Here is a 113572-nt window from a genome sequence, read left to right as displayed (position 1 = left end):
TCTCGGGCCGGCCCCTCCACCACGATGCGGTGGACGTCGACCGAGGGGAATTCGCCGACGGACTGCTTCAGTGCCTCATCCAGCAGGGCCCTCGTGCGTTGCCCGTGCTGGTCTTCGTGGCGCGGGAGGTCGAGGAGCTTGCTGATGGACGTCCGTGGGGGACGGTGCCACGCCAGCACCGCATCGAGGGCGCAGCCACGAGCCGCCGCGACTTCGAAGGCGAAGTGCAACGCTGCCGAGCTGCTTTCGGCATCCGCGACACCGAGCAGAATCTTGTCGTACCGGTCCGCGGAAGGCCGGGCGCCGGCCCGGACCACCACCACGGGGCACTGTGCACGGGCAGCGACGACCAGGCTGACGGAGCCCAGCAGGAGATCCTTCAGCTCACCACGGCCTCGTGCCCCGGTGACCAGTGCGGAAGCGTTGCGGCCGGCGTTCAACAGGACCGAGACGGCGTCACCCCAGACGAGTTCAGCGGTGACCTTCAGGTCCGGGTTGCGCGTCCGGGCCCGCTCCTGAGCAGCGTCGATCACGTGCTGCCCGATGTCCTGCCCACAGGGATGATCCGCACCGGTCTCCGGACCGCACACGGGTTCCCCGTCGTCCGTCATCGTCGCGTGCACGATCTTCAGGGGCAGGGCCAGCCGGGCTGCTTCGTCCACCGCCCAGTCCACTGCGCGGAGGCTGGCGGCCGATCCGTCCACTCCAACAACGAGGGGCAACCACACGGTCTCCACCACCTTGGTGTCGGTGCCGGACTTCTCACCTGAAGGACACCGTCGCACCGCGCGTACGTGCGTACGAGAGGCGGATGGGGCAGAGACAAGGGCCATCCGGCCCCGTCGGTTCCGAGGGCGGGACCGGATGTCCGCAGCCGGCGGCGCCGGCCTGCCGCATCGGATGGAAGAGGGCCGTTCGGCCCTGAGCTCTGCCTCACCGGCCCTTCAACGTGCCCGCACTTGAGCGCACCCTCGGAAGTGGAACCACTCGCACACCGGGCGGATGACGCGCTCAGCACACCTCCCGGTGTGCTCGAAGAAGGGCGGTGGAGACAGTGTCCGAAAAGGTACTGGTCACCTATGGGACCAAGAACGGTTCGACCGCCGAGATCGCCGACTTCATCGCCTCCGTCCTGCGGGACGAGGGGCTGGAGGCGGAGGTCCGGCCGCCGTCGGAGGTCACGGACGTGGCGCCCTACGGCACGGTCGTGATCGGCGGCGCTCTCTACATGGGCCGCTGGCACCGGGACGCCAGGCGCTTCGCCCGGCAACACCGCCAAGAGTTGCGGGAACGGCCTGTCTGGCTCTTCAGCAGCGGACCGCTCGACCCCTCGGCCTCGGAGCGGGAGATGCCGCCCGTCCCGAGCGCCCGGCGAGCACAGCGTCGTACCGAGGCGCGTGATCACGTCACCTTCGGCGGACGACTCGCGGCTGGAGCCAAGGGCCGTATGGCCAACGCGATCCTCGACGAGAACCGTGGCGGTGATTTCCGTGACCTGCCCCGCATCGCGGAGTGGACTGCCCGGGTGGCCTCCGAGATCAAGGCTCCCGAAGGGTCATGAACCCATGCCTGCGGCGGTCCGGACGCGCCAATGGCGCGAGTATCCCTTGCGCCGGCGCGTGGACGTTCTCGGGCGCGGCTGCCGCTGCTCATCGGCAGCGAGGTCTTCGTTGGTGCACCGGCGGTCGACACAGCTGCCGACTGGTACGCCTGCCAAGACGAACGGGCTGCCGCGGCCGTGCAGGAAGCATCACTCTGAACTGCGCCTCGAAGGAACCGAACGCTGCGCCGGTGCGGACCGGCCGGCCTGAGCCGAGGAGGCTTGCGATGACCGCGTCACCCCACACCGTGAGCGACGTCATGACCCACACCGCTGTGGCGGTGGGCAGCCGGGCGTCGTACAAGGAGATCGTCGAGCTGATGAACCAGTGGAAGGTCAGCGCCCTTCCTGTGCTGGCGGGCGAAGGCCGTGTCATCGGGGTGGTCTCGGAAGCCGACCTGTTGCCCAAGGAGGGGTACCGCGTCGACGAGGAGATCCTGCGCGACCGACCGCTCGCCGACACTGCCAAGGCAAGCGCGGTGTACGCGGAGGACCTCATGTCGAGCCCCGCCGTCACCGTCCACGCGGACGCCACCATCGCCGAAGCCGCCCGGATCATGGCAAGACGGCACGTCAAGCGCCTGCCCGTGGTGGACGGCCTCGGCCTGCTGGAGGGTGTCGTCAGCAGGAGCGACCTGCTGAAGGTCTTCCTGCGGTCCGACGAGGACATGGCCACCGAGATCCGGAACACCGTCCTGCCGGACCTCCCGGCCACGGCCCGGATGGACGTGGCGGTCGAGGACGGTGTCGTGACCTTGGGCGGCGAGCTGCGGGACCGGGCGCTGGTGCCCCTGCTGGCCAGGGCGATCAGGGCCGTGGAAGGAGTCGTGGACATCCGGGTCGACCTGCACAGTCCGGAGGTGATCGCGCGCTGACAGCGCGCTCGCCACAGGCGCGTGGGTGGCGCCCGTCAGAGGTGTCTGATGTGGGCGTCGGGCCCAGGGAAGAACAGCGTGACCCTTCCGGTGTCGGACCAGCGCACGTCGTAAGGTGGGCTGCCGTCGTCGTGGTGCAGGCGACCACTTCGCCGTCTCGACGCACCACGCCTACGGTCGGTCCCTCGACGATGATCTGGTCTCCGAGCCGCGCACGTGTTCCTCCGTCAGCGCTCCTCTCCAGTCCGGTCCTGCTCTCCGTGAGCAGGTGTGGATGACTCGTCCGGGCCATGGCCGTCTCCTCTCCCGTACTTGTCGTCAAGGCGACGCATCGCCTCGCCTCTTCAGCTTCATCGTCCGGCGGCGCCTCTACCGGCTCCAGGGGTCACGAGGGTCGATGACCGGGACCGTCCGGCCCTTCTTGAGGTACCGGCGCTCGAAGGGCGGTGCCGCGACGCATGACAACTCCCGCAGGCCCCCGCGCAGCCGCGCGGCCAGGTGGCCGAGCCCGGCTCCTGCCAGTCTCCTGTCCGTCGATCGGCTTCCGGCCGGCCGGGCCGTTCAGGTGTTGATCACGGGCACGGTGATCACGGGGCAGTGCGCACGGTGCAGCAGTCCGTGCACCACCGACCCGAGGCGCATTCCGGTGTACCCGCCTCGCCCACGCCGTCCGACGACCACGGCCAAGGCATCCGCGGACGCCTGCGCCAGCCGTTCGACAGGGTGGCCCCGCAGGACCTCCCCTGTCACGGGGACGTCCGGGTACTTCCGCGTCCAGCCGGAGAGGGCCTCATCGAGCAGTCGGCTCCGTTCGTCCACCGCGGCCTGATCGTCGCCGAACGCGATGACGGGCCGCTGCCATACCCACACGGCCTGTACCGCCGCACCGCGCAGACTCGCCTCTTCGAAGGCGAACCCCACGGCAGCCTGAGACGATTTGCTGCCGTCGACGCCGACGACCAGGCGACCGGGGAGGTGTGCCGTGTGCTCGGGTTCTCTGACGACGACCACCGGGCACTCCGCCTGTGCGCTGAGCGGAACGATCACTGAGCCGGCGCTGAGGATCTCCTCCGGGCTGCTGAGCCGGCGCGAGCCGACGACCACCAGGCGAGCGTGTGCCGATGCTTGCCGACACAGAACCGCGGCAGGCGGGCCGTCGAGGAGTTGTGTGGCCAGGGGCAGGTCCGGCCGCAGGGCGCGCACCGTATCCGCTGCCGTGGCAAGGCCCTTCTCACCCTGTGCCCGCAGCGAGGTGTATTGCGGGGTCGTGTCCACGTGCTGCGTGTCGTGCATGGGAGGCACCGACAGCAGCAGCCGCAGGCTCAAGCCCCTGCGCACCGCCTCGTCGGCTGCCCACGCCAGTACGGGCACCGAGACCTCACGGGGGTCGATGCCCACGAGTACCTCGTTACGGCTTGCTGCTGCGTTCGTCATTACGCCTCCTCACCGTTCCTGCCCCTGCGGGGCACGATCACGACCGGGCACTGCGCGTGGTGCAGCACGGCGTGAGCCACACGCCCCAGACTGGGGCCGAGACCCATGGGTCGTCGGCGAGCACCCATGACCAGCACATCCGTGTGGCGGCTCGCTTCGACGAGGACGCCGGCGGCAGACGTTCCACTCGCCACCTCCGTCGTGAGCGTGAGGCCCGGGAAGGCACGGCGAAGTGGCTCGACGAGCGCTTCCATACGCCGGGCGTGTTCCTGCGCCATCTCGTCCAGGCCGTCGAGCATCGTGGCCATGCTCCCGGCGTGCGCCAGGGGGTTCCACATGCTCAGCACCCGCAGCGTGGCCTTCCGGAGCTGTGCCTCCCGGGCCGCGTATCCCACCCAGCCCCGGTCGGCCGTGCCACGAACCGCCGCCGTGACGGTCCCGGTGTCAGGCGCGTCGGGTTCTCCCCGCACCACCACGACGGGCAGCCGGGAACGAGCGGCCACCTCAAGCCCGACGGATCCAAGCATGAGCGCGCCGAAACCGCCGAGACCCCGGTTGCCGACCACGATGGTGTCGTGGGGGCCGGCGGACATGTGCAGGGCGGAGACGGGGTCCTTGCGGCTGAGCTCTCTGACGACGGTGAGATTGGGAAACCGCTCCTGCGCCGCGAGGGCAATCTTGAGGAGCAGCTCGCGGCCGGTGTCGTGGATCTGATCGATGGCTTCGGCGGACGCGAACAGCGTCAGGCGGTCCAGGTCCGCCGCGTACACGATGCGCAGTGGCCGACGGCGCCGGTCCGCCTCGGCAGCCGCCCACAGCGCGGCTCTCTTGGCGGGTGCGGAGCCGTCGACGCCGACGACGACCGTTCCGAGGTCCGGGCCACCACCAGTGTGGGTGTTCATGGTCCCCTCCTCCGGAGTACTCGTCGTACCTTCACGCTGTCACCGCAGGACGGGCGCTGGGAGGGCCGCCCAGGTCCCTGGTAGGGCCGAAGGGCACTGTTCCTCCCTCGCGACGTCCGGGCCGGTGTGTAACCCACTCGGCCCTGTAGCTCCTCGTTGGCCGTGTTCGACGCTGGAAGCGCGGGAAGGCCGGCCCGACCGGGACACGACCCCCGCCCTCGCGCAGCGAGAAGGCGGTGAGCGCGATGTCGCGCGTCACGACCACAGACCTCTACGAAGTGACCATGGCCTTGTCCTACCTCGAGGAGGGCATGGACGGGACCGCGACGTTCAGCCTCTTCGTACGTGACCTGCCGCCCAACCGCGGCTTCCTGGTCAGCGCCGGACTGGAATCGGCGCTCGACTACCTGACCGATTTCCGTGTCACCCCCGCCGACGCCGAAGACTTCGCCGCCGTGCTGCATCGGCCGCGCCACGAACTGGAGCCACTCGTCGGTCTTCCGTTCCGCGGTGAGGTGCGCGCCGTCCCGGAGGGACATGTCGTCCTTGCCGGAGAGCCCCTCATGGAGTTCACGGCGCCTCTGCCGCAGGCCCAGTTGGTCGAGACGTACCTCCTGAGCCAGGTCAACCATCAGACAACGGTCGCGTCCAAAGCGGTCCGTTGCGTTCTGGCAGCGGCGGGGCACCCCGTCGTCGACTTCTCCTTGCCCCGCACCCATGGTCCGGAAGCCGGCATGCAGGCAGCCCGCGTCGAGGCCATGGCCGGCTTCGCCGGGACAGCAATGTCGCCGCGGCCACGCGCTGGGGCATGCCCGCATCGGGCACCATGGCGCACTCGTACATCGAGGCGTTCCCTGACGAGGAAGCGGCCTTCAGGGCGTTCGCCCGGGCTCACCCCGGCCCGGTCACCTTCCTCGTCGACACGTACGACACCCTGGGCGGTGTCGCGACGGCGTCGCGGGTCCTCAACGGCCTGCGCCGTGGACCCGGTTGCGCGATCCGGCTCGACAGCGGCGACCTGGGCGCCCTGGTCCCGAAGGCCCGCGCCGCACTCGACGCGGCCGGCCTGCGGGATGTGGCGATCATCGCCAGTGGGGGGCTGGACGAGTACGGCATCGACGCCCTCGTCCGCTCCGGCGCCCCTGTCGACGTCTACGCGGTGGGCACCCGTGTCGGCACGTCGGCCGACGCCCCGTACCTCGACTCGGCCTACAAGCTGGTGGAGTACGACGGCCGGCCCGTCATAAAGCTGTCGTCCGCCAAGGTGAGCGCACCGGGGCGCAAGCAGGTCTTCCGTACCGCCGGGCAGCCCGACCTCATCACACTGTGGGACGAGCCACCACCGGCGGGCGCGGAACCTCTCCTGCGCACCGTCATGCGTGACGGGCGCAGGACCGGCCCGCCGGACGACCTCGCCACCGCCCGCGCGCGGCTCGCCGCCGACGTGGCCGCGCTTTCGGAGCCCGCGCTGCGAGTCCACGGTCCGGAGCCGTCCCGGCCCCGTGTCTCGCGCCGGCTCTCGCAGCTGACGACCGACGTACGTCGGCGGCTGCGAGCCGGTATGCACAACGCCTCGTCCCGCGACGGCTCCCGCGGCGAGGCGGCCCTCTCAGATCGTGAAGAAGCCCCGCGGGGGGTCCGTGCGACGAAGAACAGGAGTTGATGGTGATGACGACGTTCCCCGCGACCTACGAGCCGGTCCGAATCAGGGGCGTACTGGACAAGCCCCTTTCGCGGTGGCTCTGGCTGGTGAAGTGGATCCTGGTGATCCCGCACTACGTGGTGCTGTTCTTCCTGTGGATCGCGTTCTGCCTGACGTCCGTGGTCGCGTTCTTCGCGATTCTGTTCACCGAGCGCTATCCGCGCCCGCTGTTCGACTTCAACCTCGGAGTGCTGCGCTGGACTTGGCGGGTCTCCTATTACGCGTACGGTGCTCTCGGCACCGACCGGTACCCGCCCTTGACATCGTGATCGGCTTCTTCCTGGGCGCGCGATCTCCACGCGCTGATCACGGGGCTCAACCGGTGGGTGCTGCGGGTCGCCGCCTATGCCAGGCTCATGACGGACAGGTATCCGCCCTTCCGACTGGACCTGGGAGGTGACGAACCCGTGCTCACGGCGTGATCTCCACGCCCCGCCCCTGGCGCCGGCCCGGGCAGCCGGCGCCAGGGACTTTCGGCCCCGCGCGTGCCCGGTCGGCCCCTGCCCGTCCGCTCCCTGAACAGGGAAGCTGGACGTGTGACCGAAAGGTACGGCCCTCCCGCCCGGAGGAGGCTCTCATGACCGGCAACATCGCCGTCGGCGTCGACGGTTCGCCGGAGAGTCGCACGGCCGTCCGGTGGGCGGCGCATGAGGCCAAGCTGCGGCAGACACCGCTGCACCTCGTCCAGGCGGGCGAGTGGCCGTTCCTCCCTGGAGCCCTTTCCCCATACTCGCCGGCGAGGTCGCGCTACACGGACCACGTCCTGCGATCGGCAGCGGAGAAGGCGCGACGCCGGTACCCCGCAATGACGGTCATTTCGGACAGGCCCACCAGCCTGGCCGATCACGCGCTCATCGCCGAGGCCAACGGATCGGGTGCCGTGGGTTTGATGGTCCTCGGGTCCAAGGGCCTCACCGGCATGCCCGGGTTCCTGATCGGATCCATTGGCATGGCGGTCGCCGGCGCGTCCAAACGGCCCGTGGTTCTCGTACGACCGGGGACGGACCCGCTGACCGAAAGCGGCGACATCGTGGTCGGCCTCGACCTCACCGAGTCTTCTGCCGACCTGCTCGGCTTCGCCTTCGCAGAAGCGTCCTGCCGACTGTGCACCCTCCATGTCGTACACGTATGGGCTCAGCCTCCCGACACGTACAGCCTGGCGGAGGGCACCACCCCGGAAGCGGAGCTCGAACTCCGTACGGTGGTGGACAAGGCCCTCGACGAAACACTCGCCCCCTGGCAGCGACGATTCCCGGCTGTGCCGGTGGTGGCGCAGGCAGTTGCCGGCGTACCCGGAGCCGAACTGGTCTACGCGTCCGCCGGCGCCGACCTGCTGATCGTCGGCCGTCACGAGCGACGAGCCGCCCTGGGGCCACGCATCGGTCATGTGGCGCAGGCCGTGATCCATCACGCCGCCGCTCCCGTCGTCGTGGTTCTGCAGACCCGCCGTCCATGACCGCATCTCTCGGAGGCTTCGATGCCCACTCGCACACCTGACGCGAAGTCCGTGACCTCCTGGGTCACCGACGCCGCCATGGCACCGTCCATGCACAACGCCCAGCCTTGGCGGTTCCACTACAGCCAGGCCGATGGTGCGCTGTCGCTGCGCATGGACCCCGCGCGCACGATGCCGCGCACCGACCCCTCCACGCGCGGGCTGCACATCGGATGCGGCGCCGCGCTGTTCAACCTGCGGGTCGCCGCAGCGCACGCGGGGTGGGCAGCGCGGATCCGGCTGATGCCGAAGGGCAGCGACCGGGAGCTGCTGGCCGTGGCGACCTTCGTACAGCTCGACGAGAGCGACGACATCGTCGACCTGTATCCGGCGATCCACAGGCGGCACACGAGCAGGGAGCCGTTCAGTGACGAGACCGTTCCCGACGCGGTGCTCGTCGGGCTGCGCGGTGCCGCACGGGCCGAGGGCGCACGTCTCGACCTGCCGGGTGACTGGCAGATCGAGACCCTGCTCGAGCTCGTGTGGGACGCCGAGCACGCGGAGGAACTCTCCGCGGGCGTGCGTGAGGAGATCGCCCGCTGGATGGCCGGCACGGACAGCGCGCGGTCCGAGGGCATTCCGTCCTACGCGCTGGGCCCCCGCCGCTACGACGGGCGGGCGCCGGTCCGCGACTTCGCCGGCGGCCAGCAGGTCGAGGGAGGTCGGTCTGCGGTGTTCGAGCAGTCTCCCTGTCTCGCGGTCCTCGGCACGCGGGAGGACGAGAGGGAGGACTGGCTGCGCGCCGGCCAGGCGATGGAACGGGTCCTGTTGCAGGCGACGCTGGACGGGCTGTCGACGTCCCTCAACTCCCAGGCACTCGAATGGCCGGAGCTGCGCTGGGCCGTACGTGATCCGGCGTCGGAGACGGGCTACCCGCAGATGCTGATCCGGCTCGGCTACGGCCCCGTGGCCCCCGCGACGCCTCGCAGGCCGGTCTCCGAGATCCTGGTCGTCATGTGACAGCCCGCGTTCAAGGTGAGCACGTCACCGGTCCCGTACGACGATCCGGCGCCCGGTCACCCGACCGGGCGTCACCGTGATCCACAAGTCCCTCGCACCGCCCGCCCACGGCGTGCTGCGGCTGTGTGTCTCCAGTCTCTCCACGGCGTGGGGTTCGGTGACCGTACGGGCCTCACCGACGACGAGGACGCTCCATCCCCGGCTGAACGCGTCGTCGATGCGGTCCACCTCGAAGGCGACCTCGTGTCCGGCCGCGCCGGCCGGCGCGGCGTCCGGGGACGTCCGGTAGGCGATGTCTCCACCGAGCACCTGGTAATTGACCGGGAGGATGGCCGGTCCCGCCTCGGTGGTCACGCCGACGCGGCCCACACCGTTGCTGCCGACCAACTGCCAGCACTCCGATTCGCCGAGCTCGACCAGCTCCGGGTGGTATCCGGCCTGACCGATGCCCGGGGGCAGGTCCACGTTGCCACCGGTCAGCTCGTCGACGCTCGTTTCGAGGGCGTCGGCCAGCCGGAGCAGGAAGCCGATGCCGTGCGTGGCCGGATGCGTCTCCAGGTACTGGATGTACTCGGGTGCCGCACCGGTGCGCCGGGCGAGGTCCTCGTACGACATGCCGAGCTGCTCGCGGCGCGTCGCCACTCGCCTGCCCAGGTCACCGGCCCTGGCCCGCGGCCCGGACGGCGCACCGCCGGTCTGCGGTCGATCGGACATGACGTCACTCCCCTGTCTCGGCGATACGGGAGGCCACAGCGGCCCGCGCCCTTTCACGCTAGGCAGTGACGAAGGGGGTCGCACCCAGGAGTCCGGTTCACCTGCTTGCCTGGGCCTCGGTGGCGTCCAGGGCCGCGCGTCCGGCTTCGAGCCGGGCGACGGGCACCCGGAAGGGTGAGCACGACACGTAGTCCAGGCCCGCCCGGTGGAAGAAGTGCACGGAAGCGGGGTCTCCACCGTGCTCCCCGCAGACGCCGATCTTCAGCCCGGGGCGCGCGGCCCGCCCTTCGGCGACAGCGATCTCGACCAGGCGTCCCACTCCTTCGCGGTCGATGGTCTCGAACGGGGAGGTCTGGAAGATGCCCTTGTCGAGGTACGCCGAGAAGAACGCGGCCTCGACGTCGTCACGGGAGAAACCCCGGGTCGTCTGGGTGAGGTCGTTCGTACCGAAGGAGAAGAACTCCGCGTCCTCGGCGATCCGGCCCGCGGTGAGCGCGGCCCGGGGAAGTTCGATCATCGTTCCTACCGGGCAGTCCAGGGCTACCCCGGTCCCGGCCGCGACCCGCTCCAGGACCCGTCCACTTCCGCCCGTACCAGCCGGAGCTCCTCCACGGCGTCGACCAGCGGCATTATGATCTCGGCCCGGGGATCGCCGCCGGCCCGCTTACGGGCCACGACGGCCTCGGCGATGGCGCGCACCTGCATGGCCACGAGCCCGGGAACGACCAGCCCGAGCCGCACGCCGCGCAGTCCCAGCATGGGGTTCGCCTCGTGCATCCGGGTGACCGCCGCCAGCAGTTCGGTGTCGTGGGGGTCCGGCGACCGCCCCTGGGCATCGTGCCGGACGACGCGCACCGAGAGCTCGGTCAGGTCGGGCAGGAACTCGTGGCGGGGCCGGAACTGCGGTCCACGCCGACGACCAGGCGGAAGCCGCCGCGTCTGCCCGCCTCCATTCCGGCCAGGGAGTCCTCGATCACTGCCGTGCGCCCGGGCGGCAGGCCCAGCCGTCCGGCCGCCTCGAGGAAAAGGTCGGGAGCCGGTTTGCCCGGCAGTCCCAGGCGAGCCGCCTCTGCTCCGTCGACGACGGCGGCGAAGTACGGCAGGGCACCGGACCGGCGGAGCAGCTCCCTGGCGTGCCTGGACGCGGAGGCGGCGGCCATCTCCACCCCGCACGCGCGCAGACGCCGCAGCAAGAGCAGCGTCCCCGGATATGCCTCGATGCCGTGGGTCCTCAGCCGCTCGGTGAAGAGCTGCTCCTTGTAGGCGGCCACCGCTGCGACCGTGTCTGTGTCTGGTGGGTCCGCGAGGGTGCCCGGGGGCAGCGCGACGCGTCGCGAGGCGAGAAAGGACGCTGCCCCGTCCAGGCGCGACTTGCCGTCGACGTATCGCAGGTAGTCGTCCCTGTCGAACGGCCGCCGGGCGGGTGGATCGGTCGGGGGGTGGGCCTTCAGACAGGCGTCGAGGGCGGTCTTCCACGCGGCAGCATGAACACGTGCCGAGTCGGTGATCACTCCATAGGTGTCGAAAACGACTCCCGCCACGCGATGCAAGCAGCCCGAGAGCGCCGTCTCCGGTCTTGTGGACCGCTCGCCGGTCACTGACGGCCGCGGAATCGCCAGGAGCCGGCGGCGCAACCTGTGCTCATGTTTCGGCCTCCAAGCGGTCGGTTACGGTAATCCGTTTCACGCTGGGCGCTCAGTCCTCCATGGTGCCAACGCCGCACGGGTCGACTATGTAGGACGCATCGGCGGGTTCCCCTTCGCTGCCGGCCCCCTCCAAGGCCGGATTCCGTCATTCGTTGACGCGGACGGCGAGAGCCGGGCGGATCGCGGCCGCGCGGCGTGCCGGCCCGACCGTGGCCAGGAGCGAGGCGGCGAAGGTCGCGGCCGCCAGCACACCGATGCTGGTCCATTCGACGGGGAAGCCTCCCCCAAGGCCCTCGAACGCGGCGCTGTTCCGGTACATGAGCCATGTGGTGAGCACCCCGAGCAGGGAGCCGAGCACGATGCCCTCCACCGCGATAAAGGCGCTCCCACAGGAAGGAGCGCTGGACCGTCCGGGCCCTGAAGCCTTGGGCCCGCCAGACGGCGGCGTCGTCGGGCAGCCCGGCCAGCCGCTCACGGAAGGCGATACCGGTGATGGCGCCGTCGGGCACGCCGAGGACCGCCGTGTCCAGCGGCAGGCTGGTGCGCTGCCCGGGGTCGGTGGCCCGGCCGGTCGCGTTGAGCAGCGGGGTGACGGCGGAGATCTCGTCGGCTGCGGGGCCACGGCGGAGGTCCTTCAGCAGCCGGTCCCTGGCCACTTGCGTGTTGTAGTCCAGCGGAGTGAGTATCCGGCGGTGGCGACGGCGACGGCGCTGTTGACGCTGGCGTTGAGGACGCCCGAGATCTGGGTCAGCAGAACGAGCACGAAGACAATCAGTATGTACATCACCAGCGTCGCACCGGTGCGGAACCTCTTGGCCAGGGGGTAGGCGACCGCGAGCCGCGCGGCCAGGCCGGGCTCCGAGGGGCGTTCCAGCAGTCGGCGCGCCGGTCGCAGCAGGGTCTTCTGGTTCTCGCTGACCAGGAACACGGCGGAGAACGCCGCCAGGCTGCCTTGTATGACGTAGACGGACATCGACGGCGTGTCGGAGATCCGGGGTCGGATGATCGGTGCCAGCAGCGTCCAGCCGAGCACTGCCGCCGCCACCAGCGTGGTGGCCGTGCGCCTCGGCAGCACCCGCAACAGTGCGGGTGTGGCGAAGGCGATGGCGAGTGCCGGCATCAGGTAGGTCTGCTCGGCCTGGCTGCGCGCGACGGCGGGGACGGCTGCGAACGCGCACAGCAGGGCCGATGCGCTGGAGACGATCAGCAGTCGGCGCCGGGGCCGTCGTCCCGTCCCGGGCGGAAGGTCGCGGATGGCGGCGATGATGTTAAAGCGACTGATCCGCACGGTCGTCGCGAGGATCGCCAGGAAGGCGATCAGCAGGCCCATGGCCACCCCGTTGAGGACTCTGGTGGGCGTGACGGCGAAGACGATCTCGATGCTGCTCCCGCCGACCGACCAGCCGCGGAAGATCTCCGCGGCGACCACGGCGACTCCCCAGCCGACGCCGATGGCGACCCCGGGCAGCGCGGACAGCAGGGCGTAAGCGGCCCCTTCGAGGGTGAAGGAACCGATCAGGCGCGAGCGCCTCATGCCGACGGCGCGCACCATGCCCCTCTGGGGTTTCCGCTCTTCTCCCAGCATGACGAAGATGTTCACCAGCAGCAGGGCCCCGGCGATGATGCTGAAGCTGCCGATCATGATTGAAGAGCACTCCCAGGGAGTCCCCGGCGGCTTTGGCGTCCCGCAGTACGGTGTGCTTCGGCGTCTCGATCGCGGACTGGCCGGCGAGCGGGCCCAGCGCCTCGCGGATGTCGGCGGTCACCGCGCCGGTCAGTGCGTCGCCGCTCTCTACACCGCCGCGGTTGGACACGAAGGTGACCGAGCACGGCTCCGCCCCGGCCTCTCGGGCAGCGGCGGTGAGGGTGCCGGGAGGCAGGAACGCGTCACGGGTGAGCCTGCCGCCCAGGCCCACGCCCGCCAGTCCCTCCTGGGGAACCACACGGTCCACCCGGAACGTGTGCGGTGCCCCGAACAGGTACAGCGTGATCCGTTGCCCGGCCCCACCTGAAGTGACCGGGCCAGAGGGTCGTTGAGCACGACATGGCCGGGCTTCGGGTTGGCACCGTCGAGCCCCGAGTCGCCTCCCGCCGCTCCGAAGCGGGACGCCTCCGGGAAGTGCATTTGCCAGGCGAGCACCCGTGGTTCGGCGACCGGCCTGCCGCCGGGCCGGCTGGTCGCGGCGGCCTGCGTGGCCTCGGCGTGCAGCACACCGTCGACGTCGGGATTCGCGGCCAGTGTGCCGAGCCGGTCGACGGCGGTACGTCCGGTCGGGCCAGGAGGTGTGATCACGCGCTCGTCGACCGGACCGAGTGTCCGGTACGCCTCCTGACGTACCGGAAAGTTCAGGGTGTCCCCGACGACCAGGCGCCGACGATGATGGCCGTTCCGAGCACCGATCCGCTGATCACGAGCGCGGCCTCGGTCTTGCGGCGGGCGAGCTGGCGGAAGGCGAGCCGACGGGAGACCGGCTGCCTGACGGCGACCAGCAGGAGGGCCGCGAGGGCCATCGCGAGGATGATGAGCAGCGCGGCCAGGAGGTTGGGGTGCATGGTCAGCCCAAGGGTGAAGTGGTGTCCTGCCGGACGAGGTGACGTGTCGGCGGACATCGTCGACGAGTCGGCCGTCGCGCATACGGATCAGCCGGGGGACGCGGTCGCCGATGGCGCTGTCGTGGGTGACCAGGACGATGGTCTGGCCCTCGTCATGGTTCAGCTCGCAGAGCAGGTCCATGACCTGGGTGGCCATCGCGCTGTCGAGGTTGCCGGTGGGCTCGTCCGCCCACACGATGGCCGGGCGCCCGGCCAGAGCGCGGGCAATGGTCACCCGTTGCTGTTCGCCACCCGACATCTCGCTGGGCCGGTGGTCGACGCGGTGGCCGAGCCCGACCCGGTCGAGCATGTCCAGTCCCCGGCGCCTGGCCTCGCGTGGCCGGGTGCCGACGAGCAACAGGGGAAGCTCGACGTTCTCGACCGCGGAGAAGACCGGAATGAGGTTGAACGCCTGGAAGACGAAGCCCATGGTCCGGGCCCGGAGCTCGGTACGGGCGGCGTCCGACATCGAGAACAGGTCGTGGCCGTCGACCACCACCCGTCCGCCGTCGATGTCGTCCAGTCCGGACAGGCAGTTCAGCAAGGTGGTCTTTCCCGACCCGAACGGGCCCATGACGCCCACCATCTCGCCCGAGCCCACCGTGAGGTCCAGGTCCAGCAGGGCGGGCACCGCCACGGATCCCGTCCGGTAGACCTTCTGTACTCCGGTCGCGATGAGGAGTGGCTGGTGGATGTTCATGCATCCATCCCAGGCCGGGACAGATGCTCACCGCTAGAGCCGCATGGCCCGCCCTGGCGCCATTGGGCCCTGTCGTGCCTGCACACCCATACGCGCCCGAATCTTCCGGAGCTGAAAGCCCCGACGCGAGGGGGGAGCGCGACGGGGCGTGGTCCTCGTGTGCCCGCTCCGCGGGCGGTTACGCGGACACATCTCCATGTCGGCCTCCGCGCTCTCGCGCGGTGCCCCGGGAAGGGCATTCGAGGCGGACACCGCACGCATGCCTTCCGCTCGTGCAAAGGCTGATCGGCAGCCAAGGCGGGCCACTCGGCCCCTGTGCCGCCACCGCGCGGGAGAGACGCTGAAGGGGAAGAACCCCTTCAGGACGGGCCTCATGCCCTACCGAGTGCCGAAGCTGGTGACTGGCGATGATGTTCTGGTACGACCACAACATGAACGGCTGGGGCTGGTTCGCGATGTCGATCAGCATGGTCCTTTTCTGGGCGCTGATCATCACCGCAACCGTGCTGCTCTTCCGCGTCCTGAACAGGCCGCACGAGCACACACACGTCCCCGCCCCTCCCACGCCGGTGCAGATCCTTCGCGATCGCCTCGCCCGCGGTGAGGTCGACGAGGACGAATACCGGCGCCTCATGACCGAGCTGAACGCCGGTCCTCCTCATCAGCCATGAGAGGGAGGCCCACGATGAGCAACAACGGCAACACTGGCTTGTACGCGATCGCCGTCGTCGGCGCCCTGTGGGCGGGCGTGCCGCTGGGCGCGCTGGCTTGGCTGATACTCGTTGTCGCTTGCCCGCTCGGGATGATGTTCATGACGCGCGGCATGCACAGCTCCGGTACGCACCGGAACGGTCGCGAGGACGAGGAGGACGACGACACCCTGTACCGGCGCGAGGAGCGACGGCCCGGTGGCCGTTCCTGAGGTGCTCTCGCAGCAACGCCGACCGCAACCCGGCTGGAACGGGCCCGCCGGCCCGCGCCAAGCTCAGGAGCGACCGGCCGGTGGCACGAGGGTGTTTTCGCTGGACCGTCCGGCGAGGTAGTCCTCGATGTTGCGCACGGTGGTGCCGATGATCTGCCCGACGGCGTCCTTCGTGAAGTATGCCTGATGGGACGTGATCAGCACGTTCCGGAAAGTCATCAGGCGGGCGAGGACGTCGTCGGTCATCACCTCCAGGGACTTGTCCATGAAGAAGACACCGGCTTCCTCTTCGTAGACGTCCAGGCCCACGCCATCAAGGCGGCCGTCGCGCAGGGTCTCCACCAGAGCCGGGGCGTCGATGAGGCCGCCGCGGCTGGTGTTGATCAGGATGGCGTCCCGTTTCATCATTCCGAGCGCGGCGGCGTCCACCAAGTGGTGGGTCTCCGGCACCAGCGGCACGTGCAGGCTGATCAGGTCTGACTCCGCGAAGAGGCGGTCTCGCTCGACGTACTTCATGCCCAGCTTCCGGCATTCGGGGTTCTCGGCGATGTCCCAGCCGAGCAGGCGCATACCGAATCCATGGGCAATCCGCGTGAAGGCGGTGCCGATTTTGCCCGTGCCCAGGATGCCGACGGTGCGGCCGTGCAGGTCACGGCCCATCAAGCCGGTCAGCCGGAAGTCGAACTCGCGGGTGCGGCTCGTCGCCCGGGCTACGCGGCGATTCACCGCGAGGGCCAGGGCCCAGGCAAACTCGGCAACGGCGTACGGGGAGTAGTACGACACACGGGCCACACCGATGCCACGTCTGCGGGCCTCCTCGACGTCGATGTTGTTGTAGCCGGTGGAGCGCTGGACGATCATTCGTGTGCCGCCCTGGCCGAGGATCCGCAGGACTGCCGCGTCCAGGATGTCGTTCACACTGCTGCTCACGATCTCGTGCCCGGTAGCCGCGGCAGCGGTGTCCTCGTCGAGCGGAAACTCAAGGCACCGCACTTCGTGCCGCCCTTCAAGCGCCTCCTCCAGCAGCGGACGCTCGTCGGAGAGCACTCCGTACGCGACGATCTCAGTCATGGCCTTGCTCCTCTCCCCCAGCCGCCGTGCGGAACGCCCGGCACAGCGGCCGGCCGTGCGGAACGGGCAGCCGACACGCTGCCGTGGAGGAGCATGCGACCGACCCGGCTCACCAGCATGCCGTCAGACTCCTTGATACGGCCGGAGCCACCCCGTCAAGCTTCGTAGCACGCAGCTCTGCCGAGTCGGTCTGCTCAGGTAAGCGCTCGAATCCCCGACCACATGGGCCTTCCCGTGCGCCCGAGCGAAGACTCACGCGGCGGACGGCCGTAGGGAGCGCCAGGCGTGCTCGGTCAACAGCGCGGTGGAGGCGACGGCGAAGCAGATCATCCATTGGGACAAGTCCAGGGAGACGGTGTCGAAGATTCCCTGGGCCAACGGAACCTGTACCGCGATGACCTGAAGGGTGAGGACGGCGGTCAGACAGATCCACAAGGTGCGGTTGCGCAGCTGGTGGCGGCCCAGGACGGAACCGTCCTCAGTGCGCGCTGCCAGGGCGTTGCACAGTTGGAAGAGAACGAAGGTGGTAAAAGCCATCGTGGAGGCGGTCGCCGTGTCCGCAAGGTGGCGGGCGACGGCGAAGACGGCCACGGTGCCGCTGGCCATGATGGCGCCGGAACGGGTGATGGCGGCCAGACGGCGGACATTGAGGATGCGTTCGCTGGGCGCGCGCGGCGGGCGGTGCATCACGTTGCGCCGCGGGGGGTCGATGCCCAGGGCCATGGCGGGCGGCCCGTCCATGATGATGTTGACCCACAGCAGCTGGATCGCGGACATGGGGGCGGGCAGTCCGGCCAGCACTGTGGCGAGGAGCGTGAGAATGGCGCCGATGTTGGTCGAGAGCTGGAAGCGGACGAAGGTGACGATGTTGTCATAAATGGACCGACCCTCACGGACCGCGCGGACGATGGTGGAGAAGTCGTCGTCGGTCAGGACCATGTCGGCGGCCTCTTTGGCGACGTCAGTCCCGGTGACGCCCATCGCGACGCCGATGTGCGCGGCGCGCAGGGCCGCGGCGTCGTTGACGCCGTCTCCGGTCATGGCCACGATGTGGCCGCGCTGGGAGAGCGCGCGGACGATGGTCACCTTGTGTTCGGGAGCGACGCGGGCCAAGACGGCGATGTCGTCGATGCGGTCGGCGAGGTTCTCGGGGCTCAGCCCGCTCAGCTCGGTGCCGGTGACGACGTCGCCGGTGATGCCGAGTTCGCGGGCGATGGCGGCGGCGGTGTCGGCATGGTCCCCTGTGATCATTTTGACGGTGATACCGGCGGCCTGGGCGAGGGCGACCGCGTCGCGGACCTGGGAGCGGGGCGGGTCGGCGATGCCGGCTATCGCGGTCAGGGTCAGCCCGGTCACTTCTGCCGGGTGGAGCTGGTCGGTGGTGCCGTCCCGGTCGGGCGGGCCGGTGACGCCGGTGGCCGCGCCGAGGACGCGCAAACCCTGGCCCCCCATCTGCCGGGCGGCGTCGGTGACCTCACGGCGGCGTTCGGCATTCAGGAGCGCGGGCCCGTGTTCCGTCAGGACATGGGTGCAGCGGTCCAGCAGGACGTCCACGGCTCCCTTGACATGGGTGCGAATGCGGCCGCCGTCGTCGGCGTGGAAGGTGGCCATGTACTTGGCGGCCGGGTCGAAGGGCACCTCACCCGTACGCGGCGTGTCCGTACGCAGTTGGGCCGGCAGACCCGCTTTGGCGGCCAGCACGAGCAGTGCGGCCTCCGTGGGGTCGCCGATGACGTTGTCCGGGGTGAAGCGGGCGTCGTTGCACAAGGCGAACGGCAACACCGCGTCACCCAGGTTCGCACCGCGCTCCCCGTCGGTGGGGCGCACCGTGCCGGCGGTGTCGTAGCCTTCGCCGGTCACGTCGTAGCTGCGCCCGGCGGTCCACAGGGTGCGGGTGGTCATCTCGTTCATGGTCAGGGTGCCGGTCTTGTCGCTGCAGACGACGGTCGCCGAACCGAGTGCCTCGACGGAGGCGAGGCGTTTGACGATGGCACCGCGGCGTGCCATGCGGTAGACGCCCAGGGCCAGGGTGAGCGCGAGCACGGCGGGCAGGCCCTCGGGGATCGCGGCGACCGCCAGGGCCACTGCCCGCAACGCGAGTTCGCTCAGCTCCTCGCCACGCAGAAGGGCCGCGAGCACGTAGGTGGCCACGGCGATGCCGCTGATGAGCGCCAGGCGTCGGCCCAGGCTGTCCATCTGGGTCTGGAGCGGGCTGGGCGGTTCCGCGCCGGTGCGTAGTGCCTCGGCGATCACGCCCACCTCGGTGCACATTCCGGTGGCCGTGACGACCATCTCGGCGCGGCCCCGGGTCAGCGCGGTGTTCATGAACAGCATGCCGGTGCGCTCGGCGACGGGTACGGGGGCGTTTCCGTCGGACGCGGTGGGTGCCGTCGTCTTGGCGACAGGCCGGGACTCCCCGGTCAGCGCGGCCTCGGCGGCTTCGACCGACTGCGAAACCACCAGGCGCCCGTCGGCCGGGACTCGGTCGCCGGCTTCCAGAAGCACGACATCGCCTGGGACCAGGGTGCCGGCCTGGATTATCTTCACGTGGCCGTCGCGGCGTACACGCGCGGTGGGGACCAGCATTCGGCGCAAGGCTTCCAGGCTGCGCTCGGCACGCCGTTCTTGGAGGTAGCCGATGGTGGCGTTGATGAGGAGGACGACGGCGATGACGACGGCGTCCTTGATGTCCCCGATGATTCCGGCGACGACGGCGGCAGCCAGCAGGATGCCGATCAGCCAGCTGCGGAACTGGTCCAGCAGACGCAGCCACTGCGATCGGGGGGCCGGCTCGGCCAGTTCGTTGGCTCCCCAGGAGGCGGCCCGCTGCTCGGCCTCCGCCGTGGTCAGGCCCATGGCCGGGATCACTGTGAGCAGGGCCGCCACCTCGGCTGCGTCCCGCCCGTGGGCGTCCGTCACCGGCTGCGGGGTCGTCCGCACGGGCGGGGCGTCGGGAGGTGCTGGGGTTCGCTGAGGCATGGTCACTCCTTGCCTCGGACGACAACCACGGGGCAGTGTGCGTGGTGCAGCAGGGCCTGGCTGACGGAGCCCAGCATCAAGCCGGTGAATCCGCCGCGCCCTCGGGCGCCCACCACCATCAGCTGGGCGGAGCGGCTGGCTTCGATCAGCGCCTCCCGCGTTCCCGCGCGCACCACCTTGTGCTTCACCACGACGTCCGGGTACCGCTCCTGACAGCCGGCGAGCGCCTCGGAGAGCAGACGCTCCTCCTCCTCGGCCAACGCGCCTGGCGGGTTCGCGTACGGCACCGACGCGTCCCGTGGTGCGGGCATCGGCGCGTTCCACGTGGTCCACGCGTGCAGCGCCACCAGCGGCGCCTTCCGCAGTTCCGCCTCGGCGAAGGCGAAAGCCATCGCCCGCTCGCCCGCGGCGGAACCGTCGACGCCCAGGACGACGGGACCGTCGGTATTGGCCCGCTCGCGCACCACCAGCACGGGGCACCGGCCGTGCGCGGCCAGGTGTACCGCTGTCGACCCGACCAACAGCCCGACGAATCCGCCCATGCCCCGGGACCCGACGACCACCAGCTGGGCCGTTCGCGACTGCGCCTCGAGGACGGTCAACGGCTCACCGGTCACCACCACATCGGTGACGTCGATGTCCGGTGCCGCCGTCCGGGCCCGCTCGACCGCCTCGGCCACCAGCCGGTCGGCCATCTTCCGCAATCCGCCCTCGGGCGGCCCCAGCGGCGACGGTCCCAGGGACACGTGCAGGGCCGGCCAGATGAACGCGTGCACCACCTTCAGCCTCGCCCCACGTGCCCGCGCCTCCGGTGCCGCCACGTCCACCGCGGCAAGGCTCGACGCCGACCCGTCCACTCCCACGACCACCAGACCACTCACGGTGCCCTCCTACGTCAAAACGGCATACCTTCCAGGCCCTAAGCTCCACGAGCCATTCCTCCACCGACAGGGGCCCCATGGCCTTCGCCAGGGCCGACCGGACCTTTGTGAGGCGACACCCCATGGCCGCAACCGGCCTTGGGACGTCGCCCCCGCCCATTGCATGAATCACCGTGTGCGTGACCGTGAGAAACCCTGTCGCTCACAGCGCGCGAAGGCCGTGGGCGCGGAACTGTTCGCGTACACGATCGACCAGAGCACCGTCGGGGACAGGGTTGTCCCGGAGGGGGAAGGGAATGCGGAGCGCGTCGTATTTGGATGCGCCGAGCTTGTGGAAGGGGAGGACGTCGACCCGTTCGACGTTGTCCAGATCCGCGAGGTGACGGGCCAGTCCTTCGACGGCTACCAGGTCGTCGGTCCAGCCGGGAACGAGGACGTATCGGATCCAGGCGGGAACGCCCAGTCGGTTCAGCCGGGTGGCGAAGTCGAGAGTCGGGGCGAGGTGGCCACCGGTCAGCCGGCGGTATACCGCGGTGTCGAAGGATTTGATGTCGAGCAGGACGAGATCGGTGTCGGCCAGGAGCGCATCGTCGGCCCTGCGGCCGAGGGCTCCGGATGTGTCCAGGGCGGTGTGCAGGGCGAGCTCCTTGCACCGGTGCAACACGTCGGCGGTGAAGGCGGGCTGGAGCAGGGGTTCGCCCCCGGTGAGGGTCACTCCGCCGCCCGCGAGGCCGGTGAACCGGCGGTACCGCTCGATACGGGTGACGACGTCGTCCACGGTGACCTGCTGTCCGTCACGCAGGTGCCACGTGTCGGGGTTGGCGCAGTACAGACAGCGCAGCGGGCAGCCGTTGAGGAAGAGGACGAACCGGGTCCCGGGCCCGTCCACGCCGGTGGACAGGTCCCAGGAGTGGATACGGCCCGTGGTCATCGTGCACCGTGGAACGTGCGGTTGATGACGTCCAGCTGCTGCTCACGGGTGAGCCGGACGAAGTTGACGGCGTATCCGGAGACGCGGATGGTCAGGTCCGGGTACTTCTCCGGGTGCTCCATGGCGTCCTGAAGCGTGGCCCGGTCGAGCACGTTGACGTTCATGTGGAAGCCGCCCGCGGCGGTGTAGGCGTCGAGGATGCCCACGAGGTTCCCGGCGCGTTCCGCGGGGTCGTGTCCCAGACCCTCGGGGGTGATGGTGGAGGTCAGGGAGACGCCGTCGCGCGCCTGGTCGTAGGGGATTTTGGCGACGGAGAGGGCGGACGCGGCCATGCCGTGGTGATCGCGGCCGTTCATCGGGTTGGCGCCCGGGGCGAAGGGCGTGCCGGCGCGGCGGCCGTCGGGGGTGTTGCCGGTGTGCTTGCCGTACACGACGTTGGAGGTGATGGTGAGTACCGACTGGGTGTGCTCGGCGTTGCGGTAGGCGGGGTGGTGGCGCACCTTGGCCATGAAGGAGCGGACGAGGCCGACGGCGATGTCGTCGGCGCGGTCGTCGTCGTTCCCGTAGGCCGGGTAGTCGCCCAGGACCCGGTAGTCGGCGGCGAGCCCCGTGGCGTCCCGGATGACCTGCACCCGGGCGTGCTTGACGGCCGAGAGGCTGTCGGCGGCCACGGACAGGCCCGCGATGCCGCAGGCCAGGGTGCGGTGCACGGGGTGGTCGTGCAGGGCCATCCCGATGCGCTCGTAGGCGTATTTGTCGTGCATGTAGTGGATGACGTTCAGGGCGTTGACGTAGGTGGCGGCCAGCCAGTCCAGCATGGTGTCGTACGCCTTCGCGAGCTGGTCGTAGTCGAGGTACTCGCCGGTCAGCGGGGCCGTCGCGGGGCCCACCTGCTCGCCGGTCATCTCATCGCGGCCGCCGTTGATCGCGTACAGCAGGGCCTTGGCGAGGTTGACGCGGGCTCCGAAGAACTGCATCTGCTTGCCCACCGCCATCGCGGAGACGCAGCAGGCGATGGCCGTGTCGTCGCCGGTGCGGACGCGAAGGAGGTCGTCGGACTCGTACTGGAGGGAGCTGGTGTCGATGGACACCTGGGCGCAGAACCGCTTGAAGCCCTGGGGCAGCCGGGAGGACCACAGCACGGTCAGGTTGGGCTCAGGAGCGGGGCCGAGGTTGTACAGGGTCTGGAGGAAGCGGAAGGAGGTGCGGGTGACCAGGGGCCTGCCGTCCTCCCCGATGCCGCCGATGGACTCGGTGACCCACGTCGGATCACCGGAGAAGAGGGAGTCGTACTCCGGGGTGCGCAGGAACCGCACGATCCTCAGCTTGATCACGAAGTCGTCGACGAGCTCCTGGGCGCGGCTCTCGTCGATGACCCCCTCATCGAGGTCGCGTTGCAGGTAGACGTCCAGGAACGTCGAGGTGCGGCCCAGGGACATCGCGGCGCCGTTCTGCTCCTTCACCGCGGCGAGGAAGCCCAGGTACAGCCACTGGACGGCCTCGTGCGCGGTGGCGGCGGGCCGTGAGACGTCGCAGCCGTAGGAGGCCGCCATGCGTTCCAGCTCGCCCAGCGCCCTGATCTGCTCGGCCAGTTCCTCACGGTCGCGGATCACGTCCTCCGTGGACGGGATGTCGTCCAGCCGCGCCCGCTCGGCGTGCTTCGCCTCGGTCAGCCGGCCGGTTCCGTACAGGGCGACGCGTCGGTAGTCGCCGATGATCCGGCCCCGCCCGTACGCGTCGGGCAGGCCCGTGATGATGCCGGCCTTGCGGGCGCGCAGCATCTCGGGGGTGTAGGCGTCGAAGACGCCGTCGTTGTGGGTCTTGCGGTAGGTGCCGAAGACCGTGGTGACGAACGGATCCGGTGCGAAGCCGTACGCGCGCAGGCCGTTCTCGACCGTGCGCAGCCCGCCGTTGGGCATGATGGCCCGCTTCAACGGAGCGTCGGTCTGCAGTCCGACGATCAGTTCCTGGTTCCGGTCGATGTAGCCGGGCGCGTGGGAGGTGATGGTGGAGGGCGTCGTGGCATCGACATCGAGGATGCCCTTGCGTCGCTCCTCGGGGAAGAGGGCGGCGACGGTGTTCCACACGGCGAGGGTGCGGTCGGTGGGCCCGGCGAGGAACGCGGCGTCACCCTCGTACGGCGTGTGATTCGCCTGGATGAACTCGCGGACGTCGATGTGCCGCCGCCACTGGTCACCGGTGAAACCGCGCCACGCGATGTCGGTGGGGCCGGCGCCGACGGGGGGCTGGACGGTCACAGTCATCTCGTCATCTCCAGAGTGCGGGGGCGGGCGGGGGCGGGTGCCCCCCGGCCTCGCCTTCGATGGTCGTCGCCCGCCGTACGGCGGCGGCAGAGCCGAAAAAGCCGGTTGAGCCGCCGGACGGTCCCCGGGTACCGGGCGACGGAGGGCCGGTGGTCCCGAGGGCGCGGCCGGGGCGGGCTGCCGGCCCTCTTCAGCCGCGCTCCGTGTCGGCGCGACGGCGCCACCGTCAGTCGTGCGGCACGACGGCGACGGGGGCCTGGGAGTGGTGGATGACGGCGTGGGTGACGGCGCCGATGTGGGTGCCGATCCGCGCACGCCGGTTGCGGCGACCGACCACGATCAGCCGGGCGTCCCGCGAGGCCTCCGCGAGGTCCTGCGCCGGCCGGCCCTGATGGCATTCGGGGACAACGGGGACGTCCGGGTACTTATCCGTCCACGGGGCCAGCGCCTCGTCGAGCGCCCGGCGCGCGTCCTGGGCCACCTCCGTCATCAGCAGCGGCAGGGCGCCCCCCATGTCGGGCCCGTAGACCGCCGGGACGGCCCAGCTGTGCAGCACCCGCAGTCCGCAGCCATATCGGTCGGCCGCGGCGAAGCCGAAGGCGAGCACCTCGTCACCCGGGCTCGCCACGTCCAGTCCGAGCACGACCTCCCCCGCCGGACCGCCCGCCCCGGCAGGGTCGTCCTCCCGGGGCGCCCGGTGGGTGTGCGGGCGTACGAGGACGACTGGGCGGCGGATGCGGCCGAGTACGGCCAGGGAGACGGACCCGGCCAGGAACCCTGCCAGGCCGCCGAGGCCGCGGGAGCCCAGGACCAGCAGTTCCGCTTCGTTGCCGGCCGCGCAGAGCACCTCGACCGCGTCGCTCGAGGTCCATTCCGTCTCGACGTCGAGGGCCGGGTGGCGCCGGCGCAGCCGCCTCTCCGCCGCACCGAGCGTCCGCTCCCCCCAGCCGCGTGCCACGATCGGGTCGACGAGAAGCGTGCGCGGGTCGCCGTCGCCGCACCAGGCCTGGAGCAGGCGCAGGGGCACCGCGCGACGCACGGCCTCCTCGGCGGCCCAGTCCACGGCAGCGAGGCTTTCCCGGGATCCGTCAAGGCCGACGGTGACGGTGGAAGACATGGAAGCGCTCCTTGGGAGAGGGGGAACTGCGCCTCCCACAGTGGTCGGCCGGTGCCGGCCGCACAGGAGGCCACAAGTCCCTGCCGGAGGCCAGTGGTCCTCATTCACGCGCGGGAGCGGCCATGGCCACCGCCTCACGGCCCGAACGGCCGGGACGGAGGGCCGACCGGCCCTCGGCGGGTGGGGGCCGTCTCGCCGATGCTGGGGGAACAGAGAGCCGGCCGAAGCGGCCGTGCCCGTAGAACCGTATGGAGGCATCCCCCATGACCCGTGCCATCGTCGTAGGAGTGGACGGATCCGCGGAGAGCCTGGCCGCGGTCGACTGGGCGGCGCGCGAGGCCGTCGTGCGCGGCCTTCCGCTGCGCGTCGTGCACGCCTGGCTGTGGCAGCCGCTGGACGTGCCCGTGGTGCAGGACAGGGAGACGCAGGCCAAGTCGGCCAACGCCGTGCTACGGGAGGCGGTGACGCGCGTCGCCGGAAGGTACCCGGACCTCGCCCTCACCTCCGAGGTCGTGCAGGACACAGCGGTCGCCGCGCTGCTGAGGGAGGCCGAGGCGTCCGGCATGCTGGTACTCGGCTCCCGGGGACACGGCGCGCTCGTGGGCTTCCTCCTCGGCTCGTACGGGCAACAGGTGATCGCCGCCTCGGCCCGGCCGGTGGTGTCCGTTCGCGCCCGGAACGCGCAGGAGCACCGGTCGACGGGCGGCGAGGTGGTCGTGGGCCAGCAGGGCACGCCGCAGGACAGCGACGCGGTGCTGGGCTTCGCCTTCGAGGCGGCAGCCGTACGAGGCGCGGCCGTGCGAGCGGTCAGGGCCTGGAGCCTGCCGCCGATCTACGCCTACAGCCCCGGATCGATGCGCCTCGCGGACGAGGCGGGAGGGCTCGAACCCTTCGAACGGAAGGCTCTGGCGGAGGCGCTGGCGCCGTGGCGCGCGCGGTTTCCCGACGTCCCGGTGACCGAGCACGTCGAGATCGGCAGCGCGGGGCAGGTGCTGCTGTCGGCCCTGTCGGACGCGCAGTTGCTCGTGGTCGGCCGCAGGGCGCGCCGCGGCCCCGTGGGCACCCGCATCGGCTCGGTCGCCCACGCCGCCCTGCACCACGCCCCCTGCCCCGTTGCGGTCGTCCCGCACGACTGACTCGTCGTGGCCCCCGACGCGCGCGGCCGCGCCTGTCGCAGCGGCCCCGGTACGCGGCGGAAGGGGGCCGGAGGCATGTCATCGGGCACGGCTTCTCCATGATCGCGAGGAGATCGAGCTTACGGCGGATGGAAAGCAGCCCCTGGCGGCGCCTCGAAGGCGCCGCCAGGGGCTGTCGTGTCCGTCCGTGTCCCCGTCTCCGTCGGTGTTCGTCACTCGCTGTCAGTACTGTGGGCGGCTTTCACGCTCCGATGCCGAGCCGCCCTGGCCGTCCCTGCCGCCCAGCGCCTGTGTGGCGATGACGGCGGCCTGCACGCGGCGTTCGACACCGAGCTTGGCCAGAAGGCGTGAGATGTTGTTCTTGACCGTTTTCTCCGCCAGGTAGAGCCGTTTGCCGATCTCCCTGTTGGTCAGCCCCTCCCCCACCAGGGCGAGGATCTCCCGCTCGCGTTCGGTCAGGCCGGGCAGGCCCTGCGGTTCCTTCTCCCGCTGCTCCGCCCCACCGCGCAGGCGGGCCATCACCCGTGCCGTGGCCCCGGGATCCAGCATGGACTGTCCCGAGGCGACCGTGCGGACGGCGTTGACCAGGTCCGTGCCGGTGATCTGCTTCAGGACGTAGCCGGACGCACCAGCCATAATCGCGTCGAGGAGCGCTTCCTCGTCGTCGAACGACGTCAGCATCAGGCAGGCCAGGTCGGGCATGCGGGAGCGCAGCTCGCGGCAGACACTCACCCCGTCGCCGTCCGGCAGCCGCACGTCGAGGACGGCGACCTGCGGGCGCAGCGCGGGGATGCGTACGAGCGCCTGCTCGGCCGTGCCGGCCTCCCCCACCACGGTCAGGTCGGGTTCGGCGTCCAGCAGATCGTGCACGCCTCGGCGCACCACCTCGTGGTCGTCGAGGAGGAAGACCTTGACCGGCTCCTTCTCGGCGGGGCTGCCGCTGCTGTCCGTCATCGCGCACTCCGTGTTCGCCGTGTCATCCGCCGTCGGCGGATCCACCTGCATGGTGTCGCGTGAGCGGGACCTCCGACCAGGGCCGGATGGCCCTCGTCCATAGTCACGCCCTTGGAGATCTGCTGCCCGGCGCGGCCAGGTCCCATGCGACCGGCATGACCCGACACCGGCAGGTGGGCGCGCCCTGCTGCGGCTTCAGCCGCATGTGGCGTCGCCCCTCGTCACGTTTCGGCGGGTCACCGGTGCGAGGGACCTTCGGCCCACTGGTAGGGACCCGCCGGGCCTGCCGTCCCCGGTGCGTCTACTGCTGAACTTCACAGGCCGGCACGGCCGGGGCAATCAGGGTCCCGGAGATCGCCTGTACGGAGGAAGGCCGCCATGACGACGACCCCCATCAGCCTGACCACGACCCCGCTGGACCCGAGCACGGTGGCCGTCGCCCTGGCCGGGGAGATCGACCTCTGCACCGTCGCACGCATCGAGCCCGAGTTGACCCTCCTCGCCGGCTCCGCGGAGCGCGAACTGACGCTCGACCTCACCGACGTCACCTTCTGCGACAGCTCCGGCGTCGAGCTCTTCCTCCGTATGCACCGCCGCTGCGTGGCGGCCGGTGTGCGCTTGAAGCTGTGCCGTATCCAGCGGCTTCCCGCGCGCGTCATCCGCACCCTGGGCGTGGACCGTACCGTGCTCTGCTCGTTCGCCTGACCGCTCCGGGGGCGGGGCCTGCCGCCGTGGCCTGGAATCCGGCCAGGACGCAGGTCCGTTCGGCCCTATTGCCCCGGTCGGGCTCAAGAGACGCTGGCTGCAGGCACCCAAGTGTTCGAGGACCGAGCCGCAGCAGAAGGTGGGCGCGATGAAGGACGAAGCCACGCATCGAACGGTGGGTGACCGCGCTGAGGCGGTGGCGCCCCGGCGCATGGCGCAGCTCGACCGCGCGGAGGCTCTGCGACTGCTGGGCACCGTGTCCCTGGGGCGGATCGTCTTCACCCAGCAGGCCCTGCCGGCCGTCCGCCCGGTCAACCACCTCATGGACGGCGACGACATCATCGTCCAGCTGCACGACGGCGCGACGCTCGCCTCCATCGTGGCGCCGACCCATGCGACCGGTGTCGTGGTGGCCTACGAGGCGGATGTCATCGATCCCGAGACGCACATCGGCTGGAGCGTGGTGGTCACCGGTTACGCCCACCGGGTCACCGACGACGGCGAACTCGCGCGCTTCGCAGCCCGTTTGCGCCCATGGGTGGAGCACCCCGGCATGAACGCCGCGCTGCGCATCCGGCCCGACCTGGTGACGGGCTTGCAGCTCACCACGTGACGCCCACGGGGGCGTAGGGCCACCGGCCGCCTGACAACCACCGACGCAAGCCCCCGGACTGGCGGGTCACGTCGTCGAGCGGGGACATCGTGGCGCACCCGCAGACCTGGTCCGGCCTTCCCGTCCCCGGACCCGCCTCCTTCGAGAAGTGCAGGCTGCGATCACCTGTCGCGGTCGACGCCGAGCGGCGCCCGCCACACAAACCGGCTGCCGCCCTCGTCGGGGCGCTCGATCTCCAGGGTGCCGCCCACGCCGCGCGCCCGATCCTCGAGGTTGCTCAGGCCGCTGCGCCTGCCCTCGGCGGGGATTCCCCTGCCGTTGTCCGTCACGGTGAGGACGACCTCGTCGGAGGTGGCTTCCAGGCCGACCTCGACCCGGGTGGCGTGCGCGTGGCGGGCGGCGTTGCTCAGCATCTCGGTGAGGGCCGCCATGACGTGCTCGGCCACCTGTGGCGGCACGTCGGTGTCGAGCAGCCCTTCCATGCTCAGACGGGGCGGGAACCCGAGCGTCGTGGCCGTCTCGCCGACCGCGCGGGCCACGCGTGCCCGCAGGCTCGGTCCCGTGTCCTCCTCGCGGGCGCGCAGCCCGAAGATCGTGGAGCGGATGATCTTGATCGTTTCGTCCAGGTCCCCGACGGCACGCGAGACCCGTTCGGCAGCGCCCTCGTGCTGCACGAGCCGCGCGGCGCTCTGCAGGGTCATACCGGTCGCGAAGAGGCGCTGGATGGCGAGGTCGTGCAGGTCCCGGGCGATGCGGTCGCGGTCCTCCAGGAGCGCGAGCTGCTCGGCGTCGTTCCGGCGCTCGGCCAGCTCCAGAGCGAGCGCGGCCTGACCGGCGAAGGCCAGCAGCGGCCCCAGTTCGGCATGGGTGAAGACGGGTTCGCCTTGGCGCCTGGCCAGCAGCAGCACTCCACGGGTGTCCTTGGCGGCGGTGCCCAGGGGGACGGCGACCGCCGGGCCGAGGCCGTCGAAGCGGCGCGGTCCCGCGTTGAACCGGTCGTCCTCGGCCAGGCCGCCCGTCGTGACGGGTGCGCCGGCTTTGTAGGAGGCACCGGACAGCGTGCCCTCGACCGGGACGACCAGGCCGCGGCGGGTGTCGCCGTCGGCACCGATGGCCAGCTCGACGACGAGATCCTCCGTCGCGGCGACGGGCACGGAGACGTCGGCGAGCGCTGCCCCGGTGATCTCCTGGGCGCGGCGGGCGATAAGTTCCAGGACCGCCAGGCGTGGGCTGCCGGAGAGCAGGCTGTTGGTGATCTCCGCGTTCGCCTCCAGCCAGCGCTGCTGGCGCTGGGACGCCTCGTACAGCCGTGCGTTGTCGATGGCGACGCCTGCGGCGACGGACAGGGTGGAGATCACCGACTCGTCCTCGGCGTCGAAGTCCACGCCACCGTGTTTGTCGGTGAGGTAGAGGTTGCCGAAGACCTCGTCGCGTACGCGGATCGGCACGCCCAGGAATGTCCGCATGGGCGGGTGATGGGCGGGGAAGCCGTAGGACGCCTCGTGGGCGCCGAGGTCCGTCAGGCGGAGCGGCTCGGGGTGGCGGATCAGCTCGCCCAGGATGCCGTGCCCGGCCGGGAGAGGACCGATCCTCGCGATCTCCTCCTCCGTCAGCCCGACGGTGAGGAACTGTGACAGCGTCCGGCCGTCCGGGCCGATCACCCCCAGGGCGCCGTACTGGGCGTCCACGAGGAGCGCGGCCGCTTCCACGATGCGCCGCAGCACCTGGGAGAGGTCCAGCTCGCGGCCGACCGAGACGACGGCCTCCAGCAGGCTGTGCACCCGGTCCCTCGTCCCGCGCGCCGCGTTGATACGCGCCTGGAGCTCCTCCAGCAGCTCGTCGAGCCGCATCTGGGGCATCCGCGACAACGGCTCCTCCACGCCCACCGGTCCTCCCGACCTCGATCACCCGCTCATGCGCCAGCCTATCGGCCGTGCGAGTGGTTGGGCGGTCAGACGAGAGGCAGTGGCCGGGGTCCGGCGTAGTAGGCGGTGCGCATGAGGTCCTCCATGTCGTCCAGCATCGGCATGCGCGGGTTCGCCGGGGCGCACTGGTCCTCGTAGGCGTTCAGTGCCTGCTGCGGCAGGGCGCCGATGAACGCCGACTCGTCGATGCCCAGGGCTCGGAAGGACGGTTCGATACCGACGGCGTCACGCAGGCGTTCCACGGCGGCGGCGTACGAGGCGACGCCTTCCGCTGCGGTGGAGGCCGGCAGTCCCAGCGCACGGGCGATGTCCCCGAAGCGCTCGGGCGCCCGGTAGCTCTCGTACTTGGGCCATCCCGTCAGTTTGGCGGGAACCGTGCCGTTGTAGCGGATCACGTGCGGCAGAAGGATCGCGTTCGTCCGCCCGTGGGCGATGTGGAAGGTGGCGCCTAGGGTGTGGGACATGGCGTGGACGATGCCGAGGAAGGCGTTGCCGAAGGCCATGCCGGCGATGGTGCCGGCGTTGTGCATCTTCTCCCGGGCCAGGGTTCGCTGTGCGTCGTGTCCGGTGACGGCGGCTTCCAGGTTCTCGAAGATCAGCTTGATGGCATGGAGGGCCAGGCCGTCGGTGAAGTCGTTCGCGTAGACCGAGACGTACGCCTCGGTGGCGTGCGTGAGGGCGTCGAAGCCGCTGTCGGCCGCGAGCGACGCTGGGAGCTCGGCGGTGAGTACCGGGTCGACGATCGCGACGCTGGGCGTCAGGGCGTAGTCGGCGAGCGGGTATTTCTTGCCGGTCGCCGGGTCGGAGATGACCGCGAACGGGGTGACCTCGGCGCCCGTGCCCGAGGTGGTGGGAACGCAGACCAGCCGGGCCCGCTTGCCGAGCACCGGGAACCGGAAGGCGCGCTTGCGGATGTCGGAGAACTTCTGGCGCATGTCGGCGAAGTCGACGTCCGGCTGTTCGTACAGCAGCCACATCACCTTGGCCGCGTCCATGGGCGACCCGCCGCCCAGGGCGATGATGGTGTCCGGCCGGAAGTCGCGCATGAGGGCGGCGCCGCGCTGTACGGAATCGATACTCGGCTCCGGTTCCACGTCGTCGATGACCTGGATGGTCACGGGCTGTTCCCGCTGCTGCAGGACGCGGCTGACGCGGTCGACGTAGCCGAGGCGCGTCATGGTGGCGTCCGTGACCACGGTGACGCGGTGGACCTCCGGCATCGCGGCCAGGTAGCGGATGGCCTGCGGCTCGAAGTAGATCTTCGGCGGCACCTTGAACCACTGGAGGTTGTTCTGCCGCGTCGTCACGCGCTTGATGTTGAGCAGTTGGGCGGCCGAGACGTTGTCGGAGACCGACGTGCTGCCCCAGGAGCCGCAGCCGAGGGTCAGCGAGGGCAGGAGGCGGTTGTAGATTCCGCCGATCGCGCCCTGGGACGACGGGGAGTTGACGATGACGCGTACGGTCTTCATGCGGCGCCCGTAGCTTTCGGCGAGGGCCGGGTCGCCGGTGTGGATCACGGCGCTGTGGCCCTGCCCGTGGAAGGCGACCATGTCGGCCGCGAGAGCGAAGCCCTCCTCGGTCGAGTCGGCCCGCAGCACGGTGAGGACGGGGCAGAGCTTCTCCCGCGTGAGTGGCTCGTCGGGCCCGACACGGCTCGCCCCGGCCAGGATGAGCGACGTCTCCGCGGGGATCGCGAACCCTGCCCGCTCGGCGATCCAGGCGGGGCTCTGGCCCACGGCCGCCGGGTTGACACGGCCCTGCCGGCCGGCCGGGTCCGGCGAGAAGAGGTAGGTCTCCAGCTTCCGCTTCTCCTCGGCGGTCGCGACGTAGGCGTGCAGGCGCCGGAACTCGGCCAGGGCCTCGTCGTACACCTCGGTGTCGAGGATGACCGCCTGTTCGGACGCGCAGATCATGCCGTGGTCGAAGGACTTGGACAGGACGAGGTCGTTGACAGCCCTGCGCAGATCCGCGCTTCGGTGCACATAGGCCGGTACGTTGCCGGCGCCGGCGCCCACGGCGGGCTTGCCCGCCGAGTAGGCGGCCTTGACCATGCTGTTCCCGCCGGTCGCCAGGATCAGGGCCACTCCCGGATGACGCATGAGGAGTCCGGTGGCCTCGATCGAGGGCTCCTCGACCCACTGCACGCAGTGCTCGGGTGCCCCGGCGGCAACGGCCGCGTCCCGCACGATGCGAGCGGCCTCGGCGCTGCACGCCTGCGCGGAGGGGTGGAAGGCGAACACCACCGGGTTGCGCGTCTTCAGCGCCAGCAGCGCCTTGAAGACGGTCGTGGACGTCGGATTGGTGACCGGGGTGACCGCGCACAGAACCCCGACCGGTTCGGCGATCTCGATGATGCCCTCGATGTCGTCGCGCCCTATGACGCCGACCGTCTTCGTCCGCGACATGCTGTGGGTGACGTGCTCGCAGGCGAACATGTTCTTCGCCGCCTTGTCCTCGAAAACGCCCCGGCCGGTCTCCTCCACCGCCAGCCGCGCCAGGGCGGTGTGCTGGTCCAGGGCAGCCACAGAAGCCTTGGCGACGATGTGGTCGACCTGCTCCTGCGTGAAGGACTCGAAGTCGGCGAGTGCCTCGCAGGCGTTGTCGACCAGCCGGTTCACGGCCATCCCGGCGTCGGACGGAGCGTCGTCCCCGCAAGCGGCATTCCGCCGGTCAGTGGTCACCTGAGTCATGAGATCTCCCTGGATACGGGCGGAGCAGCGGGCACCGGGGCGGCAGCCCCTGCTGTCACCTACAGCCTTCCGCCGGACAGGCTCGTGACGAAGGTCCCGAAGGTCCCGAAGGGAGACCCGTTCGGGCCCACCGGCTCAGGCGTTCTTGCGGTCCCACTCCGGTGCCACTCGTGCCCATTCCCGGCCCCAGCGCGCGCTGCGGCGACGTTCGCACACCCGTCGGACGAGCCGGTGGGCGGCGAGCACGAGGAAACCGAGGCCCACCGTGATGGTGAGCGCGGCCACCGCGGCGTCGAACCTCGCGGCGGCCGGGCCGAGCGGCGCGGAGGTCATGGCCCCGTCCTCGTCCGTCCACAGGGAGACATGGGATCCGCGCTCCATGTGGCTCCCGACCGGCACCCGGCCGATGTGCGTGGTGCCGTCGGGGCCGGTCCACCGCACGGTGGCCCTGGCGCGTGTGCTGCCTCTGGCCGCGGGTGCGGGGTCCTCCACCAGCACCGCGTCGGTGAGCCGGCGCTCGGTCTGCTGCTGAGATCGTGCCTCCAGCACGGCCTCCCATGCCACCGCGCCGCCCAGAGGAGCACCGATGAACCCGATCACGCCCAGTACCAGGACGATCCAGCCCTCCATGGCGTGGGAGCGGTGACGCAGCGCGTTGCGCCGCAAACGCCACAGTCGCACCCTCCTGACGCCCACCGTCTCGCCTTCCGGGCCTGTGGGGTACCGGTGCTTCATCGGACATCGAGCAGAGCGACGACGTACTGGGTGAGGTCGACGAGGCGGTTGGTGTAGCCCCACTCGTTGTCGTACCAGCCGAAGACCTTGAGGAGGTTCCCGTGCGCCTGCGTCAGTGGTGCGTCGACGATGCACGAGGCAGGGTCACCGACGATGTCGCGTGAGACGATCGGGGCGTCGCTCACCCGCAGGATGCCCTTCAGCGGTCCCTCGGCGGCCTCCCGGAAGGCGTAGTTGACGTCCTGCGCCGACACCGGCCGGTCCAGCACCAGGGTGAGGTCGGTCAGCGAGCCGTCCTCGACCGGCACGCGCACCGCGATGCCGTCCAGGGTGCCCGCGAGTCCGGGAAGCACCAGCCCGACGGCTCGGGCGGCGCCGGTGCTGGTCGGGACGATGTTGACCGCTGCCGTGCGACCCCGGCGCAGATCCTTGTGCGGGCCGTCGAGGACGACCTGATCATTGGTGTAGCCGTGGATGGTGGTCATCAGGCCCTTGACGATTCCGAAACGCCCGTCGAGGACCTTCACCATCGGGGCCACACAGTTGGTGGTGCAGGACGCGTTGGAGATCACATGGTCGAGACGCGGGTCGTACGTGTATTCGTTGACGCCCATGACGATGGTGGCGTCCACGCCCTTGCCGGGAACCGAGAGCAGTACCTTGCGCGCTCCCGCCTTCAGGTGCCGGCCGGCGTCCTCCCTGGTGCGGAAGCGGCCGGTGGCCTCGATGACCACGTCCACACCCAGGGCCCCCCAGGGCAGGTCGGCGGGGTCACGCTCGGACGTGACGGCGATGCGGCGCCCGTCGACCGTGATGGAGTCGTCGTCGTGCTCGACGGTGCGGCCGAACCGGCCGTAGGTCGAGTCGTAGGTGAGCAGATGGGCCAGCGTTTCCGGGGCGGCGAGGTCGTTGACGGCCACCACTTCCACCGGGGTACCGCTGCTCGCCTCCAAGCGTTCCATGACGCAGCGCAGGTAGTCGCGCCCGATGCGCCCGAAGCCGTTGATTCCCATGCGTACGGTCATGTCCGCCGCCCTCCCGAGGGGTTCCGTTGCAGGTGGTGCCAGCGTGCGGGCCGGTGCCTGCCCCGGGGCAGGGGTCGAACGGAAGTGTCCCAGGGCCATTGGGCCCTCTTCTCCCGTGCTCCGAGCGGCCCGGTCGATGGCGGGTCCCACGCCGCGACCTCCTGCGTGTCTTCCTCCGCACCGACGAGGAGATCCGTTCGGACGTCAGCGAGGCCTTCTCGGTCCGCGTGCCGGCGCACGACGCCGATCAGGTGCGTGTCGACGTCCGCGACGGTGTGGTCACCATGGCGGGCCGGCTCGGACCCCATGCTGATACGTCGGCACTGATCCGAGCGGCATGGCGGGTGGACGGGGTGGTGGGTGTGGTGAACCGGCTGGCGAACGGTCGCGGAGTCGACCATGCTCGATCGGACCGACCGTGACGCTGCTGAGGAAGCCCTTCGTCGGCGGCCCTCCGTCGATCCACCAATGGATGTCGGGGTACACGACGGCACGGTTCAGGCGGGCCACGTCCAGTCGGTGACCTCGGGCATGTCGCTGCCGTGTTCGCGGATCCAGGCGTGGTGGCGGGTGCGCGCGTCCGCCATGGCCTGCCGTACGCCCACGGCTCGTACGGCGAGGCCGGGCACGCGGTCGATCACATCCATCACGAGGCGGTAGCGGTCCAGGTCGTTGCGCACGACCATGTCGAAGGGGGTCGTGGTGGTGCCGACCTCCTTGTAGCCGCGTACGTGGAGGTTCGGGTGTCCGGTGCGGCGGTAGGCCAGGCGGTGCACCAGCCACGGGTAGCCGTGGTAGGCGAAGATCACCGGCCTGTCGCGGGTGAACAGGGCGTCGTACTCCCCGTCGGTCATGCCGTGCGGGTGCTCCTCGTGGGGCATGAGCCGGGTCATGTCGATGACGTTCACCACTCGGACCGCGAGCCGGGGCAGGTGATGACGCAGCAGACCGGCCGCGGCGAGCACTTCCTGGGTGGGTACATCACCGGCGCAGGCGAGGACCACATCGGGCTCACGCGTGCCGTCCTCGGTGCCCGCCCAGCTCCAGACGCCGGCGCCGCGGGCGCAGTGGGCGCGGGCGTCGTCGAGGGAGAGCCAGTCGAAGCAGGGCTGTTTGCCGGCCACGATCACATTGACGTGGTCACGGCTGCGCAGTGCGTGGTCCGCGACGGACAGGAGGGTGTTGGCGTCCGGCGGCAGGTAGACGCGGACGACTTCGGGGCTCTTGTTGAGCACATGGTCGACGAAGCCGGGGTCCTGGTGGGAGAAGCCGTTGTGGTCCTGGCGCCATACATGAGACGTCAGCAGGTAGTTGAGGGAGGCGACGGGGGCGCGCCACGGCAGAGCGCGAGCGGTCTTCAGCCACTTGATGTGCTGGTTGACCATGGAGTCGACGATGTGGACGAACGCCTCGTAGCAGGAGAACAGCCCGTGGCGGCCGGTGAGGAGGTAGCCCTCCAGCCACCCCTGGCAGGTGTGTTCGGAGAGGATCTCCATCACTCGGCCGTGCCGGTCGAGGTGTTCGTCGGTGGCGAGGACCGGTTCCTGCCATGCCTTGCCGCTGGCTCCGTACACGGCCTGGAGGCGGTTGGAGGCGGTCTCGTCGGGGCCGACGAGCCGGAAGTCACGGCGGTCGGCGGTGGCGGACATGACGGCCTCCAGCAGCTCGCCGAGGACCTTGGTCGGCTCGTGCCGGGTGCCGCCCGGCCGGTCCACGGCGACGGCGAAGCGTTCGAGCGGCGGGAGGGGCAGCTCCCGCAGCAGCAGGCCGCCGTTGGCGTGCCGAGTGGCGCCCAGCCGTCGCTCACCGTCCGGTACGCAGGCGAGCACCCGCGCCCGCGGCCTGCCGTGCTCGTCGAACAGCTCCTCGGGGCGGTAGGACCGCAGCCAGGCCTCCAGCTGCTCGCGGTGCCCCGGGTCGTCCCGCACCTCGGACAGCGGGACCTGGTGGGAGCGCCAGGTGCCTTCGACCGGGAGGTCGTCCACCTCGGCCGGACCGGTCCAGCCCTTCGGCGTACGGAGGACGATCACGGGCCAGCGCGGTCGCTCGCCCTCGTCCGGTCCGCCGCTGCGGGCCCGCCGCTGGATGTGCCGGACGCGGTCGACGGCCGTGTCCATCGCGGCCGCCATCGCCCGGTGGACCTGGTGCGGGTCGTCGCCGGTGACGTGCAGGGGGTCGTGGCCGTAGCCCCGCAGCAGTTCGTCGAGTTCCGCCTCGGGGAGCCGCGCGAGCACGGTGGGATTGGCGATCTTGTAGCCGTTGAGGTGCAGGATCGGCAGGACTGCTCCGTCGTGGACGGGGTCGAGGAACTTGTTGGAGTGCCAGGAGGCGGCGAGCGGTCCCGTCTCGGCCTCGCCGTCCCCGATGACGCACGCCACCAGGAGGTCCGGATTGTCCAGCGCAGCGCCGTACGCGTGCGAAAGGGAGTAGCCCAGTTCCCCGCCCTCGTGGATCGAGCCGGGGGTCTCGGGCGCCACGTGGCTCGGCACGCCGCCGGGGAAGGAGAACTGCCGGAACAGCCGAGCCATGCCTTCCTCGTCCCGGCTCACGTCCGGGTACGTCTCGCTGTAGCTGCCTTCCAGCCAGGAGTTGGCGAGGACGGCCGGCCCGCCGTGCCCGGGCCCCCAGATGCACAGGGCGTCGAGACCGTGACGACGGATCACCCGGTTGAGGTGAGTGTGCACGAGGTTGAGGCCCGGGGACGTACCCCAGTGACCGAGCAACCGCGGCTTGATGTGCGCCGGTTCCAGCGGCTTGCGCAGCAGCGGGTTGTCCATCAGGTAGATCTGCCCGACCGAGAGGTAGTTGGCCGCCCTCCAGTGCGCGTCGAGCGAGGTGAGTTCCTCGTCGGTCAGGGGTACGCCGCCAGAGCACTCGTCCTTGCGCATGCTTCCTCCGTCTTGTGTGTGGGTGCGGCGTCCGACGGACCGCCCTTGCGGCATCACGGGGCTTGGCCGGCGCCGTCGTACCGGAGACGCCTCGCCGCAGCCGGGCGGCCCCCTCAATCGGCTCTCCGACGCACACACGCCATGGTCGTGCGGGTACCGCCTCAAGGCACCGTGACACAGGTCGCATGACGACAAGAAGGGCCGGATGGGCCACCCCTGCGCCTCTCATCGTCCGTTGATCGAACGAGCCGGGGCCTCTCTCACTTACGCGGACCACTGGTGGCAGCGGGCCGAACGGTCTTCACAGACGTCCGGAAGTCCCCGCGCAGGTGCGTGATGCGGGTACGAACGGGACCTCCGCCCAGGCCCTGTCGGCTCTGCCCGGGACAGGCCGGCGGCAGACAGGCTGGGAGCGAGCAAGGAGGAGTTCCCATGAGCGGTCTGAAGACCAGCAGTGAAGTAGACGTCCAGGTACGGAACCGAGGACAGGTGCCGAACGGCGCCGACGCCTATGCCCGGGGGAAGGTGCTGGCGGTGATCAGCCATGTGCGCGAACCGGTGCTGTCGGCCCAGGTGAAGCTCACGCAATCCGTCAACGCTTCGGCGGTCCGACCGGCTACGGCTCAGGCTGTGGTGGATGTCAACGGCCGACCGGTACGGGCCCACGTGGCCGGAAGCACCATGTTCGAGGCCGTCGACCTCCTGCAGGATCGCCTGACGGCGCGGCTCGCCCGGGCACGGCGGTACGGGACACACGGCCCACGCGGCAGCAGTGGCACCGAGGTTCGGGCGTGGTCGGACAGCCTGGGTTCCGAGCACCGCCCCCACCGTCATCACATGCCGGCCGAAGAGCGCCGCATCGTACGGCACAAGTCGTTCAGCCTGGCCCGGCAGCCCCCCGAGGACGCCCTCATCGACCTGGAAGCCATGGACTACGACTTCTGGGTCTTCACCGACCTGGCCTCCGGATACGACAGCGTCGTCTACCGGGACCCCCGCACCGGCCGGCATCGTACGGCTTCCCTCGGGCTCCTGGGTCTCGAACGTGAGATCGAGGGGCTGCTGAGCGTCAGCACGGTTCCCGTCCCCACGAGCGGTGTGAACGAGGCCGTACAACGGCTTCACCTGACCGGCCTGCCCTTCGTCTTCTTCAACGACACCGGTACTGGCCGCGGCAGCGTGCTCTACCACCGCTACGACGGCCACTACGGACTGATCACCCCGGCCCTGTAGTACGCCGCCCTGGGACCACACCTGCCACTTCCGGCCCACGGAATTTCCGGCCGCTCGGACAGCACCGCTGGGGCCGGTCCCTTCGCCGCCGCCCGGCGACCGCCGGTCCCGCCCCTTGCTCCGCCACCGCTCACCCAAGCAGACGTTCTTAACCCGGCATTCGGAGAAATCCATGTCACGACGCACCGTCAGAGCAGCTGTGGACGGCTCGGCCGAGTCGCTCGCCGCAGCGGAGTGGGCCGCCCGGGAGGCCCGCCTCCGCGGCCTACCGCTGAACATCCTCCACGCCTGGCAGGATTGGTCGCCGGCCTTCGCCCATGCCCCGTTCATGGGCACGGACACCACACCCGGCGGTACGACCATCACCCAGCACTGGGCGGAACGCGTCCCTCGCGAAGTGGCCGCACGGCTGCGGGAGGGCCACCCCGGCCTGGACGTCGGCGTCGAGCAGGTCTTCGGGCGTCCCGCCGAGGTGTTGCTCGCCGCGGCGGAGGAGGCAGAGGTTCTGGTCCTGGGATCGCGAGGGCTGGGTGTCCTCGGTGGCTTCCTGGCCGGCTCGGTGTCCCTGCCCGTCATCGCGCATGCCGAGCGCCCGGTCGTCGTCGTACGGGCCGGCAAGCGGGCCGAGGACGACCTGCGCCTCGGGGCCGGTGACGACGTCACCGGTGAGGGCCCGTACCTCGATGTGGTGCTCGGCCTCGACCTCTCCCGGCCGTGTGACGAGTTGATCGCGTACGCCTCCGAAGCCGCCGCTGCGAGGTCGGCCCGGCTGCGGGTGGTCCACGGCTGGACCGCTCCGGTCGCTCTCGGATACGCCCCCGCGGCCGCCGACCCCGGCCACAGTGTCGCGAGGTCATTGCGCGAGGCGAGCGCGCTCACGGACGTACTGCGGCCGTGGCGCGGCAAGTTCCCGGATGTCGAGGTCACGGAGCAGTGCGTGGTCGGCCGGGCCGCGGACCATCTCGTGGAAGCGTCCAGGAACGCCTCGCTGCTGGTGGTGGGGCGACGTATACGCCGCGCGGCGATCGGCGCGCACATCGGCCCGGTCGCGCACGCGGTGCTGCACCACACAGCGGCCCCGGTGGCGGTGGTCCCACACCTGTGACCGTACGGTCGCCACCACCGACGTGGGCCGGATGATCGCCGTGCCGCGGTGACGGTCACGTCTCCTTCTTTCCCAACGCCTCAAACGCCTCAAACGCCATCGTGCGCCATCGGCGACACGGGCATTGGAGGCGTTTGAGGCGTTGCCGACCCCGCGGGAAACCTCCGACGGAGGAGCCGGCTTCGGAATCCCTCCGGCCGGAACCGGGCTCCGCAGTGAAGGCAATGAACTGTCAGGGCACGAGCGGTTCACGGGGCCGCCCAGGCCCCGTGCGCAGTCGTCGGGCTCACGGCGCCTTGCCGGAGTGGGAAGTATGGCCGTTCATGCTCGTTGCGGCGACCAGTGCGAGTATCCCGACGGCCATCATGATGAGACCGACAAGCGGCCTGTCGGCTCCGTCCCATTGCCAGTCGACGGCAAACATGAGAATCGCACCGAGGCCGATCGACGTGACGGCTCCGATGGCAAGCAATCCGGGCACGGGGCCCACCTCCTTGAGCGGCTCATGGGCACCCTGCCCCGCCGATGTCCACTGTCGCTGGTCAACGGCGCCTCTCCGCAGGGCCTGTTGGTCCCGGCGGGCACCGCCATGAGGCCCCCGAGATCGCGCCCGACACAGCAATGGGCCGGAGGGCCGAGTGACCTCGGCCCGCCGGCCATCGCGCGCGGCCGGGCTCAGCGCATCGCCGCACCGACTACCAGGAACCCGGCGACGGCCACCAGCAGGGCGCCCATCAGTGGGGCCATGAAGCGCAGATACTGGTGGTGCGGACCTTGGCAAGGGCCAGGCCACCCATGACGACGGCCGACGTGGGCGTAATGAGGTTCACCCATCCGGAAGCCGACTGGTACGCGGTCACCACCGAGGCGCGGCTCACACCGGCGAAGTCGGCCAAGGGAGCGAGGATGGGCATGGCAAGGGTCGCGTGACCGGACGAGGAAGGTACGAGGAAGGCCAAGGGAAGGTTCACCAGGAACATCAGGACGGCGAACACGCCGGAGGACGTGCCGGCCACCGCACTTTGCAGGGCGTCGAGGATGGTGTCCGTGACACTGGCGTTGTTCATGATCACCGTGACTCCCCGGGCCAGCATGACGATCATCGCCGCTCCGATGAAGTCCCCGGCACCGGCGGTGATGGCGTTCGCCGTCCCCTTCTCCCCCAGTCCACCGACCAGGCCGACGAAGACGGCCGCGACGACGAACAGGGCGGCGAGTTCGGGGAAGTACCAGCCGAGTGTGGGCAGGAAGGTGATGTGCAGGTCGGTCCAGGGGATCACGGCGAAGATCTTGAAGAGGAAAGTGACCGCGAAGGGGCACAGGACGGTGCGCTGGCGGTGCGTGAGTTCCACCGCTTCCTTGCCGTCGTTCTTGATACGACGGTCGTCCTCGGTGAGCGGAGTCAGGGACCGCGTGGGGTCTTCGGCGACACGGCGGGCGTAGCGTACGACGTGGACGGCTGCCAGCGCGGTCAGGCAGGCCCACATCGACAGTCGCAGGATTATTCCCTCTCCGGTGCCGATGCCGGCGCCCACCATGATGACCGTCGCGGCGACCAGGCGGTCGTACCCCAGGCCGAGCATCAGCGGGATCATGAGCCCGTAGAAGCCGAGAGTCTCCTCGGCCATGCCATAGGTGGTCCCGCCGAGGGAGAACACCGTCAGAAGAACGACAAGGAGCAGGGTCCTGTGGTGACGGAGGCGCTGCGCGAGCCGTGCCACCCCAGCGGTGAGGGCGCCGGTGCGCATCGTCACGGTGATGAACGCACCCACGGCCAGGATGAAGAGGAACACTCCCACGGCCCCGGCGAAAGAGCCGGTCCCCCGGGCGTGGTGAGGCCGGTCTCGGCGTCGGTGACGCCGTACAGGCCGTTCACCGGAGAGAGGAACAGGTCCTTGAGACGATCCCAGAAGCCGCTGGATGACTCCACGGGATGGTAGGTGCCGGGGACCGGGCTGCCGTCCTTCATGTCGTAGCGGTCGGCGGGGATCACGAAGGTCAGGGCCCAGACCACGACGGTGACGGCGATCAGAACGGTGAAGGCTGAGGGGAACCGAAGCCGCCGTCGGGGACCGTCGGGTGTCTCGGAGTCGGTTCTTTCCCCGGCGGCTGTGGCGATGTGGGTGCGCTGTCGATGGTCATGTCAGGTCCTGGGGTGCGTCGTGGACCGTCTCGCGGCCGCTGGGGGTGACGACGGTGCCAGCGGCGCCGTCGAGGATGGCTTGGGCGTCTTCGAGGGCGCCGATGGCCGCCATGCCGCCCGTGAGTTCGACGAATCGGCATACGGCGTCGACCTTGGGTCCCATGGATCGAGCCGGAAACTGCTGGGCCCTCAGGGCTGCGGGCGTGGTCCGTCCGATGGGCTCGGCGTCGGGGTGCCGTAGCCGAGTGAGACGTGGGGAACGTTCGTGAGCAGCAGGAGTTCGTCCGCGTCGAGCGCCTCGGCCAGGAGGGCGGCGGTGAGGTCCTTGTCCGCCACGGCTTCGACGCCGGTCAGCTGCCCTTGTGCGTCACGGATCACCGGTACACCACCGCCGCCGGCGCACACGGCCACCGCTCCCGAGTCCAGCAGCAGCCGTATCAGCCGGGTTTCCACGACGCGTTGCGGACGGGGAGAAGGAACGACACGTCGCCAGTGGGTGCCGTCCTGCTTGACGGTCCAGCCGCGTTCGGCGGCGAGTCGCTGTGCTTCGGCCTTGCCGTAGACGGGGCCCACGACTTTGTGACAACTAAAATCAGCAGTCGCATGACGCTACCGCCGTACCCGGGGCATGCCCAGGCCGATCCAGGAGATGATCTCGCGCTGGATCTCGTTGTTGCCGCCGCCGAAGGTGAATATCACGGCGGAGCGGTAGCCGCGCTCCAGCTCGCCGTGGAGGACGGAGCCGGCCGAGCCCTCCTTCAGCGGGGCGGCCGAGCCGACCACCTCCATCAGCCAGGCGTAGGCGTCACGGCGCGCCTCGGAGCCGTACACCTTGACGGCGGAGGCGTCCTGGGGCGTGAGGGTGCCGTGCTGGAGGGCGGTGACCATCCGCCAGTTGAGCAGCTTCATCGCGTCGAGTCTGGTGTGCGTCTGCGCGAGGCGTTTCCTGACCCAGCCGAGGTCGATGACGCGGCGGCCGTCGGCGAGCTTGGTGCCGGCGGCCCAGCGCTGCACGTCGTACAGGGCCCGGATGGCCATGGTGCCGTGCGCGGCGAGCGTGACGCGCTCGTGGTTGAGCTGGTTGGTGATCAGCCGCCAGCCCTTGTTCTCCTCGCCGATGCGGTGGGAGACGGGGACGCGGACGTTCTCGTAGTAGCTCGCGGTGGTGTCGTGGCCGGCCAGGGTGTTGATGAGGGTGCAGGAGTAGCCGGGGTCGGAGGTCGGGACGAGGAGCATGGTGATGCCCTTGTGGGGCGGGGCGTCCGGGTCCGTGCGGACGGCGAGCCACACCCAGTCGGCGGTGTCGCCGTTGGTGGTCCAGATCTTCTGGCCGTTGACGACGTACTCGTCGCCCTCCCGGACGGCTTTCGTCTTCAGCGCGGCGAGGTCGGTGCCGGCGTCGGGCTCGCTGTAGCCGATGGCGAAGTCGATCTCGCCGGAGAGGATGCGGGGCAGGAAGTACGCCTTCTGCTCCTCGGTGCCGAACCGCATGATCGTGGGCCCGACGGTGTTCAGCGCCATGAGCGGGAGCGGTACGCCGGCCTGGGCGGCCTCGTCGAAGAAGATGAACTGCTCCATGGGGCTGAGCCCGCGCCCGCCGTACTCCTTCGGCCACCCGACGCCGAGCCAGCGGTCGGCGCCCAGGCGGCGGATGGTGGCGCGGTAGAACCGCTTGCGGGCGGTCGGGTCGGCGTCGCCCGGGTGGGCGCCTTCGGGTACGAGTCCGGCGAAGTAGGCGCGCAGTTCGGCGCGCAGCCGGTGCTGCTCCGGTGTGTATTCGAGGTGCACGGCCCCTCCAGGCGTCGCGGCGTCGCGGCCAGTCCCTGCGGCGCGGCACAGAGTAGAACGCGTTCCAGTAATTCGGAAGCCCCGCGAGGGGTTCTCGCTGGGGCGGGGTGGGTACCCGGCCGGGCCGGAGGTGATCGCAGATGCCCGAGCCAGGCAGCAAGAAGTACGACGTCCGACGCGCCCGCACCCGCAAGGACGAGGAGAACCGGGGCGTGTCCGACCAGGACGCGAACCGGGAGGCCAACGCGTCCCTGCAGGACGACGAGGGGCTGCGCTCGGCGGGCCCCAAGACGGAACGGGGCCGCGGCCCGAAGGGCGAACGCGGCAAGTGATCCGGAGCGGCGCCTCGGCCCCCGTGTCCGCCCCCTCGGGGCGCGGGCGGGTGCCGGGGGCTGCTTCACGCGGGCGCCGGCCGTCTGAGCCGTAACCGCTCCGCCCTTCGGGCCGAGGGACCCATCTGTATGCCGTTCGGCTCCGAAGAGGGGGTGTGACCGCTTCTGAAAGCCTCTGGTTCCGTCGGCTGCTCGCCGCCCTGAGTGGATTGCTCGCCGGGTACGCGGCGCTTGCGGTGGCCGAGCTCGCCGCTGCCGCTGTCCGCCCCGAGGCGGGGCCCGTCGCGGCAGTGGGCGGAGCCGCCATCGACCGTACCCCCGCGCCGGTCAAGGACTGGGCGATCCGTACCTTCGGCGAGAGCGACAAGCTGGTCCTGCAGCTGGGCATCGTCGCCGTCCTCGCGGCCCTCGCCCTCATGCTGGGCCTGCTGGCGCTGCGCCACCGGCGGGTGGGCGCGTCCGCGGTGCTGCTGTTCGGCGTGGTGGGAGCCGTCGCGGCCACGACCCGCCCGGACTCCGACTCCTTCGCCGACGGGGTGCCGTCCCTGGCGGGGGCGCTCGCGGGGGCCGCGCTCCTGCACTGGCTGACCGGGCGGCTCACCGCCCCCGCACGGGCGTCGGCGCCCGGGGAGGGCTGGGATCGGCGCGGTTTCCTGATCGCCGCGAGCGCCGCCGCCGTGGCGTCCACCGGCGCCGGAGTTCTGGGCCGGGCGCTGGGGACGTCGCGTGCGCGGGACGCCGTGGCGTCCCGGGCGGCCGTGGTCCTGCCCCGGCCGGACTCGTCCGCCGCGCCGGTGCCCAGGGGCGCGCAGCTGCGCGTTGCCGGTGTCAGCCGGTTCGTCACCCCCAACAAGGACTTCTACCGTGTCGACACCGCCTTGGTCGTGCCCAAGGTGGACGCCACCCGCTGGCGGCTGCGCATCCACGGCCGGGGCGTGAACAGGCCACTCGCCCTCTCTTTCCAGGATCTGCTCGACCGGGAGCTGGTCGAGCGGGACATCACCCTCGCCTGCGTCTCCAACGAGGTCGGTGGCCCGTACGTGGGCAATGCCCGCTGGGTCGGCGTACGCCTGGCCGACGTGCTGGCCGAGGCCGGTGTGAGGCCGCCGTCCAAGGGCGGTCCGGCCGATCAGCTGGTGGCCCGGTCCGTCGACGGCATGACGCTCGGCACCCCGGTCGAGGATGTGATGGACGGGCGCGACGCGCTGCTCGCCATCGGGATGAACGGCGAGCCGCTGCCCTTCGACCACGGCTTCCCCGTCCGCATGGTGGTGCCCGGCCTGTACGGGTACGTCTCGGCCTGCAAGTGGATCGAGGACATCGAGCTCACCACGTTCGACGCCTACGACCCGTACTGGGTCAAGCGGAAGTGGGCCCGCAGGGCGCCCGTCAAGACCCAGTCCCGCATCGACACGCCCAAGCCGTTCGCCCGTCCCGCCGCCGGGACCGTCATGGTCGCCGGCGTCGCATGGGCCCAGCACCGGGGCATCGACCGCGTCGAGGTACGCGTCGACGACGGCCCCTGGCAACGGGCCGACCTCGCCGCCGAGGCCACGATCGACACCTGGCGACAGTGGTCCTTTCCCTGGAAGGCCACCCCCGGCAGCCACACCCTGACCGTCCGCGCCACCGACCGCACCGGCCGGACCCAGACGGAGAAACGCACCCGCACCATCCCCGACGGGGCGAGCGGATGGCATTCGGTGGTGGTCACCGTGGACTGAGCCGCGTGGCACGAACGGGCAGCCGATTCTCCTCACTCACACCGCACGTACCCCGGAAGGACATCACTGTCATGCTCACTCATCACGCCGGCCCCGGAACGTCCCGGACCCACGTGCAGCGGGCCGCCCTGGTCGTCGGGGCGGTATTCGTCCTGGTCGGCATCCTTGGGTTCATTCCCGGGGTGACCACCGACTACGACGCGATGACATTCGCCGAGCACCACTCCGAGGCGAAACTCCTCGGTCTGTTCCAGGTCTCGATCCTGCACAACATCGTGCACCTGCTGTTCGGCATCGCCGGACTCGCCCTCGCGCGCGCCGCGACCACCGCCCGAGCCTTCCTGATCGGCGGCGGCGCCGTCTACCTGGTGCTGTGGGTCTACGGCCTGATCATCGACCACGACAGCGCGGCCAACTTCGTCCCGCTCAACTCGGCAGACAACTGGCTGCACTTCGTGCTCGGCATCGGCATGATCGGGCTCGGTGTCCTGCTCACTCCCCGAGCCCCTGCCGGACGCTGACAGAACGGCACGTCCGAGGCGCGGACCAGCCGGCGCGGCGCGCCGCTCACCCTGGACGGCCGGAAGCAGCCCAACGAACTGACGCCGGTCGGCGGCCTCGGCTCTTCGGAGTCGAGGCCGCCGTCGGCTCCTCGCGCGGGGGGAGATGAAGGCCCGCAGCCCCGAGGCCGCGGGCCGCCCCTCGGCGGAGCCCGCGCTTCAGGTGGGAAGCGCCATGAGCAGCACGGGCGTACTGGTGGGTTGCGGTGACCCGCCGGCGGGTTCCACGGTGACACCCACTCCGGTGGCGTCGCCGACGTCGCCCTCCATCACCAGGCCGCCGTCGGTGCGGGTGAGACCCGCGGGCCTCATCGTGCCGCCGTCGGCGAACCACAGCTGGTACGTCTTGCCGGACGGCAGCTCGGGCAGGCCTGACGCCAGGAACACGGCGCTGTTCTCCTCACGGGAGACGACCACGGTGGCCTTGGCCGCCCCCTTGCCGCTCGTGACGGTGCGGGCGTCGGGGGCCGCCAGCACCCGGGCCATGTCGGCCGCCCGCTGTTCCGCTCGTTGCGCCTGCTCCTCGGCCTGCCGCGCCTCCTGGTGCTGCCACACCGCCACGCCGCCGAACGCGGTGGCAGCCGCGACACACGCGGCGAGGACCAGGCGCGGCAGCCGCCCCCCGCGGCCGGACGTGGGCTGCGGTGCGGAGACGCCGGGCACCAGTGCGGGTGGGAGCTGGCGGACGGTGGAGATCTCGCCGAGGACCCGTTGCCTCATCCCGGCCGGCGGGGCGGTAGCCACGGCGGATCCCAGGCGGGCCGCGGTGGCGGACAGCTCGCGTACCTCCTGCGCGCACGCGGGGCAGTCCCGCACGTGGCGCTCGAACTCGGCGCGCTCGTCGTCCGGCAGCGCGTTGAGCGCATAGGCACCGGAGGGCGCATGCAGATGTTCCTCGTTCACGCGTTCACTCCCATGCAGTCCCGCAGCCGGATCAGTCCGTCACGCAGACGCGTCTTGACCGTCCCGAGGGGCGCCGACAGCGAGGCGGCGACCTCCCGGTAGGTGTACCCCTGGTAGTAGGCGAGTGTCACCGCCTGCCTCTGCAGGTCGGTCAGGGACTGCAGGCACCGCCGTACCTGTTCGCTGTCCAGCCGGACCGCCACTTCCTCGCTCACCTGGTCGTACGCCGGTGTGTGCTCCCGGCGCGCACTGCGCCGGTCGCGCTCGGTCGCCGCCTGCTCGGAGCGGACGCGGTCCACGGCACGGCGGTGGGCCATGGTCATCACCCAGGTCATGACGCTCCCCTGCTCCGGCCGGAACCGGGCGGCGTGGCGCCACACCTCCACCATGACCTCCTGCGCCACCTCCTCGGACTGGGCCGGGTCCCTGAGCACCCTGAGGATCAGCCCGAACACCGGTCCCGCGATCGAGTCGTAGAGCGTGGCGAAAGCATCCTGGTCACCGCCGGCCACCCGGGCGACGGCCTCCGACAGATCCGGCTCCCGGCGGGGCGAGCCGCCGATCCGTGCGATCTCCCTCACCGCGCACCCGCCCGGCGGGCACGGCCCATTGGGCGGGTGGCGACCTGCTGGTCGTCCATGAGCGACCCCTTCACGTGTGTCGTCCCGGAAGAAGGCGAGGTACGCCCATGCTTCCGCATTCCTTGCCGCTGATTCGTAGCCAGGCCGTTCGCGGATGGGTTCGCTGGGCCGTCCGTCTGTGTGACGTCCCACGAGGTGCCTGTCTTCAGAAGATTTTCCGGCCCGGGCCAATCCGCCGCACCGGCATCTCCGAATGGGGGTCGTGAGGGCAGCGGGAGGACTTTCTCCCCTGTTCCCGGGCTTCGAGTCCTGCCCGCTGTCCCCACGTATCCCGCTCGGCGCCCCCACAGCGGTGCCGGCATCGCTCACCAAGGAGACCGACCCATGCTCACGATCCGCTCCCGCCGCGCTCTCGCCGCTGTCGCAGCCGCCGTCACGCTGCCGCTCGCCCTCACGGCCTGCGGCATGGACGACTCGGGCGATTCGGCGTCGGACACTGCGGCCACCGCCGACTCCACCCCGAGCGAGACCGAGGAGAAGGTGACGGCGGACGGCCCGTTCGGCCCGGCGTGCGCGTCGGTGCCCAAGGACGGTGCGGGAAGCTTCGACGGGATGGCGAAGGACCCCGTCGCCACGGCAGCGTCGAACAACCCCGCCCTGTCGACCCTCGTCACGGCCGTGAAGAAGGCGGGCCTGGTCGACACCCTGAACAACGCCCAGAACATCACGGTGTTCGCCCCGACCAACGACGCCTTCGCGAAGATCCCGAAGGCGGACCTCGACAAGGTCCTCAACGACAAGGCCACCCTGACGAAGCTCCTCACCTACCACGTGGTCGGCCAGAAGCTCACACCGCAGCAGCTGGAGAGCGGCACGTTCGAGACCCTGGAGAAGAGCACGCTGACCACGTCCGGCTCGGGCGAGTCGTACAAGGTCAACGACGCCGCGAACGTCGTGTGCGGCAACGTGCCCACGGCGAACGCCACCGTCTACATCATCGACACCGTCCTCATGCCGAAGATGTGACCCCCTCGGCGGACTGGGGCCCGGGCACCGCCCGGGCCCCGTCCACGCCCATCCGCGGCACGGGCGGTCACGAATAAGGGGCATGAGAACGCAAACGGCGACCCAGGGCACGGCGCACATCCGCGCGGAGGTCCGCCACCGGCTGGCCTCCTGGCATCTGGACGCACTGGTCGACGACGCCCTGCTCGTCATCACGGAACTGGCGGGCAACGCCGTCCGCCACGGAGTGCCACCGGTGAGCATTCGCGTCCGCCGGACGCACGACGAGCACGGACGGCACTGCGTGCTGCTCGAAGTGGACGACGCGGGCCCGGGTATCGACGTCGCATGGGTACGTGCCCGCTGGCGTCACCCCTCGTACACCTTCGCCGACGGCGGCCGCGGCCTGTTCATCGTGAACGCCCTGGCCGACTCCTGGGGCGACACGGTGCACGCCCGCGGTCACACCACCTGGGCCCGGCTGGGCATGTGACCAGCGGCCGGGATGCCCCGGCGCACGGCGATGCGGGGCGCGGGACGGCGAGGGCCCCCAGGCGATGCGGGGCGCGGGACGGCAACGGCCCGCACGGCATGCGGGCGTGGGACGGCAACGGCCCGCACGGCGTGCCGGACCCGCCCGCCGCGGCGACCGCGGCGAGCGGGTCCGGTGTCCGCCGTCGTGGCGGGTGGCACAGCGGGGGTCAGTCGGTGGAGAGGGCTTCCAGGAGGTCGCCGACCTGGGGGTCGGGGAGCGCGCGGGCGACGTCCGCCTGGGCGATCATGCCGACCAGGCGGTGGTTGTCGATCACCGGAAGCCGGCGCACCTTGTGCTCGGACATCTTGCGCAGCACCATCTGCACGTCGTCGTCCGCGTCCACGTACACCACTTCGCCCTGCGCGAGTTCGCCGGCCGTCGTCTTCGCCGGGTCCTTGCCGGCGCCTAGTGCCTTCACCACGATGTCGCGGTCGGTCAGCATGCCCTTGAGCTTGTCGTCGGAGCCGCAGATGGGCATCGCGCCCACCCCGAGTTGCTTCATCATCTCGGCGGCCTGGAGGACGGTGTCGCCCTCGCCGACGCAGTCGACGCCCTTGGTCATCAGCTGACGTGCGGTTGTCATACGTTGAACTCCCTTCAGAGTGCGATCACCACTGCCATCGCGACGAACAGCGCCGCCACGAGGACGACGACCAGCAGGATCAGCACCATCGGTGCCTTCGCCCAGCCGGTCGGCGGGTTGTGCGTCTCCCTCGGCCCGGCCCCGGGCATGCTCGATTCCGCGGGCGGCGTGTCGCCCGGCGGGACGCCGCCACCGGCTTCGAGACCCGGGGTGCGGTCCGGATCAGGGTCCGGGTTCGGGTTCGGGTTGGGGTCGGTCATGCCGTACGAGTGCGCAGGCCGGGCCCTTTCAATCCCGGCGGCCTTTCATTCCTCCGCGCGCGTGCGACGCCGGTGGCTCGTGTCGCACCACGGGTAGCGGCGGCTGCGGCGGCAGGTGCACACCGCGACCATGAAGCGGTCGGAACACGCCGTCGTACCGTCCGGCAGCCGTATCTCGACCGGCCCCTCCATCAGGAGCGGGCCCTCAGGGTCGATCACCACCCGTTCGGCCGAGCGTTCAGCTTCGCTGCGCACGGATCACCACCAGGTCTTCCTTGCGTTCGTCGGGCGCGATCAGCCCCTGCTGCTCCAGCCACTCGGCGTGCCGGGCCATCACCGGCCCGAACGGGATCCTGGCGCGCAGTTCGACGCCCGCAGCGAGGCCCCTGGCCTGCAACTGGTCCAGCGTGGCGTCCACCCCGGCCAGCGCCGACTGCACCAGCAACAGGACCCCCGAGTCCCGCAGCAGGTCCGGCGCCCGCGCGCACAGCCGGTCGAGGACCTGCCGCCCGTCCGCACCCGCGTTCCAGGTCCGGTCCGCCCCGCCGCGTACGGGGGCCGGGGACAGGACGTACGGCGGGTTGGACAGGATCAGGTCGAACCGCCGCCCTTCGACGGGTTTCGTCAGATCGCCGTGGCGGACGACGACCGGCAGCCCGAGGCGCCAGGCGTTGTAGCGCGCGGCGAGCACGGCACGCCAGGAGATGTCGACGGCGGTCACCCGTGCCCCCGGGCACTCGGCGGCCAGCAGGGCCAGCGCGCCGGTGCCCGTCCCGACGTCGAGCACCTCGACGCCGGGCTGGGCGCGCAGCGTGCGCAGTTCGCTGCGCGCCGCCTGGGCAAGCAGTTCAGTGTCCTCCTGGGGCGCGTACACGCCGCGTGGTCTGAGTAGACGCATGTACAGCGGGTACCTCGGACTTCCCCGGCGAAACGCCGGTGACCTGCTGTGTAAGGAGTGAGCGATGAGCTTTCCGTCCGGTTCCGGTTCCGGTTCTCTGTGGATGGAGTACGCCCCCGGACCAGGCCGACCGGCCGTGGACGGTCCCATCGAGACCGAGGTGGCCGTGGTCGGTGGCGGGATCGCCGGGCTGTGTACGGCGTGGGAAGTGGCCCGCGCCGGGCACCCGGTGGTGCTGCTGGAGGCCGACCGCATCGCGTCCGGCGTGACCGGCCACACCACGGCGAAGCTGTCCGCGCTGCACGGCATGGTGTACGCGGACATCGCGAGGATCCACGGCTCCCGGGCCGCCCGGCTCTACGCCCACTCGCAGCAGATCGCCATCGACCATGTGGCCGAGGTGAGCGAGGAGCTGGGCATCGACTGCGATCTGGAGCGGCTGCCCGCGTACACGTACACCGAGGATCCGGCGAAGGCGGACCAGCTGCGCGAGGAGGCGGAGGCGGCACGGGCGGCGGGGCTGGCCGCCTCGTACGTGACCGAGACGCCGCTGCCGTTCCCGGTGGTGGGCGCGGTCAAGGTCGAGAACCAGGCGCAGTTCCATCCGCGCAAGTACCTGCTGGCGCTCGCCGCCGACCTGGAGGTGCTGGGCGGGCGGATCTTCGAGCGGACGCGGGTGACCCGGCTCCAGGAGGGCTCGCCGTGCGAGCTGACCACGAGCGCCGGACACACGATCAAGGCGCGTGACGTGGTCGTCGCCACCCACTACCCGGTCTTCGACCGGGCGCTGCTGTTCACCCGGCTGGAGCCGAAGCGGGAGCTGGTGGTGGCCGGGCCGGTCCCGGACGGGCAGGACCCGGACGGGATGTTCCTGACCTGGGAGAACAACACGCGCTCGGTGCGGACGGCGCCGTACGGCGAGGACGGGCGGCGGATGCTCATCGTCACGGGCGAGAAGTTCACGCCCGGCACGGTGGAGGACGGCGAGGTCGGTGAGCGCTACGAGAAGCTCGCCTCCTGGACGCGGGAGCGTTTCCCGGGCGTCGAGCTCACCCACCGCTGGGCCACCCAGGACAACGTCACGACCGACCGGGTGCCGTACGTGGGGCGGCTGCACGCAGGGTCGCGGCACGCGTACGTGGCGAGCGGTTTCGCCGGCTGGGGCATGAGCAACGGCGTGATGGCGGGCGACCTGATCGCCTCCCGCATCCGTGGCCGCGAGCCCGCCTGGACGAGCCTGTACGACCCGGTACGGCTCCATCCGGTGCGCGAGGCACCGGCGATGCTGCGGCTCCAGGCGCAGGTGGGCAAGCACTTCATCGGCGACCGGCTGCCAGGCGCGCACGCCGACTCGACGGCCGACATCCCGCGCGGCGGCGGTGCGGTCGTACGGGTCGGGGGGCGGCGGCTGGCGGTGCACCGGGACGCGGCGGGCACCCTGCACGGGGTGTCGGCGCGCTGTACTCACCTGGGGTGCATCGTCCACTTCAACGACGAGGAGTCCGCGTGGGAGTGCCCCTGCCACGGTTCGCGGTTCGACGTGGACGGCAAGGTGGTGCAGGGCCCGGCGCTGCGGCCGCTGGAGCAGATGGACGTGGAGGACACGGAGAACGTGGTGGACGTGGAGGAGGGCGAATGACGGTGGCGGCTCCCCTGCCGGAGGAACGGGGCCCCCTGTCGGCCGCCGTACGGCAGGTCCTGCTGGGCGGCACGGCGCCGGCGGTGACCGTGGCCGGTGCCGACCCGCTGGGCGAGGACCTCCAGCTGGCGCTGTACCTGTCGTACGAACCGCACTACCGGGACCTGGAGGGCGTCGCCGGGGAGCGGGAGTGGGACGCCGGGCTGCTCGGGCTGCGCCGGCCCATGGAGGAGGCGTTCCTCGGGGCACTGCGGGAGGCGGTGCCCGGCGGCGACGACGTGGCGGCGGCGCTGGACCCGCTGCTGGTCGAGCCCGTCGACGGGCACGGGGTGTCGCACCGGCTGCTGGAGGACGGCACCTGGGAGCTGATGCGGGAGTACCTGGTGCACCGCTCGCTGTACCAGCTCAAGGAGTCCGATCCGCAGGCGTGGCTGATACCGCGCCTGGAGGGGCAGGCGAAGGCGTCACTGGTGGCGGTGGCGTACGACGAGTTCGGCGCGGGGCGCGGCGAGCGGGTGCATGCCCGGCTGTTCGCCGACCTCATGGAGGGGGCCGGGCTGGACGCCTCGTACGGCCGTTACCTGGACCTCGCCCCGGCCACCACGCTCGCGACGGTGAACGTGATGTCGCTGTTCGGCCTGCACCGCTCGCTGCGGGGCGCGGCGGCGGGGAACTTCGCGGTCCTGGAGATCACCTCACCGCCGGGCGCCCGGCGCATGGCCAAGGCGCTGGAACGGCTGGGCGCCGAGGAGCGGTGCGTCCGGTTCTTCACCGAGCACATCGAGGCGGACGCGGTCCACGAGCAGGTGATGCGCCGCGACGTCCTGGGCGACCTCCTGTCCCGCGAGCCGGAGCTGGCCACGGACGTGGCGTTCGGCATCCGGGCGACGGTCTGGCTCGACGAACTGTGGGAGCGCCGGGTGCTGGCGGCCTGGGACCACGGCGACACGTCCCTGCGGCGGCCGCTGGGCGCTGTTACGCCGAAGGCGTCGGGTACGTCTGGTACCTCGGGTACGTCTGGTACATCGGCGTCGTGACCGACCGGCCCGCTCCGGCCCACGGGACGAGCGGGCCGTCCAGGCGCCTGGCGCCGACCCGCGGGCGCGGCGCCGCGCCCGCGGGTCCAGGATCGCAGGCACGGTCCTGGCGCAGGACGCGGCCGGTTACGGGAGGCGTCTGTGAGCGGGCGTGGGGCCCGGGCGAAGCCGCCAGGCCGAAACGCGGGCCCGCCGTGCCGGCCCGGTTCCTGTGGGTCGCCCGTCCGGGCGCGGTTGCCGTTGGGTCCGCTCCGTGGGGCATGTCCTGGGGCCGAGCCCGAAGCGCATGCCCCAGGCGAAAGGGCCACGCGGCGGCGGGCCGCGTGGCCCGGGGGCCTGCCGTCAGGGGAGGAGTTCGTCGAGGGCGGCCTTGCCCTTCTCGGCCAGCCTGCGCTCGGCCCAGGCCAGGTTCTTGGGGTTGACGTCACGTCCTGATGCGAGGACCAGGTCTTCCGCGTTGAATTCGCCTTCGGCGCCGCTGTGCAGAAGCCTGTCGGGCGTGACGCCCTCTCGCTGGGAGGTCGAATCGGGCTCAGCGTTCATGCCGCCTCCTTGCTCGTCCTGCAGTCATTGTCGTCGCCGGGTACCCGGATCGCATCCCCTACACCAAACGGGTGGGTGCGCGGTATCGGCGCCACTGTGGGGTCACTGCCAGCCCCACGCTCTGTGCGGGTCACGTTCGGTGGGAAGGCCCTCGCCGGTCCCGACCAGCGGGTGAAGCTGTACCTCCCGAAGCCGGGCCGGGGCACACCGGTGCTGCGGTTCGTCACGGGACCATCGTCGCTCCGTACGACGCCTCAGGGGCGGCGGCCGGCGCGGCACCTCGGCGTCCCGGTTCAGTGGCCGGGGCGGGCCGCGAGGCTGCGTGCCAGGCATTCGGTGAGGCGGGCCGCGATACGGCCGTCGGGGTCGAGGCGCGGGTTGAAGATCGTGACGTCGAGCCCCCGGGCCCGTTCGTCGGCGAGTGCCGTCCGCAGCACGGTTTCGAGTTCCTGCCAGGTCAGCCCGCCCGGGATGCGGTAGTCGACGGCCGGCATGACGGCGTCGTCCAGGACGTCGGCGTCGAGGTGGACCCAGAAGCCGTCGCTGTCGCCGCCGGTGAGCCGGTCGACCGCCCGGCGGGCCGCGGCGGCGGCGCCCGTCGCGCGTACCGCGTCGAGGTCCATGGCGTACAGCTCCGGCGGGAGGGGCTGCATCCCCGCTTCGGCGGATTCCTCCGCGTCGCGGAAGCCGAGGGCGACGACGTCCTCGTCCCGCAGCAGCGGTCCCCGGCCTTCGAGGTCGGTGAGGAGGCGCGGGCCCCGGCCGGTGGCCAGGGCGAGTTCCATCGAGGCCGCCTCGCCGGCCGGTTCCGCCGACGGCTGGTAGAAGTCGGTGTGGCCGTCCAGGAACAGCAGCCCCGGGCGGCCGCGGCGGCGCAGCGCGAGGAGGGTGCCGAGCAGGACGGTGCAGTCGCCGCCGAGGACGACGGGGAAGCGGCCGGAGTCCAGGGCGTCGCCGACCGCGTCGGCCAGGTCGACGGCGTACCGCGCGATCCCGTCGGGGTTGCGGATGCCGGTGGCGGCGTCGCGCCTCGGGTCGTACGCCGGTGGGTCGACGCGGACTGTGGGTACCGCGTCACCGAGGCGGCCGGCGAGACCGGCGTCGAGCAGGGCCGTCGGCAGGCCCTGGACGCCGGAGGGCCGCAGCCCCAGCACGGACGGCGCCTCGATGATGGTGACCATGGGGCGGACATTACCGGCGCCGGCTCCTGCCGGCACCGGGGTCGAGCCGGTGCCGGCAGGGGCCGTGTCGTCACTGGTAGGTGATGTCCGACGCCGTGTAGCGGCAGTACGTGCCGTCGGGCCCGCTGCCCGTCTGGACCGGCTCGGCGCCGGTGTTGTTGCCGGTGTAGCGCACGCACGGCTTGATCTTCTTGCTGCTGTCGCCGTGGATCCGGATGTTGCGGAGAGTGGCGGTGTCACCGTAGTTGGTGTTGATGCCGGCGATGCTGCCGCCGGGCGCGGTCACGTCGACGTTGTCGACGACGATGGTGCGCTTGTACTGGGTGGAGCAGTTGCCGCAGGAGCGGACCAGTTTGCCGAAGTCGGAGACCTGGAAGCCGGTGATGGTGAGCTTGCCCGCGCCGTTGAACTGGAAGACCTTGTCGGACGCCTTCTTCGCGCCGCCGCCCGTGACCGTGTATACGGCGCTCGACGACTTCGACTTGAAGGTGGCGGCGTCCTCGCCGACGTCCTCCCACCAGACGTTCTGGAGGGTGCAGCTGCCCAGGCAGTGGACGCCGTCGGCGGCCGGGGAACCGAGGACGACGTTCTTCAGGACGGCGCCGTCCGCCAGGGTGAACAGCGGGGACTGGCCCTCGTCCTGTCCGCCGTCACCGAGGTCGCCGGTGCCGTAGTGGCGCTTCATCCCACCGTCGTACGGGGTGGAGGCGGGGACCGCGATGGTCGCCGGGACGGCCTTGCTGCCGCTGGGGGTCGGCCAGGCGGCCGCGGCACCGGCGGTGGGGAGGGTGACGCCGGCGGTGATGGCGGCGCCGGTCAGGGCGACCGCGCCGGTGAGGGCGAGGAGGGCGCGGCGCCCGGTGCGCCGTGGGGAGTGTGCGGCTCGTTGACTCATGTGTCCCGTTTCCTTCGTGTGGGGGTGAGACCTTGCGGGTGCTGGTCGTCGCCGCCGCCCGAAGGGTTGCCGCCGTTGAGGGGGATTTTCGGCGCGGCTTACGGGGCGAAGTCGCCGCGTGCCGTGTGCTGTTGGCCGTCGGCGGTCGTGGCGGTGACCGTATAGCGGTCACCGGTGGCGTCCCGGCCGCCCTCCGCGTGGTTGTACTGGGCCGCGAAGACGTGCCGTCCGGCGGGGGCGGTGCGGCCGGGTTTGAGCGTCCAGGTGTAGTGGAGGGCGCCGTCCTTGTCCTCGCGTACGGAGACGGTGAAGTCGTGGGCGGGCAGGGTACGCCAGTGGCCGGTGCTCGCCACGCGGTCCGTCCGGGCGACGCGTACGTCGACGGTGAGGGCGGTGAGCGGCCGGGGGGCCGTGAGGGTGACGTTGTTCTGGGCCCAGAAGCGGTTGCCGTGCGGGGCGACGGCGCCGTCCGCCATGAGCCGGTCGGCGGGGGGAGCGCTCACGCTCCGGTCCGCCACGTCGGAGCCGAGTACGGCGGCCGCCGCGCAGGCCCCGGCGCCCAGCACTACGGCGACCGCGGCGGTGGCGCCCGCGACCCTGATCCAGGGCGTACGGGTCGCGGCCGGTGCAATGCCATGTTCGACGCGGGCGAGGATGCGCGCGCGGTCGGGGTGGTGGGAGTGGGCCGCGTCCCGCAGCCGGCGCTTCAGCTCGTCCATGTCTTCCCCATGAGGTGCGTCGCCGCCCGGCCGCCGAGCAGCCGTTCGAGCTGGGCCATGGCCTTGGACGTCTGGCTCTTGACCGTACCGACCGAGATTCCCAGGGAGAGGGCGGTGTCCCGTTCGGAGAGGTCGAAGGCGTGGCGCAGGACGACGCAGGCCCGTTTGCGGAACGGCAGGGTGCGCAGGGCGCCCTGGACGTCGACGACCGACGGTATGTCCGGGTCGTCGGTGTGGGTCGCGTGCTGGGACCAGAACAGGGCGATGCGGCGGCGTTCGCGTACGGCGCTGCGGATGCGGCTGCGGGCGAGGTTGGCGACGACGCCGCGGGCGTAGGCGGCGGGGTGTTCGGCGGCGCGGACGCGGTCCCAGCGGTGCCAGAGGGCGAGCAGGGCGTCGGCGGCGAGGTCGTCGGCGGCGTCGGCCTCTCCGGTCAGCAGGTGGGCGAGGCGGGCCAGTTCGGCGTAGTGCCGTTCGAAGAAGTCGTGGAACTCGGCGGCGGCGTCACCATCGGCGGAGGTACGCCGCAGGGTGGGGACGGGCCGGGTCAGGTGTCTCGGTGCTTGCTGTGGGTGGGGGGTCAGGGGGGTCACCGGCGGCCTCTCCCTGCGCGTCGTCGCGCGTTGCGTAGCTGATGGTGATGGGCTCGCACGGCCCCCGCTCCGCCGATGCGAGGGCGCGATCGTAGCAAGCGCTTGCCGTCGGGTGTCAGCCCCCGAACGGCACGCCCGCCAGACCCTGTCCCGCGTCCGGGAGCACCAGCAGCGAGCCGGAGAGCGGATGCGGACGGGTGAGGCCGGTGCGGGCGGTCGTGAGGTAGAGGTCCCGCAGTCCGGGGCCGCCGAAGGCGCAGGCGGTGGGGCGGCGTACGGGCAGCTCGACGACCCTGTCCAGGGTGCCGTCCGGCGTGTAGCGGCGGATCGCGGCGCCGTCCCAGAGGGCGACCCAGACGCACCCCTCCGCGTCGACGGTGAGGCCGTCGGGGAAGCCGGCGCCGGGCTCGATCGTCACCAACGGGCGGCGGTCGGTGACCCGTTCACCGGCGACGCGCCACACGTCGACGCGCCTCGTGGGGCTGTCGATGTAGTACATGAGGGTGCCGTCCGGGCTCCAGCCGGTGCCGTTGCTGACGGCGACGCCGGGGAAGACGGCCGTGGCGGTCCCGTCGGGGGCGATACGGGTGAGGGTGCCACCGCCGGCCGCCTCGTCGTAGCGCATCGTGCCCGCCCACAGGGCCCCGTCGGGGGCGACGGCCGCGTCGTTGCCGCGCCGCCCGGGGACGGGGTCGTGGACCAGCCAGGAGAACCCGCCATCGGCGTCGTACAGCCCGACGCCGTCCCTGAGGTTGACGACCAGTCCCCCGCGGTCCCGCGGCTTGGCGGCGCCGACGTGCTGCTCGGTGGCCATGACGGTACGGCGGCCGCTCGCCGGGTCGTAGGTGTGGACGCGGGACCCGAGGATGTCGACCCAGATGAGGCGCCGGGCGGCCGGGTCCCAGGTGGGGCCTTCGCCGAGCCGGGCGTACTCCCGGACGGCGACCTCGACACCGGTCGCGCGGCTCACCGGCCGCCGCCGCGGTGGCCGAGGCTGACGGAGAGGTCGTCGGCGCCCTTGGCGGCGAGTTCGGCGAGTTCGGCCTCGCGCTCCTCGCTCCACCGGATCATGGGGACGGAGATGGACAGAGCGGCGACGACCCGGCCGGCGCTGTCGCGCACGGGAGCGGCGACGCAGCTGACGTCCGGGTTGGACTCGCGGTGCTCGGAGGCGATGCCTCGCTCGCGGATCGCGGTGAGCTCGGCGCGCAGCTCGTCGGGGTCGGTGAGGCTGTTGGAGGTCATCGCGACCAGGTCACGCCCCTCGATCCGGGCGTCCAGTTCATGCTGCGGCAGGGAGGCGAGGAGCATCTTCCCGACGGATGTGCAGTGCGCGGGGAGCCGGCGGCCGGCCGCCGAGACCATGCGGACGGCGTGGGTGGAGTCGACCTTGGCGATGTAGATGACGTCGGTGTCCTCCAGGATGGCGACATGGACGGTCTCGTCGCAGGTCTCGGCGACCTCCCGGGCGACCCGCTGGCCTTCGGCGGCGAGGTCGAGCTGTTCGGCGTACCGGCTGCCGAGCTGGTAGGTGCGTACGCCGAGGCGGTAGCGGCCGGGCTGCTCGGGCAGGGGCACCAGGTAGGAGCGGGCGGCGAGGGTGGTGAGCAGTTCGTGGACGGTGGTGCGGGGCAGCTGGAGCTTGCGGGTGACCTCCGGTGCGGAGAGGGTGCCGTCGCCCTCCAGGAACAGTTCCAGGATGTCGAGCGCCCTGGTCACAGCGGGGACAAGACGACCCATACCGTCCACCCACCCCTTCGTTCGAAACTCCGGCCCTTGACCGGTATGACGAACACAGGCTAACCGTAGCCGACTTCGCCGGGCAATGGCCCCGGGGCAGGCGGATCCGGAAGCGGACCCGCGCGAACCATTGACACCTCCCGAGTGGCTGATTACGGTCACGCCAAGATTTCGAACGTGTGACGAAATATCGAACGAGTTCGGAGAGGGCAACTGCCGTGCGCATCACGGGAATCAGCACTCATGTCGTCGGGACCCCCTGGCGCAATCTCACCTATGTGCTCGTCCACACCGACGAGGGACTCACCGGTGTGGGCGAGACGCGCATGCTGGGGCATACGGACGCGCTGATCGGCTACCTCAAGGAGGCCGAGGCCAACCACATCGCGGGGTCCGACCCCTTCGCGGTGGAGGATCTCGTGCGCCGGATGAAGTACGGCGACTACGGCCGGGCGGGCGAGATCGTCATGTCGGGCATCGCGGTCGTCGAGATGGCGTGCTGGGACATCAAGGGCAAGGCGCTGGGGGTGCCGGTCTGGCAGCTCCTCGGCGGCAAGGTGACGGACCGGGTCAAGGCGTACGCGAACGGCTGGTACACCACCGAGCGGACCCCCGAGGCGTACCACCAGGCGGCCAAGGAGGTCATGGCGCGCGGCTACCGGGCGCTGAAGATCGACCCGTTCGGCACCGGCCACTTCGAGCTGGACGCGGAGCAGACGCGGTACGCGGTGTCGCTGATCGAGGCAGTGCGGGACGCGATCGGGCCGGACGCGGAGCTGATGCTGGAGATGCACGGGCGGTTCAGCCCGTCGACGGCCGTGCGGCTGGCGAAGGACATGGCGCCGTTCACGCCCGCGTGGCTGGAGGAGCCGGTGCCGCCGGAGAACCTCAAGGCGCTGGCGAAGGTCGCCGAGAAGGTGGACCTGCCGGTGGCGACCGGTGAGCGGATCCACGACCGGATCGAGTTCCGGGAACTGTTCGAGTCGCAGGCCGTCGACATCATCCAGCCCGACCTCGGGCACATCGGCGGCATCCTGGAGACCCGCAAGCTGGCGGCGACCGCCGAGACGCACTACATGCTGGTCGCCCCGCACAACGTGGGCGGCTCCGTGCTCACCGCGGCCTCCCTCCAACTGGCCGCCTGCACCCCCAACTTCAAGATCCTGGAGCACTTCAACGACTTCGCGGACGCGGAGATCAAGAAGGTCGTCAAGGGCGCGCCGCAGGTCGACCCGGCCACCGGCTGCTTCGAGGTGTCACACGCGCCGGGTCTCGGCGTGGAGCTGGACGTGGACGCGGCGGCCGAGTTCCCGCAGCAGCGGGCCCGGTTCGACCTGTGGGCCGAGGGCTGGGAGAAGAGGGCGCCGAAGTGAGCCGTGCGGCGAGCGGCGGGCCGGGACGCCCGCCGGGGGGTGCGCCGGGCAGCATGCCCGGCAGTGCGCCGGACGCCACGCGGGGCGCCGCGCCCGGCCGCCCGCCGGACACCGCGCCGAGCCGCCCGCCGAGCGGTGCGCCCAGTCGCGCCCTCCTCGTCGAGCGGCCCGGGGTGCACCGGATCGTCGAGCGGGATGTGCCGGCGCCCGGCCCCGGCGAGGTGCTCGTGCGGGTCGCCGCGGCCGGGATCTGCATGAGCGACCGTGAGGTGTACGACGGCCACCGGGACCCCGGGTACGTCCGCTACCCGGTGGTCCCGGGCCATGAGTGGGCCGGGACGGTCCAGGCGGTGGGCGAGGGCGTCGACACGGCGCTCGTCGGGCGGAAGACGGTCGCGGAGGGGTTCCGGGCGTGCGGGGCGTGCGAGCGCTGCCGGTACGGCGAGACCAGCCTGTGCGAGGGCGGGTACGCGGAGACCGGGTTCACCGAGCCGGGCGCCTTCGCCGACCACGTCATCGTGCCGGCGCGGCTGCTGCACCCGCTGCGCGACGACGCCGACCTGCGGGCCGCCGCCCTGCTGGAGCCGGCCGCCGTGATCGCGGCGGCGGTACGGGCGGGGCGGCCGCGCCCGGGCGAGCGGGTCGCGGTGGTGGGCGCGGGGACGCTGGGCCTGCTGGCCGTGCAGTTGCTGGCCGGCTCCTCCCCCGCCGGGCTGACGGTGATCGATCCGCGGACGGCGCGCGGCGAGCAGGCCCTGCGGTTGGGGGCGAGCGAGTCGCTGGACCCGGCCGAGGCGGAGGGGCACCGCGGGCGTTTCGACCTGGTGGTGGAGACCGCCGGGGCGCCGTCCACGGCGGCCGCCTCCTGCCTGCTGGCGCGGCGGGGTGGCCGGGTGGTGCTGACCGGGATGTTCACGCCCGGTGCGGTCGGCATCGACCCCGTACACCTGTCGGTGAGCCAGCTGGAGATCCGCAGCGTCTTCGGCGCGCCCTCGTCGGCGTGGTGCGACGCGGTGCGGGCCTTCGGGCTCGGGCTGCTAGATCCGGCGCCGCTGATCACGCACGAGTTCCCGCTGGAGCGGTTCGCGGACGCCGTCGCGCTGGTGGGCGGCGGCGATCCGAAGACCGGCAAGGTGCTGCTGATCCCGTAACCCCGCCCCTTGTGCCGTACGGCGGTACGGGGGTGCCCTGCTCGCACCCCGTACCGCCGTACACCCAACTCCGCGAACCACGTCCGACATATCGAACATTGGAGCCCTGTGACCGCCCCGTCAGCACCTCGCCGCCCCGGCGCCGACGCCCTCGCCGCCATCGGCCATCCGGCGCCCGCCGTCGACCCGGCCGACGCCTCGCCGCACACCTTCCCCGACGGTGGCACCTGGCGCACCGAGATCCCCTCCGTGGAGGGCCCGGAGGCCCTGGCCGTCGTCCTCAAGGAGAGTTCCCGGCTCGACGTACCGATCCACCGCATCAGCCAGGGCAGCGGCGTCTGGATGCTCACCGACGCCGAGATCACCGAGATGGTGGAGTCCTGCGCCGAACGCGACATCGAGCTGTGCCTGTTCACCGGCCCGCGCGGCACCTGGGACATCGGCGCGGGCACCCGCACCGAATCGGGCGGCGCCGGGCTGCGCGCCCGCGGCCACGACGCGCTCGCCGGCTGCGTCGAGGACGCCTGCCGCGCCACCGAGCTCGGTGTGCGCTGCCTCCTCGTCGCCGACGAGGGCGTGCTGTGGACGCTGCACCGGCTGCGCGCGGCCGGGCACCTGCCCGCCGGCACCACGTTCAAGCTGTCCGCGCTCACCGGCCCGGTCAACCCGGCCTCGTACGCGGTGTACGAGGCGCTCGGCGCCGACTCCATCAACGTGCCCTCCGACCTGACCCTGGACCACCTCACCGAGATCCGGCTGGCCGCCCGCGCGCCGATGGACATGTACGTCGAGGCGCCCGACGACCTCGGCGGCTACATCCGGATGTACGAGGCGGCCGAGCTGATCCGGCGCGGCGCGCCGCTCTACCTGAAGTTCGGCCTGAGCCGCTCCCCCGGCATCTACCCGTACGGCGCGCAGCTGCGCGACACGGCGCTCGCCACCGCCCGTGAGCGGGTGCGCCGGGGGCGGCTCGTCCTCGACCTGCTGGCCCGGCACGGCGCGGACGGCGGGATGTCCCCGCTCGGCTCGCGGCTGCCGGGGGAGCTCCGCCGTTTCCCCGTCCCGGAAGGCCACTGAACCATGCGCGACACCCGCAGCACCTCCCGCAGAACCGCCGTGGCGGCCTCCCTCGCCGCGCTGCTCACCGTCTCGCTCACCGCCTGCGGCCAGGAGGCCAGGGGCGGCAGCCGCTACAAGGCCGAGAGCGGCAAGGGCGGCACCATCGGGCTCGCCATGCCCACCAAGGCCTCCGAGCGGTGGATAGCCGACGGCCGGAACATGGCGGAGCAGTTTCGGAAGGCGGGGTATGACACCGACCTCCAGTACGGCGACGACAAGGTCGAGAACCAGATCGCCCAGATCGAGAACATGATCACCAAGGGGCGCAAGCTGCTGGTGGTCGCCGCCATCGACGGCTCGGCGCTCACCGAGGTGCTCCAGCGGGCGGAGGACGCGGGCATCCCCGTGATCTCGTACGACCGCCTCATCATGGGCACCGAGCACGTCGACTACTACGCGTCGTTCGACAACGAGCGGGTCGGCGAGCTGGAGGCGAAGTACATCGTCGACGCGCTGAAGCTCGGGCCGCCGACCGCCGAGGGGAAGTCGTACAACATCGAGCTGTTCGCGGGCTCGCCGGACGACAACAACACCAAGTACTTCTGGAACGGCGCCATGAAGGTGCTCCAGCCGTACCTCGCCAGCGGCCGGCTCGTGGTGCGCAGCAAGCAGACCCGGATGAACCAGGCCACCACGCTGCGCTGGGACGGCGGCACCGCGCAGAAGCGGATGGACGACCTGATCAGCAAGAACTACGGCGAGGAGCGCGTCGACGCGGTCCTGTCCCCCTACGACGGCATCTCCATCGGCATCATCTCCGCCCTCAAGAGCGCCGGTTACGGCACGAAGAGCCGGCCGCTGCCGGTGGTCACCGGGCAGGACGCGGAGCTGGCGTCGGTGAAGTCGATCATCCGGGGCGAGCAGACCCAGACCGTCTTCAAGGACACGCGCAAGCTGGCCGCGCAGGCGGTGAAGATGGGCGACGCGGTCCTCAACGGGAAGAAGCCCGAGGTCAACAACACCACCGACTACCACAACGGCAAGAAGACCGTGCCGTCGTTCCTGCTGGACCCGGTCAGCATCGACAAGTCGAACACGCGGCTCCTCGTCGACGAGGGCTACTTCACCGCCGGGCAGCTCAAGTGACGCGGCCCGTACTGGAGATGCGCGGGATCACCAAGACGTTCCCCGGCGTCACGGCGCTCTCCGAGGTGAACCTGACGGTGCGGGCCGGGGAGGTCCACGCGATCTGCGGCGAGAACGGCGCGGGCAAGTCGACGCTGATGAAGGTGCTCAGCGGGGTCCATCCGCACGGATCGTACGAGGGCGAGATCCGGTTCGAGGGCGAGCCGGTGGCCTTCAAGGACATCCGCGCCAGCGAGCGGCACGGCATCGTGATCATCCACCAGGAGCTGGCGCTCGTGCCGTACCTGTCGATCGCCGAGAACATCTTCCTCGGCAACGAGCAGGCCACCCGCGGGGTCATCGACTGGAACGAGACGCTGCGCCGGGCGAGCGCGCTGCTGAAGCGCGTGGGGCTGCGCGAGAAGCCGCAGACGCCGGTCGCCGACATCGGCGTGGGCAAGCAGCAGCTGGTGGAGATCGCCAAGGCGCTGGCCAAGGAGGTGAAGCTGCTCATCCTGGACGAGCCGACGGCCGCGCTCAACGACGAGGACAGCGCGAAGCTGCTGGACCTGATCCTGGAGCTGCGCGACCAGGGCATCGCCTGCATCATCATCTCGCACAAGCTGAACGAGATCCGGCGGATCACCGACGCGGTGACGATCCTGCGCGACGGGCGGACCATCGAGACCCTCACGGTCCGCGAGACCCCGGCCGACGAACCACGCCTGTCGGAGGACCGGATCATCCGGGGCATGGTCGGCCGCGACCTCGACCAGCGCTTCCCGGACCGTACGCCGTACGAGGGCGAGGACGCGGGCAAGGTCGCGCTGGCCGTGCGGGGCTGGACGGTCCGCCACCCGGTCGACCACCAGCGCACGGTCGTCGACGACGTGTCGCTGACCGTGCGGCGCGGCGAGATCGTGGGCATCGCGGGGCTCATGGGCGCGGGCCGCACGGAGCTCGCGATGTCCGTCTTCGGGCGCAGTTACGGCCAGTACGTGGCCGGGACGGTCGAAGTGGGCGGCCGTGAGGTGGTGACGAAGACCGTGTCGGCGGCGATCGACGCGGGCCTGGCGTACTGCACCGAGGACCGCAAGAGCTACGGCCTCAACCTCATCGACAACATCAACCGCAACATCTCGCTGGCCTCCCTGCCCGGGATGCGGCGCCGGGGCGTCGTGGACGAGCACCACGAACGCCGGGTCGCCGAGCGCTACCGCACCACCATGAACATCAAGGCGCCGACCGTCTTCGAACAGGTGGGGCGGCTGTCGGGCGGCAACCAGCAGAAGGTCGTCCTCAGCAAGTGGATCCACGCCGACCCCGAGGTGCTGATCCTCGACGAGCCGACGCGCGGGATCGACGTGGGCGCCAAGTACGAGATCTACACCGTCATCGACCGGCTCGCGGCCGAGGGCAAGGCCGTGCTGTTCATCTCCTCCGAACTGCCGGAGCTGCTCGGGATGTGCGACCGGATCTACACGATGGCCGAGGGCCGGCTGACCGGTGAGGTCGCCCGCGCGGAGGCCACCCAGGAAGTCCTGATGCGCCAGATGACCATGAACAGAAGCTGAGGCACCGTCATGACCACCACGACCACTCCCCCGCGTCCCCAGCCACAGGACGCCCCACCGCAGCCGTCGGCGGCGGCCCTGCTGCTGAACGGGCTGCGCGGCAACATGCGCCAGTACGGCATGCTGATCGCCCTCGCGTTCATCGTCGTGCTGTTCCAGATCTGGACCGACGGCACGCTGCTGCTGCCGAACAACGTCTCCAACCTGATCCAGCAGAACGGCTACATCCTCATCCTGGCCATGGGCATGATGATCGTCATCATCGCCGGCCACATCGACCTGTCCGTCGGTTCGGTCGTCGCGTTCGTCGGCGCCATGTCGGCGGTGATGATGGTCAAGCACGACATGCCGTGGGTGCTGGCGCTGGTGCTGTCGCTGCTGATCGGCGCGGTCGCGGGTGCCTGGCAGGGGTTCTTCATCGCCTACCTCGGCATCCCGTCGTTCATCGTGACGCTGGCCGGCATGCTGCTCTTCCGGGGCCTCACGCAGATCGTGCTGGAGGGGCAGTCGATAGCCCCGTTCCCCGAGGGCTTCCAGAACATCGCCAAGGGCTTCATCCCCGAGATGGGCCCCTACACCCAGTACCACAACCCCACCCTGTTCCTCGGGCTCGTCGCGGTCGTCTTCCTGCTGCTGCGCGAGTGGCGCGACCGGCGGCGGCAGGTGGCGTACGAGCTGGACGTGCTGCCGGCCGGCATCTGGGCGCTGAAGTGCGTGGCGCTCACGGCCGCCGTGGTGGCGTTCACACTGACGCTGGCCAGCTTCCACGGCGTACCGGTGGTCATGCTCATCATGTGCGCGCTGCTGATCGGGCTGGGTTATGTGATGCGCAACGCGGTCATCGGGCGCCATGTGTACGCGCTGGGCGGCAACAAGGCGGCGGCGAAGCTGTCGGGCGTCAAGGACAAGCGGGTCACTTTCCTCGTGTTCGTCAACATGGGCGTGCTGGCGGCGCTGGCGGGCTGTGTGTACGCGGCGCGGCTGAACGCGGGCACCCCGCAGGCGGGCCTGAACTTCGAACTGGAGGCGATCGCCGCGGCGTTCATCGGCGGCGCCTCGATGAGCGGCGGTGTCGGCACGGTGATGGGCGCCGTGATCGGCGGCCTGGTGCTGGGCGTGCTCAACAACGGGATGTCGCTGGTCGGCATCGGGACGGACTACCAGCAGGTCATCAAGGGCCTGGTGCTGCTGGCGGCGGTCGGGTTCGACGTCTGGAACAAGCGCAAGGCCGGCAAGTAACCCTTCTTTCCGAGGAGTTGTGGAATGGATACGAGCAGACGGACGGTGCTGGCGGCCGCGGCCGCCACGGGACTCATGGCAGCGGCGGGCTCCCCGTCGTACGCCTCGAACGGCGCGTCGAGTGGAAGGAAGCCGGTGAAGGAGCTCTTCGGGACGCTCGACGACGGCACGAAGGTGTACCGCTGGACGCTGGAGAACGGCGGCACCCGGCTGAAGGTCCTGTCGTACGGCGGCATCGTCCAGTCCCTGGAGATACCGGACCGGCGCGGCCGGTACGCCAATGTGTCGCTGGGCTTCGACGACCTCGACGCCTATGTGTCGTCGTCACCGTTCTTCGGCGCGCTGATCGGCCGGTACGGCAACCGGATCGCGGGCGGCCGCTTCACCCTGGACGGCAGGACCTACGAGCTGTCCGTGAACGACGGGCCCAACAGCCTGCACGGCGGCGCCCAGGGGTTCGACAAGCGCGTGTGGGACGTGGAGCCGTTCACGGACGCCACGGGTGTGGGGCTGGTGCTGCGGTATGTGAGCGCGGACGGCGAGATGGGCTACCCGGGCACGCTGAAGGTGACGGTGAGGTACACCCTCACGGCGCGCGGGGAGTGGCGGATCGACTACACGGCGACCACCGACCGGGCGACGGTGGTGAACCTGACGAACCACACGTACTACAACCTCGCGGGTGAGGGCGGCGGCGACGTCCTCGGCCACGAGCTGCGGCTCGCCGCCTCCCGCTACACGCCGACCGACGCGACCCTGATCCCGACCGGTGAGCGGGCGAGGGTCGCGGGCACGCCGTTCGACTTCCGGCACGCCAAGACCATCGGCGAGGACATCCGTACGGCGCACCCGCAGCTGGTCCTCGCCAAGGGGTACGACCACAACTGGGTGCTGGACAAGGGCATCACGGACCGGCCGGAGCCCTTCGCGACGCTGCGCGACCCCCGATCGGGGCGCACGATGACGATCGCGACGACGGAGCCGGGCGTGCAGTTCTACTCGGGGAACTTCCTGGACGGCACGCTGGCCGGGCCGTCGGGGCGTACGTACCGGCAGGGCGACGGGCTGTGCCTGGAAACCCAGCACTTTCCCGACTCACCGAACCAGGCCGCGTTCCCGTCGACGGTGCTGCGGCCGGGCGAGACCTACCGGTCGACGACGGTGCACGGCTTCTCGGCGCGCTGAGCCGGGGGGCTCACGACGGCGCGGCGGTACGGAGGAGGAGCAGGGCGATGTCGTCGTCGCGGGGCGCCGAGCCGTGGGCATGGCCGATGAGCGTGTCGGCGAGGCCGTCCATGCTCAGGGCCTCGCCCTCGGCGAGTTTCCCGGCCAGTTCGGCGGTCGCGTCGTCGATGTCGACGCCGGGTGCCTCGACGAGGCCGTCGGTGTAGAGGGCCAGCACGGTGCCGATGGGCAGGGTGACCCCGGCCGTGGGGTAGTCGGCGGCCGGGTCGATGCCGAGGAGGAGGCCGGGAGGCAGGTCGAGCACCTGGGTGTGGCCGTCGGGGTGGCGTACGAGGGGAGGAGGGTGCCCGGCGGTGGCGAGCAGCGCCCGGTGGTGCCTGAGGTCGATGTGCGCGTACAGGCAGCTGGTGAACAGGCCCGGGTCGAGGTCGGTGAGCAGGCGGTTGGTGCGGGCGAGGACCTCGCCGGGCGGCGCGCCGGCGCTCGCGTGGACGGCGGCCCGTACCTGGCCCATGAGGGCGGCCGCCTCGACGTTGTGGCCCTGGACGTCGCCGATGGTCGCGGCGGCGGTGGTGCCGCTGAGCCTGATCAGGTCGTAGAAGTCGCCGCCGATGCCCATGCCGTGGCCGGCGGGGAGGTAGCGGGCGGCGACCTCCAGGCCGGGGATGTGGGGCAGGGTGTGCGGGAGGAGACCTGCCTGGAGGCGGTGGGCGAGCTCGTGCTTGCTGTCGTAGAGCCGGGCCCGGTCCAGGGCCTGGGCGATCAGCCCGGCCAGGGAGGTGAGGATGGCGCGCTCTCCGGGGTGGAACGGCCGGGGCCGGTCGTAGGCGACGATCAGCGAGCCGACCGGCCGGCCCGAGGCGATCAGTGGCAGGAAGGCCCAGGCAGCACCCTCGCTGTCGAGCACGAAGGCGGACGGGTAGTCGCGTGCGAGTTCCTCCCGGCTGCCGAAGAAGAGCGGGGTTCCGCTGGTCAGGACGTGTGCGGCCGGGGTGTCCGAGGTCAGGGGCGCGGAGTCGAACCGGGCCATGGCGTCGGCGGTGTACCCGCGGTGGCCGACGACCCGCAGCCGGCCGTCCTCCGTGGTGAGCAGGGCGAGGGCGTGGGCGCCGAGGGCGGGCGTGATCTGGTCGGCGGCCTGGTCCACCACGTCCTGTACGCCGACGGCCTCGGTGAGCGTGGCGGCCAGGTGCATCAGGTGGTACAGGGCGGTGGCCCGGCTGGGCAGGGGGGAGTGGGCCGTGTGTTCCGGGGCGGCGACGGGGGCCTCGTCGCCCCGGTCGGGGGCAGCGGCGGCCGGGGTGATGCGGACGCTGATGCCGGTGGCGTCGGGGTGCAGCTCGAAGCAGAGCCAGTGGTCGGGCGGCCGGAGGACGGTGAACGACGTGGTCCGGCGGCTGATGACCGCGGCCCGGTACCGGTCCTCGACGGCGGGGTCGTCCATCCACGGCAGGGCCTCCCAGGGCAGGGCGCCGGTCAGGTCCTCGGCCTCGGCTCCCAGCAGGTCGGCGGCGTCCGCGGTGACGAAGGTGATGCGGCCGTTCAGGTCCAGCGCGCAGCTCCCCCCGGGCAGGCGGTCGATGAACTCCACCGCCGCCGTGGCCTCGATGGGCCCGGGGGTACGCCGGGAGGGCCGGACGATCCGCGGCTGGGGCCCCGGCACGACGGGGCTGCCCCGGTCGACGGCCCGCGCCAGCACCAGCGCCATCCGGTCGCAACCGGCCCGGACGGCGTCCTCCTCGGACGCCGAGAGCTGCGGCGCGTGGCCGCCGGGCCACAGCAGCACCAGGCCGCCCCCGGCGGCCGGGCCGTCGGCGATCGGCGCGGCGGCCAGGGAGAACGGATACGGCAGGACGAGGCCCGGCCGGGGGTAGCGGCGGGCCATCTCCTCCCGGTCCCCGATCCACACCAGGCGCCGCTCGGCCACGGCGTCCGCCACCGGGACGGGGTCACGCGGCGCCACCCGCATCCAGGGGGCGGCGAACTCCAGGGAGACGCCGCTCAGCACCGCCAGCCGCAGCGCGCTGTCCCCCGGCGGGCGCAGGTACACCATGCCGATGGCGGCGCCCGTCCGCCGCATGACGTCGGACAGGGCGGCGCCCAGCGACCGCAGGCCCGAGCCCGTCTCCCCGGGGTTCTTCACGGTTCAAGCGTGCCCCTGGGAGCCGCCGGGCGCAGTTCGGGCCGGGCGCCCTCAGCGGGTGAAGGCGAGGGAGGCCAGCCGTACGGTGCCGGTCAGCGCGACGCGGAGGTCCCGCACGCCCCGTACGTCGACGGGTGTGGTGAGGGTGGTGTAGTCGTACGGGCCGCCGGGCGCCGCCACGTCCACGGAGGCGAGCGCGGTGCCGTCGCCGAGGGTGAGGGTGACCGTGCCGGCGCCGGAGACCTCCAGGGCAGCGGCGGAGGCGCCGGTGGCGAAGTCGCAGTCGCGGAAGAGCATCCCTGCGGGCCGGTCGGGGACGGCAGGGGTGACGCAGTCGCCGCGGACCTTGGTGCGGTCGGCCAGCTCGGTGAGGTGCTCCTCGTCGTAGTCGGCGGCGGCCAGCGGCCGGTCGAGGACGGGACGCGGGGTGCGGGGCGGGCCGTCGACGGTGACGGTGGTGGTCAGCCGGATGTCGGCGCTGGAGGCCCCGGCGAGGAACGCGTACGCCCCCGGCTCGACCGTCCAGCGGCCGTGGGCCACGTCCCAGAACCCGAGCGCGGTGACGGGCACGTCGAACTCCAGGCGCCGCGCCTCACCGGGCGCGAGGTGGACGCGCCGGTGGCCGGCGAGTTCCCGCAGCGGCCGGGGCACGGAGGGCGCGACGGCCCGTACGTACAGCTGGGCGACCTCGTCGGCGGGGACGGGCGCCGTGTTGGTGACGGTGAACGCGACCCGGATGGTGTCGTCGTCGCGCTCGGCGCTCGGATCGCCGTAGGTGAAGGACGCGTACGACAGGCCGTGGCCGAACGGGAACAGCGGGGTGCCGTCGAAGTACAGGTAGGTCTGGCGGCTGCCGATGATGTCGTAGTCCAGCAGGCCCGGCAGGTCGTCGTCCGTGGCGTACCACGTCTGGGGCAGCCGCCCGGCCGGGGAGACGTCCCCGGCGAGGACGCGGGCGAGGGCGGTGCCGGCGGCCTGCCCGCCGTGCGCGGTCCACAGCAGGGCGGGCAGCTCGGCGGCGGCGTCGGGAACGGCGTACGGGTAGGAGGAGACGAGGACGAGGACGGTGCGCGGGTTGGCCGCGTGGGCGGCGCGCCAGATCCGGTCCTGGGCGGCGGGCAGGGCCAGGGTGGTGCGGTCCTCGGTCTCGCGGCCGTTGATGTGCGGGTCGTTGCCGGCGACGACGATGACGACGTCCGCGCCGGCGGCCGCCCTGGCGACGGCGTCCTCGCCGCGCTCGGTGGTGACGACCGTGAAGACCTCGGCCTGATCGGCGCGGGCGGCAACTTTCGCGCCGTCGGCGGTGACGGAGACGTACCCGCCCGTCCCGAGGTGCTTCAGGAGGTGACCGCCGGCATGGGGCTGGAGCCGGAACGTCTCCTGGACGACCCAGCCGCCGGGCTGGTCGGCGGAGGCGCGTACCAGGCCGTCGGCGGCGACGGAGAGGTGGCGGCCGTCCGGCGCGCGGAGGGTGAGGACGCCGTCGCCCCAGTCGGTGAGGGCGAGTTCGGTGCCGTGGGCGTCCGGGTGGAGGGGCGGCAGGTCGGTGCGGCCGGCGAGGAGGGCGGGGTCGAGGGAGCCCTCGGCGCCGCGGGTGCCGGTGGTGGCTTCGGAGTGCGGAACGCGGAGGTACCCGGCGGCGCAGCGGAGCCGTACCCGGTCGGTGCCTTCGGCGTGGGTGACGTTCTCGGCGCCGAATCGTTCCCGCAGGCCGTCCAGGGGCGTGGAGCGGTGGATGAGGGTGCCGCTGTACCAGTCGAGCTTGCACACGTCGGCGAGGGGGCCGACGACGGCGACGCGCGGCCGGGCCGCCGGGTCCAGCGGCAGGATGCCGTCGTTGGTGAGGAGCACGACGGCCTGCTCGGCGGTCTCCTGGGCGAGGGCGCGGTGCTCGTCGGTGTCGAAGGCGGTCGTCGTCGCGTAGGGGTCGAGGTCCGGGTCGAACTCGCCGAGCGAGAAGCGGACGTGGAGCTGGCGGCGTACGGCGGTGTCGATGTCGGTTTCGTGGATGAGCCCCCGGTCGAGGGCGCCGCCCAGCCGGGCCACAGTGGTGGTGCTGTCGGTGCCGTGGTCGGTGAAGCTGTCGACGCCGGCGCGCAGGGCGGCGGCGGTGGCTTCCTCGTGGGTGGCGAAGTAGTGCTGGGAGTCGACCAGGTTGCTGGGCGCGCCGGCGTCGGAGCAGACGAGGAGTTCGCGGTCGGTCCAGGTGCGCAGGTGGTCGCGCAGGTGCGGCGAGAGGTGGTTGGGGCGGCCGTTGACCAGGTTGTAGGCGGGCATGACGCCGGCCACGGCGCCCGCTTCGACGGCCCGGCGGAAGGCGCGCAGGTCGTACTCGTGCAGGACGCGGGGGCGTACGGAGGCGGAGGTGGTGTCCCGGTCGGTCTCGTTGTTGTGGGCGAGCCAGTGCTTGAGGACCGGGGCGGTGCGCCAGTAGGTGGGGTGGTCGCCGCGCAGGCCGCGCGTGTAGGCGACGGCGATGGCGGAGGTGAGGGCGGGGTCCTCGGAGTAGCCCTCCTCGCCGCGCCCCCACAGGGGGTTGCGCAGCAGGTTGACGGTGGGGGCCCAGACGTTGAGGCCGACGCGGTCGTCGCGGGCGCGCATGGCCCGCGCCTCGTTGCCGACGGCTTCGCCGACGCGGCGCACGAGGTCGTCGTTCCAGGTGGCGCCGAGGCCGACGGCCTGGGGGAAGACGGTCGCGGGGCCCATCCAGGCGACGCCGTGGAGGGCTTCCTGGCCGGTGCGGAAGGCGGCGACGCCCAGGCGGTCGACGGCGGGCGCGAACTGGTGGAGCATCGCGATCCGTTCGGCGGGCGTGAGGCGCCCGAGCAGATCGTCGACGCGCTTGGCCAGCGGCAGCTGCGAGTCGCGGAAGGGCGGCCGGTCTGCGGTCACGTGCGGTTCCCCTCGCGGAGTTCTTACGGAGTTCGGAAACACGCTCATTCGAAGCGCTTCGATGCTCGGGCCGACCGAGGGCGGGTGTCAAGACACGGCGCGGCACCAACCCGGCGGCCACCGAGCCACGTTGTGCGCCTGCACACCCCGGGCAGGTCCGAGCAATCTTGCCATCGACCCTTGTGCGGCCGCAGGGGTTCACTTAACCTCGCAGCAATATCGAAGCGCTTCGACGAACTGCCGCTTCCGTTGGGCCAGTTCCCGCCCGCACCGACACCTCAGCCGACCGGCGGGCCTCCGCCGGGTGTCCTGGCGCGCCATGAAGGGTTGACGCAATGACGCCGAGCTCCTCCTCCGCACCGACCACCGCCCCGGGCTCCGGCGTCGGCCGGCGACGCTTCCTCGCCTCCACGGCCCTCGCCGCGACCGCGGCGGCCGGCGGGGTGCCCCTGCTGGCGGCCTGCGGGGGCGAGCCGCGTGCGAAGAGGGACGGCACCACCTCCGGCAAGGACGCGAGGAAGATCCTTCCGGCGTTCGTGGCACAGCACGTCGTCGCACCCGACCTCCCGTCAAAGAACGGCTCCTCGGCCGGTTACACCACGGCGATCGCGACCGAGCGGCTGAAGACGTCGGTGCCGCGCAAGGCGGGCCGGGGCAGCACCGTCCGGATCATGGCGCCGCTGTGGGGCAGCCCGCCCAAGCGCGACAACGCGTACTACCGGGCCATGGACGAGGCCATCGGCGTCCGGACCGTCTGGCAGAACCAGGACGGCAACACCTACGACGAGAAACTCGGAGCGGTGCTCGCCTCCAGCGACATCCCCGATGTGGTGGTGGTGCCCGCCTGGAACCTCACCGGCAAGATCCCCAGCGCCGTCAGTGCCAAGTTCGCCGATCTCGGCCCGTACCTCTCCGGCGACAAGGTCAAGGCGTACCCGAACCTGGCCGCCGTACCGACGGACGCGTGGCAGCGCTCCATCTTCGGCGGCGCGCTGCGCGGCATCCCGATGCCCGGCTCGTACGTCGTCAACATCGCGCCCTTCTACCGGCAGGACGTCTTCGAGAAGGAGGGCTATCCGGTGCCGAAGAGCGCGGACGCGTTCCTCGCCTGGGCGAAGGAGGCCACCGACGCGCGGGCGAAGGTGTGGGCCTGCGACGACATGAAGTGGACCGCCTTCAGCATGTTCGGCGTCCTGCCCGGCGGCGACAAGGCGCTGTGGTGGAACCTGGTCGACGGCAAGCTGGTCAACCGCGTCGAGACCGAGGAGTACCTCGAGGCCCTGGAGTGGACGCGCAAGCTCTTCGCGGCGGGCGTCGTCCACCCGGACGCCAGGGCGGGCTCCACGCAGGGCGACCCGGGCAACCGCTTCACCGCCGGCCAGGCCCTCCTCTACAACCAGGACCTCTCCCACTGGTACAGCAAGAGCGTCGAGCAGGCCGCGCGCAACCCCGGCTTCCGGATGGGTGCCTTCGACATCGTCGGACACGACGGCTCCGACCCGGTCCTCTACGCCACCCAGCCGGCGAACATCTGGACCTTCGTCAGCAACAAGGCTTCGGAAACCGTCGTCAAGGACGTCCTCGCCATCGCGAACTTCTGCGCGGCGCCGTACGGCACCAAGGAGCGCATGCTCACGGACTACGGCGTCGAAGGCACCCACTACACGCTGGAGAAGGGCCTGCCGGTCAAGAACGACACCGGCAACCTCCAGGTCGTGGGCGCCTTCGACTACCTGGGCGACCCGGCCGCCTACATCGCCCACCCCGACCGGCCCGACATCACCCGGCTCCAGGTCGAGTGGCAGCAGCGGATGGGCGCCTTCACCAGGAAGACCTCCTTCTACGGGCTGACCATCACCGAGCCCGCCCGCTGGACCAACCTGGCGGACGACTTCGAGCAGCTGGAGGACGACGTCGTGCGCGGCCGCAAGAAGATCGGCGACGTCCAGCAGGCCGTGTCGGAGTGGCGCTCCAAGGGCGGCGACCAGCTGCGCGACTGGTACCGGAAGCTGCTCGACGAGACCGGCCCGGCCGCTGCGAACTGACCGGCCTTTGCGAACCGACCGGTCGCGCGCGAGACAGACGCGAGGAGGGAAACCGTGTCGCAGCACAGCACGGTGCCGGGCCCGCCCGGCCCGGCCCGGGAAGACCCCGCGGACGCACGCGGTGCGCGGGGCGCGCCCGGTGACGGCGTGCCGCCCCGCCCGGCGGCTCCCGCGCCCGACGCCGGGAACCCGCCCGGTCCGGACGGCCGCGGCGGCGGCGGAACCGCCGGGAAGCCGAGCCGGCGGCTCAGGTGGCGGCGGGACCGCACCCTCCTGCTGATGACCGCACCCGCGCTGCTGCTGGTCCTGGTGTTCACCTACGTACCGATCCTCGGCAATGTCGTGGCGTTCCAGGACTACGACCCGTATCTCAGCGAGAACGGCTTCATCGCCATGCTGGAGAGCCCGTGGACCGGGTTCACCCAGTTCGAGCGGATCTTCGCCGACTCGGCGTTCTGGCGGGCGGTGGAGAACACCCTGGTGCTGTTCTTCCTCCAGCTGGTGCTCTTCTTCCCGGTGCCCATCCTGCTGGCACTGCTGATCAACAGCATCGTCCGCCCCCGGGTGCGCGCGGTCGCCCAGGCGATCCTGTACCTGCCGCACTTCTTCTCCTGGGTGCTGGTCATCACCGTCTTCCAGCAGATCTTCGGCGGCGCGGGCATCATCGCCCAGACGCTGCGGGAGCACGGCATCGAGGGCTTCGACCTGATGACCGACCCCGGGATCTTCAAGCTCCTGGTGACGGCGGAGGGCGTCTGGAAGGACGCGGGCTGGGGCATCATCGTCTTCCTCGCCGCGCTGTCGTCCGTCAGCAACGACCTGTACGAGGCGGCCGCGATGGACGGGGCCGGGCGCTGGCGGCGCATGTGGCACGTGACGCTGCCCGCGCTGCGTCCGGTGATCGCCCTCCTGCTGGTGCTGCGGGTCGGTGACGCGCTGACCGTGGGCTTCGAGCAACTGCTGCTCCAGCGTGAGGCGGTGGGCCCGGACGCCGCCGAGGTGCTCGACACGTACGTGTGGTGGAACGGCATCCGCAACCAGGACTTCAGTTACGCCGCGGCCGCGGGCCTCATCAAGGGTGTCGTCGGGCTGGGGCTGGTCCTGGCGGCCAACAAGGTCGCCCATCTCATGGGCGAGCAGGGGGTGTACCGGAAGTGAGTACGGTGAGCCGGTGGGCCGCGCCGCCCCGGCCGGTGTGGGAGGAGCCGCCGAGCAGGACGGGCCTGGCGGGCAAGGGCATCGTGCTGGCCGGCGCGTGCCTCGCGGTCCTCTTCCCGCTGTGGATCGTGATCGTCACCAGCCTGTCCACGCCGCGGACCATCAGCCGGGCCGGGGGCCTGGTCGTGATCCCGAGGGACATCACGTTCGTCGCCTACCAGGAGCTGCTGGGCGGGGGCCAGGTGCAGCGGGCGGCGCTGGTCAGCCTCGGTGTCACCGCCGTGGGCACGCTGTTCAGCATGACGGTGTCGGTGCTGTGCGCGTACGGTCTGTCGCGCCCCGGGTCGCTCGGACACCGCTGGGTGCTGATGACCCTGCTGGCGACGATGTTCTTCGGCGCGGGACTGATCCCGACGTATCTGCTGGTGCAGGCGCTGGGACTGACCGACACCTATCTGGCGCTGATCCTGCCGAGCGCGGTGAGCGTCTTCAACATCCTGGTGCTGCGGGCGTTCTTCATGAACATCTCGCCGGAACTGATCGACAGCGCCCGGATCGACGGGGCGGGCGACGTGCGGATCCTGTGGCGGATCGTCATGCCGCTGTCCCGGGCGGTGCTGGCGGTGATCTCGCTGTTCTACGCCGTCGGGTACTGGAGCGCGTGGTTCAACGCCTCCATCTACCTCACCGACCAGGACATGATGCCGCTGCAGAACGTCATGATCCAGATCGTGCAGAAGCAGGAACCCCCCACCGGGCTCGGGCAGATGATCAAGACCAATCAACTGTCGCCGCTGTCCGTGCAGATGGCGGTCATGGTGCTGGCCCTGGTGCCGGTCGCGATCGCGTCGCCCTTCGTCCAGAAGCACTTCAGGAAGGGCATGCTCACCGGCGCCGTCAAGGGCTGAGCCCCGGCCCCCGCCGAACCCGTTTGGAGACCCCGCCCGATGCCCTCGCTCGACGACACCACCCGCGGCCGGCTGCTGTTCGGCGGCGACTACAACCCCGAGCAGTGGCCGGAGGAGACCTGGCAGGACGACGTCCGGCTGATGCGGGACGCCGGCGTCAACTCCGTCACGCTCGGCGTCTTCTCCTGGTCCCGGCTCGAACCGCGCCCCGGCGCCCGTGACTTCGGGTGGCTCGACCGGCTGATGGACCTGCTGCACGCGCACGGCATCGGGGTCGTCCTCGCCACCCCGACCGCCTCTCCCCCGCCCTGGATGGGCGCCCGCCACCCCGAGACGCTGCCGCGCGACGAGAACGGGCGGACCGTGTGGTGGGGCTCGCGCCAGCACTTCTGCCCCAGCTCCCCCACCTACCGCTCGTACGCCGCCGCCATCACCGAGGACCTGGCGCGGCGGTACGGGGCGCACTCGGCGCTCACCCTGTGGCACATCAACAACGAGTACTGCACGCACTGCTGGTGCGACGAGACCGCCCGCCACTTCCGGCGCTGGCTGCGCGCCCGCCACGGCACCCTCGACGCCCTCAACGAGGCGTGGGGCACGGCCTTCTGGAGCCAGCGCTACGACACCTGGGACGAGATCATCCCGCCGCGCCGCGCCCAGTACCTGCGCAACCCCGCCCATACGCTGGACTTCGCGCGGTTCACGTCGGACGCGCTGATGGAGTGTTACGTCGCGGAGCGCGACATCGTCGCCGGGCACTCCCCGCACATCCCGGTGACGACGAACTTCATGCCGCTGTGGTCCGGGCAGGACGGGTGGGCGTGGGCGGGCCGGGAGGACGTGGTGTCGGTCGACGTCTACCCCGATCCGAAGGACCCGCTGGGCGGCCAGTACAACGCGATGATCGGCGACATGACCCGCTCGCAGGCGGGCGGCGGCCCGTGGATGGTGATGGAGCAGGCGGCGGGCCCGGTCAACTGGCGGGGGGTGAACCACCCCAGGCCGCGCGGCCTGAACCGGCTGCTGTCCCTGCAGTCCGTCGCCCACGGGGCGGACGCCATCTGCTACTTCCAGTGGCGCCAGTCCCGCCAGGGCGCGGAGAAGTTCCACTCGGGGATGGTGTCGCACGCGGGCGAGCGGGGCCGTACGTTCCAGGAGGTCAAGCGGATCGGGGCCGAACTCGCCGTGCTGGCCCCCGCGGTGGCGGGCACGCGCACCACCGCCGAGGTCGCCGTCCTGCACGACTGGGACTCGTGGTGGGCGGGGCGGCAGGACGGCCGGCTGTCCACCGAGGTCGCCTACGAGGACGTCGTACGGGCCTGGCACCGCGCCCTGTGGGAGGCACACCTCGCCACCGGTTTCGCCCACCCCGAGCACGACCTGACCGGCTACCGGATGGTCGTCGCCCCGCACCTGTACCTGCTCACCGACCGGGCGATCGACAACCTGGTGGCGTACGTACGCGGCGGCGGCACCCTGGTGTCCGGCTTCCTGACGGGGGTCGCCGACGGGGACGACCGGGTGCGCGAGGGCGGCATGGACGCGCGGCTGCGGGCGCTGTTCGGCATCGGCACGGTGCACGAGTGGTGGCCGCTGGAGGCGGGTGAGACCGTCGGGTGCGACGGCTTCGACGGCACCCTGTGGTCGGAGGAGCTGGCGGCGGACGGCGGGGAGGTGGTCTCCGCGTACCGGGGCGGGGAGCTCGACGGGCTCCCGGCGGTGCTGCGCCATGGCCGGGCCTGGTACGTGTCGACGCTGCCGGTGCCGCCGGCGCTGCGCGACCTGCTCGCCCGGGTGGCCGGGGAGGCGGGCGTACGGCCGGTCCTGGACGGGCTGCCGGCGGGCGTGGAGGCGGTGCGGCGCGGCGAGCTGCTGTTCGTCCTCAACCATGGGCGGGAGCCGGTCAGGGTGGGCGTGCCGGGTGCGTACCGCGAGGTGCTGACCGGCGCGGAGGTGCGCGGGGCGGTCGCTCTGGAGCGGTACGGGGTGGCGGTGCTGCGGGAGACCGGTCGGTGAGGGGCCCGGTGAGCGGCCCGGTGCACGGCACGTGGGAGCCCCGGCCGGCGGCACGCTGGGAGGACGCCTTCCTGAGCGGCAACGGCCGGCACGGCGCCATGGTGTTCGGCGATCCGGACGACGAGCGGGTGGTCGTCAACCACCACGCGCTGGTGCGGCCGGTGGAGGACACCGCCCCGCCCCGGCTCGCCGCCGAACTGCCAGGGCTCCAGGACCGGTTGCTGGCGGGTGACTCGGAGGCCGCCGAACGGTTCACGGACGGGCGGGAGCTGCGCTGGGTGGGCGCCTTCCATCCGGCGTTCCAGGTACGAGTACGGCGGGACGGCCCCGGTACGGGCGGCTGCCGCCGCTCGGTCGAGTTCGCGACCGGTGTGGTGCGGTCCGTCCGCACCGGCCGCACCAGCGAGGTGTTCGTCTCCCGCGCCGACGACGTGATCGTCCAGTACGTGGGCGGGGGCCCCGTCACCGCCACGGTCACCCTCGACCCCCGGCTGCCGGGGGCCCCGGGCGCCCTGGCGGTGGGGCGGGGCACCGTCCTGTCCTCGGACGGCGCGCTCCTCACCCTGCGGGCCCGCTACCCCGGCAGCGACCTGTCGTACACGGGCGTGACCCGGGCGGTCGTCGCGGGTGGCCGCACCTCGGTCGGCCCGGGCGGCATCGAGGTGGAGGGGGCGGAGGGCCTGTTGCTGCTGACGCGGGTGCGCCGCCACACCGGTGACCTGGACGTCCCGGCCGAGGCGGCGTCCCTGCGCGCCCTGACGGCCGGAGCGGAGGCGCCCCTGGACGCGTACGCGCGGCTGCTCGCCCGGCACGAGCGGCTGCACCGCACCGCGTACGAGCGGGTCGTGCTGGATCTGGGCGGCAGCCCCGCCGACCGTGCGCTGCCCGGCGGCGAGCTGCTCTCGAAGGCCACGAGCCCGGCCCTGGTGGAGCGGCTCTTCGCGGCGGGCCGCTACCACCTGCTGTCGGCGAGCGGCATGCTGCCGCCCCGCCTGGTGGGCCTGTGGACCGGCGACTGGAACACCGCGTGGTCCGGGGCGTTCACCACCAACGCCAACCTCAACCTCCAGGTGGCGTCGGCGGCGGCCGCCGCCCTCCCGGAGGTCACCGAGGCCCACTCCGCCCTGGTGTACGGGCAGTTGGCGGACTGGCGGGACAACGCCCGGGTGATCTTCGGCGCCCGGGGCGTGGTGGCGCCGTCCCACACGGACGGCGTGTCGGGGCACACGTACCACTTCCAGCGCGCCTACCCGCTGCACCTGTGGACGGCGGGCGCGGGCTGGCTGCTGCACCCGCTGCTGGAGGCCGCCGGGACGACCGGCGTCACCGATGCCCGCCTGACGGACGCCCTCGCCGAAGTGGCCCTGTTCTACGAGGACTTCCTTACCCGCACCGGCCCCGACGGGCGGCTCGTGATCGTGCCCTCGTACTCCCCGGAGAACCGGCCCGTGGGCGGAAGCTGGGGCGCGCTCAACGCGACGATGGACATCGCGGCCGCCCGCCACGCCCTTACCACGGCGGCGGACCACCACCCGGCGCACGCGTCACGGCTGCGCGCCCTCGCCGGCCGGCTGCCCGGCTACCGGATCAACGAGGACGGCGCGCTCGCCGAGTGGGCGTGGCCGGGCCTGGGCGACCGTTATGTCCACCGCCACCTCAGCCACCTGTACCCGGTGTGGCCGCTCGGCGAGATCAACCCGTACGACACCCCGGGGCTCGCCCGCGCCGCGCACCGGGCGCTGGAGCTGCGCGGCGCCGAGAACGACTCCGCCCACGGTCACCTCCACCACGCGCTGGTCGCCGCGCGGCTGCGGGACGGGGAGCGGGCGGCGGCCGCTCTCGGCCGGGTCCTGGGCGGCGACTTCTTCCACGTCTCGCTGATGAGCGCGCACTACCCGGGGCGGGACGTCTACAACGCCGACGCCGCGCACGCCCTGCCCGCGCTGCTGGTCGAGATGCTCGTCCAGTCCACGCCGGACCGGCTCGTCCTGCTGCCCGCGCTGCCCGCCGCCCATCGCGCGGGCGAGCTGCGCGGCATCCGCACCGGCTTCGGCGCCGAGGTGGACCTGGTGTGGGGCGAGGGGACGTGCACGGCGACGATCCGGCCGTCCCGTACGGCGCGGATCGATCTGAGGAGGCCCGACGGCGCGGAGGCGCTCACCCTGGTGGGCGGCGAGGAGCGCGTCCTGCGGTTCAGCGTGCGCTGAGGGGGCCCGTGCTGTCGCGGACGGTCAGCTCCGGTGGGAGCAGGACGACTTCGTCGGTGCCGCGCCCCTCCAGCTTGGCGACGACCTGCTGGACGGCGTACTGCCCCATCTTCTGCGCAGGTACGGCGACCGAGGTGAGCGGTACGGAGGCGTGCGCGGCGACCTGGTCCGGGCAGATGGCCATCACCGAGACGTCCTCGGGAACGGCGCGGCGCTGCTGGCGGAGCAGGGCGAGGAGCGGGTCGGTGGCGGCCTCGTTCTGGACGACGAAGGCGGTGGTGGCCGGTCGTTCGTCGTGGACGCGGGCGAGGGTGGCGGCGACGGCCGCGTAACTGCCCTCGCAGGGGCGGTGCAGGAGGCGGAGGCCCAGGTCGTGGCTGCGGTCGCGGAGGCCGGCGAGGGTACGTTCGGCGAAGCCGGTGTGGCGTTCGTAGACGGCGGGGGCCTCGCCGATGACGGCGATCTCGCGGTGGCCGAGGGAGGCCAGGTGTTCGGCGCACAGCGCGCCGGCGGCCTCGAAGTCCAGGTCGACGCAGCTCAGTCCGGTGGTGTCGGCGGGCAGGCCGATGAGGACGCCGGGCCGGGCGGCCTCGCGCAGCAGCGGGAGCCGGTCGTCGTCCAGCTCCACGTCCATCAGGATCATCGCGTCGGCGAGCGCGCTGCCCTCGATGCGGCGTACGGCGGCGGGGCCCTCCTCGCCGGTCAGCAGCAGGACGTCGTAGCCGTGGGCGCGGGCGGTGGTGGCGACGGCGATGGCGATCTCCATCATCACCGGTACGTACATGTCGGTGCGGAGCGGGATCATCAGGGCGATGATGTTGGACCGGCTGCTGGCGAGGGCGCGGGCGCCGGCGTTGGGGTGGTAGCCGAGCTGTTCGATGCTGCGCTGGACGCGTTCGCGGGTGGAGGCGGAGATGGACCGCTTGCCGCTGAGGACGTAGCTCACCGTGCTGGCGGAGACTCCGGCATGCTGAGCGACGTCGGCAAGGGTGACCATTCAGCTCTCCAGGTCGGATGAGGCGGCAGGGAGTCGAAGCGCTTCGACTGGCTCACCCGAGATTAGAGCCGCCACGATGACCTGTCCAGAGAATGCGTCGAAGCGCTTCGACGCGGAAGCGGAAGGGCCGGGGAGGGCAGGTGCGCCCTCCCCGGCCAGAGTAGTGAAACGGCTCGGAACCTCTACCCGGTCTTGATGCGCAGGAAGGTGACCGAGTGCGCCGGGAAGGTGTACGTGAACTCCTTGCCGATCCCCCGCAGAGTCGACTCCTCGGGCCGCACCGGCCGGGCGTCCACGGTGTTCACGGCGTCCGGCGCCCCCTGGAGGGTGGTGAGCCGGGCGGTGGGGGCGACCTTCGCCGTTCCCAGATCGATCCGGGTCCGGGCGGGCGTGGCCTGGGCGTTGACGACCTTGACGACAAGGTCGCCCTTGTCCCTGGTCACCACCTGCCGGAACGGTTCGGCGGCCTTGTCGTCGGTGAAGCTGCCCCACACCTCGCCGTCGAGGTAGAGCGTGACCTGGCGGCCGCGCACCGTGACGCGGAGGTCGTACGTCCGGCCCGTCTCGATCGTGGTGCCGTTGTCGACGAGCGTCTCCTTGCCGCCGTCGACCGACTTCTCGACGGCGGAGCGGGTGTTGTTCCAGCCGCCCAGGTTCCACCAGTAGTGGTTGCCGGTGTCGCGCACCCCGAAGGCGATGAGGAAGCCCTCCTTGCCGGACTTCTTGGTGGCCTTCAGCCGCAGGTCGTAGTCGTGCCATCCGGTGTCGCCCGCCGTCACCAGGGTGTTCTCGGCGGCCGTGTCGGACTGGACGTACGCGCCGTCGACGACCGCCCAGTCGCCGCGTCCGGCGGCCCGCGTCCAGCGGGCGTCACCGGCCGAGAAGTCGTCCTTCAGGAGGGTGGTGCCGTCGGCGGCGGTGACCTCCACGTCGTCGTACGCGGCGCTCGTCGCCCAGGTGGACAGGCCGACCGCGCCGGTGATGGGCCCGGAGACGGCCGGCGTGGTGGTGGCCCGGCTGGGCACCACCCGGTCACCGGTGTTGTTCATGAACAGCTTCTGCACCTCGTAGCTGGTCGAGCCCCAGGAGCGGTGGTTGTCGAACCAGATCATGTCGGGGCGCCACTGGGTGTTGTCCACGTCGGCGAGCAACGGGGCGTAGGAGGCGAGCTTGACGACGTCGGCGTTGCGTTCCAGGCCGGTCATGTAGGCGGCTTCGGACAGCGCGTTGAAGAAGCGGTTGTCGCGGGAGGCGTACTCGCCGAGGAAGACCTTGGGGCCCTGGCGGTCGTAGGCGTCGTAGCGGTCGTTGTTCTCCAGGAACCACTGCGGGCTGTTGTAGTAGTGCTCGTCGACCATGTCGACGCCCGCCTCGCGGTTCAGCTGCCAGGCACGGTCGAAGACGCCTCCGGCGTCGTCGGGGCCGGAGTTGGAGATGATGGTGATGTCCGGGTACTTCGCCTCGATGGCTTCGCGGAACGCGGTGAAGCGGGCGAAGAACTGATCGGGCAGGTTCTCCTCGTTGCCGACGCCCAGGTGGGTCAGGCCGAACGGTTTCGGGTGGCCCATGGCGGCCCGCTTGCGGCCCCACTCGGAGGTGACGGGTCCGTTGGCGAACTCGATCAGGTCGAGGGTGTCCTGGATGTGCCGCTGCAGCAGCGCCGGGTCGTCGGTGGCCTTGTTCTCGCCGCAGCCGGTGACGAGGGCGGGGACGACGGGCAGCGGCATGGCGCCGATGTCCTCGGCGAACTGGAAGTACTCGTAGTAGCCGAGCCCGTAACTCTGGTGGTAGCCCCAGAAGTTGGCGTTGACGGCCCGCTGCTCAACGGGGCCGATGGTGTCCTTCCACTGGTAGGAGCGGCGGCGTTCCCAGTCCGGGGCCTCGTACGCCCGGTGGCTGCCGGTGTTGACCAGGCAGCCGCCGGGGAAGCGGAGGAAGCCGGGCTTCAGGGCGGCGATCTTCTCGGCGAGGTCCTTGCGCAGCCCGTTCGCCCGGCCCTTGTAGGTGTCGCGGGGGAAGAGCGAGACCATGTCGAGGCGCACGGTACTGGGGCCGGTTCCGCCGGCGGCGGTGACGGCGAGGCGGCCGCCGGTGGCCGTCACCTTGGTGGTGAGCGTGCCGGTGTACTTGGTCCAGCGGTCGCCGCGCACGGTGATGCCGAGCGGCAAGGACAGGACGGTGCCGTCGGAGGAGCGCAGTTCGGCGGTGAGGCGGGTGCCCGCGCCGCTGTCCGTACGCGCCCAGACGGAGAAGTCGTAGCGCGCGCCCGCCTTGAGCGCCATCCCGGCCCCGTAGCCGCTGTTGACGACGCCGAAGCGGGCGGCCACGCCGCCGGTTCCGGCGAGGTCGAGGCGCAGGTGGTGGCGGTTGCGCTCGTTCAGGCGCTCGGCGTCGTTCACCACCTGGACGGTGCCGGTGGCACCGCCGGTCGCGGTCTGCTGCCAGCCGGTGAGCGGGGTGTAGGCCCGGTTGTCGGCGGGGCCGAACTCGAAGGAGCGGTTCTGTACGAGTTCCGCGTACAGGCCGCCGTCGGCGGCGTTGTTGATGTCCTCGAAGAAGACGCCGTACATGGTCGGATCGATCGCCGGTCCGGCCCGGTCGGGGGACACGGTGAGCGAGTAGTCGGCCGGGGGCGGTGCATCGGCTCTGGTGGGGGCGGCCATCACCGTGCCCACCATGAGGGCCGCCAGCGCGAGGACGAGCCTCGGCCGTATGGGTGCCATGTGTGTGCTCCTGGATTCTTCAGTTGTTCGAGATATCGGACATTGACCAGGACTTCGAACAGGAAGATAGGCAGGGGCGGTTGAGGCGTCAACCCACCGGGACGGCCGCCGGGCCCGTCCGCACGGCCCACCCGGCCGGACCGATGCCTTGGCGTTCCCACCTGACCGGCTCGACAATGAGGGGGATGACGGACAACCGGGCACACAGCGGCGAGATCGGGCCCACCGAGCGGCTCGCCATGAACCGCACGGGCAGCTTCGACTGGGACCTCGACGCGGGCACCATCGACATCGACGAGGCGGGACTGCTGGTGTTCGGCCTGGCGCCCGGCACGTTCGACTCCCGGCCCGCCTCCCTCGTACACCGGCTGGAACCGGAGGAGCGCGCCCGCCTGGACGCCGTGATCAAGGAGGCGCTGGTCAGCGGCCGGTCCTCGTACGCCGCGCGGTTCCAGATCCCGCTCGACGACGGGTCGGTGCAGTGGACGCACGTCCAGGCCCGCATCCTGCGCGACCGGGACGGCCGGGCGCACCGGATCGTCGGGATCGTCCGGGACGCCACGTCCGAGATCACCCACTCGGCGTTCGTACTGGAGCTGGAGAAGCGCAGGCAGCGGCAGACGAACATGGTCGAGCGCACCACGCAGGCGCTGTCCCGGGCGGTGACGGTGGACGACGTCACGGCCGCGCTGACCGGCCCCGGCGGCCTGGCCCGGCTGGGCGCGGACGGCTTCGCGCTCGGCCTGGTCGAGAACGGTTCGCTCAACATCATCGCGCTCAGCGGCGAGTCCCTCGACGTCCTGGAACATTTGCGGATGCGACGCCTGGAGCCGGGGATGCCGCTCGCGGAGACGGTGTTGAGCGGGCGCCCGCTGTTCAGCAGCTCGTTCCAGGAACTGATCAAGGACTATCCCGTGCTCGCCCCGTACGCCGGGCGGCTGCGGTTCCGGGCGGCCGCCTACCTGCCGCTGGTCGCCCAGGCGCGCACGCTCGGCGGGATGGCGCTGTTCTACCGGGGGCGCACCGCCTTCAGCGCCGACGAGCGGAACCTGTCGCTGGGCCTGGCCGCCATCGTGGCCCAGTCGCTCCAGCGGGCGATCCTCTTCGACGAGGAGCGGGAGCTCGCCACCGGCCTCCAGGCCACGATGCTCCCCCGCCGCATCCCGGCCGTCGAGGGCGGCGAGATCGCCGTGCGGTACCACTCGGCGTGGAGCGGCCGGCAGGTCGGCGGCGACTGGTACGACGTGATCCCGCTGCCCCGGGGGCGGGTCGGCATCGTGGTCGGCGACGTCCAGGGCCACGACACGCACGCCGCCGCCATCATGGGCCAGCTGCGGATCGCCCTGCGGGCGTACGCGGGTGAGGGCCACGCCCCCTCCACGGTGCTGGCCCGGGCCTCCCGGTTCCTCGCCGAACTCGACACGGAGCGGTTCGCCACCTGTACGTACGCGCAGGTGGACCTGGACTCCGGCACGGTACGGGCGGTGCGGGCGGGCCACCTGGGGCTGCTGATCCGGCACACGGACGGGCGCGTGGGGCAGCCGAAGCTGCCGGGCGGCCTGCCGCTGGGGGTGGCGTCGGTCTTCGGGGACGAGGAGTTCCCCGAGACGCGGCTGGACCTGGTGCCCGGCGAGACGCTGGTGATGTGCACGGACGGGCTGGTCGAGCAGCCCGGGGTGGACATCGGGGAGGGGATGGCCGCGCTGGAGACGGCGGTGAGCAGCGGGCCGCCGGGCGCGGAGGCACTGGCGGACCATCTCTCCCAGCGGTTCTGGGAGCGCTGGGGGGCGGGCGACGACGTGGCGCTGCTGGTGCTGCGGCGCAGCCCCGACCCGGGTACGCCGCGGGCGCCGCGCATCCACCAGTACATCCACCAGGCGGACCCGCAGGGGCTGTCGGAGGCGCGGGCGGTGGTGCGGCGGGCGCTGCGGGACTGGGACATGCGCGGCTTCGCCGACGACGCCGAGCTGGTGACCGGGGAGCTGCTCGGCAATGTGCTTCTGCACACGGAGGGCGGCGCGGTGCTGACCCTGGAGGTGCTGCCGGAACCGGTGCGGCGGGTGCGGCTGACGGTGCAGGACCGTTCCAGCGCGTGGCCCCGGCGCCGTACGCCGGGTGAGGCGGCCACCTCGGGGCGCGGGCTGCTGCTGCTGGACGCGCTGGCGCTGCGGTGGGGTGTGGAGCCGCGCGGTGAGGGCAAGGCGGTGTGGTGCGAGATCGGCCCGTCGTCGCGGCCCGGAGAGGCGCGGATGGGCCCGGACAGGAGAGGAGGCCCGTGATGGACCCCGTCGAGGCGCTGGACCGGATCGCCTTCCTGCTGGAGCGCTCGCTGGCACCGACGTACCGGGTCAAGGCGTTCCGTACGGCGTCCGCGGCGCTCTCCGCGCTCGGTGAGGGCGAGGCGGCGCGGCGGGCGGCGGCCGGGACCCTGGAGCAGCTGAGGGGCGTGGGGCCGAAGACGGCGCAGGTGGTGCGGGAGGCGCTCGCCGGGGACGTACCGGCGTATCTGCGGCGGCTGGAGAGCGAGCTGGGGGACTCGCCGGACGAGAGGCCGGGCGCGGCGCTGCGGGCGGCGCTGCGGGGCGACTGCCACACGCACTCCGACTGGTCGGACGGGGGCAGCCCGATCGACGTCATGGGGCGGGCCGCGGCGGAGCTGGGCCACGAGTGGGTGGTGCTGACGGACCATTCGCCCCGGCTGACGGTGGCCCGCGGCCTGTCGGCGGAGCGGCTGCGGGAGCAGCTGGACGTGGTGGCGGAGCTCAACGAGCGGTGGGCGCCGTTCCGGATGCTCACCGGCATCGAGTGCGACATCCTGCTGGACGGCTCGCTCGACCAGGAGGACGAGCTGCTCGACCGGCTCGACCTGGTGGTCGCCTCGGTCCACTCCAAGCTGCGGATGGACGCTCCGGCGATGACGCGGCGGATGGTGAAGGCCGTACGCAATCCCCTGGTGGACGTGCTGGGGCACTGCACGGGTCGGCTGGTGGGCGGGAAGCGGCCGGAGTCGCAGTTCGACGCGGAGCGGGTCTTCGCGGCGTGCGCCGAGTCGGGGACGGCGGTGGAGATCAACAGCCGCCCGGAGCGGCTGGACCCGCCGCGGCGGCTGCTGCGGCAGGCCGTGGACGCCGGGGTGTTCTTCGCGGTGGACACCGACGCGCACGCGCCGGGGCAGCTGGACTGGCAGATCCTGGGCTGCGCGCGCGCCGAGGAGTGCGGCGTACCGGCCGACCGGGTGATCAACACCTGGCCCGCCGAGCACCTGCTCACCTGGACCCGCACGCGGCTGGCGCCGGACAGTTAGGGCGTGTCCGGTCGATCGGGCCGGCTCGGTGAGCGGCCCGCCGCGGCAGCGGCATGGGGATCCCGCTGACCGAGCGAAGCCGAGACCTTGGGGGAGACACTGCGGTCAACTGCCCCTCGGCCGACTGGAGGCCGCCCTATCACGGGGGACGTACCGATGATTCGGTGTGGCGGCCCGGAAGGCCCTGGCTCGACCTTGCGGTATCCACGCGATGCCCGGCAGGACACGCTGCCCGTGCCCTGCGTTGCCCGTTTCTGGCATGAGGCGCGGACAACGCCCCCCGTAATAGCGGTTTCGTGGACCGGCCGGTACCCGGAGGGCGTGCCGATCAACTCGTCCAGGATGCAGCAATCCTCCAGCGATTTCTTCTGATGCTTCTTCGGTGAAAAACCTTCGGCCATCGCGCGGCCACCGGAGGCCGGATCGTCACCCCTCCGGCCCGGCCGCCTCGTCGGCCATCCGCCGCCGCTCGGCGGACAGGGCCCACTGGTAGGCGAGCGCCGCGAGGGTGGGGGCGCCCCAGCGGGCGCGCAGCACGCCGAGTTCCTTGGTGAGGGTGCGCAGGCCGATGCTCAGGCGCCGGGCGGTGATGCGCTGGTCGATGCCGGCCGCCGTGTCGATGAGGATCTCGCGCTGGCGGTGGGTCAGTCCAGCGCCGCCGTCGGGGACGGCCCGCCGGGCGTCGCCGTGCCAGATGTCGGCGCGGCGCCAGGCGTCCTCGAACCCCTCGGCGATGAACGCGACCAGGGCCCGGTCCATGACGTGCCAGGCGGCGTACGTGGGACTGGAGTTGACCACGTGGTCGGGGATGAACGCCTGGCGCCGGTCGACGACGACACAGCTCTGGAAGGGGGCGGCCAGCGTACGGAACTGGGCGCCCTTCGCGGTCAGCCCGGTCACCCGGTCGCGGGTCGCGGGGTCGTCCCGCTCACCGTCGCGGTACAGGGTGCGCACGCTCACCCCTCGGGCCAGGGCGCGGGCGTCGCGGGCGAGCGCGGCCGCCATGACGTCGGTGCCGCGCGGGCCGAGCGGGTGGGCGATCAGCAGCTCGGTCTCGGCCTGCCCGGCCGCCTCGCCGATCCGGGCGCCGACCTGTTCGGGCTCGGCGAGGAATTCGCTGCCCGAGCCGGAGCGCCACTTGGCGCGCTCGAAGTGCAGCGCGAGCTCGTCGGCGACGTCGGGTACGGCGGCCATGCCGGCCGCCCGGGCGGCCAGTTCGCGCAGCCCTTCGTCGAGCCGGCGCCGGCCCGCCTCCTGGGGGTCCAGGGCGATCGGCGCCTCGGGCCGGTCGGGGTCGACGGCGACCAGGCGCCACGCCAGCAGTTCCCGCAGCGCGGCGTCCGCCGGGCCGACCGGCTCGCCCCGGGTGATCCGGGCGTACAACGCCTTCGCGGCCGCCGACAGGCTGTCCCGCGCGCCCGCCGGCGCACCGGCGCCCGCACCGGAATGGCCGCGCGCGGAATTGTCCTGGTCCATCGCCCCATGCCCCCGTTGACGCCTGCGTGTGTGCGCCGTGCGCATGTACGCACCACACAGACGCTTGATCGCTGACGTACGACGGGCCAGCGTACCGGTGTGGCCCTCCCGGGCTCCTCTTCCCGGAACGGCCCACGGCACACCACGGCGGCCACGGCACAACCGGCGGCCGCCCCCTTGGGGAAGAAACGTCATGGACAAGGCTGCACTGCGTCTCCTGCTCAGCGAGCGCCGGGCGTCGATCACGCCGGAGAGCCAGGGCCTGTCGCGCCCCACGCGGCAGGGCAGGCGCGCTCGCGGGCTCTCGCAGGCACAGATCGACCAGATCCTGCACCGCGCCCCGGACACCTACGGCCGCCTGGAGTCCGGCCGCTACCCGAACCCGCCCGTCGATCTCCTGCAGGACGTGGCGCGGCTGTTCCGGATGAACGAGCAGGAGTGGATCGCGCTGTGGCGGTACGCGCTGGGCCAGGACCCGCCCCGCCCGCTGGACTTCCGCTCCGGCGCGGAGCTTCCGGGCGTATGGCAGGAGATCCTCGACGGCGTCCGCCACCCGGCGTACATCAACGACCGCTCCTGGAACCTGCTCGCCCACAACGCCCCCTTCGAGGCGCTCTTCCCGGACCGCCGGGTCCCCGCCAACACCATGCGGTGGATGGCCGTCGAGCCGGAGGCCCGTACCGTCCTGACGGACTGGGAGACCGCGTGGGCGCCCGTGGTGCTCCCCCAGTTGCGGGTCGCGCTCGCCGCCGACCCGTCCGACAAGACCCTGTGCGCGATCGAGCAGGACGTCCTGGCCGACCCGGTGGCCGCCCCCCTGTACGAGGCGGCGAGCGCCTACACCCACCTGGACGGCGACGAGCGGCCGCTGCACCACCCGGACCTGGGCCGGGGGTGGGTGACCATGTGCGCCGCGCAGCCGCTGGCCGCCCCCGGGTCCCGGCTGATCGTGCTGGCCTTCCACCCGGGTGCGCGCCGCCGCGGCCGCCTCCCGGCACTGCGCGCCGCCGGCGACGGCACGTGACACCGCGCCCCGGGTGGGTACCCGCATCACGCGTCCGTCCGCGTCACGAGAAGGGGCAGGCACCGTGCGCGATTCCGCCGAGTTCACCCGGTCCGCGAGCCGTTTCACGGACCGGATCACCGCCGACGGCCGGGACGGCTGGCCGGTCGAGGCCGGGCGGTACCGGCTCGTCGTCAGCCGGGCGTGCCCGTGGGCGAGCCGTTCCCTGGTGGTGCGGCGGCTGCTGGGCCTGGAGGAGGCCCTGTCCGTCGCCGTCGCCGACCCGGTGCAGGACGAGCGGAGCTGGCGCTTCACCCTCGACCCGGACGGCCGGGACCCGGTCCTGGGCATCCGGTTCCTGAGCGAGGCGTACCAGGCCAGGGAGAAGGAGTACGACGGCCCCGTGAGCGTTCCGGCGGTCGTCGACGTACCGAGCGGCCGGCTGGTGACCAACGACTACCAGCGCATCACCCTGGACCTGTCCACCGAGTGGCGGGCCCTGCACCGCGAGGGTGCGCCGGACCTCTACCCGGAGGCCCTGCGGGAGGAGATCGACGAGCGGATGGAGGGCATCTACCAGGACGTCAACAACGGCGTGTACAAGGCCGGGTTCGCCAAGAGCCAGGAGGCCTACGACGCGGCGTACGCGCGGCTGTTCGCCCGGCTGGACCAGGTGTCGGAGCACCTGGCCGGGCAGCGCTACCTGGTGGGCGACACGATCACCGAGGCGGACGTCCGGCTGTTCACCACACTGGTCCGGTTCGACGCGGTCTACCACGGCCACTTCAAGTGCAACCGCACCAAGCTCACCGAGGACCGGGTCCTGTGGGCGTACGCGCGGGACCTGTTCCAGACGCCCGGCTTCGGTGACACGGTGGACTTCGACCACATCAAGCGGCACTACTACATGGTTCACGGGGACATCAACCCGACGCGGATCGTGCCGCGCGGCCCCGATCTGCGCGGCTGGCGCGCCCCGCACCACCGTGAGGAGCTGGGCGGGCGCCCGTTCGGTGACGGGACGCCGCCGCCCCCTCCCCCGTCCGGCGAGGTGGTCCAGCCGCTGTAGCGGCGGCTAGGACGCCTGCCACACGGTGGTGGCGTTGCAGAACTCCTTGATGCCGTGCCCGGACAGCTCACGCCCGTACCCGGAGCGCTTCACGCCGCCGAACGGCAGCGCGGGATGGGAGGCGGTCATGCCGTTGACGTATACGCCGCCCGCCTCCAGGTCGCGCACGAAGCGCTGTACGTCGGCGTCGTCGCGGGTCCAGACGTTGGAGCTGAGCCCGAAGTACGTGTCGTTGGCGACCTTCACCGCCTCGTCGATGTCCGCCACCCGGTAGAGGGTGGCGACCGGCCCGAAGGTCTCCTCCTGGTGGATGCGCATGTCCGGAGTGATGCCGGTCAGCACGGTCGGCTCGTAGAACCAGCCGCGTTCGAGCCCTTCGGGGCGGCGTCCGCCGCACAGGACCGTCGCGCCCCCGCGTACGGCGTCGTCGACGAGCTCCGCCAGGCCGTCGCGGCCGGCTTCGCTGGCGAGCGGCCCGACGTCGGTGGACTCGTCCATCGGGTCGCCGACGGTCAGCGCGGCCATACCGGCGGTGAACCGCTCCTCGAACGCGTCGTACACGTCCGTGTGAACGATGAACCGCTTGGCCGCGATGCACGACTGGCCGTTGTTCTGGGCGCGGGCGGTGACGGCGACCTGGGCGGCCCTGTCGACGTCCGCCGAGGGCATCACCACGTACGGATCGCTGCCTCCGAGTTCCAGGACGGTCTTCTTCACCTCGTCGCCCGCGACGGAGGCGACCGAGCGCCCGGCCGGTTCGCTGCCGGTGAGCGTGGCCGCCGCGACCCGGCGGTCGCGCAGGATGCCCTCGACGGCGTGGGAGCCGACCAGCAGGGTCTGGAAGCAGCCGTCGGGGTAGCCCGCCCGGCGGAAGAGGTCCTCCAGGTAGAGCGCGGTCTGCGGGACGTTCGAGGCGTGCTTGAGCAGCCCGACGTTGCCCGCCATCAGCGCGGGCGCGGCGAAGCGGATCACCTGCCAGAGCGGGAAGTTCCACGGCATGACGGCCAGGACCGGGCCGAGGGGACGGTAGTGCACGCGCGCGTGGGCCGCCCCGGCGTCCCGCACCTCGGCCTCGGGCGGGTGCTCGTCGGCGAGGAGCCGCTCGGCGTTGGCCGCGTACCAGCGCATGGCCTTGACGCACTTGGCCGCCTCCGCGCGGGCGGCGGTGAGGGGCTTGCCCATCTCGGTGGTCATCGTGCGGGCGATGTCCTCCTGGTCGGCATCCAGCAGGTCGGCCGCGCGTTCCAGCAGGCGGGCCCGGTCGGCGAACGTGGTCGTGCGGTACCGCCGGAACGCCGCGTCGGCGGCGGCGAGGCACCGTTCGATCCCGTCGGGCGTGAGCTCCTCGAAGGTCTTGAGCGTCTCGCCGGTGGCGGGGTTGACGGTCGCGATGGGCATGGGGGGTCCTCCTCGGGTTGAGCCTGACCTGTCGGGTAACCCGTGCCGGTATGGCACACACAGGTGAGGAAAAGGGAAAAGGCGCAGGGGCGCCCGAGGAACCGACCGACCTGTCCGCCGGGTCCTGGCGGGCGGTGCTCAAACGCACCGGCAAGGAGTTCATGGACGACGAGCTCCCCGACCGCGCCGCCGCCCTGACGTACTACAGCGTCCTGTCGATCTTCCCCGCCCTGCTGGTGCTGGTCTCGGTACTGGGCATGATCGGCGAGTCGGCGACGCGCGCCGTGCTGGACAACCTCCAGCAGCTGGCGCCCGGCCCGGTCCGGGACATCCTCGGCGACGCGGTGAAGCAGCTGCAGGACAGCCCGGGCGCCAGCGGCGTGGTGGCGGTCATCAGCCTGGTGGCGGCGATCTGGTCCGCATCCGGGTACGTGGGCGGCTTCATCCGTACCGCGAACGCCGTGTACGACCTTCCCGAGGGCCGTCCCGTGTGGAAGCTGACCCCGCTGAGGGTCGGGCTGACCCTGGTGCTGATGGTGCTGCTCGCGGTGAGCGCGGTGATCGTGGTGTTCACCGGCCCGCTCGCGGAACGCGCGGGCCAGGCGATCGGGCTCGGGGACGAGGCGGTCACGGTGTGGAACATCGCCAAGTGGCCGGTGCTGGTCGTCCTGGTGATCCTGATGATCGGGCTGCTGTTCTGGCGTGCCCCGAACGTCCACGGCCTGGGCTTCCGCTGGCTGAGCCCGGGAAGCGTGCTGGCCGTGCTGCTGTGGCTGATCGCGTCGGGCGGTTTCGCGCTGTACGTGGCGAACTTCGGCTCGTACAACAAGACGTACGGCACCCTGGCGGGTGTCATCACCTTCCTGATCTGGCTGTGGCTGTCGAACCTGGCCATCCTGCTGGGTCTGGAGCTGGACGCGGAGCTGGCGCGGCAGCGGGCGATCAGCGGCGGCATGCCGGAGTCGAAGGAGCCGTACGTCGAACCCCGCGACACCCGCAAGTGGCCCCCGGAGCTCCGCCCCGACGACGACCACCCCGCCTGACGCCCCGGCGCCGACCGGCCCGGCCCGCCGTACGGGCGGCTTCCGCCCACGGTACGGGCGCACCCGGCCCGCCGTACGGACGGGCCGGCCCACCGCACGGGCACATCCGGCGCGCCCCGCCGGGTGCGCCCGTACGGCGCCGGCGCCCTGGCCCGTGCGGGCCACGACACGTACGGCAGGCGGCCTGTGCGGCCCCGCTGCGGCCCCCGGTCCGTGCGGCCCCGCCCCTTGCACAGGGGCCGGCGGCCGGGCTGCCGGGGGCGCGGGGCCCCGCCCGCCCCTGTACGGCGCTCCGGTCGGCCCGTGCGCCCGGTCCGTGTGCAGGCCCTCCCCTTGCGCGGGTACCGGCGCCCGTGCCGCGGGGGCCCGTACGCGGTTGCGGAAACGGGCGGACGCCTCCTGCACCGGGTCGCGCGGGCGCTCCGCAGACCGCGCCGGGCCTGCGGGGCGGCGCCCGCGCCGAGTCATGCCGCGCGCCGGGGCGGCTCCCGAACCAGCCCGGCGCGCGGCCACGCACAACGGGGGCCGCGGGTCCCCGCCCCGTGGTGGTCACCCGCGCCGTGCCGTGACCCTCGCGTCGTCCAGGTCGTGCAGGAGCTGCTGGAGCTCCGCCGCCAGGCCGCCGACCGACGTGGCGGTCTCGTCGTCCTGCTCCGTGAGCCGGGCCTTGAGGCGCCGGTGCGCCTCCCAGGCCCGCCCCAGGGCCTCGTCCCGGTCCGCCGCGCCGCCGCCCGGCTCGCTCAGCGCCTCGCAGTCCGCCGTGCAGACGTCCGCGAGGGCGTGCAGCAGCGGCGGTACGTCCGAGAGGACGTCGTCCGGCGGCGGGGTGAGCCGGGGGCGGTCGCCCGCCGCCTCCGCGAGCGTGCCGGTGAGGGCCGTCAGGTGGTCCGCGATGCTCTCCCACGCCGCGTCCCACTGCGTGGACGGCAGCTCCGGGCCGGGGCGCCGGATCCGCCGGCCCGGGTTGAGGCGCAGGCTCTCCCGGGTCCACATCCGCGCGTTGCGGAGGTCGGCGAGCAGCTGCGGCAGCCTCCGCGCCCGGGTGTGCCACTCCCGGGCCTGCCGCCGGTCGTACCCGCGCTCCATCTCCTCGGCCATGGCGCGCAGCAGCTCCGCGCCGTCCCTGGGCAGCCGGCACAGCGATTCGTGGGCGTGCCGCAGGTGCACGGGCGGCAGGATCAGCGCGTTGACGCCGATGCCGATGGCCGCGCCGAGAAGGGTCTCCAGCAGCCGGTGCAGGATGTCGAAGCCGCTGAACGAGCCGTACACCAGGACGAACAGCGCCGTCGTGGACGCGTAGATGCCCTGGCCCTCGAAGCGGGAGTAGTTGCCGAGCAGCGCGGTGACGGGCAGCACGATCGCCATCGCCGCCATGGTGTTCCCGCCGGTCAGCCCGGCGGCCGCGGCCGCCAGCACGGTGCCGGCGGCGATGAGGACGACCTGCTGGACACCGGTCCGCACCGAGCGGTAGACGGTGCTCTGGACGAGGGCGACCGCCGTCCAGGGCGCCATCAGGGCCAGCGGGGCCTGCCACCACCAGCCGGCCACCGCCCAGGCGGCGATGGCGGCCCCGGCGGCCTTGATGGACTGGACGGCCAGGTCCCGCTCCGGCCCGGGGCCGGTCAGGGCCCGGCGTACGGACCGGCCGACCGCCGCGGCCTCCCAGCCGGCCCGGTGCCACAGCCGCCGTGCGTGAGCGGCCGGGGTCACGGCAGCGGGGTGCCGCCGGTGGCGTTGACGATCTCTCCGGTGATGTAACTCGCGCTGGGTGCGGCGAGGAAGACGTACGCCGGTGCCATCTCGGCCGGCTGGGCCGGGCGGCCGAGCGGCGACTGCTTTCCGAACTCGGCCGTCTCGGGCATCGTCGCCGGGATGAGCGGTGTCCACACCGGCCCCGGGGCGACGGCGTTGACGCGGATGCCGCGCGAGGCGACCATCTGCGCCAGCCCTTGAGTGAAGGTGACGATGGCGCCCTTCGTCATGGCGTAGTCGAGCAGGGGCGGGCTGGGCTTGTACGCCTGGACGGAGGTGGTGTTGATGACGCAGCCGCCCTTGGGGATGTGCGGCAGCGCCATCCTGGTCAGCCAGAACATGCCGTACAGGTTGGTCTTCATCACCCGGTCGAACTGTTCGGTCGTGATGGCTTCGATGCCGTCCGGCTGGGCCATCTGGTAGGCCGCGTTGTTCACCAGGATGTCGATCCGCCCGAATTCGTCGGTGGCCCGCCGGATGAGGGCGCGGCACTGCTCCTCGTCGCGGTTGTCGGCGGCCATGGCGATGGCCTTGCGGCCGGCCTCCTCCACGAGCCGGGCGGTCTCGCGTGCCTCGTCCTCCTCCTCGGGGAGGTGGGTGAAGATCACATCGGCGCCTTCGCGGGCGTACGCCAGGCTCACCGCGCGCCCGATACCGGAGTCGCCGCCGGTGATGACGGCGACGCGGTCCCGGAGCAGTCCGGTGCCCCGGTAGGACTCCTCGCCGTGGTCCGGGGGCGGGTCCATGGGACCGGTCCAGCCGGGATGCGGCTGCTCCTGTTCGGGGAAGTCCGGCTGCGGGTGCCGGGTGACGGGGTCCTGGGGCTCACGGGAATCTGTCATGGTCCGCCTTTCTGATCATCTCGGGTCGACTTCTCGCGTTCCCAAGACTCACGGACCGATGCATTCGCCGCGAATCAGACAGTGGATCAGACAGTGATCCGCTCCGAGGGAGCCGCGATGGGCACGTCGTTGATGCTCGCGTAGCGCCTGCGCATCAGGCCGTGCTCGTCGAACTCCCAGTTCTCGTTGCCGTACGCGCGGAACCACCGGCCGTCGGTTTCGTGGTACTCGTACGCGAAGCGCACGGCGATGCGGTCGCCGGTGAAGGCCCACAGTTCCTTGCGGAGCCGGTAGCCGAGTTCGCGCTGCCACTTGGCGGTGAGAAAGGCGACGATCTCGTCCCGGCCGCGCAGGAAGACGTCGCGATTGCGCCACTCGGAGTCCTCGGTGTAGGCGAGGGCGACCTTCCGGGGGTCGCGGGTGTTCCAGGCGTCCTCGGCGAGCCGCACCTTCAGGCGGGCGGTCTCCTCGGTGAACGGCGGCAGGGGCGGGCGCACGGCGGTCTCCTCTCGAAGCCGGGCGAGAACGCTCGTTCTCACCCTGTCGAGTACCGTACGAGAACGATGGTTCTCCACGCAAGGGAGTGGCGACATGGACACCGAGGCGGCCAGGAGCCGGGTCCTCGACGCGGCCGAGGAGCTGTTCTACGGCCAGGGCATCCAGGCCGTCGGCATGGATGCCGTCCGGTCCGCGTCCGGAGTCACCCTGCGGCGCCTGTACCAGCTGTTCCCGTCCAAGGGCGCGCTGGTCGAGGCGTACCTGCTGCGGCGCGACGCCCGCTGGCGCGCCGGCCTCGCCGCGTATGTGGACCGTGTGGACGGCCCGCCGCGCGAGCGGGTGCTCGCGGTCTTCGACTGGCTGCACACCTGGTTCGAGGAACCGGGCTACCGGGGCTGCGCGTTCATCAACTCCTTCGGGGAGCTCGGCGCCACGTCGCCGGAGGTGGCCGAGGCCGCGCGCCGGCACAAGGAGGAGTTCCGGCACTACGTCACCGACCTGGTGACCGAGGCGGGCGCACCCGCCTCCGCCGGTGCGTATGTGACCCTGCTCGCGGAGGGCGCCATGACCACCGCCGCCCTCACCGGCTCGTCCGGCCCCGCCCGGGAGGCACGGGAGGCGGCGGACCTGCTGCTGCGCCAAGACGCCGCATAGGGTGCCCGGTTGTGACCAGACACCTGAATTTCGAACGGCTGCACAACTTCCGGGACCTCGGCGGGTACGTCACCGGGGACGGCCGCCGTGTGCGGTGGGGGAAGCTGTTCCGCTCCGACTCGCTGGGAAAGCTGAGCGCGTCCGACGGCGGCGCGGACTGGGACCGCTTCCTCGCACTGGGCGTCCGTACCGTCATCGACCTGCGCTACCCGTGGGAGATCGACGCCAAGGGCCGCGTCCCCGACCACCCTTCGCTGGCCTACCACAACCTCAGCGTCGAGCACCGGCCCTACGACCAGGCCGCCCTCGGCCCGGACGTCGAGCCCGGGCCGTACCTCGCCGAGCGCTACCTGGAAGTCGCCCACGACGGCGTCAAGGAACTGCGCCGCGCCCTCGAAGTGATCGCGGGCGCGGACGACGGCCCGGTGGTCTTCCACTGCGCCTCCGGCAAGGACCGCACCGGCCTGCTGGCCGCGCTCGTCCTGGCCCTGCTGGGCGTGGACGAGACCGACATCGTCGAGGACTTCGCCCTCACCGAGCTCGCCACCGACCGGCTGATCGCCGACTGGCGGGCCGCCCACGCCGGACGCCGCCCCGACTGGCCCGGCTACGGACGTGCCCCCGCGGACGTGATGCGCCTGTTCCTCGCCGCCCTGACCGAGCGGCACGGTTCCGTACGCGGCTACGCCGCCGGCCTGCTGGGCGTGGACGACGACCTGGTCGCCGCCCTGCGCGCGAACCTGCTCGACCCGGCCGGGGAACCGCCGCTGTCGTTCCGGCGCGCGGGCGAGGACGACCTGCCCGGCCTGGTCCGGCTGCGCGACGACGCGGCGCGGTGGCAGCTCGCCCACGGGATCGACCAGTGGAAGCCGGGACAGCTCGGCGAGGACCACTTCCGGGCTCGCCTGGCCGACGGCGAGGTCTGGATCGCCACGCTCGGCCCCGGCGGGCCGGTCGCCGGGGCCTGGGAGCTGTGGTGGGAGGACCCCGCCGCCTGGGGTCCGCAGCCCCCGGCGGCCGGGTACGTCCACCGGCTGATGACCGACCGCCGCACCGCACCGCCCGGCACCGGGCGCCGGATGCTCGCCGAGGCGGAACGGCGCGTCGCCGCGGCCGGGCGGAGCCTGTGCCGGCTGGACTGCCTGGCCGGCAACGCCCGGCTGCGCGCGTACTACGAGGCGGCCGGGTACGGCGTCGTGGGCGAACAGGCCGCGAAGGACGGCGGCCTGGGCCATGCGTACGCGGTCACCCTTCTGGAGAAGCGGCTGCCGGGCCGAGCCGCCCCCGTACCGCCCCGCCACCGCCGAACCGGTGAATCGGCGTCACCTGGCGCATAGGGCACGCACCTTCTCGCAAGGACACCTGGGGTGTCCTCTGCGAAAGGATGGAGATGCGCGTTGCCCCTTCGCCACTGAGTGCCGCCGCGCTCGCCCTCGTGCTGAGCACGACCGGCTGCGGCGCACCCGCACATGAGCGACCGTCCGCCCTTTCCGGCCCGCCTGCCGCCGCGCCCGCACGGGAGGGAGCCGGCATGTGCCATGCGCCGGCGATGAAGAAACGTCACTGCATGGGGGTGCCCCGCAGCCACCGCGCCCAGCGGATCGTCACCATCGACCTCCTCGCCGGTTTCACCGCCCGCGCGGCCGGCGAGGCGGGCGGTGAGCCCATCCTGCGCGCCCGGATCCGACGGGCCGTCACCTCCGCCTCCCAGGCGTTCACCGCGAGCGCCGTCCGCGCCCGCCTCCGGCTCACCGGCATCGTCCGCACCACGGTGCCCGCGCGGCTGGACCGGTCCGGTGACGCCCTGTTGAAGGCGGTCGCCCGGCGCGGCGACGGTGTCGCCGACCACCTGCCCCGCCTCCGCGACGACGTGGGAGCCGACCTGGTCACGGTGGTGACGGGCAGCGGCGGAGCCGCCGGACTCGCCAACCGGCCCCGGCGCGTGACGTCCCGCACCAGCGGCCAGAGCTACAGCGTCGTCGCCCAGCAGGCCCTGGCCCACCACTCCCTCGCCCACGAGATCGCCCACAACCTGGGCGCCATGCACGACTACGTCACCGCGCCCCACGGCGCCAACAGCGCCCGCGGCTACTTCCCTCCGTCGGGCAGCTGGTCGACGCTGGAGGCGTACGAGTCCGGTTGCCGCAAGGCGACCGGCGGCCCCTGCCGTCGCGTCAACCGCTACTCCAACCCTCGCCAGACCTACCGCGGCGAACGGCTCGGTACGCCCGTGGGGCAGCCGAGACCCGCCGACAGCGTCCGCGCCTTCAACGCCGTCGTCCGCATCGTGGCGGACTACCGGCGCCGCCCTGCCCGGTGAGACCAGGAAGGCCCGGGAGGCCCGGAATTTCGCACTTCCCGGGCGTATGTCGGCGCGGAAGGATAAAATTCCCCTATGGGAGAGCGGCCATATGTGCCCACCGCGCCCGAGCTGGTCCTCGACATCGACGGGGACTCCACCGTGATGAGTCCGAGTCGGGAGTACCGCATCGGGCGCGACCCAGCGAGCGACATCGTGCTGGCCGACGCCCGGATCTCCTGGCATCACGCGGTGCTGCGCCCCGAGGGCGGACAGTGGACCGTGCGGGACGAGGGCAGTACGAACGGCACCTTCGCCGAGGGCAGACGCGTCCGGGCGTGGGGCGTGGGGCCCGGCAGCGTCATCCACTTCGGGCATCCGGCCGACGGGCCCTGCGCCCTGCTGTCGGCGCCCGAGGCCCCCGAGGCCCCCGACCGCCCGGTAACCCCGGAGCGCCCGGCGCCATCGCCCGAGCGGTCCGCGCCGCCCGCACCGCCTCCTGAGCGAGCCGCGCCCTCGCAGCCCGCGCCTTCCTGGTCCCAGGCCCCGCCCGCCTCGTCACACCCCCCGCCCGTGTCGCACGCCCCGCCCGCCTCGTCACACCCGCCGCCCGTGTCGCACGCCCCGCCCCCCACGCCCCGGCCGTCCTCCGTGTCGCTGCCCGGCGCCACCGGCACGTTCCGGCAGCCGACCTCCGTACGGCCGCTGCCGACGCGGACCGTACGCATCGGGCGCGGCCCCGACAACGACCTGGTCGTCGACGACCTGACGGTCTCCCGCCGGCACGCCGAGCTGCTCGCCCACCCGGACGGCACGTACTGGATCCACGACCTCGGCAGCCACAACGGCACGTTCCTCAACGGCCAGCCGGTCACCCGCGCGCGCGTGACGCCCGACGACATCGTCGGCATCGGGCACTCGGCGTTCTGCCTGGTCGGCGCCCAGCTGGTGGAGTTCACCGACACCGGAGAGGTGTCGCTGGACGTACAGGACCTGGCGGTCACGGTGGACCGGGGCCGCAAGACCCTCATCGACGACGTGTCCTTCCCCGTCGGGGAGAAGTGCCTGCTCGGCGTGGTCGGGCCCAGCGGGTCCGGCAAGTCCACGCTGCTCAACGCGCTGACCGGGCTGCGCCCCGCCGACCGGGGCACGGTGCTGTACGACGGCCGCGACCTGTACCGGGACTACGCCGAACTGCGCCGCCGCATCGGCCTCGTACCGCAGGACGACATCCTGCACCTCCAGCTGACCGTGCGCCGGGCCCTCACCTACGCCGCCGAGCTGCGCTTCCCCGAGGACACCGCCCGCTCCGAGCGGCAGGCCCGGGTGGACGAGGTCATCGAGGAACTCGGCCTCCAGCAGCGCACCCAGCAGCCGATCCACAGCCTGTCCGGCGGGCAGCGCAAGCGCGTCAGCGTGGCGCTGGAGCTGCTGACGAAGCCGTCGCTGCTGTTCCTGGACGAGCCGACCTCCGGCCTGGACCCGGGCATGGACCGGTCGGTGATGCACATGCTGCGCGGGCTCGCCGACGACGGCCGTACGGTCATCGTCGTCACCCACAGCGTGCTCAGCCTCGACGTCTGCGACCGGCTGCTGGTGCTGGCCCCGGGCGGGCGGATCGCGTACTACGGGCCGCCCGAGGACGCCCTGGGGTTCTTCGGCTTCAGCGAGTGGCCCGAGGCGTTCGAGGCGTTCGAGAACGACCGGGACCGCGACTGGGCGGGCCGGTACCGCGCCTCCCGGCTCCACCAGCAGTACATCGCGGGCGCCATGCAGCGGCCGCCGCTGCCCGACGGGGCGGCCGCCGTCACGCCGCCCGCGCCGCCGCCGAAGGCGCAGAGCTGGGGTGCCCAGCTGCGGACGCTCGTACGGCGGTACGCGGCCGCGCTGAGCGCCGACCGGACGTTCATCGCCATCATGATCGCCCTGCCGTTTGTGATGGGGGCGATGGCCCGGGCCCTGTCGGAGGGCGGCTTCGGCCGTGAGTCGACGATGAACGTGCTGCTCATCCTGTGTGTCGGCGGGGTGCTGACGGGCGCCGCCAACGCGGTGCGGGAGCTGGTGAAGGAGCGGACGATCTACCGCCGGGAGAGAGCCGTCGGCCTGTCCAGATCGGCGTACCTGATGTCCAAAGTGGTGGTGCTCGGCGTCATCACGGTCGTGCAGGCCGTCGTCCTGACCCTGGTCGCGCTGATCGGTGTCCCGCTGAACGCCCCGGGCGGCAAGGGCGTGCTGATGCCGCCGCTCGTGGAGATCACGCTGGCCGTGGCGCTGCTGTCGTTCACGGCGATGATGCTCGGCCTGTTCGTGTCCGCGCTGGTGCGCAAGGAGGAGGTCACCATGCCGCTCCTGGTGCTCCTCGCGATCGTGCAGGTGGTGTTCTGCGGCGGCCTGCTGAAGATCCACGGGTCGCTCGTCCTGGAGCAGCTCTCGTGGCTCATCCCGTCCCGGTGGGCGTTCGGGGCGATGGGCTCGACGGTCGACATCCGGCGGCTCTCGCCGACCGACAAGACCGCCGATCCGCTGTTCGAGCACACGCTGGGGACGTGGCTGCTGGACATGGGGATGCTCGTGGTGCTGTCCGTCGTCCTCGGGTTCGTGGTCGCGAAGCTGCTGCGCCGGCACGAACCGGTGATCATGCGAAAGTAGGCACGGCTGATGGTCTTCCCCGGTTCCCCGAGCGCTCCCCACTCCCCCGGCAACGGCTTCCGGCCCAGCCATGTGGTGCCCGCCGAGGGGCTGCCCGCCTGGGAGGCGCCGGATCCGGCACGGCCGACCGTGCCGTTGGACCCGTTCCTGCCCGTGCAGTTGCTGGACCGGGTCGGCGACTGGGGCCAGGTCCTGTGCTCCAACGGGTGGTCCGCCTGGGTGGACGGGCGCCTGCTGGTCTCCGTACCGCCGGATCCCCCGGCGGCGGGCCGGCCGATGGGCACGGCCTCCGATCCGCGGCCGCTGCTCACCCGCGCCGAGGAGGCGGTGGGCCGCTACCGGCGGGCGGCGGAGGAGCTGGCGGCGGGGCGCGTGGACGGCGAGACGTTCCGGCGGCGGACCCAGGGGCTGCGGATCGGCCTGGTCGTGGACGGGGAGTCGCTGTGGATGTACGACGCGCGGCGGGAGCGCTGGCTGTACTGCGACGGCACGCGGCTCAGTACGTACGCGGCCTCGGCCGGCCCGTCGGCGGCCCGGGAGGACGACCGCCCGGCCGGCCCGTCGGCGGTCCCGGACGCCGACCGCCCGGCCGGCCCGTCGGCCGTGGGAGCCGGTACCGGGATCGGCGAGGAGCCGCCGCCACCGGTCGTCCCCGCCCCGCCCGCGGGGTACGAGCCGACGCGGGTGGTCGAGCACGCGGCGGTGCCCGACGCGGGCGCCGAGCCGACGCGGCTGGTGGAGCGCCGCGACGACGAGAACGACGCGCCGGACCGTACGACGGGTGACGGCTGATGGCGGACCGCGTCACGCGTGACGACCTGCCCGCCGGCCGGCCGTCGGGGCTGGTCGGCAAGCAGATCGCGGACTACCGGGTGGAGAGCGAGATCGGGCGGGGCGGCATGGCCGTGGTGTACCGGGCGCGCGACCTGCGGCTGGACCGGGCGGTGGCGCTGAAGCTGCTCGCCCCGGAGCTGGCCCGTAACGACACCTTCCGCAAGCGGTTCGCGCACGAGTCACGGGTCGCCGCCGCGATCGACCACCCGCACATCGTGCCGGTGTTCGAGGCGGGCGAGACCGAGGGCGTGCTGTACATCGCCATGCGGTACGTCGCCGGGCAGGACCTGCGGGCGCTGCTGGACCGGGAGGGCCCCCTGCCGCCCGACAAGGCCGGGCGGATCGCCGCGCAGGTGGCGTCGGCGCTGGACGCGGCGCACGCGCACGACCTGGTGCACCGGGACGTCAAGCCGGGCAACATCCTGGTCGCGCCGGGCACCGACAGCGAGCATCCCGAACACGTCTACCTCACGGACTTCGGTCTGACGAAGAAGTCGCTGTCCCTGACCGGGTTCACCAGTGTGGGCCAGTTCGTCGGGACGCTCGACTACGTGGCGCCGGAGCAGATCTCGGGGCGGCCGGTGGACGGCCGGTGCGACGTGTACAGCCTGGGGTGTGTCGTGTTCGAGACGCTGGCGGGGGTCCCGCCGTTCCGGCGTGACGACGACATGGCGCTGCTCTGGGCCCACCAGTACGATCCGCCGCCGCCCCTGACCGGGGAGCGCCCGGGACTGCCGGCCGCCGTCGACCCCGTCCTGGCGAAGGCGCTCGCGAAGGCACCGGAGGAGCGGTACGACACGTGCCTGCAGTTCGTGGCCGAGCTGCGGGCGGCGCTGGTGGGCGACGGTGGTGCGCGCACACCGCCCCCGGCGCCGCCCGCCTGGGCGCTGCCGGTGTTCCGGGAACTGTGAAGGTGAACCTCAGGGTCACTTCGTGGGGACTTCGCCTTTGCGGCGTACGCGCGAGGCGAGCAGCCCGCCCAGCGAACCGGCCACCAGGCCCCACGCGAGGGCGAGCCCGACGGCGGTCCACACATGGGGCCGTAGCAGCACCTGTCCGCCCAGGTCCTCGATCTCGATGATGCCCAGCACGGACAGGCCGAGCCGCGCGACGACCCGGGTGACGGGGGTGACGACGAGCATCGTGAGCGCGAAGGCGACGCCCAGGTGGAGGGCGTACTGCCACAGCCGGGTGCCGGCGGGCGAGCGGACCGCCATGGCGAAGGCGGCGGCCAGGAGCAGCACGGCGGCGACGGGGATGAGCCACCAGGCCCGCCCGTCGTGCTGGGCGAGGGCCGACACGTTCAGCGTGGTGTTCTCGGAGCCGCGCAGCGCCTGGTCCAGGACGTGGGGCATGGGCAGGCCGAACGGGCCCTCGACCCTGCCCTCCCAGGAGGCGCCGATGCCGAGGCCCAGGGCGAGCCAGACGACGTTGGGCAGGCCCAGCAGGATCACGGCGAACGTCTCGGCGGCATGGCCCCTGGTCGCCGCCACGACCAGGCCGACGACCAGGCCGACGGCCACGTACGCGAGGAGCAGGAGCAGCATGGCGAAGGCGGCCGGGCGGACCGGTTCCTGGTAGCGCAGCAGCCGGGCGGGGAGCGGGGCCTTGCGGGAGACGAGCAGGGCCATGGCGAGGACGCCGAGCAGCCAGATCAGGCCGAACAGGAGCGTGAGCCCGGTGTCGGCGCGGAAGCCGACGGTGGGGGTGGCGTCCAGCAGGCCGCCGATGATGTCGATGGGCGAGTCGGGCGGCGCGATGGGGAACGTGTGCCGGGCCAGTGCGGTCAGCGCGGCGAGCGCGGCGAGCCACAGGACGGCCGTTCGGGCGACCCGTCCGAGGAGTTCACCGGTGGAGGCGACGGCGCGGTGCCGCAGCGGCCGGAGGAAGCAGGCACCCGCGACGAGGGCTCCGGTGAGGGTCACGGACAGCGGCATGAGGGTGAGTTCCGCGTCCGTACCGGCGAGGCCGCCGGCGTCTCCGGCGACGTCCACCGATCCGCCGGCGGCGATGACGACGACGGCCGCGACGACGTGCGGGAACGCGCCGTCCGGCAGGTCGGTGGCGCCCGCCGCCCACAGGCCGAGAGCGGCGACGACGGCCATGGCGACCAGGGCGGCGAGCACGGTGACCAGGGCGTCGCCCCAGTCGCGCACGGCGCCGCGTCCCCCGCTCGGTGCGGGGCTGCTCGGTGGGCGGGGTCCCTGATGGCTCACGCTGCCACGTTAAGGGTGCCGCCGGGAGCCCGCCTGCCGACGGTGGCGGCGTGTCCCTGTGGCGGCCTGTCACTGCGTGGACGCTGTCCGCTTGCGGGGCGGGCCCGTACGGGACACACAATGGGCGCGGTACGGAAGAAGGGAACAAACGTGACTTCCCAACCGCCCTCCGAACGCCCCACCGGCCCTCCTCCGGGCCCCATCTCGGGCGCCTCCACGCACCCGCAGGGTGGCCCTCCGCCGCCCACCGCCCCAGGAGGCGAGGGGCCGGGCGGCCCCGGCGGCCCCGGTGGCGGCGGACCCGGCGGGGGCGGCGGTCCCGGTGGCGGCGGTCCGGGTGACGGGGGCGGCGGAGACCGCCCGTGGTGGCGGTCCGTCCCGCGTATCGCGATCGCGGCCGCCGCGCTCGTCGTGGCGGTGGTGGTCGCCGTCGTCCTGACCCGCCCGGGCGGCGGTGACGGGGACGGCGGGGGCGGCGGCGGGGGCGGCACGCTCTCCCTCCAGAACGCCGCGGCCACCGGCCCGGACCCGTTCACCGATTCCACGGCCCGCGACCCGGTCGACTCGCCGTCCCCCACCGTCCAGGTGCCCACGACCGCGCCGCCGCCCGGCGACAACGCCGTACGGCAGTACGACGGTTCGCGGCGCGGCCTGTACGGCGGCACCAAGAACGTGGCCAGTTGCGACGTCGAGCGTCAGATCGAGTATCTGGCGGCCGAACCGGCCAAGAACCGGGCCTTCGCCACCGCCTTGCGCATCCAGCCGCCCACCGTGCCCGACTACCTGCGGTCGCTGACCCCGTTGCGGCTGCGCGCGGACACCTGGGTCACCAACCACGGTTACCGGGACGGGGCCCCACGGGCGTACCAGGCGGTCCTCCAGGCCGGTACCGCCGTCCTGGTCGACAACCGCGGGGCGCCGCGCGTGCGGTGCGCCTGCGGCAATCCGCTCGGCGACCCGGTCGTCACCAGGACCGCGCCGCGGCCCGTCGGCACCCCGTGGCCCGGCTACCGCATGTCCAACACGGTCGTCGTCAAGCCCGCCACCCAGGTGGTGAAGGTCTTCGTCATCGTCGACATCGACACCGGCGAGTGGATCGCCCGCCACCGGGGCGACTCCAACGCCGACCGGGACAAGGAGACGAAGGCGCCGACGATCAGCCCCACCGACACCGCGACGTCCCCTCCCCCGTCGTCGCCCACGCCCAAGCCGCCGTCCTCCCCCAGCCCGGAGACCCCCGAGTCCCCGGTGAGCCCGGAGACGGCGGACACGGAGACGACCACGGAGCCGCCCCCCCGGCGAGACCACCACCGAGCAGTCGCCCGACTACGGCTCGCCGCCGGCCCCCGCCTCACCGGCGTACTGACCACGCGGCTCGGCACCCCGGACCGGCGGCCCGAAGTAGCACCGGACGGTGGTGCCGCCGGGCGCCGTGTGGAGGCGTACGAGATCGGCGAGGTAGTTGACCAGCAGCAGGCCGCGACCGCCGAGCTGGCCGGGTTCGGCGGGGCGACGGCCGGCGAGCGGGTCGGTCAGCCTGCCGCGGTCCTGCACCTCGCACACCACCTGGCCGTCCTCGGCCCACAGCCGCAGCGTTCCCGTGCCGCCGCCGTGGATGACGCTGTTGGTGGTCAGCTCCGAGACCGCCAGGGCCAGGTCGTCGCGCCGCTCCGCGGACAGGCCGAGCGTCTCGGCGTGGTGAGTGGCGAAGCTACGCGCGTCAGGCAGCAGGTCGGCGTCGTAGACCAGTTCGCGGACGCCGGGGGGACGGGCCAGGGGCAGGTTGTAACCGGCCACGACCCGGTCGGGCGCGTACGCGTCGCTGGCCCGCTCGACACCGTCCTCGATGAGCAGCGGATGCGTGACGCGCGCGTCTGCCAGCGCCACCGCGTCCAGCCCCGAGGTGTCGTACGGGCACAGGATGGTGGCCGCGCGGCCGGTGAACGCGTGGTTGATCAGTGCCTCGTGCTGCGCACAAGCCGGGTACTCGTCGGGGGTACGCCCCTGCCAGATCGGCTCACCGATGATCCGCACGCGGCGGCCGGGGTGGGCGTCGGCGAACCCGCGCAGCACGCGCGGGATGATCCGCCCGGGGTTGCGGCCCGCCTGCTCCATGTCCAGCAGGCGTACGCGGTCGGCGTCGCCGCCGAGCACCTTGCGCAGCAGGGTGAGCCTCTCTCCGGGAACGGCCACCGCGACCGGTTCACCGGCGGCGAGGCCCGCTTCGATGAACGGTACGGTGCCCGCCAGGTACCCGGCCTCGTCCGCGTAGAACAGGGCTGGGTGCGTGAACGGATCGGCCGTCGGCGCCATGTCGTTCACTCCACCACCTCGATCGCATCGAGTTCCGGCCAGAACAGCTCCAGCACACGGCTCAGGGACGGCGGCGGGTTGCGGACCACGATCCGCCGGCCTCCGGGCAGGCGCTGCGCCGTGCGTGCGAGCGTGGTCGCCCCCGCCACGTCGACGAAGCTGAGACCCGACAGGTCCATGTGGATGTCCCCCTCACGCTGGATCAGCCGGCCCAAAATGCTCTCCCACTGCGTGAGCGTGTCCAGGTAGACCTGACCCGACACGTGGACGCATCCCGCCCGCCCGGTCTCGTCCGCCGCCAGGGGGCGGCGTGGACGTCGTCCGGACGCGGACCCGTCCTCGGTGTGCAGCACCGCCATAACCCCTCCGCGATCTCCGTCCGGCCCCTCGACGGTACCTCCGACTCCGCTCCAGGCGAAGCCGGTTCCGTTCCCCGGCCGGGTCCACGCGCGCGTTCCGGCCTTTTTGGGCGATATGTTCGCTTTAGCCTGACGGCATGTCCGATACGCATGATGCTGCCGACGCCAAGGAAGTCCAGGGCCCGCAGGAAGGCCGGGGCTCGCACGGCGCGCACGGGCGCCCGCCGACGCGGGCCGACAGGTGGGCGGCGTTCAGGGAGTCGCCCTTCCTGCCGGCCTCCGTGCTGGTGCTGATCCTGGCCGTGGCGGCCGCTCTGTTCGCCGGCTCGTACACGTACACCATGGCGAACCCGACGCCGCGTCACATCCCCACCGCCGTGGTCGGCGCCACGGACACGGCGGAGGGCAGGAGGTTCGTCGCCGGCATGGAGCGGGCGCTGGGCGCCTCGCTCAAGCTGCGCCGGTACGAGAGCGGGGCCGAGGCGCGTCGCGCGGTGGAGGAGCAGGAGGTGTTCGCGGTCCTCGCCGCCGGGCCGGCCGGCACCGGGGTGCGGCTGGACGTGGTCGGGGCGGCGGGGGCGTCCGTGGCGCAGGTGCTGGCCGAGGCGGGGGCGGCGGTGGGCCGGGCGACGGGCGTGCGGGTCGCGGTGCGGGACGTCGAGCCGCTGCAGAAGGGCGATCCGCGGGGGCTGGCGCTGTTCTACATCTCGCTCGCCGCGGTGATCATCGGCTTCGTGGGGGCGATCCAGCTGAGCGTGCACGCCCGCGCGCTCGACCCGGCCGAGCGGATCGCCTTCACGGTGGCGTACGCGCTGCTCGGGAGTTTCGCGATCGCCGCGACCGTCGACTGGCTGCTGGGCGCGGTCGATCTGCCCTTCGTGGAGTCGTGGCTGATCCTGGCCCTGACGATGTTCACCTCCGGCATGGTCTTCACCATGTTCAACACCCTCATGGGGCGGTGGGCGATGCTGCCGACCTGGGGCCTGATGGTGCTGCTCGGCAACCCGTCGTCGGGCGGTGCGGTCTCCTGGCCGCTGCTGCCGTCCGTACTCGGCCACATCGGGCGCTGGCTGCCCCCCGGCGCCTCGGTGAACGCCCAGCACACGGCCGTGTACTTCGGCGGCCACCAGCACCTGTTCCCGTTCGCGGTGCTGGGCGCGTGGGCGCTGGTGGCCTGCGGCGTCTTCTGGTTCTGGCGCCACCGCCACCCCGGCGGCCGTGACCGGGCCCCGGCACACGCGGCGGCCTAAACTGGCAGTGACCGTCTTCTTCGTGGGGGGCGGGAGGCACCATGGGCGCCAGGGTGATCTACGTCCACGGCACCGGCGACAAGGTCCGTCCGGAGCTGTTGAGGTCGCGGTGGGACAACGCGCTCTTCGGCAGGGACACGGGCGAGACGTCCCTGATGGCGTACTGGGCGCCCGTACGGTACGAGGCGCCGCTGCCCGACGACGGCGCCGGGGACGAGGTCCCGCCGTCCGTGCGGGACGAGCCGCCCGAGGAATTCGTGGCGCGCACGCTGGGCGAGGCGTGGTTCGAGTCGGGCGGCACCGCGCCGGAGGGGCCCTGGACCGGGGAGCCGGGCGACCCGCTCGGCGGCTGGCTGCGGGACATGACGTACCTGGCGGACACGATGGCCGCGTCCGTGGCGTCCCGCAGAGCGGTCCTGCGGACCCTGGTGAAGCACACGTTCAAGGACACCCACGCGTACTTCTTCGGAGGAGCCGGGGACGCCGTCCGCGATGTGGTCACCGCGGCGCTGGACAAGGCGGAGGACGCCCCGCTGGTCGTCGTGGGCCACGACCTCGGCTCGGTCGTGGCCTACGAGGTGCTGGCGGAGACCGGGCGGGAGACGGAGCTCTTCGTGACCGCCGGCTCCCCGCTGGGCGTCGCGGAGGTCCAGGACCACCTGGCCACGCGGCCCGCGGTGCCGCCAGGCGTACGTGCCTGGCTGAACGCCTCGGACCTGCGGGACCCGGTGGCCCTCGACCACACCGTGCGCCCCGAGTACGCCCCGGCCGACCGCGTCACCGATGTGCTGGTGGCCAACGACAGCGCGGACCATCACGGCATCGCCGCGTATCTGGGCGACACGCGGGTCGGGGACGCCTGCCGGGAGGTGCTGGAGCGCCTCGGGTAGGTGCCGCGCGGGTTCAGCCCGTGCCGAGCAGCTTGTTCATCCGGGTGATCTCGGCGGACTGGGAGGCGATGATGTCACCGGCCATGTCCTTGGCCGGCTGGTAGGAGCCCTTGGCCTGCTCGGTCCTCGCCATGGCGACGGCGCCCTGGTGGTGCTTGATCATCAGCTTCAGGAACGCGGTGTCGAAGGCCTTGCCCGAGGACTTCTCCAGCTGCTCCATCTCCTGCTCGGTCATCATCCCGGACGCGCCGTCGCCGTGGCCGGAGTGATCGGCCGACGCGTCCTCGCCGGGCACCTGCTCGCCCCAGGAGGTGAGCCATCCCGACATCGTGCGGATCTCCGGGTCCTGGGCCTTCCTGATCGCGGCGGCGAGCTCCTTGACCTCCTTGGCCGAGGCCCGTTCCGCCGCCATGTCGGCCATGTCGACGGCCTGGCGGTGGTGCGGGATCATGCCCTGCGCGAAGGCCACGTCGGCGGCGTTGTGCTCGCCCCGCTCGGCGGACGGGGAGGAGGTGGCGGGCGCGCTGCCGTGACCCGCGTGGCCGGAGGAGTCGCCGCCGTCGGTGCCGCAGGCGGCGAGTACGAGGGCGGCGGTGACGGCCGCGGCGGAGGCGGCGGCCTTACGGGTACGGACCTTACGGGTACGGAGAAGACGTCGTGCGGTCATGGTGGTGCGACTCCTTGCGTGCGTATCAGGGATTGACTCGCGGGCACGGCGCCGCTCCTCGTGGGGAGGAGCCGGTGCGCCGCGCGGGCGTCCCTATATGCGGAGGAGTTGCAGCTGGGCCAGGTCCGGCGGAGCGCGGTCGGTCGCCGTCGCACCGCCGGCGCGGGCGAGGAGCGTGACGTCGGCCCCCGGCGCGCCGGTACCGGCGAGCAGGGGCGGCTGGGCGGGTGCGGTGGAGACGCCGCCGGCCGCGCACGTGGAGTCCGCGTGCTCGGCGTGGCCCGCCCCGCTGTGGCCCTCGTCCACGTGCTCGCACGCGTCCCCGGCGACATGGGCGTCCTGACGCGCGTGCGCATGACCGGTGGCGGCCGGGCCGAGGGAGCCGGGCGCCAGCCCGTGCATGGCGAGCACCCCGGCGAGTACGGCCAGGATCAGCAGCGCCCTGCGGTACGCCGGGGGGCGTACGTGGCTGCGGTGCTGATCGGGGCTCATGGCCCTCATCGTAGAGGCCTGCCTTCCGCGCAAGCCGGGGCCCCCGGACAGTACGACCCGTCCGGGGGCCCGGCCCAGCAGCCCCATGGGCGGGGCGCTTGGAGTTAACGGGTCCGACTCTGCCAGCAGGGTGCGCCTGGCGTCGGCAGGACCGGCGCGGACACGGTGTCGCGTCACCCGTCCGGCGTTTGTCGCGGCGCCCGGCGGGTCACTCGTGGGGCAGGAGGTGATCAGCGTGCCGGGAGAGCAGGAGCTGCCGTCGACGCTGCGGCGCTCGCCCAGGAGCGCGCAGCGTACGTGGGTGAAGGCGCACGACTCGGCCGTCGAGGAGTACGGGGAGGGCGAGCGCGCCCACCGGGTGGCCTACAGCGCCCTGAAGCACACGCACGAGAAGGTGGGCGACCACTGGGAGCGCAAGGAGGGCGGTCGCAAGGGTCCGTCGGATCCACTGGCGGCGCGCCCCAGGGAGCAGGGCGGCCGCAGTGGTGAGGGGGTCGACGAGAACGCGTCCAAGCAGCACCTCTACGAGCTCGCGGGCAAGCTGGACATCGCGGGCCGGTCGCGGATGTCGAAGCCGGAGCTGCTGGAGGCCATCCGCAAGGCGAACAGGTCGCAGACGCGCCAGGCGCGGTCGTCCTGACGGCGCCGTGGGGCGGGCCGTGGCCGGACGAGGGCCACGACCCGCCCCTTCGCGCGTGCTCACATGGCCAGGTGCGCCGGGATGTGCGTCACCTCCTCGATCTCACCCCCGGCCTTCTTCATCAGATTTCGGGAGAGTTCGTTCAGGCAGCGGGCCGCGGCGATCTCCTCGCCGACGCGCTGCTGCTCCATGTCGTCCGGGTGCCGCTTGGCGTGGCCGTGGGCGCGCATCTCGGTGCCGTCCGGGAGCCTGACCATGCAGGCCGCCCGCGTCTTGCCCGCGACCTCGTCCTCGGTGAACTCGATGTCCACGTGCCATCCGACGATCGTCTTCATCACTCACACCTCCAGGTCACTGCGTCACTCCTCCAGCGTGCACCTGCGGGTACCCACGCGCCCATCCGGGTGACACGCCGTTTCGGCCGCGTGCTGAACGGGATCCGGGAGCCTTCCGTACTGGAGCGCAGGCGACGACAGGAGCGGCGATGAACGAGCGCGACGAGGCGACGGTGCGAGGACTTCCGGACGGCGGCGCGGAGGTGTCGGTGGTACTGCGGCTGCGCTGGGACGACATCACGGCGCTCGGCCGGGAGGCGAGCCGGCTGGCCGAGCAGCGCGGTGCCCCGGTGAGCCTGGACGACGCGGTCAGCCATCGGCTGCGTACCTGGTCCTCGGTG

General features: G+C 71.9%; 100 protein-coding genes and 5 pseudogenes (2 of these 105 running past the window's edge). 49 read left to right on the top strand and 56 right to left on the bottom strand.

All coding sequences use genetic code 11. The features are described from left to right. A protein-coding gene (locus AMK26_RS20370; protein WP_198944122.1) for a universal stress protein crosses the window boundary here: on the bottom strand, positions 1 to 833 show its 5' portion. The gene continues 151 nt to the left of window position 1, outside the view; the window shows 833 of its 984 coding nt (coding positions 1–833); it begins with the start codon at positions 831 to 833; the stop codon falls past the left edge of the window. 221 nt (positions 834 to 1054) lie between these two features. On the opposite strand from AMK26_RS20370, the gene AMK26_RS20365 reads away from it, so the two are divergent. Together AMK26_RS20365 and AMK26_RS20360 are read left to right on the top strand one after the other, a co-directional pair. Next, a complete protein-coding gene (locus AMK26_RS20365) occupies positions 1055 to 1561 on the top strand; it encodes a flavodoxin domain-containing protein (protein ID WP_073756101.1) in 507 nt (168 codons plus the stop codon). A gap of 266 nt (positions 1562 to 1827) precedes the next feature. Next, entirely contained in the window at positions 1828 to 2475 is a 648-nt protein-coding gene (locus tag AMK26_RS20360) for a CBS domain-containing protein (protein WP_073756100.1), read from the top strand. 38 nt (positions 2476 to 2513) lie between these two features. On the opposite strand, the pseudogene AMK26_RS37895 reads toward AMK26_RS20360, so the two are convergent. The 3 genes and pseudogenes from AMK26_RS37895 to AMK26_RS20345 form a co-directional block, all read right to left on the bottom strand. Beyond that, positions 2514 to 2719, bottom strand: a pseudogene (locus AMK26_RS37895) (DUF1918 domain-containing protein); the annotation flags it as partial. A gap of 317 nt (positions 2720 to 3036) precedes the next feature. Beyond that, positions 3037 to 3909 carry a universal stress protein gene (locus tag AMK26_RS20350; RefSeq protein WP_073756099.1) on the bottom strand — a complete coding sequence of 291 codons (873 nt, stop codon included), beginning with the start codon at positions 3907 to 3909 and terminating at the stop codon, positions 3037 to 3039. Further along, complete coding sequence (locus tag AMK26_RS20345) at positions 3909 to 4811, bottom strand: universal stress protein (protein WP_073756098.1); 903 nt, start codon at positions 4809 to 4811, stop codon at positions 3909 to 3911. The genes AMK26_RS20350 and AMK26_RS20345 overlap by 1 nt, the downstream gene beginning before the upstream one ends. Before the next feature lie 245 nt (positions 4812 to 5056). On the opposite strand from AMK26_RS20345, the pseudogene AMK26_RS20340 reads away from it, so the two are divergent. The 4 genes and pseudogenes from AMK26_RS20340 (at position 5057) to AMK26_RS20325 (ending at position 8968) form a co-directional block, all read left to right on the top strand. After that, positions 5057 to 6474, top strand: a pseudogene (locus AMK26_RS20340) (nicotinate phosphoribosyltransferase). A 5-nt stretch (positions 6475 to 6479) separates the two neighbouring features. Further along, on the top strand, positions 6480 to 6782 hold the full coding sequence (locus AMK26_RS20335; RefSeq protein ID WP_443333172.1) for a DUF4389 domain-containing protein: 303 nt from the start codon (positions 6480 to 6482) through the stop codon (positions 6780 to 6782). Positions 6783 to 7090: 308 nt separating this feature from the next. Beyond that, positions 7091 to 7969, top strand: a complete 879-nt coding sequence (locus AMK26_RS20330) for a universal stress protein (RefSeq protein ID WP_073756097.1) — start codon at positions 7091 to 7093, stop codon at positions 7967 to 7969. 21 nt (positions 7970 to 7990) lie between these two features. Continuing rightward, a complete protein-coding gene (locus AMK26_RS20325) occupies positions 7991 to 8968 on the top strand; it encodes an Acg family FMN-binding oxidoreductase (protein ID WP_073756096.1) in 978 nt (325 codons plus the stop codon). 24 nt (positions 8969 to 8992) lie between these two features. On the opposite strand, the gene AMK26_RS20320 is transcribed toward AMK26_RS20325, so the two are convergent. The 6 genes and pseudogenes from AMK26_RS20320 to AMK26_RS38565 all read right to left on the bottom strand — a co-directional run bounded on the left by AMK26_RS20320 (position 8993) and on the right by AMK26_RS38565 (position 14620). Then, on the bottom strand, positions 8993 to 9682 hold the full coding sequence (locus tag AMK26_RS20320) for a helix-turn-helix domain-containing protein (RefSeq protein ID WP_073756095.1): 690 nt from the start codon (positions 9680 to 9682) through the stop codon (positions 8993 to 8995). 97 nt (positions 9683 to 9779) lie between these two features. Then, positions 9780 to 10576 (bottom strand): annotated as a pseudogene (locus AMK26_RS36245) (putative PEP-binding protein); the annotation flags it as partial. Continuing rightward, on the bottom strand, positions 10549 to 11280 hold the full coding sequence (locus AMK26_RS20310; RefSeq protein ID WP_107421010.1) for an HAD-IA family hydrolase: 732 nt from the start codon (positions 11278 to 11280) through the stop codon (positions 10549 to 10551). The gene AMK26_RS20310 and the pseudogene AMK26_RS36245, both read right to left, overlap by 28 nt. Before the next feature lie 193 nt (positions 11281 to 11473). Continuing rightward, positions 11474 to 11698, bottom strand: coding sequence for a hypothetical protein (locus tag AMK26_RS20305; RefSeq protein ID WP_073756093.1), 225 nt, complete (start codon positions 11696 to 11698; stop codon positions 11474 to 11476). 264 nt (positions 11699 to 11962) lie between these two features. After that, complete coding sequence (locus AMK26_RS20300) at positions 11963 to 12970, bottom strand: ABC transporter permease (protein ID WP_073756092.1); 1008 nt, start codon at positions 12968 to 12970, stop codon at positions 11963 to 11965. 150 nt (positions 12971 to 13120) lie between these two features. Beyond that, positions 13121 to 14620 carry an ATP-binding cassette domain-containing protein gene (locus AMK26_RS38565; protein ID WP_107420987.1) on the bottom strand — a complete coding sequence of 500 codons (1500 nt, stop codon included), beginning with the start codon at positions 14618 to 14620 and terminating at the stop codon, positions 13121 to 13123. A gap of 407 nt (positions 14621 to 15027) precedes the next feature. On the opposite strand from AMK26_RS38565, the gene AMK26_RS20290 reads away from it, so the two are divergent. Together AMK26_RS20290 and AMK26_RS20285 are read left to right on the top strand one after the other, a co-directional pair. After that, positions 15028 to 15291, top strand: a complete 264-nt coding sequence (locus AMK26_RS20290; RefSeq protein WP_198944121.1) for an SHOCT domain-containing protein — start codon at positions 15028 to 15030, stop codon at positions 15289 to 15291. A 14-nt stretch (positions 15292 to 15305) separates the two neighbouring features. Then, positions 15306 to 15542 (top strand): DUF2933 domain-containing protein, encoded by a 237-nt coding sequence (locus AMK26_RS20285; RefSeq protein ID WP_073756091.1) that lies wholly within the window; start codon positions 15306 to 15308, stop codon positions 15540 to 15542. A gap of 63 nt (positions 15543 to 15605) precedes the next feature. Here AMK26_RS20285 and AMK26_RS20280 read toward each other — a convergent pair whose 3' ends face one another. The 6 genes from AMK26_RS20280 to AMK26_RS20255 all read right to left on the bottom strand — a co-directional run bounded on the left by AMK26_RS20280 (position 15606) and on the right by AMK26_RS20255 (position 24785). Continuing rightward, positions 15606 to 16613 carry a 2-hydroxyacid dehydrogenase gene (locus AMK26_RS20280; protein ID WP_073756090.1) on the bottom strand — a complete coding sequence of 336 codons (1008 nt, stop codon included), beginning with the start codon at positions 16611 to 16613 and terminating at the stop codon, positions 15606 to 15608. A 252-nt stretch (positions 16614 to 16865) separates the two neighbouring features. Further along, complete coding sequence (locus AMK26_RS20275) at positions 16866 to 19592, bottom strand: cation-translocating P-type ATPase (protein WP_079277698.1); 2727 nt, start codon at positions 19590 to 19592, stop codon at positions 16866 to 16868. Between the two features lie 2 nt (positions 19593 to 19594). Beyond that, a complete protein-coding gene (locus tag AMK26_RS20270) occupies positions 19595 to 20473 on the bottom strand; it encodes a universal stress protein (protein ID WP_073756088.1) in 879 nt (292 codons plus the stop codon). Positions 20474 to 20675: 202 nt separating this feature from the next. Then, positions 20676 to 21404: a pyruvate formate-lyase-activating protein gene (gene pflA / locus AMK26_RS20265; RefSeq protein ID WP_073756087.1), complete on the bottom strand. Its 729-nt coding sequence runs from the start codon at positions 21402 to 21404 to the stop codon at positions 20676 to 20678. Continuing rightward, positions 21401 to 23668, bottom strand: coding sequence for a formate C-acetyltransferase (gene pflB / locus AMK26_RS20260; RefSeq protein ID WP_073756086.1), 2268 nt, complete (start codon positions 23666 to 23668; stop codon positions 21401 to 21403). The genes pflA and pflB overlap by 4 nt, the downstream gene beginning before the upstream one ends. Positions 23669 to 23894: 226 nt before the next feature. Next, positions 23895 to 24785: a universal stress protein gene (locus AMK26_RS20255; RefSeq protein WP_073756085.1), complete on the bottom strand. Its 891-nt coding sequence runs from the start codon at positions 24783 to 24785 to the stop codon at positions 23895 to 23897. A 263-nt stretch (positions 24786 to 25048) separates the two neighbouring features. On the opposite strand from AMK26_RS20255, the gene AMK26_RS20250 reads away from it, so the two are divergent. Further along, on the top strand, positions 25049 to 25921 hold the full coding sequence (locus tag AMK26_RS20250) for a universal stress protein (protein ID WP_073756084.1): 873 nt from the start codon (positions 25049 to 25051) through the stop codon (positions 25919 to 25921). A 222-nt stretch (positions 25922 to 26143) separates the two neighbouring features. Here AMK26_RS20250 and AMK26_RS20245 read toward each other — a convergent pair whose 3' ends face one another. Next, a complete protein-coding gene (locus AMK26_RS20245; protein WP_073756083.1) occupies positions 26144 to 26875 on the bottom strand; it encodes a response regulator in 732 nt (243 codons plus the stop codon). Positions 26876 to 27253: 378 nt separating this feature from the next. Here AMK26_RS20245 and AMK26_RS20240 point away from each other — a divergent pair, with 378 nt between their 5' ends. Continuing rightward, complete coding sequence (locus AMK26_RS20240; RefSeq protein ID WP_073756082.1) at positions 27254 to 27580, top strand: STAS domain-containing protein; 327 nt, start codon at positions 27254 to 27256, stop codon at positions 27578 to 27580. A 148-nt stretch (positions 27581 to 27728) separates the two neighbouring features. Continuing rightward, positions 27729 to 28193 carry a pyridoxamine 5'-phosphate oxidase family protein gene (locus tag AMK26_RS20235; RefSeq protein WP_079277697.1) on the top strand — a complete coding sequence of 155 codons (465 nt, stop codon included), beginning with the start codon at positions 27729 to 27731 and terminating at the stop codon, positions 28191 to 28193. A gap of 161 nt (positions 28194 to 28354) precedes the next feature. Here AMK26_RS20235 and AMK26_RS20230 read toward each other — a convergent pair whose 3' ends face one another. From AMK26_RS20230 to gap, 4 genes are all read right to left on the bottom strand, one after another. Then, positions 28355 to 30052: a GAF domain-containing protein gene (locus tag AMK26_RS20230; protein ID WP_443333171.1), complete on the bottom strand. Its 1698-nt coding sequence runs from the start codon at positions 30050 to 30052 to the stop codon at positions 28355 to 28357. Positions 30053 to 30144: 92 nt separating this feature from the next. Further along, on the bottom strand, positions 30145 to 32808 hold the full coding sequence (gene adhE, locus AMK26_RS20225; protein ID WP_073756080.1) for a bifunctional acetaldehyde-CoA/alcohol dehydrogenase: 2664 nt from the start codon (positions 32806 to 32808) through the stop codon (positions 30145 to 30147). 135 nt (positions 32809 to 32943) lie between these two features. Beyond that, positions 32944 to 33489 (bottom strand): Rv1733c family protein, encoded by a 546-nt coding sequence (locus AMK26_RS20220; RefSeq protein WP_143608566.1) that lies wholly within the window; start codon positions 33487 to 33489, stop codon positions 32944 to 32946. A 50-nt stretch (positions 33490 to 33539) separates the two neighbouring features. Next, positions 33540 to 34568 (bottom strand): type I glyceraldehyde-3-phosphate dehydrogenase, encoded by a 1029-nt coding sequence (gap, locus tag AMK26_RS20215; protein WP_073756079.1) that lies wholly within the window; start codon positions 34566 to 34568, stop codon positions 33540 to 33542. 32 nt (positions 34569 to 34600) lie between these two features. On the opposite strand from gap, the gene AMK26_RS38385 reads away from it, so the two are divergent. After that, on the top strand, positions 34601 to 34990 hold the full coding sequence (locus tag AMK26_RS38385) for a BON domain-containing protein (protein WP_338015588.1): 390 nt from the start codon (positions 34601 to 34603) through the stop codon (positions 34988 to 34990). Between the two features lie 75 nt (positions 34991 to 35065). Here AMK26_RS38385 and AMK26_RS20205 read toward each other — a convergent pair whose 3' ends face one another. Further along, on the bottom strand, positions 35066 to 37456 hold the full coding sequence (locus AMK26_RS20205) for a phosphoketolase family protein (protein WP_073756078.1): 2391 nt from the start codon (positions 37454 to 37456) through the stop codon (positions 35066 to 35068). Positions 37457 to 37888: 432 nt separating this feature from the next. Between AMK26_RS20205 and AMK26_RS20200 the strand changes: the two genes are divergently transcribed. Together AMK26_RS20200 and AMK26_RS20195 are read left to right on the top strand one after the other, a co-directional pair. Then, positions 37889 to 38689 carry a sigma 54 modulation/S30EA ribosomal C-terminal domain-containing protein gene (locus AMK26_RS20200; RefSeq protein WP_073756077.1) on the top strand — a complete coding sequence of 267 codons (801 nt, stop codon included), beginning with the start codon at positions 37889 to 37891 and terminating at the stop codon, positions 38687 to 38689. A gap of 172 nt (positions 38690 to 38861) precedes the next feature. After that, positions 38862 to 39794: a universal stress protein gene (locus tag AMK26_RS20195; protein ID WP_073756076.1), complete on the top strand. Its 933-nt coding sequence runs from the start codon at positions 38862 to 38864 to the stop codon at positions 39792 to 39794. 286 nt (positions 39795 to 40080) lie between these two features. Here AMK26_RS20195 and AMK26_RS20190 read toward each other — a convergent pair whose 3' ends face one another. The 5 genes and pseudogenes from AMK26_RS20190 to AMK26_RS20175 all read right to left on the bottom strand — a co-directional run bounded on the left by AMK26_RS20190 (position 40081) and on the right by AMK26_RS20175 (position 43725). After that, positions 40081 to 40275 (bottom strand): hypothetical protein, encoded by a 195-nt coding sequence (locus AMK26_RS20190; RefSeq protein WP_073756075.1) that lies wholly within the window; start codon positions 40273 to 40275, stop codon positions 40081 to 40083. Between the two features lie 194 nt (positions 40276 to 40469). Continuing rightward, positions 40470 to 41913 (bottom strand): annotated as a pseudogene (locus AMK26_RS20185) (YfcC family protein). A 19-nt stretch (positions 41914 to 41932) separates the two neighbouring features. Continuing rightward, a complete protein-coding gene (locus AMK26_RS37880; protein WP_241837976.1) occupies positions 41933 to 42100 on the bottom strand; it encodes a hypothetical protein in 168 nt (55 codons plus the stop codon). 26 nt (positions 42101 to 42126) lie between these two features. Beyond that, positions 42127 to 42510, bottom strand: a complete 384-nt coding sequence (locus AMK26_RS37875) for an amino acid kinase family protein (protein WP_241837975.1) — start codon at positions 42508 to 42510, stop codon at positions 42127 to 42129. A gap of 36 nt (positions 42511 to 42546) precedes the next feature. Next, positions 42547 to 43725 carry an acyl-CoA dehydrogenase family protein gene (locus AMK26_RS20175; protein WP_073756074.1) on the bottom strand — a complete coding sequence of 393 codons (1179 nt, stop codon included), beginning with the start codon at positions 43723 to 43725 and terminating at the stop codon, positions 42547 to 42549. Between the two features lie 140 nt (positions 43726 to 43865). Between AMK26_RS20175 and AMK26_RS20170 the strand changes: the two genes are divergently transcribed. The 3 genes from AMK26_RS20170 (at position 43866) to AMK26_RS20160 (ending at position 46302) form a co-directional block, all read left to right on the top strand. Then, entirely contained in the window at positions 43866 to 44057 is a 192-nt protein-coding gene (locus AMK26_RS20170) for a hypothetical protein (RefSeq protein WP_073756073.1), read from the top strand. A gap of 155 nt (positions 44058 to 44212) precedes the next feature. After that, a complete protein-coding gene (locus tag AMK26_RS20165) occupies positions 44213 to 45781 on the top strand; it encodes a molybdopterin-dependent oxidoreductase (protein WP_073756072.1) in 1569 nt (522 codons plus the stop codon). 71 nt (positions 45782 to 45852) lie between these two features. Then, a complete protein-coding gene (locus tag AMK26_RS20160; RefSeq protein ID WP_198944120.1) occupies positions 45853 to 46302 on the top strand; it encodes a DUF4383 domain-containing protein in 450 nt (149 codons plus the stop codon). 198 nt (positions 46303 to 46500) lie between these two features. Here the strand turns inward: AMK26_RS20160 and AMK26_RS20155 are convergent, their stop codons facing one another. Together AMK26_RS20155 and AMK26_RS20150 are read right to left on the bottom strand one after the other, a co-directional pair. Beyond that, positions 46501 to 47244 (bottom strand): anti-sigma factor, encoded by a 744-nt coding sequence (locus AMK26_RS20155; protein ID WP_073756071.1) that lies wholly within the window; start codon positions 47242 to 47244, stop codon positions 46501 to 46503. Beyond that, positions 47241 to 47825, bottom strand: coding sequence for a sigma-70 family RNA polymerase sigma factor (locus tag AMK26_RS20150; protein ID WP_073756070.1), 585 nt, complete (start codon positions 47823 to 47825; stop codon positions 47241 to 47243). The genes AMK26_RS20155 and AMK26_RS20150 overlap by 4 nt, the downstream gene beginning before the upstream one ends. 384 nt (positions 47826 to 48209) lie before the next feature. Between AMK26_RS20150 and AMK26_RS20145 the strand changes: the two genes are divergently transcribed. Beyond that, positions 48210 to 48851: a fasciclin domain-containing protein gene (locus tag AMK26_RS20145; RefSeq protein WP_073756069.1), complete on the top strand. Its 642-nt coding sequence runs from the start codon at positions 48210 to 48212 to the stop codon at positions 48849 to 48851. Positions 48852 to 48933: 82 nt separating this feature from the next. Continuing rightward, complete coding sequence (locus AMK26_RS20140; RefSeq protein ID WP_073756068.1) at positions 48934 to 49323, top strand: ATP-binding protein; 390 nt, start codon at positions 48934 to 48936, stop codon at positions 49321 to 49323. A 208-nt stretch (positions 49324 to 49531) separates the two neighbouring features. Here AMK26_RS20140 and AMK26_RS20135 read toward each other — a convergent pair whose 3' ends face one another. Genes AMK26_RS20135 through AMK26_RS20120 form a run of 4 tightly spaced genes read right to left on the bottom strand, consistent with a single transcriptional unit; the run spans position 49532 to position 51106 of the window. Then, positions 49532 to 49948: a CBS domain-containing protein gene (locus tag AMK26_RS20135; protein ID WP_073756067.1), complete on the bottom strand. Its 417-nt coding sequence runs from the start codon at positions 49946 to 49948 to the stop codon at positions 49532 to 49534. 14 nt (positions 49949 to 49962) lie between these two features. Continuing rightward, positions 49963 to 50208: a DUF6480 family protein gene (locus tag AMK26_RS20130; protein ID WP_073756066.1), complete on the bottom strand. Its 246-nt coding sequence runs from the start codon at positions 50206 to 50208 to the stop codon at positions 49963 to 49965. Positions 50209 to 50253: 45 nt separating this feature from the next. Then, positions 50254 to 50463 (bottom strand): CDGSH iron-sulfur domain-containing protein, encoded by a 210-nt coding sequence (locus tag AMK26_RS20125; protein WP_073756065.1) that lies wholly within the window; start codon positions 50461 to 50463, stop codon positions 50254 to 50256. Then, positions 50447 to 51106, bottom strand: coding sequence for a HemK2/MTQ2 family protein methyltransferase (locus AMK26_RS20120; protein WP_073756064.1), 660 nt, complete (start codon positions 51104 to 51106; stop codon positions 50447 to 50449). The genes AMK26_RS20125 and AMK26_RS20120 overlap by 17 nt, the downstream gene beginning before the upstream one ends. A 64-nt stretch (positions 51107 to 51170) precedes the next feature. On the opposite strand from AMK26_RS20120, the gene AMK26_RS20115 reads away from it, so the two are divergent. Then, complete coding sequence (locus AMK26_RS20115; RefSeq protein ID WP_073756063.1) at positions 51171 to 52745, top strand: FAD-dependent oxidoreductase; 1575 nt, start codon at positions 51171 to 51173, stop codon at positions 52743 to 52745. Continuing rightward, a complete protein-coding gene (locus AMK26_RS20110; protein ID WP_073756062.1) occupies positions 52742 to 53782 on the top strand; it encodes an iron-containing redox enzyme family protein in 1041 nt (346 codons plus the stop codon). The genes AMK26_RS20115 and AMK26_RS20110 overlap by 4 nt, the downstream gene beginning before the upstream one ends. Positions 53783 to 54124: 342 nt before the next feature. On the opposite strand, the gene AMK26_RS20105 is transcribed toward AMK26_RS20110, so the two are convergent. From AMK26_RS20105 to AMK26_RS20075, 7 genes are all read right to left on the bottom strand, one after another. After that, entirely contained in the window at positions 54125 to 54325 is a 201-nt protein-coding gene (locus tag AMK26_RS20105) for a hypothetical protein (protein ID WP_073756061.1), read from the bottom strand. Between the two features lie 293 nt (positions 54326 to 54618). Next, a complete protein-coding gene (locus AMK26_RS20100; RefSeq protein WP_073756060.1) occupies positions 54619 to 55506 on the bottom strand; it encodes an arginase family protein in 888 nt (295 codons plus the stop codon). Between the two features lie 70 nt (positions 55507 to 55576). Next, entirely contained in the window at positions 55577 to 56401 is an 825-nt protein-coding gene (locus tag AMK26_RS20095) for a pectate lyase (RefSeq protein ID WP_073756059.1), read from the bottom strand. A gap of 98 nt (positions 56402 to 56499) precedes the next feature. Then, entirely contained in the window at positions 56500 to 57120 is a 621-nt protein-coding gene (locus tag AMK26_RS20090) for a hypothetical protein (protein ID WP_073756058.1), read from the bottom strand. After that, positions 57108 to 57650: a SigE family RNA polymerase sigma factor gene (locus AMK26_RS20085; RefSeq protein ID WP_073756305.1), complete on the bottom strand. Its 543-nt coding sequence runs from the start codon at positions 57648 to 57650 to the stop codon at positions 57108 to 57110. The genes AMK26_RS20090 and AMK26_RS20085 overlap by 13 nt, the downstream gene beginning before the upstream one ends. Before the next feature lie 178 nt (positions 57651 to 57828). Then, the gene (locus AMK26_RS20080) at positions 57829 to 58683 is read right to left on the bottom strand and encodes an SMP-30/gluconolactonase/LRE family protein (protein ID WP_073756057.1); all 855 of its coding nucleotides are present in this window, start codon (positions 58681 to 58683) and stop codon (positions 57829 to 57831) included. Further along, positions 58680 to 59453, bottom strand: a complete 774-nt coding sequence (locus AMK26_RS20075) for an IclR family transcriptional regulator (RefSeq protein ID WP_073756056.1) — start codon at positions 59451 to 59453, stop codon at positions 58680 to 58682. Before AMK26_RS20075 ends, AMK26_RS20080 begins: the two co-directional genes overlap by 4 nt. Before the next feature lie 218 nt (positions 59454 to 59671). Between AMK26_RS20075 and AMK26_RS20070 the strand changes: the two genes are divergently transcribed. The 7 genes from AMK26_RS20070 to AMK26_RS20040 all read left to right on the top strand — a co-directional run bounded on the left by AMK26_RS20070 (position 59672) and on the right by AMK26_RS20040 (position 68159). Then, positions 59672 to 60826, top strand: a complete 1155-nt coding sequence (locus AMK26_RS20070; RefSeq protein WP_073756055.1) for a mandelate racemase/muconate lactonizing enzyme family protein — start codon at positions 59672 to 59674, stop codon at positions 60824 to 60826. Positions 60827 to 60879: 53 nt separating this feature from the next. Beyond that, positions 60880 to 61977 carry a zinc-dependent alcohol dehydrogenase gene (locus tag AMK26_RS20065; protein WP_079277694.1) on the top strand — a complete coding sequence of 366 codons (1098 nt, stop codon included), beginning with the start codon at positions 60880 to 60882 and terminating at the stop codon, positions 61975 to 61977. A 108-nt stretch (positions 61978 to 62085) separates the two neighbouring features. After that, entirely contained in the window at positions 62086 to 63054 is a 969-nt protein-coding gene (locus AMK26_RS20060) for a hypothetical protein (protein WP_073756053.1), read from the top strand. Between the two features lie 3 nt (positions 63055 to 63057). Further along, on the top strand, positions 63058 to 64182 hold the full coding sequence (gene chvE, locus AMK26_RS20055) for a multiple monosaccharide ABC transporter substrate-binding protein (RefSeq protein WP_073756052.1): 1125 nt from the start codon (positions 63058 to 63060) through the stop codon (positions 64180 to 64182). Positions 64183 to 64199: 17 nt separating this feature from the next. Beyond that, positions 64200 to 65735: a multiple monosaccharide ABC transporter ATP-binding protein gene (gene mmsA, locus AMK26_RS20050; RefSeq protein WP_073756304.1), complete on the top strand. Its 1536-nt coding sequence runs from the start codon at positions 64200 to 64202 to the stop codon at positions 65733 to 65735. A 9-nt stretch (positions 65736 to 65744) separates the two neighbouring features. Next, positions 65745 to 66974, top strand: coding sequence for a multiple monosaccharide ABC transporter permease (gene mmsB / locus AMK26_RS20045; protein ID WP_198944118.1), 1230 nt, complete (start codon positions 65745 to 65747; stop codon positions 66972 to 66974). 24 nt (positions 66975 to 66998) lie between these two features. Beyond that, entirely contained in the window at positions 66999 to 68159 is a 1161-nt protein-coding gene (locus AMK26_RS20040) for an aldose epimerase family protein (protein WP_073756051.1), read from the top strand. A gap of 10 nt (positions 68160 to 68169) precedes the next feature. On the opposite strand, the gene AMK26_RS20035 is transcribed toward AMK26_RS20040, so the two are convergent. Together AMK26_RS20035 and AMK26_RS20030 are read right to left on the bottom strand one after the other, a co-directional pair. Further along, complete coding sequence (locus AMK26_RS20035; RefSeq protein WP_079277733.1) at positions 68170 to 70239, bottom strand: SpoIIE family protein phosphatase; 2070 nt, start codon at positions 70237 to 70239, stop codon at positions 68170 to 68172. A gap of 114 nt (positions 70240 to 70353) precedes the next feature. Further along, the gene (locus tag AMK26_RS20030) at positions 70354 to 73194 is read right to left on the bottom strand and encodes a glycoside hydrolase family 3 C-terminal domain-containing protein (RefSeq protein ID WP_073756049.1); all 2841 of its coding nucleotides are present in this window, start codon (positions 73192 to 73194) and stop codon (positions 70354 to 70356) included. 335 nt (positions 73195 to 73529) lie between these two features. Here AMK26_RS20030 and AMK26_RS20025 point away from each other — a divergent pair, with 335 nt between their 5' ends. From AMK26_RS20025 to AMK26_RS20005, 5 genes are read left to right on the top strand one after another with little or no spacing between them, the layout of a single operon-like run. Next, positions 73530 to 75239 (top strand): extracellular solute-binding protein, encoded by a 1710-nt coding sequence (locus AMK26_RS20025; protein WP_073756048.1) that lies wholly within the window; start codon positions 73530 to 73532, stop codon positions 75237 to 75239. A 54-nt stretch (positions 75240 to 75293) separates the two neighbouring features. After that, positions 75294 to 76397 carry an ABC transporter permease gene (locus AMK26_RS20020; protein ID WP_073756047.1) on the top strand — a complete coding sequence of 368 codons (1104 nt, stop codon included), beginning with the start codon at positions 75294 to 75296 and terminating at the stop codon, positions 76395 to 76397. After that, entirely contained in the window at positions 76394 to 77305 is a 912-nt protein-coding gene (locus tag AMK26_RS20015) for a carbohydrate ABC transporter permease (protein ID WP_073756046.1), read from the top strand. Before AMK26_RS20020 ends, AMK26_RS20015 begins: the two co-directional genes overlap by 4 nt. A gap of 39 nt (positions 77306 to 77344) precedes the next feature. Beyond that, positions 77345 to 79321: a beta-galactosidase gene (locus AMK26_RS20010; protein WP_073756045.1), complete on the top strand. Its 1977-nt coding sequence runs from the start codon at positions 77345 to 77347 to the stop codon at positions 79319 to 79321. 8 nt (positions 79322 to 79329) lie between these two features. Beyond that, on the top strand, positions 79330 to 81528 hold the full coding sequence (locus tag AMK26_RS20005) for a glycosyl hydrolase family 95 catalytic domain-containing protein (RefSeq protein ID WP_073756044.1): 2199 nt from the start codon (positions 79330 to 79332) through the stop codon (positions 81526 to 81528). Here AMK26_RS20005 and AMK26_RS20000 read toward each other — a convergent pair. Continuing rightward, positions 81515 to 82525: a LacI family DNA-binding transcriptional regulator gene (locus AMK26_RS20000; RefSeq protein ID WP_073756043.1), complete on the bottom strand. Its 1011-nt coding sequence runs from the start codon at positions 82523 to 82525 to the stop codon at positions 81515 to 81517. The two genes, AMK26_RS20005 and AMK26_RS20000, sit on opposite strands and share 14 nt — an antisense overlap. 182 nt (positions 82526 to 82707) lie before the next feature. Next, the gene (locus AMK26_RS19995) at positions 82708 to 85248 is read right to left on the bottom strand and encodes an alpha-L-arabinofuranosidase C-terminal domain-containing protein (protein WP_073756042.1); all 2541 of its coding nucleotides are present in this window, start codon (positions 85246 to 85248) and stop codon (positions 82708 to 82710) included. A gap of 185 nt (positions 85249 to 85433) precedes the next feature. Between AMK26_RS19995 and AMK26_RS19990 the strand changes: the two genes are divergently transcribed. Together AMK26_RS19990 and AMK26_RS19985 are read left to right on the top strand one after the other, a co-directional pair. Continuing rightward, positions 85434 to 87527, top strand: a complete 2094-nt coding sequence (locus tag AMK26_RS19990) for a SpoIIE family protein phosphatase (protein WP_073756041.1) — start codon at positions 85434 to 85436, stop codon at positions 87525 to 87527. After that, positions 87527 to 88552 carry a PHP domain-containing protein gene (locus tag AMK26_RS19985; RefSeq protein ID WP_073756040.1) on the top strand — a complete coding sequence of 342 codons (1026 nt, stop codon included), beginning with the start codon at positions 87527 to 87529 and terminating at the stop codon, positions 88550 to 88552. The genes AMK26_RS19990 and AMK26_RS19985 overlap by 1 nt, the downstream gene beginning before the upstream one ends. A gap of 426 nt (positions 88553 to 88978) precedes the next feature. On the opposite strand, the gene AMK26_RS19980 is transcribed toward AMK26_RS19985, so the two are convergent. After that, positions 88979 to 90028, bottom strand: coding sequence for a hypothetical protein (locus AMK26_RS19980; protein ID WP_073756039.1), 1050 nt, complete (start codon positions 90026 to 90028; stop codon positions 88979 to 88981). A gap of 193 nt (positions 90029 to 90221) precedes the next feature. Here AMK26_RS19980 and AMK26_RS19975 point away from each other — a divergent pair, with 193 nt between their 5' ends. Both AMK26_RS19975 and AMK26_RS19970 read left to right on the top strand, forming a co-directional pair. After that, a complete protein-coding gene (locus AMK26_RS19975; protein WP_073756038.1) occupies positions 90222 to 91052 on the top strand; it encodes an MmyB family transcriptional regulator in 831 nt (276 codons plus the stop codon). A 64-nt stretch (positions 91053 to 91116) separates the two neighbouring features. Continuing rightward, positions 91117 to 92100: a glutathione S-transferase family protein gene (locus AMK26_RS19970; protein WP_241837974.1), complete on the top strand. Its 984-nt coding sequence runs from the start codon at positions 91117 to 91119 to the stop codon at positions 92098 to 92100. Between the two features lie 6 nt (positions 92101 to 92106). On the opposite strand, the gene AMK26_RS19965 is transcribed toward AMK26_RS19970, so the two are convergent. Further along, positions 92107 to 93498, bottom strand: coding sequence for an NADP-dependent succinic semialdehyde dehydrogenase (locus tag AMK26_RS19965; RefSeq protein ID WP_073756037.1), 1392 nt, complete (start codon positions 93496 to 93498; stop codon positions 92107 to 92109). Between the two features lie 50 nt (positions 93499 to 93548). Here AMK26_RS19965 and AMK26_RS19960 point away from each other — a divergent pair, with 50 nt between their 5' ends. Then, the gene (locus tag AMK26_RS19960; RefSeq protein ID WP_073756036.1) at positions 93549 to 94541 is read left to right on the top strand and encodes a YihY/virulence factor BrkB family protein; all 993 of its coding nucleotides are present in this window, start codon (positions 93549 to 93551) and stop codon (positions 94539 to 94541) included. 549 nt (positions 94542 to 95090) lie between these two features. Here the strand turns inward: AMK26_RS19960 and AMK26_RS19955 are convergent. The 3 genes from AMK26_RS19955 to AMK26_RS19945 all read right to left on the bottom strand — a co-directional run bounded on the left by AMK26_RS19955 (position 95091) and on the right by AMK26_RS19945 (position 97632). Further along, positions 95091 to 96251: an FUSC family protein gene (locus AMK26_RS19955; protein ID WP_073756035.1), complete on the bottom strand. Its 1161-nt coding sequence runs from the start codon at positions 96249 to 96251 to the stop codon at positions 95091 to 95093. Beyond that, positions 96248 to 97135, bottom strand: coding sequence for an SDR family oxidoreductase (locus tag AMK26_RS19950; RefSeq protein ID WP_073756034.1), 888 nt, complete (start codon positions 97133 to 97135; stop codon positions 96248 to 96250). The genes AMK26_RS19955 and AMK26_RS19950 overlap by 4 nt, the downstream gene beginning before the upstream one ends. Before the next feature lie 86 nt (positions 97136 to 97221). After that, on the bottom strand, positions 97222 to 97632 hold the full coding sequence (locus AMK26_RS19945) for a nuclear transport factor 2 family protein (RefSeq protein ID WP_073756033.1): 411 nt from the start codon (positions 97630 to 97632) through the stop codon (positions 97222 to 97224). A 94-nt stretch (positions 97633 to 97726) separates the two neighbouring features. Here AMK26_RS19945 and AMK26_RS19940 point away from each other — a divergent pair, with 94 nt between their 5' ends. From AMK26_RS19940 to AMK26_RS19915, 6 genes are all read left to right on the top strand, one after another. Then, positions 97727 to 98287, top strand: a complete 561-nt coding sequence (locus tag AMK26_RS19940) for a TetR/AcrR family transcriptional regulator (protein ID WP_073756032.1) — start codon at positions 97727 to 97729, stop codon at positions 98285 to 98287. A gap of 11 nt (positions 98288 to 98298) precedes the next feature. Further along, a complete protein-coding gene (locus AMK26_RS19935) occupies positions 98299 to 99624 on the top strand; it encodes a tyrosine-protein phosphatase (RefSeq protein WP_073756031.1) in 1326 nt (441 codons plus the stop codon). Between the two features lie 230 nt (positions 99625 to 99854). Then, positions 99855 to 100607 (top strand): zinc-dependent metalloprotease family protein, encoded by a 753-nt coding sequence (locus tag AMK26_RS19930; protein ID WP_073756030.1) that lies wholly within the window; start codon positions 99855 to 99857, stop codon positions 100605 to 100607. A 75-nt stretch (positions 100608 to 100682) separates the two neighbouring features. After that, positions 100683 to 103235: an FHA domain-containing protein gene (locus AMK26_RS19925; RefSeq protein WP_073756029.1), complete on the top strand. Its 2553-nt coding sequence runs from the start codon at positions 100683 to 100685 to the stop codon at positions 103233 to 103235. 9 nt (positions 103236 to 103244) lie between these two features. Continuing rightward, the gene (locus AMK26_RS37870) at positions 103245 to 104027 is read left to right on the top strand and encodes a hypothetical protein (RefSeq protein WP_073756028.1); all 783 of its coding nucleotides are present in this window, start codon (positions 103245 to 103247) and stop codon (positions 104025 to 104027) included. Further along, positions 104027 to 104980, top strand: coding sequence for a serine/threonine-protein kinase (locus tag AMK26_RS19915; RefSeq protein ID WP_073756027.1), 954 nt, complete (start codon positions 104027 to 104029; stop codon positions 104978 to 104980). Before AMK26_RS37870 ends, AMK26_RS19915 begins: the two co-directional genes overlap by 1 nt. A 15-nt stretch (positions 104981 to 104995) precedes the next feature. Here the strand turns inward: AMK26_RS19915 and AMK26_RS19910 are convergent, their stop codons facing one another. Further along, positions 104996 to 106285, bottom strand: a complete 1290-nt coding sequence (locus tag AMK26_RS19910) for a streptophobe family protein (protein WP_079277690.1) — start codon at positions 106283 to 106285, stop codon at positions 104996 to 104998. On the opposite strand from AMK26_RS19910, the pseudogene AMK26_RS38560 reads away from it, so the two are divergent. Next, positions 106277 to 107338, top strand: a pseudogene (locus AMK26_RS38560) (DUF6777 domain-containing protein); the annotation flags it as partial. The gene AMK26_RS19910 and the pseudogene AMK26_RS38560 overlap by 9 nt on opposite strands. Here AMK26_RS38560 and AMK26_RS19905 read toward each other — a convergent pair. The 3 genes from AMK26_RS19905 to AMK26_RS19895 are packed head-to-tail and all read right to left on the bottom strand — an operon-like array spanning position 107293 to position 108957. Continuing rightward, positions 107293 to 107568: a hypothetical protein gene (locus AMK26_RS19905; protein WP_073756025.1), complete on the bottom strand. Its 276-nt coding sequence runs from the start codon at positions 107566 to 107568 to the stop codon at positions 107293 to 107295. The pseudogene AMK26_RS38560 and the gene AMK26_RS19905 overlap by 46 nt on opposite strands. Before the next feature lie 43 nt (positions 107569 to 107611). After that, positions 107612 to 108598 (bottom strand): sensor histidine kinase, encoded by a 987-nt coding sequence (locus tag AMK26_RS19900; protein ID WP_079277730.1) that lies wholly within the window; start codon positions 108596 to 108598, stop codon positions 107612 to 107614. Between the two features lie 5 nt (positions 108599 to 108603). Next, positions 108604 to 108957 (bottom strand): STAS domain-containing protein, encoded by a 354-nt coding sequence (locus AMK26_RS19895; protein ID WP_073756023.1) that lies wholly within the window; start codon positions 108955 to 108957, stop codon positions 108604 to 108606. A gap of 137 nt (positions 108958 to 109094) precedes the next feature. Here AMK26_RS19895 and AMK26_RS19890 point away from each other — a divergent pair, with 137 nt between their 5' ends. Then, positions 109095 to 110207 carry a hypothetical protein gene (locus AMK26_RS19890; protein WP_073756022.1) on the top strand — a complete coding sequence of 371 codons (1113 nt, stop codon included), beginning with the start codon at positions 109095 to 109097 and terminating at the stop codon, positions 110205 to 110207. 41 nt (positions 110208 to 110248) lie between these two features. After that, entirely contained in the window at positions 110249 to 111097 is an 849-nt protein-coding gene (locus tag AMK26_RS19885; RefSeq protein ID WP_073756021.1) for a hypothetical protein, read from the top strand. 13 nt (positions 111098 to 111110) lie between these two features. On the opposite strand, the gene AMK26_RS19880 is transcribed toward AMK26_RS19885, so the two are convergent. Both AMK26_RS19880 and AMK26_RS19875 read right to left on the bottom strand, forming a co-directional pair. Further along, complete coding sequence (locus AMK26_RS19880) at positions 111111 to 111764, bottom strand: DUF305 domain-containing protein (RefSeq protein ID WP_073756020.1); 654 nt, start codon at positions 111762 to 111764, stop codon at positions 111111 to 111113. Positions 111765 to 111857: 93 nt separating this feature from the next. Then, the gene (locus AMK26_RS19875; protein ID WP_073756019.1) at positions 111858 to 112256 is read right to left on the bottom strand and encodes a DUF6153 family protein; all 399 of its coding nucleotides are present in this window, start codon (positions 112254 to 112256) and stop codon (positions 111858 to 111860) included. A gap of 235 nt (positions 112257 to 112491) precedes the next feature. On the opposite strand from AMK26_RS19875, the gene AMK26_RS19870 reads away from it, so the two are divergent. After that, positions 112492 to 112896 carry a ChaB family protein gene (locus tag AMK26_RS19870; RefSeq protein WP_073756301.1) on the top strand — a complete coding sequence of 135 codons (405 nt, stop codon included), beginning with the start codon at positions 112492 to 112494 and terminating at the stop codon, positions 112894 to 112896. A gap of 59 nt (positions 112897 to 112955) precedes the next feature. Here the strand turns inward: AMK26_RS19870 and AMK26_RS19865 are convergent, their stop codons facing one another. Continuing rightward, positions 112956 to 113231 carry a DUF1876 domain-containing protein gene (locus AMK26_RS19865; protein WP_073756018.1) on the bottom strand — a complete coding sequence of 92 codons (276 nt, stop codon included), beginning with the start codon at positions 113229 to 113231 and terminating at the stop codon, positions 112956 to 112958. A 149-nt stretch (positions 113232 to 113380) separates the two neighbouring features. Between AMK26_RS19865 and AMK26_RS19860 the strand changes: the two genes are divergently transcribed. Further along, positions 113381 to 113572: the 5' portion of a hypothetical protein gene (locus tag AMK26_RS19860; RefSeq protein WP_073756017.1), read on the top strand. Its footprint extends 165 nt past the window's final position; only the first 192 of its 357 coding nucleotides appear in the window; its start codon is at positions 113381 to 113383; its stop codon lies beyond the right edge, outside the window.

Origin of the sequence: Streptomyces sp. CB03234 (assembly GCF_001905885.1) — a bacterium.
Lineage (GTDB): Bacteria > Actinomycetota > Actinomycetes > Streptomycetales > Streptomycetaceae > Streptomyces.
This window is presented reverse-complemented; position numbering and strand designations above follow the sequence as displayed.

Bases quoted from the DNA above. Each gene is read 5' to 3' on its own strand.
- AMK26_RS19965 (WP_073756037.1), bottom strand. From the start codon at position 93,498: ATGCCCATCGCGACCGTCAACCCCGCCACCGGCGAGACGCTCAAGACC.
- AMK26_RS19925 (WP_073756029.1), top strand. From the start codon at position 100,683: ATGGGAGAGCGGCCATATGTGCCCACCGCGCCCGAGCTGGTCCTCGAC.
- AMK26_RS20135 (WP_073756067.1), bottom strand. From the start codon at position 49,948: ATGACAACCGCACGTCAGCTGATGACCAAGGGCGTCGACTGCGTCGGC.
- AMK26_RS19985 (WP_073756040.1), top strand. From the start codon at position 87,527: ATGGACCCCGTCGAGGCGCTGGACCGGATCGCCTTCCTGCTGGAGCGC.
- AMK26_RS19865 (WP_073756018.1), bottom strand. From the start codon at position 113,231: ATGAAGACGATCGTCGGATGGCACGTGGACATCGAGTTCACCGAGGAC.
- AMK26_RS20235 (WP_079277697.1), top strand. From the start codon at position 27,729: ATGAAGGACGAAGCCACGCATCGAACGGTGGGTGACCGCGCTGAGGCG.
- AMK26_RS19895 (WP_073756023.1), bottom strand. From the start codon at position 108,957: ATGGCGGTGCTGCACACCGAGGACGGGTCCGCGTCCGGACGACGTCCA.
- AMK26_RS20105 (WP_073756061.1), bottom strand. From the start codon at position 54,325: ATGAACGCTGAGCCCGATTCGACCTCCCAGCGAGAGGGCGTCACGCCC.
- AMK26_RS20035 (WP_079277733.1), bottom strand. From the start codon at position 70,239: ATGCGGCGGACGGGCGCCGCCATCGGCATGGTGTACCTGCGCCCGCCG.
- AMK26_RS19890 (WP_073756022.1), top strand. From the start codon at position 109,095: ATGTCCGATACGCATGATGCTGCCGACGCCAAGGAAGTCCAGGGCCCG.
- AMK26_RS20275 (WP_079277698.1), bottom strand. From the start codon at position 19,592: ATGCCTCAGCGAACCCCAGCACCTCCCGACGCCCCGCCCGTGCGGACG.
- AMK26_RS20120 (WP_073756064.1), bottom strand. From the start codon at position 51,106: ATGCGTCTACTCAGACCACGCGGCGTGTACGCGCCCCAGGAGGACACT.
- AMK26_RS19880 (WP_073756020.1), bottom strand. From the start codon at position 111,764: ATGACCGCACGACGTCTTCTCCGTACCCGTAAGGTCCGTACCCGTAAG.
- AMK26_RS19975 (WP_073756038.1), top strand. From the start codon at position 90,222: ATGGACAAGGCTGCACTGCGTCTCCTGCTCAGCGAGCGCCGGGCGTCG.
- AMK26_RS19930 (WP_073756030.1), top strand. From the start codon at position 99,855: ATGGGGGTGCCCCGCAGCCACCGCGCCCAGCGGATCGTCACCATCGAC.
- AMK26_RS20000 (WP_073756043.1), bottom strand. From the start codon at position 82,525: ATGGTCACCCTTGCCGACGTCGCTCAGCATGCCGGAGTCTCCGCCAGC.
- AMK26_RS20065 (WP_079277694.1), top strand. From the start codon at position 60,880: ATGCCCGGCAGTGCGCCGGACGCCACGCGGGGCGCCGCGCCCGGCCGC.
- AMK26_RS20200 (WP_073756077.1), top strand. From the start codon at position 37,889: ATGAGCGGTCTGAAGACCAGCAGTGAAGTAGACGTCCAGGTACGGAAC.
- AMK26_RS20170 (WP_073756073.1), top strand. From the start codon at position 43,866: ATGCCCGAGCCAGGCAGCAAGAAGTACGACGTCCGACGCGCCCGCACC.
- AMK26_RS20250 (WP_073756084.1), top strand. From the start codon at position 25,049: ATGACCCGTGCCATCGTCGTAGGAGTGGACGGATCCGCGGAGAGCCTG.
- AMK26_RS20300 (WP_073756092.1), bottom strand. From the start codon at position 12,970: ATGATCGGCAGCTTCAGCATCATCGCCGGGGCCCTGCTGCTGGTGAAC.
- AMK26_RS20290 (WP_198944121.1), top strand. From the start codon at position 15,028: ATGATGTTCTGGTACGACCACAACATGAACGGCTGGGGCTGGTTCGCG.
- pflB (WP_073756086.1), bottom strand. From the start codon at position 23,668: ATGACTGTGACCGTCCAGCCCCCCGTCGGCGCCGGCCCCACCGACATC.
- mmsB (WP_198944118.1), top strand. From the start codon at position 65,745: ATGACCACCACGACCACTCCCCCGCGTCCCCAGCCACAGGACGCCCCA.
- AMK26_RS20320 (WP_073756095.1), bottom strand. From the start codon at position 9,682: ATGTCCGATCGACCGCAGACCGGCGGTGCGCCGTCCGGGCCGCGGGCC.
- AMK26_RS20145 (WP_073756069.1), top strand. From the start codon at position 48,210: ATGCTCACGATCCGCTCCCGCCGCGCTCTCGCCGCTGTCGCAGCCGCC.
- AMK26_RS20025 (WP_073756048.1), top strand. From the start codon at position 73,530: ATGACGCCGAGCTCCTCCTCCGCACCGACCACCGCCCCGGGCTCCGGC.
- gap (WP_073756079.1), bottom strand. From the start codon at position 34,568: ATGACCGTACGCATGGGAATCAACGGCTTCGGGCGCATCGGGCGCGAC.
- AMK26_RS20110 (WP_073756062.1), top strand. From the start codon at position 52,742: ATGACGGTGGCGGCTCCCCTGCCGGAGGAACGGGGCCCCCTGTCGGCC.
- AMK26_RS20335 (WP_443333172.1), top strand. From the start codon at position 6,480: ATGACGACGTTCCCCGCGACCTACGAGCCGGTCCGAATCAGGGGCGTA.
- AMK26_RS20115 (WP_073756063.1), top strand. From the start codon at position 51,171: ATGAGCTTTCCGTCCGGTTCCGGTTCCGGTTCTCTGTGGATGGAGTAC.
- AMK26_RS19940 (WP_073756032.1), top strand. From the start codon at position 97,727: ATGGACACCGAGGCGGCCAGGAGCCGGGTCCTCGACGCGGCCGAGGAG.
- mmsA (WP_073756304.1), top strand. From the start codon at position 64,200: ATGCGCGGGATCACCAAGACGTTCCCCGGCGTCACGGCGCTCTCCGAG.
- AMK26_RS19980 (WP_073756039.1), bottom strand. From the start codon at position 90,028: ATGGACCAGGACAATTCCGCGCGCGGCCATTCCGGTGCGGGCGCCGGT.
- adhE (WP_073756080.1), bottom strand. From the start codon at position 32,808: ATGACTCAGGTGACCACTGACCGGCGGAATGCCGCTTGCGGGGACGAC.
- AMK26_RS20360 (WP_073756100.1), top strand. From the start codon at position 1,828: ATGACCGCGTCACCCCACACCGTGAGCGACGTCATGACCCACACCGCT.
- AMK26_RS20280 (WP_073756090.1), bottom strand. From the start codon at position 16,613: ATGACTGAGATCGTCGCGTACGGAGTGCTCTCCGACGAGCGTCCGCTG.
- AMK26_RS20350 (WP_073756099.1), bottom strand. From the start codon at position 3,909: ATGACGAACGCAGCAGCAAGCCGTAACGAGGTACTCGTGGGCATCGAC.
- AMK26_RS20040 (WP_073756051.1), top strand. From the start codon at position 66,999: ATGGATACGAGCAGACGGACGGTGCTGGCGGCCGCGGCCGCCACGGGA.
- AMK26_RS37870 (WP_073756028.1), top strand. From the start codon at position 103,245: ATGGTCTTCCCCGGTTCCCCGAGCGCTCCCCACTCCCCCGGCAACGGC.
- AMK26_RS19990 (WP_073756041.1), top strand. From the start codon at position 85,434: ATGACGGACAACCGGGCACACAGCGGCGAGATCGGGCCCACCGAGCGG.
- AMK26_RS20255 (WP_073756085.1), bottom strand. From the start codon at position 24,785: ATGTCTTCCACCGTCACCGTCGGCCTTGACGGATCCCGGGAAAGCCTC.
- AMK26_RS20240 (WP_073756082.1), top strand. From the start codon at position 27,254: ATGACGACGACCCCCATCAGCCTGACCACGACCCCGCTGGACCCGAGC.
- AMK26_RS19875 (WP_073756019.1), bottom strand. From the start codon at position 112,256: ATGAGCCCCGATCAGCACCGCAGCCACGTACGCCCCCCGGCGTACCGC.
- AMK26_RS38565 (WP_107420987.1), bottom strand. From the start codon at position 14,620: ATGAACATCCACCAGCCACTCCTCATCGCGACCGGAGTACAGAAGGTC.
- AMK26_RS19950 (WP_073756034.1), bottom strand. From the start codon at position 97,135: ATGACAGATTCCCGTGAGCCCCAGGACCCCGTCACCCGGCACCCGCAG.
- AMK26_RS20160 (WP_198944120.1), top strand. From the start codon at position 45,853: ATGCTCACTCATCACGCCGGCCCCGGAACGTCCCGGACCCACGTGCAG.
- AMK26_RS20245 (WP_073756083.1), bottom strand. From the start codon at position 26,875: ATGACGGACAGCAGCGGCAGCCCCGCCGAGAAGGAGCCGGTCAAGGTC.
- AMK26_RS20095 (WP_073756059.1), bottom strand. From the start codon at position 56,401: ATGAGTCAACGAGCCGCACACTCCCCACGGCGCACCGGGCGCCGCGCC.
- chvE (WP_073756052.1), top strand. From the start codon at position 63,058: ATGCGCGACACCCGCAGCACCTCCCGCAGAACCGCCGTGGCGGCCTCC.
- AMK26_RS20285 (WP_073756091.1), top strand. From the start codon at position 15,306: ATGAGCAACAACGGCAACACTGGCTTGTACGCGATCGCCGTCGTCGGC.
- AMK26_RS20345 (WP_073756098.1), bottom strand. From the start codon at position 4,811: ATGAACACCCACACTGGTGGTGGCCCGGACCTCGGAACGGTCGTCGTC.
- AMK26_RS19900 (WP_079277730.1), bottom strand. From the start codon at position 108,598: ATGGCGCCGACGGCCGATCCGTTCACGCACCCAGCCCTGTTCTACGCG.
- AMK26_RS19885 (WP_073756021.1), top strand. From the start codon at position 110,249: ATGGGCGCCAGGGTGATCTACGTCCACGGCACCGGCGACAAGGTCCGT.
- AMK26_RS20100 (WP_073756060.1), bottom strand. From the start codon at position 55,506: ATGGTCACCATCATCGAGGCGCCGTCCGTGCTGGGGCTGCGGCCCTCC.
- AMK26_RS19960 (WP_073756036.1), top strand. From the start codon at position 93,549: ATGGCACACACAGGTGAGGAAAAGGGAAAAGGCGCAGGGGCGCCCGAG.
- AMK26_RS19915 (WP_073756027.1), top strand. From the start codon at position 104,027: ATGGCGGACCGCGTCACGCGTGACGACCTGCCCGCCGGCCGGCCGTCG.
- AMK26_RS20075 (WP_073756056.1), bottom strand. From the start codon at position 59,453: ATGGGTCGTCTTGTCCCCGCTGTGACCAGGGCGCTCGACATCCTGGAA.
- pflA (WP_073756087.1), bottom strand. From the start codon at position 21,404: ATGACCACGGGCCGTATCCACTCCTGGGACCTGTCCACCGGCGTGGAC.
- AMK26_RS20205 (WP_073756078.1), bottom strand. From the start codon at position 37,456: ATGCGCAAGGACGAGTGCTCTGGCGGCGTACCCCTGACCGACGAGGAA.
- AMK26_RS19995 (WP_073756042.1), bottom strand. From the start codon at position 85,248: ATGGCACCCATACGGCCGAGGCTCGTCCTCGCGCTGGCGGCCCTCATG.
- AMK26_RS20325 (WP_073756096.1), top strand. From the start codon at position 7,991: ATGCCCACTCGCACACCTGACGCGAAGTCCGTGACCTCCTGGGTCACC.
- AMK26_RS20130 (WP_073756066.1), bottom strand. From the start codon at position 50,208: ATGACCGACCCCAACCCGAACCCGAACCCGGACCCTGATCCGGACCGC.
- AMK26_RS20330 (WP_073756097.1), top strand. From the start codon at position 7,091: ATGACCGGCAACATCGCCGTCGGCGTCGACGGTTCGCCGGAGAGTCGC.
- AMK26_RS20140 (WP_073756068.1), top strand. From the start codon at position 48,934: ATGAGAACGCAAACGGCGACCCAGGGCACGGCGCACATCCGCGCGGAG.
- AMK26_RS20010 (WP_073756045.1), top strand. From the start codon at position 77,345: ATGCCCTCGCTCGACGACACCACCCGCGGCCGGCTGCTGTTCGGCGGC.
- AMK26_RS37880 (WP_241837976.1), bottom strand. From the start codon at position 42,100: ATGGGACCCAAGGTCGACGCCGTATGCCGATTCGTCGAACTCACGGGC.
- AMK26_RS20230 (WP_443333171.1), bottom strand. From the start codon at position 30,052: ATGCCCCAGATGCGGCTCGACGAGCTGCTGGAGGAGCTCCAGGCGCGT.
- AMK26_RS20195 (WP_073756076.1), top strand. From the start codon at position 38,862: ATGTCACGACGCACCGTCAGAGCAGCTGTGGACGGCTCGGCCGAGTCG.
- AMK26_RS20090 (WP_073756058.1), bottom strand. From the start codon at position 57,120: ATGGACGAGCTGAAGCGCCGGCTGCGGGACGCGGCCCACTCCCACCAC.